Annotated in this window: 118 protein-coding genes and 1 other annotated feature (1 of these 119 running past the window's edge); of the genes, 113 read left to right on the top strand and 5 right to left on the bottom strand. The window is 45.5% G+C overall.

Annotated elements, in window-relative coordinates; genetic code table 11:
* The 34 genes from ACFVQB_RS16605 to ACFVQB_RS16440 all read left to right on the top strand — a co-directional run.
* Nucleotides 1-168, top strand: partial view of a hypothetical protein gene (locus ACFVQB_RS16605; RefSeq protein ID WP_379441008.1) — the end only. Its footprint begins 243 nt before the window's first position; only the last 168 of its 411 coding nucleotides appear in the window; its start codon lies beyond the left edge, outside the window; it ends in the stop codon at nt 166-168.
* Between the two features lie 11 nt (nt 169-179).
* On the top strand, nt 180-2,060 hold the full coding sequence (locus ACFVQB_RS16600) for a hypothetical protein (protein WP_379441005.1): 1,881 nt from the start codon (nt 180-182) through the stop codon (nt 2,058-2,060).
* Between the two features lie 15 nt (nt 2,061-2,075).
* A complete protein-coding gene (locus tag ACFVQB_RS16595) occupies nt 2,076-3,221 on the top strand; it encodes a hypothetical protein (RefSeq protein WP_379441003.1) in 1,146 nt (381 codons plus the stop codon).
* Nucleotides 3,222-3,764: 543 nt separating this feature from the next.
* Complete coding sequence (locus ACFVQB_RS16590; protein WP_379441002.1) at nt 3,765-8,885, top strand: hypothetical protein; 5,121 nt, start codon at nt 3,765-3,767, stop codon at nt 8,883-8,885.
* A gap of 44 nt (nt 8,886-8,929) precedes the next feature.
* Nucleotides 8,930-13,567: a hypothetical protein gene (locus tag ACFVQB_RS16585; RefSeq protein WP_379441001.1), complete on the top strand. Its 4,638-nt coding sequence runs from the start codon at nt 8,930-8,932 to the stop codon at nt 13,565-13,567.
* A 16-nt stretch (nt 13,568-13,583) separates the two neighbouring features.
* The gene (locus tag ACFVQB_RS16580) at nt 13,584-14,729 is read left to right on the top strand and encodes a DUF1349 domain-containing protein (RefSeq protein ID WP_379441000.1); all 1,146 of its coding nucleotides are present in this window, start codon (nt 13,584-13,586) and stop codon (nt 14,727-14,729) included.
* A gap of 110 nt (nt 14,730-14,839) precedes the next feature.
* Nucleotides 14,840-16,564 carry an RHS repeat domain-containing protein gene (locus ACFVQB_RS16575; protein WP_379440999.1) on the top strand — a complete coding sequence of 575 codons (1,725 nt, stop codon included), beginning with the start codon at nt 14,840-14,842 and terminating at the stop codon, nt 16,562-16,564.
* Between the two features lie 22 nt (nt 16,565-16,586).
* On the top strand, nt 16,587-16,916 hold the full coding sequence (locus ACFVQB_RS16570; RefSeq protein WP_379440998.1) for a hypothetical protein: 330 nt from the start codon (nt 16,587-16,589) through the stop codon (nt 16,914-16,916).
* A gap of 12 nt (nt 16,917-16,928) precedes the next feature.
* Nucleotides 16,929-17,972 carry a hypothetical protein gene (locus tag ACFVQB_RS16565; protein ID WP_379440997.1) on the top strand — a complete coding sequence of 348 codons (1,044 nt, stop codon included), beginning with the start codon at nt 16,929-16,931 and terminating at the stop codon, nt 17,970-17,972.
* The gene (locus ACFVQB_RS16560) at nt 17,972-18,916 is read left to right on the top strand and encodes a hypothetical protein (RefSeq protein ID WP_379440996.1); all 945 of its coding nucleotides are present in this window, start codon (nt 17,972-17,974) and stop codon (nt 18,914-18,916) included. Before ACFVQB_RS16565 ends, ACFVQB_RS16560 begins: the two co-directional genes overlap by 1 nt.
* A gap of 13 nt (nt 18,917-18,929) precedes the next feature.
* Nucleotides 18,930-19,721 (top strand): hypothetical protein, encoded by a 792-nt coding sequence (locus ACFVQB_RS16555; RefSeq protein WP_379440995.1) that lies wholly within the window; start codon nt 18,930-18,932, stop codon nt 19,719-19,721.
* 12 nt (nt 19,722-19,733) lie between these two features.
* Nucleotides 19,734-20,474 carry a hypothetical protein gene (locus ACFVQB_RS16550; protein WP_379440994.1) on the top strand — a complete coding sequence of 247 codons (741 nt, stop codon included), beginning with the start codon at nt 19,734-19,736 and terminating at the stop codon, nt 20,472-20,474.
* Nucleotides 20,471-20,872 (top strand): hypothetical protein, encoded by a 402-nt coding sequence (locus ACFVQB_RS16545; RefSeq protein ID WP_379440993.1) that lies wholly within the window; start codon nt 20,471-20,473, stop codon nt 20,870-20,872. Before ACFVQB_RS16550 ends, ACFVQB_RS16545 begins: the two co-directional genes overlap by 4 nt.
* 12 nt (nt 20,873-20,884) lie before the next feature.
* On the top strand, nt 20,885-21,907 hold the full coding sequence (locus tag ACFVQB_RS16540; protein ID WP_379440992.1) for a hypothetical protein: 1,023 nt from the start codon (nt 20,885-20,887) through the stop codon (nt 21,905-21,907).
* Nucleotides 21,908-22,086: 179 nt separating this feature from the next.
* Nucleotides 22,087-22,389: a hypothetical protein gene (locus ACFVQB_RS16535; RefSeq protein WP_379440991.1), complete on the top strand. Its 303-nt coding sequence runs from the start codon at nt 22,087-22,089 to the stop codon at nt 22,387-22,389.
* On the top strand, nt 22,379-22,570 hold the full coding sequence (locus ACFVQB_RS16530; protein ID WP_379440990.1) for a hypothetical protein: 192 nt from the start codon (nt 22,379-22,381) through the stop codon (nt 22,568-22,570). Before ACFVQB_RS16535 ends, ACFVQB_RS16530 begins: the two co-directional genes overlap by 11 nt.
* A gap of 245 nt (nt 22,571-22,815) precedes the next feature.
* Nucleotides 22,816-23,232: a Na-translocating system protein MpsC family protein gene (locus ACFVQB_RS16525; protein WP_379440989.1), complete on the top strand. Its 417-nt coding sequence runs from the start codon at nt 22,816-22,818 to the stop codon at nt 23,230-23,232.
* A gap of 728 nt (nt 23,233-23,960) precedes the next feature.
* Nucleotides 23,961-24,533, top strand: a complete 573-nt coding sequence (locus ACFVQB_RS16520; protein ID WP_379440988.1) for a sigma-70 family RNA polymerase sigma factor — start codon at nt 23,961-23,963, stop codon at nt 24,531-24,533.
* A gap of 145 nt (nt 24,534-24,678) precedes the next feature.
* Nucleotides 24,679-25,056, top strand: a complete 378-nt coding sequence (locus tag ACFVQB_RS16515; RefSeq protein ID WP_379440987.1) for a hypothetical protein — start codon at nt 24,679-24,681, stop codon at nt 25,054-25,056.
* A 93-nt stretch (nt 25,057-25,149) separates the two neighbouring features.
* Complete coding sequence (locus ACFVQB_RS16510; RefSeq protein ID WP_379440986.1) at nt 25,150-25,596, top strand: hypothetical protein; 447 nt, start codon at nt 25,150-25,152, stop codon at nt 25,594-25,596.
* A gap of 6 nt (nt 25,597-25,602) precedes the next feature.
* Nucleotides 25,603-25,812 (top strand): hypothetical protein, encoded by a 210-nt coding sequence (locus ACFVQB_RS16505; RefSeq protein ID WP_379440985.1) that lies wholly within the window; start codon nt 25,603-25,605, stop codon nt 25,810-25,812.
* Between the two features lie 131 nt (nt 25,813-25,943).
* On the top strand, nt 25,944-26,576 hold the full coding sequence (locus ACFVQB_RS16500) for a lytic transglycosylase domain-containing protein (RefSeq protein ID WP_379440984.1): 633 nt from the start codon (nt 25,944-25,946) through the stop codon (nt 26,574-26,576).
* 42 nt (nt 26,577-26,618) lie between these two features.
* Entirely contained in the window at nt 26,619-27,413 is a 795-nt protein-coding gene (locus ACFVQB_RS16495) for a sigma-70 family RNA polymerase sigma factor (RefSeq protein ID WP_379440983.1), read from the top strand.
* 159 nt (nt 27,414-27,572) lie between these two features.
* The gene (locus ACFVQB_RS16490) at nt 27,573-28,760 is read left to right on the top strand and encodes a D-alanyl-D-alanine carboxypeptidase family protein (RefSeq protein WP_379440982.1); all 1,188 of its coding nucleotides are present in this window, start codon (nt 27,573-27,575) and stop codon (nt 28,758-28,760) included.
* An 18-nt stretch (nt 28,761-28,778) separates the two neighbouring features.
* Nucleotides 28,779-29,405, top strand: coding sequence for a nucleoside recognition domain-containing protein (locus ACFVQB_RS16485; protein WP_063568316.1), 627 nt, complete (start codon nt 28,779-28,781; stop codon nt 29,403-29,405).
* Nucleotides 29,406-29,411: 6 nt separating this feature from the next.
* A complete protein-coding gene (locus tag ACFVQB_RS16480; protein WP_062324415.1) occupies nt 29,412-29,945 on the top strand; it encodes a spore maturation protein in 534 nt (177 codons plus the stop codon).
* A 65-nt stretch (nt 29,946-30,010) separates the two neighbouring features.
* Nucleotides 30,011-30,829: a S1 family peptidase gene (locus ACFVQB_RS16475; protein ID WP_379440981.1), complete on the top strand. Its 819-nt coding sequence runs from the start codon at nt 30,011-30,013 to the stop codon at nt 30,827-30,829.
* Nucleotides 30,830-31,053: 224 nt separating this feature from the next.
* Nucleotides 31,054-31,803 (top strand): pseudouridine synthase, encoded by a 750-nt coding sequence (locus tag ACFVQB_RS16470; protein WP_379440980.1) that lies wholly within the window; start codon nt 31,054-31,056, stop codon nt 31,801-31,803.
* A gap of 130 nt (nt 31,804-31,933) precedes the next feature.
* On the top strand, nt 31,934-32,461 hold the full coding sequence (locus ACFVQB_RS16465) for a redoxin domain-containing protein (protein ID WP_063568320.1): 528 nt from the start codon (nt 31,934-31,936) through the stop codon (nt 32,459-32,461).
* A gap of 14 nt (nt 32,462-32,475) precedes the next feature.
* Nucleotides 32,476-34,149 (top strand): cytochrome c biogenesis protein ResB, encoded by a 1,674-nt coding sequence (gene resB, locus ACFVQB_RS16460; RefSeq protein ID WP_379440979.1) that lies wholly within the window; start codon nt 32,476-32,478, stop codon nt 34,147-34,149.
* Nucleotides 34,146-35,408 carry a cytochrome c biogenesis protein CcsA gene (gene ccsA, locus ACFVQB_RS16455; protein ID WP_379440978.1) on the top strand — a complete coding sequence of 421 codons (1,263 nt, stop codon included), beginning with the start codon at nt 34,146-34,148 and terminating at the stop codon, nt 35,406-35,408. The genes resB and ccsA overlap by 4 nt, the downstream gene beginning before the upstream one ends.
* A 143-nt stretch (nt 35,409-35,551) precedes the next feature.
* Nucleotides 35,552-36,268, top strand: a complete 717-nt coding sequence (locus tag ACFVQB_RS16450; RefSeq protein ID WP_017687664.1) for a response regulator transcription factor — start codon at nt 35,552-35,554, stop codon at nt 36,266-36,268.
* Nucleotides 36,237-37,721 (top strand): ATP-binding protein, encoded by a 1,485-nt coding sequence (locus ACFVQB_RS16445; RefSeq protein ID WP_379440977.1) that lies wholly within the window; start codon nt 36,237-36,239, stop codon nt 37,719-37,721. The genes ACFVQB_RS16450 and ACFVQB_RS16445 overlap by 32 nt, the downstream gene beginning before the upstream one ends.
* Nucleotides 37,722-37,916: 195 nt before the next feature.
* Entirely contained in the window at nt 37,917-39,842 is a 1,926-nt protein-coding gene (locus ACFVQB_RS16440) for a BclA C-terminal domain-containing protein (protein ID WP_379440976.1), read from the top strand.
* A gap of 102 nt (nt 39,843-39,944) precedes the next feature.
* On the opposite strand, the gene serA is transcribed toward ACFVQB_RS16440, so the two are convergent.
* Nucleotides 39,945-41,540: a phosphoglycerate dehydrogenase gene (gene serA, locus ACFVQB_RS16435; protein ID WP_379440975.1), complete on the bottom strand. Its 1,596-nt coding sequence runs from the start codon at nt 41,538-41,540 to the stop codon at nt 39,945-39,947.
* A gap of 200 nt (nt 41,541-41,740) precedes the next feature.
* Nucleotides 41,741-41,971, bottom strand: a binding site (T-box leader).
* A 346-nt stretch (nt 41,972-42,317) separates the two neighbouring features.
* On the opposite strand from serA, the gene ACFVQB_RS16430 reads away from it, so the two are divergent.
* From ACFVQB_RS16430 to ACFVQB_RS16420, 3 genes are read left to right on the top strand one after another with little or no spacing between them, the layout of a single operon-like run.
* Nucleotides 42,318-42,911 (top strand): CPBP family intramembrane glutamic endopeptidase, encoded by a 594-nt coding sequence (locus ACFVQB_RS16430; protein WP_379440974.1) that lies wholly within the window; start codon nt 42,318-42,320, stop codon nt 42,909-42,911.
* Nucleotides 42,908-43,360 carry a hypothetical protein gene (locus tag ACFVQB_RS16425; protein ID WP_379440973.1) on the top strand — a complete coding sequence of 151 codons (453 nt, stop codon included), beginning with the start codon at nt 42,908-42,910 and terminating at the stop codon, nt 43,358-43,360. The genes ACFVQB_RS16430 and ACFVQB_RS16425 overlap by 4 nt, the downstream gene beginning before the upstream one ends.
* Nucleotides 43,348-44,172 (top strand): metallophosphoesterase, encoded by an 825-nt coding sequence (locus ACFVQB_RS16420; protein WP_379440972.1) that lies wholly within the window; start codon nt 43,348-43,350, stop codon nt 44,170-44,172. Before ACFVQB_RS16425 ends, ACFVQB_RS16420 begins: the two co-directional genes overlap by 13 nt.
* A gap of 102 nt (nt 44,173-44,274) precedes the next feature.
* Here the strand turns inward: ACFVQB_RS16420 and ACFVQB_RS16415 are convergent, their stop codons facing one another.
* Entirely contained in the window at nt 44,275-45,210 is a 936-nt protein-coding gene (locus ACFVQB_RS16415) for a polysaccharide deacetylase family protein (protein WP_379440971.1), read from the bottom strand.
* Between the two features lie 94 nt (nt 45,211-45,304).
* Here ACFVQB_RS16415 and ACFVQB_RS16410 point away from each other — a divergent pair, with 94 nt between their 5' ends.
* From ACFVQB_RS16410 to ACFVQB_RS16325, 18 genes are all read left to right on the top strand, one after another.
* Entirely contained in the window at nt 45,305-45,661 is a 357-nt protein-coding gene (locus ACFVQB_RS16410; protein WP_379440970.1) for a hypothetical protein, read from the top strand.
* 187 nt (nt 45,662-45,848) lie between these two features.
* Entirely contained in the window at nt 45,849-46,463 is a 615-nt protein-coding gene (locus ACFVQB_RS16405) for a genetic competence negative regulator (RefSeq protein WP_379440969.1), read from the top strand.
* A 43-nt stretch (nt 46,464-46,506) separates the two neighbouring features.
* Complete coding sequence (prsW, locus tag ACFVQB_RS16400; protein ID WP_379440968.1) at nt 46,507-47,202, top strand: glutamic-type intramembrane protease PrsW; 696 nt, start codon at nt 46,507-46,509, stop codon at nt 47,200-47,202.
* Between the two features lie 118 nt (nt 47,203-47,320).
* Entirely contained in the window at nt 47,321-47,491 is a 171-nt protein-coding gene (locus ACFVQB_RS16395; RefSeq protein WP_167666101.1) for a hypothetical protein, read from the top strand.
* A 122-nt stretch (nt 47,492-47,613) separates the two neighbouring features.
* The gene (ypeB, locus tag ACFVQB_RS16390) at nt 47,614-48,960 is read left to right on the top strand and encodes a germination protein YpeB (protein WP_379440967.1); all 1,347 of its coding nucleotides are present in this window, start codon (nt 47,614-47,616) and stop codon (nt 48,958-48,960) included.
* Nucleotides 48,961-49,114: 154 nt separating this feature from the next.
* Nucleotides 49,115-49,768 carry a flagellar brake protein gene (locus tag ACFVQB_RS16385; protein WP_379440966.1) on the top strand — a complete coding sequence of 218 codons (654 nt, stop codon included), beginning with the start codon at nt 49,115-49,117 and terminating at the stop codon, nt 49,766-49,768.
* A gap of 69 nt (nt 49,769-49,837) precedes the next feature.
* The gene (locus tag ACFVQB_RS16380) at nt 49,838-50,053 is read left to right on the top strand and encodes a hypothetical protein (protein WP_379440965.1); all 216 of its coding nucleotides are present in this window, start codon (nt 49,838-49,840) and stop codon (nt 50,051-50,053) included.
* Between the two features lie 112 nt (nt 50,054-50,165).
* Nucleotides 50,166-50,870, top strand: coding sequence for a (d)CMP kinase (cmk, locus tag ACFVQB_RS16375; RefSeq protein ID WP_063566751.1), 705 nt, complete (start codon nt 50,166-50,168; stop codon nt 50,868-50,870).
* On the top strand, nt 50,867-51,454 hold the full coding sequence (locus ACFVQB_RS16370) for a lysophospholipid acyltransferase family protein (protein WP_090900627.1): 588 nt from the start codon (nt 50,867-50,869) through the stop codon (nt 51,452-51,454). The genes cmk and ACFVQB_RS16370 overlap by 4 nt, the downstream gene beginning before the upstream one ends.
* Before the next feature lie 144 nt (nt 51,455-51,598).
* On the top strand, nt 51,599-52,813 hold the full coding sequence (gene rpsA / locus ACFVQB_RS16365; protein ID WP_076288924.1) for a 30S ribosomal protein S1: 1,215 nt from the start codon (nt 51,599-51,601) through the stop codon (nt 52,811-52,813).
* 184 nt (nt 52,814-52,997) lie between these two features.
* Nucleotides 52,998-54,320, top strand: a complete 1,323-nt coding sequence (gene der, locus ACFVQB_RS16360; protein ID WP_379440964.1) for a ribosome biogenesis GTPase Der — start codon at nt 52,998-53,000, stop codon at nt 54,318-54,320.
* An 11-nt stretch (nt 54,321-54,331) separates the two neighbouring features.
* Nucleotides 54,332-54,955, top strand: coding sequence for a glycerol-3-phosphate 1-O-acyltransferase PlsY (gene plsY, locus ACFVQB_RS16355; RefSeq protein ID WP_379440963.1), 624 nt, complete (start codon nt 54,332-54,334; stop codon nt 54,953-54,955).
* Nucleotides 54,948-55,988: an NAD(P)H-dependent glycerol-3-phosphate dehydrogenase gene (locus tag ACFVQB_RS16350; protein ID WP_379440962.1), complete on the top strand. Its 1,041-nt coding sequence runs from the start codon at nt 54,948-54,950 to the stop codon at nt 55,986-55,988. The genes plsY and ACFVQB_RS16350 overlap by 8 nt, the downstream gene beginning before the upstream one ends.
* 99 nt (nt 55,989-56,087) lie before the next feature.
* Nucleotides 56,088-56,363: a stage VI sporulation protein F gene (locus ACFVQB_RS16345; protein WP_024630680.1), complete on the top strand. Its 276-nt coding sequence runs from the start codon at nt 56,088-56,090 to the stop codon at nt 56,361-56,363.
* 170 nt (nt 56,364-56,533) lie between these two features.
* Nucleotides 56,534-56,713 (top strand): DUF2768 family protein, encoded by a 180-nt coding sequence (locus ACFVQB_RS16340; protein WP_053780676.1) that lies wholly within the window; start codon nt 56,534-56,536, stop codon nt 56,711-56,713.
* An 83-nt stretch (nt 56,714-56,796) separates the two neighbouring features.
* Complete coding sequence (locus ACFVQB_RS16335) at nt 56,797-57,414, top strand: hypothetical protein (RefSeq protein WP_379440961.1); 618 nt, start codon at nt 56,797-56,799, stop codon at nt 57,412-57,414.
* 16 nt (nt 57,415-57,430) lie between these two features.
* Nucleotides 57,431-57,784, top strand: a complete 354-nt coding sequence (locus tag ACFVQB_RS16330) for a 2Fe-2S iron-sulfur cluster-binding protein (RefSeq protein ID WP_379440960.1) — start codon at nt 57,431-57,433, stop codon at nt 57,782-57,784.
* A 35-nt stretch (nt 57,785-57,819) separates the two neighbouring features.
* A complete protein-coding gene (locus ACFVQB_RS16325; protein WP_379440959.1) occupies nt 57,820-58,599 on the top strand; it encodes a hypothetical protein in 780 nt (259 codons plus the stop codon).
* Between the two features lie 150 nt (nt 58,600-58,749).
* Here ACFVQB_RS16325 and ACFVQB_RS16320 read toward each other — a convergent pair whose 3' ends face one another.
* On the bottom strand, nt 58,750-59,139 hold the full coding sequence (locus ACFVQB_RS16320; RefSeq protein WP_379440958.1) for a tautomerase family protein: 390 nt from the start codon (nt 59,137-59,139) through the stop codon (nt 58,750-58,752).
* 455 nt (nt 59,140-59,594) lie between these two features.
* Here ACFVQB_RS16320 and spoIVA point away from each other — a divergent pair, with 455 nt between their 5' ends.
* The 5 genes from spoIVA (at nt 59,595) to ACFVQB_RS16295 (ending at nt 65,488) form a co-directional block, all read left to right on the top strand.
* Complete coding sequence (spoIVA, locus tag ACFVQB_RS16315) at nt 59,595-61,073, top strand: stage IV sporulation protein A (RefSeq protein ID WP_076288931.1); 1,479 nt, start codon at nt 59,595-59,597, stop codon at nt 61,071-61,073.
* A 217-nt stretch (nt 61,074-61,290) separates the two neighbouring features.
* Nucleotides 61,291-62,388 carry a sugar ABC transporter substrate-binding protein gene (locus tag ACFVQB_RS16310; RefSeq protein ID WP_379440957.1) on the top strand — a complete coding sequence of 366 codons (1,098 nt, stop codon included), beginning with the start codon at nt 61,291-61,293 and terminating at the stop codon, nt 62,386-62,388.
* 107 nt (nt 62,389-62,495) lie between these two features.
* The gene (locus ACFVQB_RS16305; protein ID WP_379440956.1) at nt 62,496-64,013 is read left to right on the top strand and encodes a sugar ABC transporter ATP-binding protein; all 1,518 of its coding nucleotides are present in this window, start codon (nt 62,496-62,498) and stop codon (nt 64,011-64,013) included.
* Complete coding sequence (locus tag ACFVQB_RS16300; protein ID WP_063566763.1) at nt 64,010-64,996, top strand: ABC transporter permease; 987 nt, start codon at nt 64,010-64,012, stop codon at nt 64,994-64,996. Before ACFVQB_RS16305 ends, ACFVQB_RS16300 begins: the two co-directional genes overlap by 4 nt.
* A gap of 219 nt (nt 64,997-65,215) precedes the next feature.
* Nucleotides 65,216-65,488 (top strand): HU family DNA-binding protein, encoded by a 273-nt coding sequence (locus ACFVQB_RS16295; RefSeq protein WP_024630670.1) that lies wholly within the window; start codon nt 65,216-65,218, stop codon nt 65,486-65,488.
* Nucleotides 65,489-65,554: 66 nt separating this feature from the next.
* On the opposite strand, the gene ACFVQB_RS16290 is transcribed toward ACFVQB_RS16295, so the two are convergent.
* A complete protein-coding gene (locus ACFVQB_RS16290) occupies nt 65,555-65,716 on the bottom strand; it encodes a hypothetical protein (protein WP_379440955.1) in 162 nt (53 codons plus the stop codon).
* A gap of 147 nt (nt 65,717-65,863) precedes the next feature.
* Between ACFVQB_RS16290 and mtrB the strand changes: the two genes are divergently transcribed.
* From mtrB to ACFVQB_RS16125, 33 genes are all read left to right on the top strand, one after another.
* Nucleotides 65,864-66,085, top strand: coding sequence for a trp RNA-binding attenuation protein MtrB (gene mtrB, locus ACFVQB_RS16285; protein ID WP_024630669.1), 222 nt, complete (start codon nt 65,864-65,866; stop codon nt 66,083-66,085).
* A 98-nt stretch (nt 66,086-66,183) separates the two neighbouring features.
* Nucleotides 66,184-66,735, top strand: a complete 552-nt coding sequence (locus tag ACFVQB_RS16280; protein ID WP_379440954.1) for a hypothetical protein — start codon at nt 66,184-66,186, stop codon at nt 66,733-66,735.
* 102 nt (nt 66,736-66,837) lie between these two features.
* Nucleotides 66,838-67,701 (top strand): heptaprenyl diphosphate synthase component 1, encoded by an 864-nt coding sequence (locus ACFVQB_RS16275; protein WP_379440953.1) that lies wholly within the window; start codon nt 66,838-66,840, stop codon nt 67,699-67,701.
* Nucleotides 67,702-67,716: 15 nt separating this feature from the next.
* A complete protein-coding gene (locus ACFVQB_RS16270) occupies nt 67,717-68,445 on the top strand; it encodes a demethylmenaquinone methyltransferase (RefSeq protein WP_379440952.1) in 729 nt (242 codons plus the stop codon).
* The gene (locus ACFVQB_RS16265) at nt 68,438-69,304 is read left to right on the top strand and encodes a UbiA-like polyprenyltransferase (RefSeq protein ID WP_379440951.1); all 867 of its coding nucleotides are present in this window, start codon (nt 68,438-68,440) and stop codon (nt 69,302-69,304) included. The genes ACFVQB_RS16270 and ACFVQB_RS16265 overlap by 8 nt, the downstream gene beginning before the upstream one ends.
* Nucleotides 69,305-69,306: 2 nt before the next feature.
* Entirely contained in the window at nt 69,307-69,924 is a 618-nt protein-coding gene (locus tag ACFVQB_RS16260; RefSeq protein ID WP_063566767.1) for a UbiX family flavin prenyltransferase, read from the top strand.
* A 336-nt stretch (nt 69,925-70,260) separates the two neighbouring features.
* Nucleotides 70,261-71,235, top strand: coding sequence for a polyprenyl synthetase family protein (locus ACFVQB_RS16255; RefSeq protein WP_053780687.1), 975 nt, complete (start codon nt 70,261-70,263; stop codon nt 71,233-71,235).
* 191 nt (nt 71,236-71,426) lie between these two features.
* Nucleotides 71,427-71,870: a nucleoside-diphosphate kinase gene (ndk, locus tag ACFVQB_RS16250; RefSeq protein WP_063566769.1), complete on the top strand. Its 444-nt coding sequence runs from the start codon at nt 71,427-71,429 to the stop codon at nt 71,868-71,870.
* A 24-nt stretch (nt 71,871-71,894) separates the two neighbouring features.
* The gene (locus ACFVQB_RS16245) at nt 71,895-72,689 is read left to right on the top strand and encodes a CheR family methyltransferase (RefSeq protein ID WP_379440950.1); all 795 of its coding nucleotides are present in this window, start codon (nt 71,895-71,897) and stop codon (nt 72,687-72,689) included.
* Nucleotides 72,690-72,934: 245 nt separating this feature from the next.
* Nucleotides 72,935-74,104, top strand: coding sequence for a chorismate synthase (gene aroC, locus ACFVQB_RS16240; RefSeq protein ID WP_063566771.1), 1,170 nt, complete (start codon nt 72,935-72,937; stop codon nt 74,102-74,104).
* A gap of 1 nt (nt 74,105) precedes the next feature.
* Nucleotides 74,106-75,200, top strand: coding sequence for a 3-dehydroquinate synthase (gene aroB / locus ACFVQB_RS16235; protein ID WP_379440949.1), 1,095 nt, complete (start codon nt 74,106-74,108; stop codon nt 75,198-75,200).
* 5 nt (nt 75,201-75,205) lie between these two features.
* On the top strand, nt 75,206-75,583 hold the full coding sequence (gene aroH / locus ACFVQB_RS16230; protein ID WP_053780692.1) for a chorismate mutase: 378 nt from the start codon (nt 75,206-75,208) through the stop codon (nt 75,581-75,583).
* A 49-nt stretch (nt 75,584-75,632) separates the two neighbouring features.
* A complete protein-coding gene (locus ACFVQB_RS16225; protein WP_379440948.1) occupies nt 75,633-75,764 on the top strand; it encodes a hypothetical protein in 132 nt (43 codons plus the stop codon).
* A gap of 517 nt (nt 75,765-76,281) precedes the next feature.
* Complete coding sequence (gene trpE, locus ACFVQB_RS16220; protein WP_379440947.1) at nt 76,282-77,853, top strand: anthranilate synthase component I; 1,572 nt, start codon at nt 76,282-76,284, stop codon at nt 77,851-77,853.
* 86 nt (nt 77,854-77,939) lie between these two features.
* Entirely contained in the window at nt 77,940-78,962 is a 1,023-nt protein-coding gene (trpD, locus tag ACFVQB_RS16215) for an anthranilate phosphoribosyltransferase (protein ID WP_379441399.1), read from the top strand.
* Nucleotides 78,952-79,743 (top strand): indole-3-glycerol phosphate synthase TrpC, encoded by a 792-nt coding sequence (gene trpC, locus ACFVQB_RS16210; RefSeq protein ID WP_379440946.1) that lies wholly within the window; start codon nt 78,952-78,954, stop codon nt 79,741-79,743. Before trpD ends, trpC begins: the two co-directional genes overlap by 11 nt.
* Entirely contained in the window at nt 79,740-80,477 is a 738-nt protein-coding gene (locus ACFVQB_RS16205; RefSeq protein WP_379440945.1) for a phosphoribosylanthranilate isomerase, read from the top strand. Before trpC ends, ACFVQB_RS16205 begins: the two co-directional genes overlap by 4 nt.
* Nucleotides 80,474-81,673 carry a tryptophan synthase subunit beta gene (gene trpB / locus ACFVQB_RS16200; protein WP_379440944.1) on the top strand — a complete coding sequence of 400 codons (1,200 nt, stop codon included), beginning with the start codon at nt 80,474-80,476 and terminating at the stop codon, nt 81,671-81,673. The genes ACFVQB_RS16205 and trpB overlap by 4 nt, the downstream gene beginning before the upstream one ends.
* Nucleotides 81,670-82,476, top strand: coding sequence for a tryptophan synthase subunit alpha (gene trpA / locus ACFVQB_RS16195; protein WP_379440943.1), 807 nt, complete (start codon nt 81,670-81,672; stop codon nt 82,474-82,476). The genes trpB and trpA overlap by 4 nt, the downstream gene beginning before the upstream one ends.
* Nucleotides 82,477-82,562: 86 nt before the next feature.
* Complete coding sequence (hisC, locus tag ACFVQB_RS16190) at nt 82,563-83,663, top strand: histidinol-phosphate transaminase (protein WP_379440942.1); 1,101 nt, start codon at nt 82,563-82,565, stop codon at nt 83,661-83,663.
* Nucleotides 83,664-83,690: 27 nt separating this feature from the next.
* The gene (locus ACFVQB_RS16185; RefSeq protein WP_379440941.1) at nt 83,691-84,785 is read left to right on the top strand and encodes a prephenate dehydrogenase/arogenate dehydrogenase family protein; all 1,095 of its coding nucleotides are present in this window, start codon (nt 83,691-83,693) and stop codon (nt 84,783-84,785) included.
* Nucleotides 84,786-85,515: 730 nt separating this feature from the next.
* Nucleotides 85,516-86,109: an RNA polymerase sigma factor gene (locus ACFVQB_RS16180; RefSeq protein ID WP_053780698.1), complete on the top strand. Its 594-nt coding sequence runs from the start codon at nt 85,516-85,518 to the stop codon at nt 86,107-86,109.
* Nucleotides 86,106-86,741, top strand: coding sequence for an anti-sigma factor family protein (locus ACFVQB_RS16175; RefSeq protein WP_379440940.1), 636 nt, complete (start codon nt 86,106-86,108; stop codon nt 86,739-86,741). Before ACFVQB_RS16180 ends, ACFVQB_RS16175 begins: the two co-directional genes overlap by 4 nt.
* Before the next feature lie 40 nt (nt 86,742-86,781).
* A complete protein-coding gene (locus ACFVQB_RS16170) occupies nt 86,782-87,381 on the top strand; it encodes a histidine phosphatase family protein (RefSeq protein WP_379440939.1) in 600 nt (199 codons plus the stop codon).
* A gap of 237 nt (nt 87,382-87,618) precedes the next feature.
* A complete protein-coding gene (locus ACFVQB_RS16165; RefSeq protein WP_379440938.1) occupies nt 87,619-88,737 on the top strand; it encodes a hypothetical protein in 1,119 nt (372 codons plus the stop codon).
* A 44-nt stretch (nt 88,738-88,781) separates the two neighbouring features.
* Entirely contained in the window at nt 88,782-89,288 is a 507-nt protein-coding gene (locus tag ACFVQB_RS16160; protein ID WP_379440937.1) for a gamma carbonic anhydrase family protein, read from the top strand.
* A 23-nt stretch (nt 89,289-89,311) separates the two neighbouring features.
* Complete coding sequence (locus tag ACFVQB_RS16155; protein WP_024630643.1) at nt 89,312-89,491, top strand: IDEAL domain-containing protein; 180 nt, start codon at nt 89,312-89,314, stop codon at nt 89,489-89,491.
* Nucleotides 89,492-89,652: 161 nt separating this feature from the next.
* A complete protein-coding gene (locus ACFVQB_RS16150) occupies nt 89,653-90,075 on the top strand; it encodes a DUF2487 family protein (RefSeq protein ID WP_379440936.1) in 423 nt (140 codons plus the stop codon).
* A 193-nt stretch (nt 90,076-90,268) separates the two neighbouring features.
* Nucleotides 90,269-90,811, top strand: a complete 543-nt coding sequence (locus tag ACFVQB_RS16145; protein WP_379440935.1) for a QcrA and Rieske domain-containing protein — start codon at nt 90,269-90,271, stop codon at nt 90,809-90,811.
* A gap of 15 nt (nt 90,812-90,826) precedes the next feature.
* Complete coding sequence (qcrB, locus tag ACFVQB_RS16140) at nt 90,827-91,498, top strand: menaquinol-cytochrome c reductase cytochrome b subunit (protein WP_017687726.1); 672 nt, start codon at nt 90,827-90,829, stop codon at nt 91,496-91,498.
* Nucleotides 91,499-91,519: 21 nt separating this feature from the next.
* Nucleotides 91,520-92,404 (top strand): c-type cytochrome, encoded by an 885-nt coding sequence (locus ACFVQB_RS16135; RefSeq protein ID WP_379440934.1) that lies wholly within the window; start codon nt 91,520-91,522, stop codon nt 92,402-92,404.
* Between the two features lie 122 nt (nt 92,405-92,526).
* Entirely contained in the window at nt 92,527-93,153 is a 627-nt protein-coding gene (locus ACFVQB_RS16130; RefSeq protein ID WP_379440933.1) for a DUF1405 domain-containing protein, read from the top strand.
* Nucleotides 93,154-93,219: 66 nt separating this feature from the next.
* Complete coding sequence (locus ACFVQB_RS16125) at nt 93,220-94,089, top strand: sporulation protein YpjB (protein WP_379440932.1); 870 nt, start codon at nt 93,220-93,222, stop codon at nt 94,087-94,089.
* 107 nt (nt 94,090-94,196) lie between these two features.
* Here the strand turns inward: ACFVQB_RS16125 and ACFVQB_RS16120 are convergent, their stop codons facing one another.
* Nucleotides 94,197-95,066, bottom strand: a complete 870-nt coding sequence (locus tag ACFVQB_RS16120) for a YitT family protein (protein WP_063566789.1) — start codon at nt 95,064-95,066, stop codon at nt 94,197-94,199.
* A 173-nt stretch (nt 95,067-95,239) separates the two neighbouring features.
* Here ACFVQB_RS16120 and ACFVQB_RS16115 point away from each other — a divergent pair, with 173 nt between their 5' ends.
* The 20 genes from ACFVQB_RS16115 to ACFVQB_RS16020 all read left to right on the top strand — a co-directional run bounded on the left by ACFVQB_RS16115 (nt 95,240) and on the right by ACFVQB_RS16020 (nt 115,293).
* Nucleotides 95,240-95,569 (top strand): nucleotide pyrophosphohydrolase, encoded by a 330-nt coding sequence (locus ACFVQB_RS16115; protein ID WP_024630636.1) that lies wholly within the window; start codon nt 95,240-95,242, stop codon nt 95,567-95,569.
* 52 nt (nt 95,570-95,621) lie between these two features.
* Entirely contained in the window at nt 95,622-96,146 is a 525-nt protein-coding gene (locus ACFVQB_RS16110; protein WP_379440931.1) for a tetratricopeptide repeat protein, read from the top strand.
* Between the two features lie 82 nt (nt 96,147-96,228).
* Nucleotides 96,229-97,032, top strand: a complete 804-nt coding sequence (gene dapB, locus ACFVQB_RS16105; protein ID WP_379440930.1) for a 4-hydroxy-tetrahydrodipicolinate reductase — start codon at nt 96,229-96,231, stop codon at nt 97,030-97,032.
* An 11-nt stretch (nt 97,033-97,043) separates the two neighbouring features.
* Complete coding sequence (mgsA, locus tag ACFVQB_RS16100; protein ID WP_024630633.1) at nt 97,044-97,484, top strand: methylglyoxal synthase; 441 nt, start codon at nt 97,044-97,046, stop codon at nt 97,482-97,484.
* Nucleotides 97,481-98,182 (top strand): bacillithiol biosynthesis deacetylase BshB1, encoded by a 702-nt coding sequence (gene bshB1 / locus ACFVQB_RS16095; RefSeq protein ID WP_379440929.1) that lies wholly within the window; start codon nt 97,481-97,483, stop codon nt 98,180-98,182. Before mgsA ends, bshB1 begins: the two co-directional genes overlap by 4 nt.
* A 96-nt stretch (nt 98,183-98,278) precedes the next feature.
* Entirely contained in the window at nt 98,279-99,439 is a 1,161-nt protein-coding gene (gene bshA / locus ACFVQB_RS16090; protein WP_379440928.1) for an N-acetyl-alpha-D-glucosaminyl L-malate synthase BshA, read from the top strand.
* 81 nt (nt 99,440-99,520) lie between these two features.
* Entirely contained in the window at nt 99,521-100,819 is a 1,299-nt protein-coding gene (locus ACFVQB_RS16085; protein WP_379440927.1) for a CCA tRNA nucleotidyltransferase, read from the top strand.
* Nucleotides 100,806-101,783 carry a biotin--[acetyl-CoA-carboxylase] ligase gene (locus tag ACFVQB_RS16080; protein ID WP_379440926.1) on the top strand — a complete coding sequence of 326 codons (978 nt, stop codon included), beginning with the start codon at nt 100,806-100,808 and terminating at the stop codon, nt 101,781-101,783. Before ACFVQB_RS16085 ends, ACFVQB_RS16080 begins: the two co-directional genes overlap by 14 nt.
* A 333-nt stretch (nt 101,784-102,116) precedes the next feature.
* The gene (gene panB / locus ACFVQB_RS16075; RefSeq protein WP_379440925.1) at nt 102,117-102,992 is read left to right on the top strand and encodes a 3-methyl-2-oxobutanoate hydroxymethyltransferase; all 876 of its coding nucleotides are present in this window, start codon (nt 102,117-102,119) and stop codon (nt 102,990-102,992) included.
* The gene (panC, locus tag ACFVQB_RS16070) at nt 102,989-103,885 is read left to right on the top strand and encodes a pantoate--beta-alanine ligase (protein WP_379440924.1); all 897 of its coding nucleotides are present in this window, start codon (nt 102,989-102,991) and stop codon (nt 103,883-103,885) included. Before panB ends, panC begins: the two co-directional genes overlap by 4 nt.
* On the top strand, nt 103,878-104,261 hold the full coding sequence (gene panD / locus ACFVQB_RS16065) for an aspartate 1-decarboxylase (protein WP_024630626.1): 384 nt from the start codon (nt 103,878-103,880) through the stop codon (nt 104,259-104,261). The genes panC and panD overlap by 8 nt, the downstream gene beginning before the upstream one ends.
* A 93-nt stretch (nt 104,262-104,354) precedes the next feature.
* On the top strand, nt 104,355-105,002 hold the full coding sequence (locus tag ACFVQB_RS16060) for a tetratricopeptide repeat protein (RefSeq protein WP_379440923.1): 648 nt from the start codon (nt 104,355-104,357) through the stop codon (nt 105,000-105,002).
* 142 nt (nt 105,003-105,144) lie between these two features.
* The gene (dinG, locus tag ACFVQB_RS16055) at nt 105,145-108,006 is read left to right on the top strand and encodes an ATP-dependent DNA helicase DinG (protein WP_379440922.1); all 2,862 of its coding nucleotides are present in this window, start codon (nt 105,145-105,147) and stop codon (nt 108,004-108,006) included.
* Nucleotides 108,007-108,244: 238 nt separating this feature from the next.
* Nucleotides 108,245-108,898, top strand: coding sequence for a redox-sensing transcriptional repressor Rex (locus ACFVQB_RS16050; RefSeq protein WP_053780717.1), 654 nt, complete (start codon nt 108,245-108,247; stop codon nt 108,896-108,898).
* A complete protein-coding gene (locus tag ACFVQB_RS16045) occupies nt 108,885-110,189 on the top strand; it encodes an amidohydrolase (RefSeq protein WP_379440921.1) in 1,305 nt (434 codons plus the stop codon). Before ACFVQB_RS16050 ends, ACFVQB_RS16045 begins: the two co-directional genes overlap by 14 nt.
* 41 nt (nt 110,190-110,230) lie before the next feature.
* Nucleotides 110,231-110,761, top strand: a complete 531-nt coding sequence (locus tag ACFVQB_RS16040; protein ID WP_379440920.1) for a cell wall elongation regulator TseB-like domain-containing protein — start codon at nt 110,231-110,233, stop codon at nt 110,759-110,761.
* A 302-nt stretch (nt 110,762-111,063) separates the two neighbouring features.
* Nucleotides 111,064-111,591 (top strand): hypothetical protein, encoded by a 528-nt coding sequence (locus tag ACFVQB_RS16035; RefSeq protein ID WP_063566800.1) that lies wholly within the window; start codon nt 111,064-111,066, stop codon nt 111,589-111,591.
* Nucleotides 111,584-113,086, top strand: coding sequence for an AAA family ATPase (locus tag ACFVQB_RS16030; RefSeq protein WP_379440919.1), 1,503 nt, complete (start codon nt 111,584-111,586; stop codon nt 113,084-113,086). Before ACFVQB_RS16035 ends, ACFVQB_RS16030 begins: the two co-directional genes overlap by 8 nt.
* A 132-nt stretch (nt 113,087-113,218) precedes the next feature.
* Nucleotides 113,219-114,091 carry a 3-hydroxyacyl-CoA dehydrogenase family protein gene (locus ACFVQB_RS16025; RefSeq protein WP_379440918.1) on the top strand — a complete coding sequence of 291 codons (873 nt, stop codon included), beginning with the start codon at nt 113,219-113,221 and terminating at the stop codon, nt 114,089-114,091.
* Nucleotides 114,088-115,293, top strand: coding sequence for an acetate/propionate family kinase (locus tag ACFVQB_RS16020; RefSeq protein ID WP_076288965.1), 1,206 nt, complete (start codon nt 114,088-114,090; stop codon nt 115,291-115,293). Before ACFVQB_RS16025 ends, ACFVQB_RS16020 begins: the two co-directional genes overlap by 4 nt.
* The last annotated feature ends 50 nt before the right edge of the window (nt 115,294-115,343 follow it).

Here is a 115,343-nt window from a genome sequence, read left to right as displayed (position 1 = left end):
AAGGTGTGCCACACCATTTATACGAAGGAGCTTCCTGAGTCGGTATCCATGGGTAATAGTTTCGGAATTGTCTACCCGATTCCGGCGGGAACGACCATTAAGTTTGAATTCGTAAACGTAGTGGCTGAAGCCAAGTCGGTCTGGTACAACATCAAATTTTTGAGATAAGGAGGGTGACGATGGCACAGACAATACCATTAACCAAATTTAGTGGGTTCGTGTCCGGTGAAAGTAAAGCTGAGGATATTATTTTCGATCTGGCCGATGCCATTGTGGGGGCGGAAATTCCGACTGCAGATGGTTCAAATGTAGAGAACAAATGGGGGAAAGTGTACGAGTCCCTGTCAGATGTATGGGTGACCTATAAAGAGATGACCCGTTCAGGAGTGCAAGGGAAGTATAAGCATTCCGATGGCAAGTTGTATGATGTATTGAAATTGGCGAGCAATTTGCAGAGTATTACTGCGCAAGAAAATGGAAGATTACTGGTGGATGAAAATGGGTACTTGAATGAGGTGTTAGATACACCTAATAGGTTATCAGGAAAAAAAATACTTGTTTCTACACATGAGTTTGTTGATGAGAAAGACAATAAAGTTCTTATTAACATCCCGGGTGCCTTAGCTGTTGTTATTCCAGATGAAACATCTAAAGTTGGAGTGCGTTCTTATTTCGTTAAACAAATTCACAAGAAAAAAGATGGATCGCGAGTCGATATCACGGACTGGAATGAATTTGAGGTTATTTCTGAAATGCCAGGTGACTGGGCATATGCATTAAATAAACAAAATTATAAATTAAGGGTAGAATACAAGCTGTATTATATAGATGGATATACGCGTTACTATACTACAGAACCCATCCTTGCAACAAAATACACGTTCACCGAACGATATTACGTTGCAGAACCAACCAATTACACCACACCTAAGGTTGTGTTAAAAGCTACACCAGATGTACCAGAGGGCATTTCCTCACGTGATTACTTCATCATGTTTACTCAGCCACAAAACTTCTCAGGCGGCGATTACAATTATTTTGATTGCCAGCATGGCGTTGGATTTGTAGGAGAGTTAAGCAAAGGTGATCCGTCAGCTACATATAAGGGCATTTGTAATCCGGTAACGGTGTCACCAGGGTCAACACCGGTTGTGATGGATCAGACAGCAGCAGAAGCGATGTACGAGCAGTGGAATGATCCGGAAGCAACTAAACTTTATACACCACCAAGTATCAAATGGGACAAAGATTTCGATGGAGTTACTGAACTCATTAGTCCTCCTTCCCATTTCTTTTACGGTCGTAACTCGACCGTAAAATGGTTGCCGAACAAAAAGCGGAGACCTGATTACTTGGTAGCCTACCACATTTCGGTCAATAACGATCGAGCAGCTGTTGTCCTCGAAGGGGATCCTTCTCCAAACATTCATGGATATTACCGCAGTTTTGGCTATTTTGGTAAGATCGTACCTTTTAACGATCATGATCACAATGGTAACTTTGGTTTAACAGTCGGAATGGGAGATTTGAAGACAGAGCTGACCGGTTACACCAAAAATGAGATTCGAACAGACTTAAATCCGGACAAGTATGCACAGTATGGAGAATATACATCGAACGGCATGGACTCGGTATCTCTTCTGCGAACCAGAGGTAACGTGCTATTTCAGGCTCATTACCCTGCATTTATCACCCAGCTACCGAATTATCCCGATGTTGGGAGCATTCCGAAAGAACTGTCTAAACTAGTGTTAGACAAAGATGGTTTCCAAAAGTCCTTATGGACCGGGAAATATCATGCAAGTCCGGTATATCTTGTGCACCAAGCGGAAGGTTATCGCGGTTATATGGATGGAGTCGTTGCAATCTACGATCAGAATCTGGTGAATCTGGATGAATTGATTGTAGATACGGAGATCCCCAAAGACAGCAGTAATCCTGCAGGCGGTAATTGGACAGAAGTTTACAAGTTCTTTAGCATCAAATCGCCAATGAATTTTTTCAAGCAGTCCCCTGTACCTGATCAGGTCACGATTGCAATACTTAAGGAAATTAAATAAGGAGGGTATCACTACATGGCAAATTTTAAGTATGTGGAAACCATTACAACATCCCAGGATCTTTTGAACAAGTTGAAAGAGGAAATTACGGCTTTCGAAAAATTCCCCTTCGAATCAACAGCGGGGGAGTCAGCCGAAAACAACTCATGGAAAGTGTTCTACGAGGAAAAGGATGCTGAAAATCGCATCAGTCTGCTGATCCTTCAAGGCACTATGACCATTGGAACAATGGAGACGCCAATCACCAAAAAATACTATGTACAGTTCACAAATCACGCTATTGTTCCACGAGTAATCACACCAACACCTAAATATGTAGAGCATAGTACATTGACGGTCCAATTGCTTGAAGGACTGGAAGGAGAAGAGCCAGCTGCTTTGCCAGTGAAGACACTGCCAACATTCAAATTAACAGGTCATCCTGTATTGTACCAGTGGGCACTGGAGAGTCATACGCCAACGGATCGAAACAAAGAAAAACCGGTCTATATGTATATCAATGTTATGAATAATCGATTGGCCATGGTTCTGGTTGCAGATCCGGCTGTGAATTTCCTGGATTACAAAAAATCATTCCTCTATGTAGGTGCTCTGAAGCCATTCAAGTATAACCTCAATGATGTAGACGGAAACGTTATGCTGACGGCAGGTGCAGTTATTGACGAACCGGATATTGCAACAATCGCTAAAGACGGTACATACTATTATGGACAGTATACTTCTGCAGGTAACAACACGTTACAGATGCTCAAGACCAAATCCGGTATTGAATTCCAAAGCCATTATCCTTCTTTCATTACACAAGCACCACCGGTAGGCAAAGCCTTTATTGATCCTGAACTTGGTGATACGGGCCTTGAACTGGAACCACAGGGTTTCCAGGCATCCAAATGGACGTCCAAGTATCACTTGTCACCAATTTACGTTGTCCACCCGTATGAGGGGTATCGCGGTCAGTTTGACAACTGTATTGCGGTAACGAAACATAATATCCTTCACCTGGATGAGCTGATTATCGACGTGGAAGGAAAACCTTGGCATCAAGAGGTTTATCGTTATTTCGACACAGACACGCAGCAGAACTTCATGAATTTGTCGGCAAATCAACGTATGGGCGTCGCGATTCTGAAAGAGGTACGTTACTCAAGTAAACAAGCATAGACCTGAATCGTATAGATTCAGTAGAGGGAACCCTGACTCCGCTCAGGAGTTCCCTTTTTATTTGGAGGGGGTGATGCAGTGCTCACAACAAACGAATACTATTTCAGTATCAGGGACATTGTTCAGACATCACAGGGATATTTGCTCAAGGTAGGCAGTACAGGAAGCAGACCTTTGGACTATATGTTCGTATATATTCCTTATAGTCGTTATGCCAGCATATTGATGCTAGATTTCTACATGGCACGGAATACCGCTGATGATACGATAAAAGACGAATTGATTGACTCCATCAAGAGAGACTTAGAAGGCGAAGAACAATTCATCGTTCTGTCTGATGTACGAGCAAGGGATCATGCTTCGATAAGCGAGGTACCTATTGGAGACAAAAGATATACGGTACAAGGTGATATCGAAGAAGGCATAAAGGCCATGCGTGATCGATTCCAAGAGAGTGAGGTGAAAGGAAGGTTTGAGGGCTCCCTAACATCTCTTCGGAGTAGCGATCTTATGGATAGCTCTGAACAAAAGGTCGCTGATCGAATGCAGCGGCTGCATAATGGAGAGTTGCATACGGAAGATGCAGCATGGCGTGTTGATAATAACAAAGAGTTGAGAATATTCAAGAATGTTACAGTGACACGCAATTTGCTGAAAAATCTGGACAAAATTCATCCTTCCCAATGGGGGATTCGTTTCTCGGATCAGGATGTTATTCTCGATTATATTAGAGATTATGATCGAGATGATGCAGTTGAAACAGTAGTTGAACGAATCATGGAGTCAGCCAGAGATCTTCAGAAGCATACTCGACTTGAGATATTAGCGATAGCCAATCGGACAGTCTCGATGCTCACGGAGCAAATGGTGGTGGATGGTGCTTTGAAAGAAACAGAGCGACAAAGCATCATAGAGAATGTAATCGACAGTGTAAAAGAGAGACTGAAAGACACTGCGATATCTAAGGTGGATTTCGCGTCATCAATGACTCGGCGTGAACTCGATGTTTCATATGGAAACATGCTAAAAGCTACAAAAACTCATCATCGAAATACCTCCAAGGAGCTTATGAGTGATTCCCATCGTTCCTATAAACAGGATTCAATTATGGATCATGACATAACAATAGGGAATTCTTCACGTTCCTTGCAAGAAGAATTTATGGGAATTGTGCATGATCAGATTCTCTCTTCAATGGATCATACAAGAGCAATGAGTGCTCATAAACCAGATCAGGGTGAAAGGAATCTCCGGTTCGAGGGGCAACTAGCTCAGTTCAATCAAGCTTTGCGGCATATTGATTTTGAAACGCACATGCAGTACGTACAGCATTTGGGGAAACGCAAAGATTTAGAGAACGGATTAATCATGCGTCCACCTGTTTTGGCCAAATTGAAAACACGCCAATTCCCAAGTGTTGTACATCAGCCTCTCCAAATGGAAAGAGATACTAAAAAAGAACTGCTTTTAGCCGAAACACAGTTATATAGAAGAAGTACTGAGCATGATATTATTTCTTTAAACGAAATCATGAATCTGGATCGTAGTCGAGTGACTGCGCCTACCTTGATCAATAAGGTTGATCTATGGGGAAGCATGACACAGGATGTGCAAACCTATATGGACAGACCTACAGCGAACAGGTATCATCCCGTATCTGCGTTAAGAGATATTCGTAGTGATCCCTGGGTGATTCCAAATGTTTTTCCAAGAGCGCAGCGTACTATAGGTAATAATTCAGTAAGAATAGATCAAGAATTCCCTTGGGGTAAAAGAATCATAAATCATAATCCTACTTTTATTGAAGATGTGAATACGCAAATCAAGGCTCATCGACTTATTGTTGTACTTGGGGTGGTTGAGCACACCAATAAGCAAATTCTTGCATCAAGGGATTCTACGGAGTTCGGGAATGTTTTACGGGATAAACCCCATGCACATCGGGATAAAGTAGAATTCGCTTATGTCGATAGGAATAAACCTGAAGGCACTCGGGTAGATAAGGAAGCTGCATATCTGCTTCGAGAATATTCAGAAGGGCGCAGGATCGACAAATTTGAATCATTTGTATCTAACCAATTCGATACGGGCCATGTTGGTCCGCGAGCGATATATCTTCCCAAATCAGAAGTGCATGCTGAGCGAACGGATACATATGAGATAGAATTACGATCCTCAACCCTTGGTGACCGAAGTTCAGAGAAAAGCATTTGGGTGCCAGAGCATTTACGTGGAGACCGTGAAGATAAGACATTGACGATTGAAGATACTGTCTACGAGGCGCTGAAGAGTAGGGATAGTAAAAACCTTTTTCTTGACGATGAGATGTATGTGGCACTTAAAGGCAGCAAAGAGCTCAATGTAGAGAAACTGTGGCAATCCCTAAAGAATATGACGCAGAAGCATATGGTTTACTTGGATGAATTGCTGAAAAAGTTCATCAGTGATGGTGGAACGATTGGAAACAAGTTATATCCGGGTCATCTGGAAGATTCATTGATTGCAGCTGAATTATTGGATCGTCCCGCGCTTGTGCTGGAGATGATGATTGATGCAGTATATCAGACCGATGATGTCGCCTTTATGGATGAAAACCTTCTTGCTGGAGTTCGAGAGAGAATAGATGCATTAATTGAAGTGGGTATCCTGAGTTCAAGTCAACAAAGTGATAGTGGATTCGTTACGTTCAGTTCCGAAGGTATTAGGGAGTTGAAACAAGTTATCACTGACCTGGACATGCCGGAAGCATACCAAGAGACCGATGATGCATGGACAGATATAGCATATCTAGATGCAGATCATCTCCCCCATCATGGGAATGTAGAAGATAAAATGTCCGAGTCCATCAAGGAAAAAGACAGCGACTATAATCAAGTAGGGTTGCTGAATGAGCAAAATACAGGTTCAAAGTTTGATCGGCGTGGAGAAACCATCGAGGTGACTTATGCGGATTGGGATGCCAAACCCATTACTTTTAATTTTGATACTCCTCTTGGATTTGTTCATGCATCACCGGGATTTTTCGAAGAGGATCTATCAGAGATGAAGTCTGCTCACTCACAGGAAGAATTCGGGATGGTGAATGAAGCGGTCGATGCTTATAATCACAATCGTGATGGATTATTTAACGAGCAAGATTATGCTACTGGAGATTCTATCCTTCGGTCAGGTGAGAATTCAATTACATACGTTGTGGGTACAACAGATCTGCGAGAACTTCATATTAGTGAAGAATACTCCATCGGTGCCCGTTTCAGTCAACAAGCAGACGTGAGTAAGGAATATAACTTAGGCAGTCCTGTTAGCCGTGAGCTTCAACAGACTGGAGAGATAGTTTCAGGAGCTTCTTCACAAATGAGAAAAGGACAGGTCATTCAGTTGTATACCTCCAGCACTTCTGGAATTCGTCAAGCAAACATAAGTGAGGGTTATGAATTAGGAGCTCCACTTTTACGCCAAGGTCTATCTAATGAAGGCTACGGCCTTGGATATCAGGATTTGCGTAAAATGCAATGGGATGATGGTTATATGGCGGAAACGAATCATCGACTGGGTGTAACGGAAGAAGGATCATTTTACAGTTATATGGAATTAAAACAGGAAAACATGAATGATGGAATGCAAGTGGCCATGAACTTAGAACGACTGGTAGAGCAATCAGGTCGAGTTGAATATGCAACTCAACTGAAAGATTCATGGGTGAATGAAGATTTTCTGGGTCAGGTATACAAACTCGGCAATCTGGAACAACAGTGGATAGCTGATAAGCCACAACAGGGAAATCTGGAAAGCCAATGGGTTGCTACCAAATATCAATATGGTTTGATGGATCAATATCTTGAGAGCGGGGATAAACCTAAATACGCAGATGTGCCAGTAGAGTCTATTGGAGGCTTACCGCTCAAATATGGACAGATTGAAGAGGAGTTGCAGGCAACTAAATACCAGTATGGCAACTTGGAAGAGCAGCTACTCGGAATTAAACCTCAGTATGGAAAAATCGAAGAAATGCTGTTTTCTACCAAGCCTCAATATGGCAATTTGGAAGAACATCTTCTCGCTACTAAGGGTGGTAAAAGTTCGGAATATCACTTCACCAACAACGGAGATAAACGTGTAAGAGATTCGTATGTTGAAGAACAACGGAACGGATCAAAGAGCGAGCGAATCACAGGTCTTGAGGAAGATATAGCGGGAATTCTAAATCCTCTTCAGGCTACATTTGAGTCCGGTTTATTAAGCACAAAAGGTAATTCCCAGGCAGATTGGGAGCAATCTTTAATCAGTGAAAAGGCGAGCAATGATTCCTCAATTGTTACTATGTCTGAAGCATTAAAAATCCAACAGCATGGGCATGTGGGAGAGCAATTGAATGCTAGCAAGTTGGATCAAGATGCTTCTCTTCTAGATGGTTCAGAAGGAAAGAAAGGACATGTGGATAGCGAATTAATCGATTATACATGGACAGGCACGAACTCAGCGCACCACGCTAATGTTGGGGCAGGATTATCCGGTGAAACCGGACCACGTGATTCTACAGGGCAATACGAAATAACGACTGCATTTAAGAATAGTCTTAATGGTGAATTAAATACAGAAGATACTAACATATCAATTAAATTAAGTGGATCAGGACAAGAAGTTGATGATTTTTCATTTGCAGATTTTGAGGGCAGAGTGGCGTTTGTTCAACAGGATGTCATCACTGTAGAACGAGAGGATGAACGAATATCTCATCTGGAAAACCAGACAAGAGAGGCAACATTTGCGAATGCTCGTTTGTCTGAATTGCAGAATCCAGAGGATACATTCGCAACCTTTGAGGAACGATGTACGCAGGTGATCACGGGCTTTATTTTTGCTGAACGACCTGAGATGCGGGCAGAGTATTTGGAACAGCTTTTTGCATTTTTGCCGGAACGAACAGCGCATCTTATGAAGATCTATCACGAAGCCAAAGTGGAAGGACGGGCTTCTGAGATTGAAGTCGATTCGGTGTTGGCTTATCGGGATCGGATTACTGAGGGATATCTGCCTCTCATGGATACTACCGCGCAGGGACTTGTTTTCGATTATACCGATAATCTGTTGGACCACGGAATGAATCCTGAAGACTGGGAGGGTGGTTTTGGCGTGCCCGAAGAGTATGATCCTCATGATCCGTTCAACGTTTATTTCCCATACTCCAAAGAGATGGATGCACTTGAACTTGTTCAGGCGGATGATTGGGTTCAATTCGGAGGAGGCGATTGGAAACGGGATGAACTCCTCGGCAAGTTTTACAGTAAAAATGAAACTTCCCAAATCAACGGATGGTACCGGAATAATTTTCTGGGGGATCAGTATAAATTCTCTGTCGATTTCAAGGTAGATGAGAACGAGAAGGGTGACGACGGCGTTGGTATTATTTTTAAAATGCAAGATACCAATAACTATTGGATGTTCATGGTCAATGGTGGTGATTCGACAAATGCTCTGGACATGAGGACACCGATGCAGCTGTATCATGTCGTCGCGGGGAGAAAAGAGTCTGTAGGTTCTCCGATGCAACCTTTTAAATGGGAGAGGAATCGATGGTATACAATCTCAGTATCCATCATGGGAGGTAAACTACAAATTTATACTGATTCCAAACTACAATATGATTTAACGGGCACTGATTAACTCAGTGTTCTTTTTTTCGTATAGAGCGAGTACGAGGTGATTTTATGGGTCATACATTTGGATTGTTTACAATGTCTCAGAAAGGCGTATTGTTCGCCAATATGAGAGCTAAGATAGCTGATAAAGACGATTATGCCAATCCTAACCATCCAGAGCATCTCCCGGAGAGTCCCAATGCACCGAGAAGCGAAACGGATAGGCATGGTGCTGAAAATAATCCTATTTTGGGTGATCCGGGTTACGGTCAAATCGGACGATGGCAGACGGTTCAATTGGATGCACTTGAAAACAGTATTGATCAAATCATTGAACAATATCTGAGAGATAAGTCTTGGTATGCGAGTGTACGATGCCGTGAAGCACTATGGAATATGTACCGCAGGATTGAATGGTGGGTAGAACAGCAGCAGCCTCCAGATAAAACACAATATCAGCGAGTACTGCAGATGGTGAAAGACTGTATTCACAAGATTCTTGAAAACGCCCAGAAGTCGGGAGGAAGCCATCATGGTGTATCATTGCCAGTCTGTCCGGCACCCTACTACCATCATTTTAGTGGGAATTATTTCAATCATTTTGATGCTACCGTATATGAGATACCGCTCTTTTCGATGAAAAAGGACGTACCGTTCTCGAATAAATTCCCTGATTTCTTCAGATATGTATCATCGACGGAGGATCAGGAATGGGTAGCTGTCCACTCCGTAGGCCGAAATGAACAATCTGGTTCCGAGATGATCTTGAAACTGGACCTAGGGCTCCTGGAGATTGGAAACTCATCCAAGATTACATTTAATTGGCGCGTAAAGCGTTATGGACAGATCAGGTTCAAGTACCTGGCTAGTGCCAAGCGCGGTAATGGCATGCTGTTCTATATTAACGGGCAGCAAGTCGGAGGCGAATGGAGCGAGAGTAGCGGTTGGCAGGAAGCCGCGTTTACGCTGCAGCCAGGACAGATGTATAAGTTTGATTGGCTGATCCGTAAAATGCGCCCAGAAGTATGGCAGAACAATGGCATCTATATTAAGGATGTTGAAGTTGTTGAGATCGTAGATACACGAAAGCCACCTGCGCCGAAGGATTACGATCTGGATGGCGAGGACGTATATGAGTATGGAAACTGGGTTGTAAGATCACCGCAAAGTGTGGCACAGGCACATTTTAAAGGACAGTTCATTACGGATGATTTGCGTAAGAAAACCATGACAATGGACCTGGATAACGAATGTGATGGTACGATTTCATTTGCTTACAAAATGGGTGTGGATGAAGAGCCGTATCCCGATCATGATTATCAGTTGTTTTTTGATGATGAAATGCTTCAACGCACCCAGCGCGGGGATGGAGATCATGGTAGTTATGCTACATCGGTGCATGGTGTGGAGTGGAGACTGAATGGGGAATATTCAGAAACTGAGGCTAACCAGGCTAAAATCGAATATGAAATTGTTGCAGGGCCGGATACGACGGTGGACTTGAGAGGTGCACTTGAAGTAACTTGCCCCCCGCGAGAGATTGATCATTGGGAGCCGTTTCACTATGGACAAGGGATTGGGAAATATGAATGGTACATGACGGGAAGTCCCAGTTGGATTGATCAAGGAGATGTATTGCGTCTAGATGAGCCTAAGGAAGGGGAGATGATTGCCCAGACCTCGGTACCTTTACCGGATGAGGGGTGGTTCATATTCAGTTATAAGCACCAGTTACGGCCTACTGAAGCGTTTGAGGTAGCTGTAAATGGTATGTCCGTTCATTATACAACTATGAATGGTAACGGCGAACAAGTACGTATTCCTTTGCAAGCTGGAAACAACGTAATTCAATTTCGAATCAGAGATAGTTTAACGGAAGAACCCTTTAAATATCAGTTGGACAAGTTGTTTACCTATGGTAATAACACAGGCAATACATACCGCACAACGTCTCCGCTAGGTTCATATGTTGATGTGACCCGTGGCTGGAATGTAACCGATGCTGGAGCATTTACGCAAACAAGCGGAGATACGATTGCATATAGTGCAGAGCTAAATCCTGGTGCCAAATTAAATATTAAAGAGCATATGCGTATTTATCCCGCGATGGATTACAATTACAATCCAAAAACGGGTGCGAATAGAGATGAAATGGTATTTGATGAATTGTTTAATGAAGAAGATAAGATTGATTCAAGATTAAGATTTATAGGAAGCTGGGATTGGAAAGAATTGATTCATGGTGATGGAGTGATGTTGGCGCAGGGACATGATCAGGAATTCATCTGCGAACTTGATTCACAACTGGATAAGCCAGGTTACATATTCTGGCAGTATGGTGGCGATTTTGATCCTGGAGAAAAATTGGAGCTTCAGGTAGATGGCATTTCCGTCTGGACAGGAAATCAATCGAATGGAAACGATGGAACAAACTGCATGTATCCTTTGCCCCCAGGCAGCCACCGTTTCCGCTGGATATATAGAGATGGGAAGGCGTACGTGCCTGGCGATGGTAACACAGGGGGATCAGGAAGCGGAACTGTTGGTGGCAACGGTAATGGTCAATCCAATCAGCCACCCCAAAGCCCGTTTGGAGAAGTATGTTTTCCTGGTGGAATGAAAAATCATGAAATTCAGTATGGACAAAGTTCTTATTCAGGACGGTCTGACCAAACGAGTTTGTGGGGATGGAAAAATGAAGGAGCAACCTTTGACGGTAGTCATAGACTTTTGGATGAAGGAAAATATATTACCCGGGATTTTTATGCTCCTCACATTGGTAAAATTGATTATGTTGAGACACTAAAGGTATATCCTATAAAGAAATTAAACAACACGGGTTTACGACCCATTCGAACTTCGGACATGATGAGACAATATTATGCCGAACCAGGTACCATTTATCAAAATAAAGAAAACAATTATTACGGATTAAATGTGAAAAGTCTATCTCCTGGGGAACCGAAAACGGAGTTTGATAGTCCACATACCAAAATGATTTTTCAACGATTTTACTGTGAAGGCGAGTTTAGCATTGATTTTAGATATATTTGTTATCTGAGAGATAAGGATCAACAAAAAGCGAGATTCAGGGTGTATTTTTATCCTGAATCTGGTACAAAACGAATGCTATTAAACGAAATTAATAACAGAGGTAAAAATAACGGGAAAGTGAATTACAAGAATATAAGTGCTACTGACTGGAATACAGCAGCGACCTTTTCTGAAACAGTTACTAATTTGAAAGCAGGATATTACTATATCTGCATTGGCATTACGGATACTTTTAATGACAGTGATCAAGATAAAGATAGTATTCTCTACCATGCTTCTATTAAGAATCTATCCATTAAAACCAAAGATACTGCTGGATTAAACGGTGGGAATTTGGTTTATCCCAACAGAACAGATAGTTCTACATATGCCTTAGTTGATTTGATAGATAAATCTACAGGTGTGATTCTCCACTCATATCGTTACCCAGCAAGTAATGGAGAGATACAGACGTACGATATGGACTTTTCTGCTTATACATTACCTGGTAAGGCATACACGGTAAAATACAGTTTACATAAAGCTTCAGGTGCTTCTGGAGGCAGCGGTTTAGATGCTGGTGGATTCACTCTCAGCGGAGGGCGCTTCAAAGAAACCTGGAATGCCTACTGTAAAGATGCTCAGGGACTATTGTATCGAGAAGGAGAGTCCCCTCACCCAGGGGAAGATTCATGGAATCCACCTGGGCCGGGTACAACTGCTCCGGATGGGGGAAGTCATGCATGGCTTGATGTAATTCGATTGTATAAAAATACGAGCAGAGCCTGTCCGGGCACAAGAATAGTCATTGAAACCTTTGAGGACGGTCAATTACTACTTCCACCAAAGTACGTGACGAATGAAGATGATCAGATCATCTCTATTGAAGTGGAAAATACCTCAGATAAGAAAAAGAAATATGAGGTTCGTGTTAAATTCGAGCAGGGATGCGCAGGAGACGGTGCAATGATTTGGGGTGGTTCGTTGCGCTTAGATGATATTGATAAAGTTGATCCATCCTGGGCAGAGGTGACTCACTTCGAAGTGTGGAATAACAAACCGATCTGGATGGGCGGCTGCGATAACAGTCATATGCGCGTGAAAATTACCCGCGAGGACGGAAAAGTGTTATGGGATGAGAAGTATTACGGGGATGGGTATCGGGGCTTCGAACTGAATGATCTGGCTCCCAAGCCATATAGCAAGTATAAAGTGGAGATTACCACAGATCAGAAGGGGCAGATCAGCGACTGGACAGGAAAGCGATACATGACCACCTTCCGGGTGCATGACTTCAAAGCTTATGAACGATGGGTGTGGATACCTGAGCCGTTTGATTGTCAGCTGGATTTTTTCATTGATGATGAGCTGATCAAAACATTTACCAAAGAGGGTGGTTACTATACCTTCTCGCATCCAGTTCCTAAAGGTAAACATGAATTCAAATGGGTATTCACCTCACTTCAGGAAGCTGGCACGCGGAGTTATGAATACGCTAATTTGGACTGGATGGAACTGACTAACTGGATCTGTGATGATGTCTATGTCATTCCTTACTGCGAAGGTGGCGGGGGAGACCAGTGTGTAGAAGCACTCATCAAGTGCTTGCTGGAAGTTTGGAAAGCGAGGCCTAAGATGTGTGTGATCGGTAAACGGATCTGGTTATTCACCTAAAGAAAGGAGGATCATAATGGGGATTGTGAAGCGTCAGGAAAAAGGTCTTATCTATTTTGATGAATTCAACAAGTCAGGGCTCGATTCAAGGTGGGAAGTTCTGCCTGACGATCCTACAAGGTACAGTACAGATGGTGGAGTGCTGGAGTTAAAACATGGGGATTCTCCAATATATATGTTCTTCACGGAATTGACTGAGATCGAAGAGTTCGTGATGGATGTAAAAAACGAGTATAACCCAACTGTTGAGGGGGATACAGGGGGCCTTATTGTTTATGCGGACCAAGAAAATGTTGTGAAGCTGGAAGAGTATTTTGATGTCGAAAAAGGTATGGCCAAAAGCTATCCATGGATCCGACTTGTCCGGAGCTTTAATGTGTATTCAGCATACTGGTCGGAGGACGGGAAGATATGGCGTTTCATTGGTAACCAGGAAGTGATATCTTCTGTGCCCAAGATCGGTCTTTTTTTAGAAACAGGAATAGAAGGCCAATCATTAATAATCAAACAGATACGAATTCAAAGAAGTGCCAGGGTAAAAGTGGATAATCTCAAACAAGGATATCAGGTTGATCTTCTGGATCAAGCGGGCAAGTTGCTTGAAACCAAGGCATGTCAATATGAGAATACATCAGTCATGTTCGACCTTCAAAGATATGGTTATCCGCTTACAGGCAGCTTTGCTGTGACTTTGCCTGATAACAATAGATTTGAATCATTGGACAAGTTGAGCATATACGGTGGGGATACGTATTATTTTGAACCCAGACTAGATCTCTACTATCGTGAGTATAACGAAAATGGAGTCTATTTCGATGTCAAACTGCAAGATAACCAGGAACGTTTTCTCGGTTATATGTCTTCTGGGCAATCTGTAACGGAGAATGTGCTGTTTATCGCTAAAAATTCATTGAACCAGGGTGTTTTTCAAAATGTTAACTTTGAGCTTTCGGCTTACCGTGGGGATCAGTATCAGAATGTAGTACGTCTAGCACCCGATGTTCAAGGAGAACCTGGGGCCTGGAGTTTGCAAGTTAACGCAGTTGAGATCAAACCAGAAGATCCTTTTCAATTCTGGGTGAGGGTAGAGAGACTGGATACAAGCACTAATTACGAAGCCCAGGTTACGTTCGGGATCAAAGTTTCTTCAACGTATGTATAGCTCTAAACTTTGAGTGCTCGACCACGTATAGATTCATTAAGGGTTGAGTTGGAGGTGAGAACATGTCTGTCCGCTTTAGTGGGACAAGTTCAGGGACGAACAATGGCAAGTTGCTGGATCATAATAGCTTGCTGAACAAGGGTACCCGGTCCCATCAGGAGATAGATGAACATCTGTCAGAGATAGAGGAAGCTAGAAGTAGTTATAGTAGTCTTCCTGAACGTTTGGATGAGATGGAACGTGTTGGAAAACTAAATGACACACTTATAGCTGGTCAAGAATTACGCATTGCTGATCTGGAACCTAAAGTACTAAATCAGGGTATATTGCTCGAAGACCAAAAGTCCAAGTTGAGTGAATATGAGAAAGCCATAACTGAGGTCAGTACAGATGTACATGAACAAAATGAACGATTGGAAAGTTTGGAAAATGAATTAGGAAACGCCCGGGGAAATCATGAATCAATCGCAGATGTTATATCTGATATTGAGGATTCCATTGATGATCTAAAAACCAATCCATTATCTGATTTGGCAATCAGTAGTGTAACCATGGAAGCTGATGGTCTGCTTAAAGTCCTGATAAACGGCGGATACGCAAGCATTAACAGTGCACTCGTTCAAAAAGAGGAGTCTTTCTATTCATTCATGGCCGAGCAGGACACTAGATATTATGTGTTTCTGAAGAATGATGGTACATTCATGCATCTGCTGGATCCAGATGAACCAGATAACGCCATGATTCTGGGATCTATTGCAATTGGCGCCACTTCCGATGCCATTTACATCAAAGACCATCGCTATTTTCTAACTAAGACTGTATCAGCAGGGAATTTCAAAGATCTCCAGGCAATAGTTGAAGATGCTCAATCGCACATTATTGAACTGGATGAAGAAGTTGTCTCATTAACAAATAAGACTAAAGATCTATCCAAACAAGTTGAAGATCTTGGTGAGATTAAGACTGAAGTGTTTAACTCCAGAACAGACAAAGATGGCTTTCTATTTGATAAGCTGCCAGATCGTTTAAATCATATGCAATCCAAGCTGGAGCTTGCTGCATCCAGGGGAACGATGGAAAATCAATCGATTTTTCGTATAGAGTACCCACCGGATATAAGGGTTACAGATCAAAAGAGTTTTTATTGTCCAAAGTATAGCATTGGTTCTGACAGTGTAGAAGTACTACTAGATGGCATCAGGGTAACCTCTGGGGAAGATTATATCGAATATACGGATACGGAAATTCGTTTTTTCTATGATATTCCGGTGGATTCACGTGTGACACTGCTTAGCCGAGGGTCGATCATCAATACGTCTTCAACATCAGAGTATGAATATGACTCCAAAGGCAGAATGAAGCGTGAGATTATTACCGGAGGCATTAACCGTATTATTGAATATGAGTATGATCTTGAAGGGAATCTTCTGGAAGAACTTATTACGGAAAGTGATGGACAAGTCAAGACGATAACCTATGAACGAGAAGAAGGCAGGATTAAACGTAAGTCTAACAATGGAGCCATGTACTTTTATTTGCAAGGCAGCTCAACCTATGATGATCGGTCCGTCAAGCATCGGCTGTCAACTTTGGAGGACATGGAAGAACAGGATGTCTACTTTGAGTATGATCCAGAAAATGGCTTGATTATCAAAGAAACTACATATAACAACGATTTAAAGCCGTCCGTGATAAAAATGATTGAATACGGTTATAACCCTGATGGCAGTGTGGATACTGAAATTGTTGAGTTTAATGGTTCGAAAATTTCGAAAAAATATCTGTATGATTCGGATGGAAACATCCTTGGTGTTCAAAAAAGAAAGGTAGGTTGATGATATGGATTCGCACTTTTCATTGACAAAGGTTAAAACTGGTTTTCGTACGTTGTTCGATAAGATGGTAGGTACTAACTCATCATTCATTTCGGACGAAGAGGTAGAGCTTCTGATCTTCATGCTGCGGAGCGATATTATTTTCGATGGGACGGGGCAGCAGTACCTTCCCATGCTTGAAGATTTGGAAAAGGTAGTTCCTGATGAGGTTTCAGGCGAGTTAAGCCAGGGAATGGTTGATGAGGATACACAGCGTCAGGAAGAAGATAGACAGATGCAGATCCGCACCGTATTTCTGACAGCATTGAAAGAGTCGATGCTTCAGGAGTTGAAGGTTCGATATGGTATTTAAGGAGGTGGAGAAATGACAGCGACGATGGTTCAAGGTTTTAGGAGGTACGAGTTTACGAGTACGATTACCAATTTTTTAAGCACTTTGACAACTGAGATGAATACCTATCCATATGAGGATACGAATTGGAAAGTAACTTATTATCCGAAAGATCCATATTCTCAGCCAAAGGCATATAACTCACTGAATCAAACATATGGCACTCCGCTAGGTTCTTTGACGCTAGAGAATTTGAATGATGCATCGCTATTTTTCTCCTTGTGTCTAAACTATTCTGTTTCGTATGGATGGACTACTTATGGTTACCAATTAAGGTGTGGGTTAAACCGTCCTACTGTTGGGGAGGCCCCATATCCTGATGTTTCACTTACTATTGGAGAAGAAAGCAATATTCCCTTTCATACTTCGTCTAGTAATGTAACTCTAAATATCACATATAAATGGACGGTATTTCCTTTAAATGAGGCAATATTCATTTTTGGTGAAGCATTAAACAATATCGGAAATGCCTATCCATTCAGATTATACCTAGGAAGAATGACTGCTTATGAGGAAGAAGACCCTGTAGTAAAAGGAAGTTTTGTAGGTATATTTTCTCACGCTCCTATAGGTAGTGATACTAATTGGGCAAATAACAATTTGTACAGTGTTGGTAGAGGAGTAGTCAGAAATTCACGTAATAACAAAAAGTACGAATTATATAACTTCTGCACTAGTGCCCAAGCTACCTCGCCTGGTTCAGGCAATCGATATTTTGTCTCCCCGTGGTATGTTTTCCAATCTAAAGAGGGGGTTCGAGGTGAGTTCCAACAAATGAGGTCTGTAGTATTCAAAGACGCTAACCAACATCCGGACGGAACGATGATTGACTTGGATGGTAAGAGGTACCATGTTTTTCACGTAAACGACCAACAACAGCCAACCAGTTACAAATATTGGATAGACACGGCAGGTCAGACCAGATATATTCAACCCTACTTCTTTGACAGCAACACGCTACTCGGGGATGGACAAAGAGCAATTTTATTCGAACTACCAACGGAGGTGTCCAAGTAATGGCAGTACCTAAACGATACTCTTGGGTAAGCACAATATCCGAGTTTTCAAACAACGCCGAAATACAGATGGCAGGGGACTCATGGTGGGAAGTGAAAAAATATGCGGCTGCTGCAGTTAGCGGTGGGGGTAACTGGGGCAACACTGTTTTCAAAAATCTTGCAGATAATAGTCTGTGTTTCACTATGGCATTTCATGCTCAGTCATATAATGGCGTTATCAGATGGGGAATGATGAATAATGTAACACCCAAGGTGGATGTATTCACAGATTCTCCAGGCAAGGTTCTAACAGAAACACCGTTTTCGGCTAACAGTAATCAATATAATATTACATACAAATGGACCTTATTCACGACAAAAGACATCATATTTATTCATGGGGAATATCAAAATTATACAGGTAATTCATTTCCACTTCGAATATTTTTAGGTAGATTGACAGCACTTGAATTAGAAGACCCTGCAATCGCTAATGATTTCGTAGGTATATTTACGCACATGCCCTCAAATATCAACAATAGTAACAATCTAGCTAATGGTGACTTTAATGTGGGGCGGGGTATTGTAAGGAAGTCACGTAATGGTACTCTTTACGAATACTATAATTTCACAACAGATGCCCAACTTACTTCTCCGGGTGTAGGTGGCCGATACTACGTCAATCCATTTATGGTATTTAATCCATCAGAAGGAGTACGGGGACAATTCACTGACATGTTCACAGCTTGTTTGAAAGATGCTTCACAACATCCGGACGGATCAATTCTTGATTTAGGTGAAAATAAGTATTATGTGTTCCATGTTATTGATCAACAAATGCCAGCAACTTCTACTCATACACTATGGTACACATCATCTAACAGTGCTAGATATTGCAATCCCTGCTTCTTTGGCAGTAACAACGTCATGGGTGGACAACGAGTCATTCTATTTAAAATATAAGGAGGTTCCTTAGATGTCATTCTTCAGTGGTAAAGTCAAAATGAATATGTTGTTTCAAGCTTTAATTAATGGCTTCAAAGGGATTGCATCCTCCCCCTGGTCTGTTTATTTTGAGACATCGGATGCCTTCGTTATTAAATCGATCGGTTCATCGGGCAAAGACAAGCTATTTATCAAGTTTGAAAAAGGAAATACCAAGGAACCAAACGGCAACTATATCATTGTAACTGTAGCCGAAGATGTATTACTCGCTGACGGAAGTATCCCGGAAGGGAAATTGTATACCACAAGGAACTTCTATTGTCATACCTCTGTTGTTGATTCCAACCTGCTTACTGACTATCAAGTATCGGTTACAGCAGATCGTGTCATCATGTGGTTGGCGGGTGATGTGAATTCCGTAACTGGTATATCCAATTTGGGGTATTTCGGTCTGATGTACCGCTATTCCCAAGAAAATCACTCTGGTGCTCAGGGGATTGGAGTGAGCTACCAGGGATTCAATGGTATTCGTACAGTTAAGGATCTGGATAATATTCAGACCAATAATGTATACAAATCTTATTCAGCGATGGTTCCAACCAATCCGGGCTGGGGCGAGCTCTACCATCTTTCGCCATGTATTATGGCCAATAGTGCAGAAGGTCCCCGAGGCGAATTGCATGATATTTACTTTGCACCCGCAGCAGGTGTAAGCCACGGAGATGAGATTACAGTGGCCAACAAGACATACAAGGTATATTCTCTGACCACAGGAGGTTCAAGCTTCCTACCGGGTAACACCGTAGCTGTATTGATGCAGTAGAGGAGGGAGAATATGGATGTAGCAGGGATAGAAAGCACAATTTATACACCTCAACGGGCAGGTAGACAACATAGTTCGGGAGTACTATATAAGTACGATCAAGGTCAATATCGTTCGAGAGCAACGCAAAGATTATCTCTGTATACGAGCAAAAGCTCAGGGATGGCAGGTCATATGAAGGTGGCAGGAGTGCAGTGCACCTTCCAGGTTGGAGAACTGCATCATCCTGTAGAAGACGTACCATCCGAACACCACATCTATTCCATCTGGGGATACGATCAGGAAGACCTTCCGCAATTCTATAACGGACGTCTTATGCTTACTGACACGCATGGAATAATAGTAAGCCATAGCAGAGAATTAAGTATATTTGATACTACGGGTTATCTTCCAACACACAACACGCCAGAAACCAGATATAAAGGTAGACTCGGCAGAGCAGGTGCGCAAGGATATTTAATTAGGTTAACGAATGGTCGATGGATACATACCACCAAAATCGTTTTTTCGTCCAAGGATTCGTTCAGGGGGGTTATTCGTTCCTACGCAGTAGGTAGAAGAAGCTCAGCATCATCAGAGGGCATACCCCTTCAATATATTGTAAGTCATCTACATCATAGTGAGATGGATAATCTTAAGGGGCATCTTTCTGGCCAATCGGGAGGTAATGGGGGGCCAACGGTACCTACCACGCTGTCACCACGAAGGTACCCTGCTACTTATATTCCAACACGCAGGAGGAGTGAGCGATGAACAAAACATGGCGAATCATGCAGGAGTTGAAAGACGTGTACAAACAGGTAGAGTTGTTCCATACCGTTGAAGAATTAAACGGTGGAGGAGAGTCATTGATCGTTTCGATTTCCATGAAAACCCCTCGTTTTCTGATTAAAACCGTACGTGTTATCCCAGCAAAGGAAACGAATGTGGAGCTTCACATACTTGACAGTGCGGACAAAACGAAAGCCCAAATTCTTTATTTTAATACGGCCGAATTTAGTACGGGCAACTTCATAGACGGGATATACGACAATGTGGATCTTCCGTATGACGATAAGGACGGTACATCCCATTTCCACTTTGAGATTATTAATCCAGGTTCAGTGCCTTCAGGTTTTGTCATTGAGGTAACTGGTTTGACGGTTAGATAGGAGTGAGCGGTCATGGATATCATTACTTATGGCAAAGTGGTCAAGATTTCAAATGAGATTAAGGAAGCCAGAGAGGATAATGTAACACTTGATGCACGATTGGATAAGATTGCTTTAGGCAGCATAACGACAGTGAAGGAAAAAGAGGACCTTCCTTCACCTAGTGTACCTGGTGCATTCTATGGCGTTACTGTGGATGAAAGCAATCAAAATCTCCCTACGTTATATATTTACAGTGACGGGTATAGACGTATCGTAGGATCCGACGTTTCATATAACTCAAATGGAGTACTTAAAATAGATGGCGTGAATGTCATGGTTTATGAGCACCCCGCTTTCCACAGTGCAGACATCTTGATAGATGGAGAACAGAACAAAGCGTTTACCTCTCAGGAAAGACTGAAATTGTCCGGAATTGAAGAGAAAGCGAATTTTTATGAACATCCGAAGACCCATGTGGCGGACATGATTGTCGATGGCATTGGAAAAAAGGTCTTCACTTCTATTGAGCGAAACAAATTAGAGAATATTGAGAGTGAAGCGAATCATTATATCCATCCCGATACACATAGCGCAGATATGATTATCGATGGTGCGACCCATGTGAGCATGACTTTATCCGAGCGTAGGCGCTTGAGTGTGATGGACCCTTGGAATGCAATCAGTGATTTGGTGGATTATACAGACGTAGTTACTTATTTTGCTTTTGATATGCAAGGCCGGGTCATTCGACAAGTCGTCACAGACAATTACACGGAGCAGATAGTCACAGAGCCATTGTTGACCATGCCGATTTCGACAGATGGGTATACCCAAAATGATTCGTTCTTGGTGATATCTGTTGGTGAAGTTCATCGGTTGGATGGACAAGTATTCGTGCAGCTGCCGACCCTGGTCGATGTAATATATCAATATGATGATAAGGGAAGACTGGATTCAAAGTCCATCACCAGGATGGCAGCAACCCCAATTCAGACCAACTTCAAATACATCTATGACTCTCTGGGCAATCGCATAGCGGTTAAGAAATATTAAGGGATAGCTTATGCTGTCCTTTTTTTGTTCCAAAAAAGAGAAATGAGGCTGCACAGGGTTAACATCCTGACGATTAGGACGTATAGAGAGAGTAGTGAAGGTGTGAAGGCTAACACTCGAAGTTTGTTCTTTATTTCCTAATACGTTAGAACACTAATTTATCCAGGAGGTATTACTAGATGAATATTGGACTCACCGCTCATTTCTATTTCAAGGGAAGTGGCAAAAAGAAAACAGTGACATGGATTGAGGACAATCCCAGGCTGCAACAGAAAGAGAAAGATTCCGATAAGGTTGTTCGCGAGATTCCTTTAACTGCTGATGAGGTCAAGCAAGAGTATCGCAGACTTTTTACCAAACATAAAAATGAAGGAAAGTCGATCACTTTGGAAGATACAGATGATGTTGTGCACATCATTGATCTCACCGATGTTCGTAATATTGAACTTACTTCAAAGGAGGAACCCATCGATGCTGTATAGACTGACCTTTGCGTTGAATCATGAGGAGATTATCACGATGGAAATGACCACGGAGAAGGATGATCTAGTTGGTGCAACGGAAGAAGCGTTCGATGTAATTGAGAAGGAGTATGGTGCCAATGTGGTTTTGAATTTGGTGGCGTTCAGCCTGCTCAAAGTTGACGTGCCTTATGAACAATAAGTTTAAAAAATAGATGCTAAAACGAAATAGTATAGTTCTAAGCGTAATGTGCTGCTTTATTTGCATAATTGTAAACCATAGTAAAACCAGTGATATACCCCAAGCCTACTTCTGGGGTCTATTCCTTTTTCATGAAAAGATCGTGGGGACTTTAGTCCGTAAACGCATTGAAACTTGTCTTGTATAAGGAGTTTTGATTAAATTAGGTTTGATTATTGTATTCAGGGACAATAGGAGGAAAAAGGATGATTGTAGGGAGGGATGTGAACATTGAGATAAAAGACTTGGAAAGAGAACTCGCGAAAATGGCATCAAGAATAAGAAAAGATTTTACTGAACGCGGGCCAGTAGATACCAGAGTCGTCATCATGAATTATTTTATCATCCTAAAGTTTACAGCAAAATTCACCAAACCTGAAGCGTTCATGCTTGAACACATGCAATCGCATTCCAGTCAGATCTTTGCCGAATACAAGCTGAAGCTTGCACAAATGATGAGAGAAGATTTCAGTCCTGTTTTCTCCTATATTCACCTGGGTTTGAAAATTGAAGATATTGAAACCATGTTCTTTGGCACTGATTTTGCGGAACAGGTAACTGTCTTTAAAATGAACAAGGATGTTGAGGGGCTGCTGAAAAATGATGCTATAAACATGCCTTAAGACCCATTAAAGTTCTTTTTTTTATTAGATAGGTTCTTAGGAACTAATTTTTGTTGTTGACATTATCCTACATATTTCCTTATACTATCCTTATGGCGATCAGATAGAATTAATAATCTTGACGAAGCCTGTAATTGTATTAAAGGGCTTAAAGACCATATCTTCGGTAATTGGAACGAAATAGATGTCAGACCAAGACCGACACATTCCACCATTTTGGTATTTTCCTAGTGGTGCGCTCTGTGTTGGTCTTTTTGTTTGCAAAAAACGGGCTTTACGTTTCGCATGTGGCTTCGTATATAGTGGGTAAATGGTGTTCTAACGAAGCTGATAAAAATATGTTGCGAACATTAGTTCGTATTTGTTATTCTGAATGTAATAGGTTGGAAAAGTGTCTCTGGATAAATTGTCCCATTGCTGAGTTTGAAAGTTAGTTATATATCTTGATGTGGATCGAAAGGGGAGGTGGATCATCTACGCAATTTATATGTAATGCAAAAGACTTATCTAGCTTTAAGCTTTGCCTGAAGAAGAAGTTTTCATATTTACGAAGAAGTGATAACACTACATATTAGATATGGTTTTTTGGACATCGGCAAGAAATATTTGAAGTTTGATTACGGTGAGAGATACTAGATTGTTGAGTGAGCAAGAATTGATCAAAATTTTAACTATAGAAATGCAAGTTATAGAGTTTAAACAAACAACTAAATAGTCATTGGGGGAAAATGATGATGTCTGCTACAACTGCTATGGGGTTTGATGATTTATTTGAAATTGGGGATATAGATACGTTCTTGAACAAAGCACAGGAAAAATGTCGCCACAAGCTTAGAGGCAAAACGTTTGCAGGGATGGAAAAAGAGGATGTAACGCAGGAGATCATGATTAAGTTGTATAACGCGCTGGACAAGTATGACGCAGAAAAAGCAAAAATGTCGACGTTTGTTGATCACCTGATCGAAAATAAAATCAAGGATATGTACCGCAAATGCATGTCTGAGAAAAACCTCAGTGTCGTTAACGCTGTCCAGCTAGTGTGTACTGATCTTGGCGCCAGTGATGAAAGTGATGGAACAGATACAGCGCTAACGCTTGGGCACCCCGGGTTTGCCTTTGAGAATTTTGAATTCGTAACTGACATCATGGAGAATATGAAGCTAAATGACCGGGAAAAAGAGATTTTTAAACTTCGAACCTCGGGGTACGAGTTTGTAGAAATTGCAGCAATGTTAGGTGTATCCAAGGCACGCATATCACAGTTATGGAAAGCGATTCGTGAGAAATACGAAGCTCTGTAGTTTTAATTAAAGTGGCAATTCATAGCCAAAGTTTGTTGCAGATTGATCAAAAAGTTACATAGAACTAAAAGCACCCTTAACGGGGTGCTTTTTTATGTCGTATAGAGTAATTAATCGTTTGAATAATGGAAGGTGGCAGAAAAATATGCTCAGTGTTGTTGTGTTGGGATTTACGTTGGAAAGTCTGTCGGGATTTTCTGATATTGCTTGGGCCCACCATGATTCATCTACAGCTTCCGACCTAAGTAACCGGGAGTATGCGTTGATTATTGAAAAGGTTGTCTTTCAAGCGGATGCGTTGCTAGTTAATCTTGATGTGGAAAAGCTGACTCCTACTGAGGTAGTGATCTTGCATCATGCGTATATTCAAAACAAACCGACCATGGGTGTAGGACTCAGAGTATGGGAGCCTGTCATTGAGGAGATGTTGTCCAATCGAATAAATGATCTTGAGCGGGCTGTAAAGCATATTCGAACGCATTATACGCTCATAAGTGGCGCCCTAAATGTCTCTCCTGTGTAAATCGTTAACTGCTAGTAATATAACGCGTATAGAGAAATTGAAGAGCTGGATAGCCGGGTCCAAGAAAATTTAAATATATGGAGGAATGATTGTATGACACAAATGATAAAAGCAAAAGACGATACATTAACCGAAGAATTGGTTGCAAGTCTGATTGGAAAATGCGTTCACGCACCAACGAATGTGCATGAGATTCAAACGCCAACAGGCGCAACAACAAAAGCCAATGTATGGTTTGCAGGTATTGTAGCTGGTTATGAAAAAGCCGTTATTGGATTCAACTACGAAGCGGGTGAATTTCACGAAGAACCGCAAACCTACTACAACGTTCATTTAACGGACGGTATGGGATATATTCTCACAAGTGCATTTGAACTGGAGATTCATGAGTTGACACAAGAGGAGTTTGCTCAATTGATCGAGGAGAAGAAGAAAGAGGAGAACACCCCAGAATCCCTTTCCGCTGTAAAACGCGATAAAGAAACAAACGAAGAAACAAACGAAGAAACAAACCCTGAGCTTCTTATCGGTAATGAATAAATGGACATGAAAAATTATGCCTTAGATATCGCTGTAAAGATGTTTACATCGCCATCACCGTTGGACCTAGAAGAACAGATTAACACCTGGATGAATGACAAACACAATGTATTGGTCATTGGACTGGATGTTACTTCCTCTTACGATTCAGCAAACAGCAGGATAGAGTACACGGCAATCTTGGCATATCAGACCAGTGAACGAGATGAGTCTTAATAGGAAAAGAGTAGCCTTTAAATTCGACAACAGACCCTCTAATTAATTGGGACACAAGTTCGTACAAGCAGTGAAAAATTACGGTTTCCTTCTATTATATAAGGCTCAACCTAAGGAGGTGAGCAATCCCGTTGGTCACATTTGAAAAAATCGGGATTATCATTACGGCGGTACTGGCATCGATAACGATATATGGAGGGCTGATTGTACCAGTTGCTTCAAATCCGATTGAAGAACAAAAAACAAAACAAATCCTAAAGCAAGAGAAGCCAGATCCGGACTCTACGTCCCATAAACAAATGGTAGATATGCTAGAGCATTATATCGAATCTTATCAGGAGAAGACGGTAAGTCAGACTAAGCTGTTGAAGTATGTGAAGTGGGTGGATCAATATATTGAAGGCTCCAATATGGATTCCGTGTGGATAATGGCCATGATGTGGCAAGAGAGCCGCTTAATAGAGGATAGCACATCATCTCATGGAGCCATTGGACTCCTTCAAATACTACCAAGTACGGCCAAATCGTTTGGTGTTAGCGGCAGTGACTTATACAAGCCGGAAGTTAACATCAAAACCAGCATTGAATATATGAAATATCTGTTGGAAAAGTATGACGGGAACCTTCGTACAGCAACGATTGCGTACAATCAAGGGGAGGGCAATGTGGACAAAGGCAAGGCTCGCCCCTGGTATTACAACCAAGTGAAGAAACACCATAACAATATGATTCAGATGTTAAAGAAAATCAATAAAGAACGTTAGATTTTTGGTGAACTTCCACAACATTTACATAGGGAGATCTAGATGGATAAATTTTCAGAATATATTAGCATGAATTTGAAGTTGGACAAGAAATTTTACTCTATGGACATTGTAGAAAATATTGAACGATGTAAAGTCGATGAACATTTTCTAGGAGATAGCATTTTGGTTAATGAGAACTTGATTTGGCACTCAGTACATAAATACATTGGAAAACCGGAAATCATTATCAAAAATCATTGTGTGGAAAAAGACGATATTCTTCAATTGGGGCGGCTTGGATTCATTAAAGCGGTCAAAGCATTTGACACGGGGCGTGGTGTGAAATTCAGTTCGTTTGCTGTTACTGCGATTGTTAGGGAAATCCGATGTTTTCTCAGAGATAGCGCAAGTATCATTCGCCCCACTCGCACGGCTACAGAATTAATTAACCGAATCAATCGGCTGGAGCACGATATGGGGTATCTCCCGACAGCTCATGAAATCGCTTTGTTGCTTGACGAGGAAGAGGAGAAAATCAACAAGGCGCTCCAAGTGGGCAAGGGAGTCAAATACCTGGATGAACCTGTTGGAGCAGATGATCAGCAAGCACAAGCGGTTACGTTAATGGATACCATTTATAGCGGGGAAAATATTGAAGAGGGAGTGGTCGACAGAATTTATGTTGACGCTGTTATTGAATCGGTGAAACGCAAGTTAAGCGAGAAGGAAGTCACTGTCCTGAAGCATCGGGTAGAGGGCTTTAATCAAACACAGACAGCAGAGATGGAGGACATTAGCCAGATGAGAGTCTCCAGAATTATGCGAAAAGTGGCCAAGATGCTGGACAATAACTAAATTTAATCAATCCTAGCAACTCATCTTTAAAGACTAAAACATCCCTTCCGCAGCGCATGTGCGAGAGGGATTTTTGTTGTTTTCTAACACTGGGACATACTTCGGGTTGTCCAGACATAAGCTAGTACAAGATTCCAAGTGACCCGGAGGAATGAATCGATGCGAAAATTAATGAAATTTATGGCATGTATGCTTGTACCTTTGTTTCTGTTTCCCTCTTTTGGGCTTGCTGAAGCCCAGGGAACCATACCTGGCCCCTCAACCCATGCGCAAAGCGCGGCTCTCATTGATGTGACGTCGGGCCGAATGTTGTACAGCAAAGATGGGGATAAGGAACTCAGAATTGCCAGCTTGACCAAAATCATGACGGCGATTGTAGCGATTGAACACGGTAAACTGGATGACAAAGTAAAGGTAACTTCTTCGGCTTTTGCCAAAGAAGGGTCGTCCATCTATCTCAAACTGGGTGAAGAAATGACACTGGAAAACATGCTGTATGGGCTGATGTTGCGATCAGGCAACGATGCGGCATCGGCGATTGCTGAACATGTCGGTGGATCTGAGGAAGGTTTCGTCCTGTTAATGAACAAAAAGGCAGAGCAAATTGGACTGACCCATTCCCATTTTATGAATCCCCATGGACTTGACGCAGACGGTCATTATTCCACCGCCAATGATCTGGCACGCTTAACCGCGTATGCGCTCAAGAATCCGATTTTCAAACGTATAGTTGCGACAGATAACAAGTCGGCTCCAAATCCGAATGAGAGCTGGGAGTACTCCTGGCAAAACAAAAATAAAATGCTGCGGTTGTACGAGGGAGCCGATGGCGTAAAGACCGGCTATACCAAAAAAGCCTTCCGTTGTCTGGTCAGCTCTGCTACCCGCAATGGACAACAGCTTGCTGCCGTAACCCTGAACGACGGCGATGATTGGAATGACCATGCGCGTATGCTGGATTTCGGTTTTGAAAACTTCCCTTTGGTGGAAATTGCAAAAAAGGAACAGCCTGTACAAAATACGGATGTGGTCACAGGCCGCGGGTTCACCTATCCTCTGGCGAAGAGTGAGACATCCTCATTGACGAAAAAGCTGATTTTTCTCGAAAACCGTGTCCAGCAGAGTACAGGGGGAGATGCAAAATCGACAGAACCTTCTTTTGGACTGGCCGGCCGAATTGATATGCAGCTTGACGGGAAATTTGTGGGTTCAATTCCTGTGTATCGCAAAGGAAGTTATATTCCGCCGGAGCCGAAGACAGAGGATGCAACTCTGGGAGGGGTCGGTGAAATTTCTACCTGGGCTTCTGCTTGGCGCGCAGTATTAAGCCATTTGTTATCTCCATAATGAAGGGAGGGTTATCCTTTGATCAATCTAATCTGGCTTCTCATGATTGTAACAGGCTTTGCTTTCGCAGCAGCACAGGGCAAAATTGAAGTGGTTACCCAGGCGGCTTTTGATGGAGCAGCAACCGGAGTAACGGTCTGTTTTGGGCTGATCAGTGTACTCGTGTTCTGGATGGGCATGATGAAAATGGCTGAGGATGCCGGGCTGCTGGGCCGAATTGCGAAGCTGCTGGGTCCGGTTGTTGGCTTTTTATTCCCTGATGTTCCGCGGAATCATCCAGCCATGGGCTATATTTTATCCAACATGAGTGCCAATCTGCTCGGCCTCGGCAATGCGGCAACCCCAATGGGAATCAAAGCCATGCAGCAGCTGCAAGAGCTTAATCCGGATAAACAAACTGCTTCCCCTGCCATGTGTACTTTGCTGGCTCTGAATACGGCGAGTATCACCATAATTCCGACAACCCTGATAGCCATTCGTCTTAATTATCATTCCGCCAACGCCACGGAAATTGTAGGCACAACGCTAATGGCAACTATTATTGCGACATTTGCAGCCATCGTAGCCGATCGCTGGTACCGAAACAGGGCACTTCACAGGCCGCCACGTGTACATAAAAGTGACAATCCCGGTATGAAAGGATGAGCAACGTTGTTAACCTTCATCAACTGGATTTCCGTCTGGGCCATTCCGGTTATCATCGCGTTTGTTCCATTATATGCGTTTACCAAAAAGGTCCCGGTCTACGAATCCTTTGTTGATGGGGCCAAAGATGGCTTCTCTACGGCCATTAGCATTATTCCCCATCTGGTAGGTATGATGGTAGCGATCAGTGTATTCCGTGCTTCCGGTGCATTGGATTATGTGATCAGCCTATTCGCACCCCTTGTGTCCTGGATGGGGGTTCCGGGAGAAGTATTGCCACTCGGTATTTTGCGTCCTTTGACCGGGACAGGCTCGCTTGCCTTTACGACTGACCTGATCAAAACCTATGGCCCCGACTCGATGATTGGCCGCATGGCTTCCACGATTCAAGGAAGTACGGATACAACCCTATATGTATTGACTGTTTATTTTGGAGCCGTAGGCATACGCAATGGTCGCTATGCACTCAAAGTCGGGTTGTTTTCCGATGTAGTTGGTTTCATTGCCGCCTTGGTCATTTGTTTGATTGTATTTGGTTAAAAAATATGCCTTCTCCTTCCGATATATGAATTATGCTAGAATGATAGCGGAGGAGAGTGAGAACCATGCAAAAAAGTTGGAAACGAATGCTCCGCTTTGGAATGTCAGGCATGCTTGCCATTGCGTTGCTTGCAGGACAGACGGGGTTGGCCGCGGCTCAAGCCGTTAATACGATTCATTTTACGGGTTACTTCGATAAACAATTACGTGCTCAGTTGGCCGTTACAGCAGATTCTTTTCCAGTTGTGAACGTGCGTCTGGTCAAGCAGGATGAACCCGATACAGTATATTATGATGTGGGTACATCAATACTGATCTCCAAGGATGAGGTGCTAACCAACTATCATGTCGTTCAGGAGTTTGCTGAACTGTCTGATGGGGATGAAGGCACACTTACTGTAGCAAGCCCAGGTCAACTGGACAAGCCGGTTAAAGCCAAAATCATTAAAACAGATCCGGTGACAGATATGGCATTGCTGAAGCTGGACAAAGAAATCGACGCACCACCGGTGACGTTTGCTAATGCGAAAGATAATCAAATTGTGTATACCATCGGATTTCCTAAAAATTCAGCCGGGGAACTTGTGCTGTTGGACGAAGATTTCCCTTCAACTTATAATACAATCGCCAAGAGCCGAGTATTTAATTCACAAGATTCCGACGTTCCAGGCAAGAAGGGTATTGGCAGTATCGTAAAATCAGTGGCACAAGGCAATTCAGGTGGCCCTGTTCTGGATCAGAACAATCGGGTGATTGGCATGATGACCTTTGTATACGGAGGACGTACTTATTATATTACTTCCAAAACGTTGCAATCCTTCATTAAAGAAAGTGCAACCCCTGCGAAAAAACAGGTCGTTGTTGCTGGGAAAGTAGCCAATTAACCTTATTATTCACATTGCAATGGTTACATATGGTTGAAATTGAACGGCTCACCTTAACGCTACTGTCGCATACAGGCAGTGAGAGGGTGAGCTTTTTTGGCTTAAATTCATAGCTAAATGCAGCTCAAAAGGAGTTTACAACCTCTGCGTTAACTAAATCGATGGATTATCCTTGTGATTTCCGGCCTTGATGGGTATCATTAGTGTGAGGTGACATGACAAACATGGAAAGATTACAAAAAATTATCGCACAGGCAGGCATTGCATCCCGCCGCAAGAGCGAGGAACTGATCCTGTCCGGCAAAGTAGAAGTTAACGGGGAGGTCGTAACCGAACTGGGTACGAAAGCGAACCCCGAAGAGGATATGATTACGGTTAATGGTAAACCGATCCGCAGTGAAAAGAAAGTGTACATGATGTTGAACAAACCGAAAGGTGTTATCACAAGTGCTTCAGACCCGGAAGGTCGGAAAATTGTATCCGACTATCTTAAAGGTGTCAAAGAACGTGTGTATCCCGTTGGTCGTCTGGATTATGACACAGAAGGCTTGCTCATTTTGACCAATGATGGGGAATTTGCTCATTTGCTGACGCATCCGAAGCATCACGTACCGAAGACGTATCTGGCAACCGTTAAAGGGGTTCCACATGGTACTGCCCTGGAGAAATTAAAGACAGGCATTATGCTGGATGACGGTATGACAGCTCCTGCAGAGGTTGAGTATAAGGATGTCGACACGGCAGCGAATGAAGCTGTAATCTCCATCACGATTTACGAAGGGCGTAACCGTCAGGTTAGACGTATGTTCGAAGCGATTAACCATCCGGTAACACGTCTGAAACGGATCTCGTTTGGTGGTATTTTGCTTCAGAACCTGAAACGCGGACTCACACGTAATCTAACCAAAGAAGAAGTTAACAACCTGATTACACTCGCAAAATCAGAACCCGCCAAAAAAATGAAAAAAAGGTAATGTGAGGACACATAATTTTCATAAAAGCGCCGCAGTTTTGTGACGAAATTCGCTATAATTGTTCATAGGATGTTCACAGTTGTCCGAGACCGTTAATGCGAATGCTAGTCACTTAAAAGGGGAGCAGCACATGGGGAAATCAAGAAGAGCGGTGCAAATCGTCATTTTGTTATTGATCCTGGTGTTGGGCGGATATGCGATTACTACATCGGTATCCGGCTCGAATGGCAAGCCAAAAGAAGGGGACAAGGCTCCTTCTTTTGAACTGCTGGGCCTGGATGGACAAGTTCATACGTCTGAGGAGTACAAAGGCAAAGCCATGGTAATCAACTTCTGGGGAACATGGTGTGAGCCTTGTGTCAAAGAGATGCCTGCGCTACAAGCGCAAGCGGACAAATGGAAGGACCAGGGTGTGCAATTTGTTGGTATCAATGTTGGGGAAGACCAGATGACCGTGGAAAATTTTGTTCGACAGGTGGGCGTTACGTTTCCGATTATGCTCGACCGTGACAAAAACTCGATCCGGGATTTTGGCATATCTCCGATGCCAACGACATTTTTTGTCTCCGACACGGGTAAAATCTCCACCATTCATATCGGTCAACTTGATTTGGACACACTTGACGCTCAAATTTCACAACTGGCGAAACAGCCCTGACAGGAGGTCTAGTCGTGTTCCAAAATACGAAGTGTGAGTGCGGACACCAGAATCCGGTGGGCACTGTGCTGTGTGAAGCATGCGGCAAGCCGCTGCTGGAGGCCGAGGTCAAATCGGATGAAGTATTGGAAATGCGTTATGATGGCATGGCTCGTCGTTCGCAGCGTAATAATCCTAAAATTATTGATCGCATATGGAACTTTTTCTCATCGGTCAAAATTGCTGTTTACATGATTGTGTTTACGCTAGTAGGTTCCATGCTGGGCACGATCTATCCACAAGAAAGTACATTTCTGAATATTGATCCATCCGTATATTACAAGGACACATACGGTCAGTTGGGTCATATCTATTATCTGCTGGGTCTGTCCCATACATACGAATCCTGGTGGTTTATTTTGTTACTGGTGCTGATCGGTGCTTCATTGGTCATATGCAGTCTAGACCGGGTACTTCCACTATACAAAGCGCTGAATAAACAGAAAATACGCAAACACATGCAGTTTCTTACACGTCAGCGACTGGTGTACCAAGGCTCCATAGATGAGGCATCAGAAGACTGGATTAAGAAAGCGGTTACGCCGCTTAAAAAGAAAGGTTATCGTGTGCATACCGAGGGTACTGCATTGCTGGCTGAGAAACAGCGATTCAGTCGCTGGGGTCCTTATGTTATCCATATCGGATTGATTATCTTTCTGCTGGCGGTACTTGCCCGAGGACTTCCCGGGCTGAATCTGGATGAGCACGTGGCTTTTCCCGAAGGTGAGATCAAGAAAATACCGAATACCTCCATGTATTTAAAGAATGAACAGTTTAATGTTGAATTTTACAGTGAGGATGAGGTGCCGGAACAATTCCGTAATTTGAACAAAACCGTTCCAAAACTGTTTGAAACCAAAGTGGTATTGTACGAATGTACAGCAGATTGCTCGGATCCTTCGAAAAAACCTCAATTGTCCGAGGTGGACCGACATGATGTTCGAGTGAACCATCCACTGAATTACAACGGATTGAAAGCATATCAATTTGATTATGATCTGACGCCAACGATTCGTTCTGTAACTCCTGATTTGGTCAATGCTCAGACGGGTGAGAAGTATGGAGCAATCCAAATTGCTATGGTGGATACGCAGCGAACGTTTGAAGCTGGACCCTATAATCTGACTGTAAAAGAAAAATATATGGATTTTGGGCTGGATGAAAATGGAGAGCCCAAATCAAAGACCCCTTCGCCTAATGCGCCTGCCTTTCTATTTAACATTAAGGGGCCTGATTTACCTGAAGAGGGAATGCAGTACTTGTATTTTGCGAAGCAGATAGATAAACAGCGTTTTCAGCAGGACGCAATTAACAAACAGCTGAATGGAGGAGAAATTCCTTTGCAGCTAGAGGTTGACAGCATGGATAAGGTTGACATCATTCAATCCGTGAGTTACCTCAATATCCGTATTGATAAGGCCATGCCTTTTGTGTGGGTTGGGGCAGGAATCGTAATGTTGGGTCTGGTTATGGGCTTTTACTGGCACCATCGACGTATTTGGATTCGGATTGATGATGAACAGCTTACCCTAGGCGGCCATACCAACAAAAACTGGTTTGGATTCAGGCGTGAGGTTGCAGCCGTGTTAAAACATATGAATGTGGAAGTGGATGAGAAGTCGTTGGATAACGGGGGGAACCAAACATGAGTTTATTGGATTTCAGCAGCGACGCATTTATCGTATCTTTTTTTCTATATTGTGCTGCATTTATGTTATATGGCGTTGCCGTCATGGGCAAGAAATGGAGTAATCGTGACCCGCAAGCTCATGTAGAACGATGGGGAAAGCGAGCCTTTATTGCATCAACTGTTGCACTAGCTGCACATCTTATCTTCTTTGGTACTCGCTGGGCTGGAGCAGGCCATATACCAGTAAGTAATATGTATGAGTTTATGAGTTTTCTATCCATGATGATTATGGTGGCATTTATCGTAGTTTACGCAATATATCGTAAGTCGTTGCTAGGACTATTTGCATTGCCACTAACCATCATTATTATGGCATATGCAGCCGTATTTCCTCAGGAAGTACAGCCATTGATCCCTGCTTTGCAATCGATATGGCTCAAGATCCACGTGACGTTGGCTGCACTTGGCGAGGCATTCTTCGCCGTAGGCTTTGCGGCCGGATTCATGTACTTGTTACGCACAGTCGATTTCAGCGGCAAGGACAAGTCATCCAGACGCCAGCGCGGATGGGTTGAGTTTACATTAATCACCATCGTCGTTGTCGTTGGGTTTATCGGGTCGGTATTTGCTTTCCGTGCATCCGGATATGAGGCGGTTTTTGTTCAGGAAACCACTAGCATTGACACAGAGGTACAGGAAAATAGTACAATAGAGAAAGTGATTTATCGCATGCCTCCTATTTTTGCACCTTATAATAGCGAAGTGGAGAGCATAAAACCGTTTCTTGGCATGAAGGAACCTTTGCTTGAGACACCTTCCTGGATGAACGGAGTTAATGCTGGACGTAAACTGAATACGGTAATCTGGTCTTTGATTGTAGGGCTGATCTTATATGGACTTATTCGTTTAATTGTAAGAAGACCGCTTGGACAAGCTCTGCAACCGATGCTGGATGGCATTGATGCCGACGATCTGGATGAGATTAGTTATCGAGCAATCGCTATCGGATTCCCGATATTTACATTGGGAGCATTAATTTTCGCTATGATCTGGGCACAGATTGCCTGGAGCCGCTTCTGGGGATGGGACCCCAAAGAGGTGTGGGCACTGATAACATGGTTATATTATAGTGTGTACCTGCATTTGCGTTTGTCCAGAGGCTGGCAGGGCCGCAAGTCTGCCTGGCTTGCAGTACTTGGATTTTTGGTCGTTATGTTTACGCTCGTTGGTGTGAATTTGATCATCGCCGGGTTGCATTCTTACGCAGGGGCAGACTAGGATAGGTAGTTTCGTGAAGTTCCCGAGAGAGATCCATGAAACACATACGTAAGCCCCTGCGTCCAATGGGGCATTCAAATATTGTTCGCCAGATCGAACATAATAGAAGTGATGAGGAGTTATTGCAAAGGGGCTGGAGTGGAATGGCTGAACATGAGAACCGTATACTAGTTGTGGATGACGAGGAAAGAATCCGACGGCTTTTGAAAATGTATCTCGAAAAAGAAGGTTATGAAATCGATGAAGCAGAGGATGGGGAAACTGCGCTGCGAAAAGCAACTGCAGGTGACTACGGTCTGATTTTGCTTGATGTGATGTTGCCGGGCATGGACGGCGTTGAAGTATGTACCCGTTTGCGTCAGGTTAAATCAACTCCGGTTTTGATGCTTACTGCAAAAGGCGAAGAAATTAACCGCGTTCAGGGCTTTGAAGTTGGAGCAGATGACTATGTCGTTAAACCGTTCAGTCCACGTGAAGTGATTTACCGGGTGAAGGCGATTCTGCGTCGTTCTTCTGCGACAGCTTATCTGTCCAAGGAGAGTAATTCAAGCAACAATATCGTATTTCCTCATCTGGTTATTGAACATGATGCTCACCGTGTAACCGCAGGTGGGGAAGAGATCAGTCTAACACCGAAAGAATATGAACTGTTGCATTATCTCGCGACATCTCCAGATAAAGTTTTCTCCAGAGAAGAGCTGCTGAAGGATGTATGGAACTATGAATTCTTTGGTGATCTTCGTACTGTGGATACGCATGTGAAGCGTCTTCGCGAGAAGTTAAACAAGGTTTCGCCAGAATCAGCGGCGATGATTACGACGGTGTGGGGTGTGGGTTATAAACTGGAAGTACCGAAGTAGTTTTAGTTTCTGGAGATCGCTGGTCGGGAAGTTATGGATTACGATTATTTGCCTTGTGGGCTGTGTACTCATAGCATTGGGTCTTTTTTTGCTGCCGTATATTGATACGAATTTTGCGGAGTCTGAGTCGAGAGATATCAAACGTTTGTTCACGTATGTTTGTATTATCGGCTTCAGCTTGACGACCTTTTTTGCGCTGTTTCTTTTTACGAAAATTACGCAGCCAATGCAGCAGTTAATTCAGGCAGCCAATGCGATTCGGAAAGGAAACTACGGTACGCGTCTCTCCCTTGTAACGAGCGATGAGATTGGAGAATTAGGTAATACATTTAACCATATGGCTGCACAACTGGAAGATAACATTCGCAACCTTAACCATGAGAAAGAACATTTAGCGAGCGTGCTCCGAAGCATGACCGATGCGGTAGTTACATTCGACGGTGAGGGGAAAGTTATTTTGACGAACCCCCCTGGAGAGAAAATCATGCAGGCTTGGTGTGATTTGGACTGGGCACAAATGGGCGAGGGACAGGATTCGGAGAATTCTGTGAGTTCTTCACGAGATGTGCCGGAACCACTCGTTCCTTTGTTCAAAATGGTGATGGAGCAAGGTGGCGATCAGAACTCTAATGTGCATGTGCAGCAGGGAGTCTGGTCTGTTCAGATGGCGCCTTTGTACGCAGATAGTGTCGTACGGGGCGCTGTTGCTGTGCTTCGTGACGTAACGGAGGAAGTGCGACTGGAGAAAATGCGTCGTGATTTTGTCGCAAACGTATCTCACGAAATACGTACTCCGCTATCCATGATGCAAGGGTATAGTGAAGCTCTTTTGGATGGGATGGCGGCTTCTCCAGAAGAAAGTGAAGAATTAATTCAAGTGATTCATGATGAGTCTTTGCGTATGGGCAGATTGGTTAAAGATCTGCTTGATCTTGCCCGAATGGAAGCGGGTCATACGGATATGGCCGTGAAGGAAGTGGATCTCGTTGAACTACTGGAACGAGTATACAGAAAGTTCTCGGTACGTTCTAAAGAACAGGGCATCCACCTTCGGTTTGAGTGCAGACAGACTTCGATTGAACTCCACCAGGCCGATGAGGATCGACTTGAACAGGTATTTACAAATTTGCTGGATAATGCGTTTCGGCATACACCATCAGACAAAAATGTTGTCATATCGGCAGAGCTGGTAACCGATATCCGGACACCTGTAGCTAAAGTGACTGTAAAAGATGAGGGCGTAGGCATTCCGTCTTCTGATTTGCCATTTATCTTTGAACGATTCTACAAAGCAGATAAGGCTCGCGTTCGGGGTGAAAGTGTCGGTACAGGACTGGGGCTCGCAATTGTAAAAAATATTATTGATGCCCATCATGGTACCATTTTCGTTAATAGTGTACTAGGCGAAGGCACAGAGTTTATTTTACAATTTCCTGTGGATTCTTCGAAATAGCCCGATTTCATACAAAAAGTGCGAAAGCACCCTCATGCTGAGGGTGCTTTTTTGTTGAACAGTACCGTTTAATCTTGTTCAACGTGGAACAGTATGTTCACATTTTTTGTATCAAAAAATGTGTCCAAGATAATTTTGCGTCCTATGTAACATAAGCTTGAAAAACAGGGATGTAAAAGGAGGATTGGATCACGAATGTCTGAGAGAAAATGGGTCAATATTAAGGCTTTTCTGGAAGGAAGATCTTTTCGAGCGGGATCACCGTTTATTCCAATAACATCGAGTGAAGTTGAGCAGTTTGAATCGATTTTGAAAGCACTGGCAGTGACTATTCCTGCGGCTGTCAGTCAGCCTACAGCGTCTAATATTGTCGCGTTGCAAAACAGTTTACGGAGTTTGCTCACCTTTGTTAATACCTCTGGTTTCCGAGCTGGGGTGAAAGCGGAGTTGCAATCCGTCTTGGAACTCACCATAGCAGGTTCTGAAGTCGTGCCTGTAGCCGTCATCAATCTGGCTGGCAACTTGCAAAATTTGCTCGATGATTTATTAAGTGTGACGTTGCTTCTGGAAGTTCCGCCTGCCGAAAAAGACAAACTGGTCGGATTGATTCGGTCCATATCCGTATCATTGAGTCGTGCAACCAGTTCATTTGGTACATCGGGAACCCCAGGCCCTCCAGGTCCCCCGGGAGTACCAGGGGTTCCGGGTGTTCCCGGTGTGCCAGGGCCTGCTGGGCCAGGTGGAGTACTCGGCCCTGTAGGTCCCGTTGGTCCTGTGGGGCCAGTAGGGCCAGTAGGGCCTCAGGGAGTACAAGGTCCAGCAGGTGCACCTGGAGCTGGACTCAACGACATTACAGCGTATGATCAAGCTCTCGGACCGTCATATGCTCAAGGTCAGGTCGTTACTTATAATGGGAGCCTTTACGTTGCTAATATGAATGCCCCTACTGGTGAACCCGGCAGTTCTCCAGACTATACTTTGTTATTGTCAGGTGGAACAACCGGAGCAATAGGGATAGGTTTAACGGGATTTATTACGTTCGATCCGGTGCTTGCACCAGATTATCCAGCAGGTCAAATTGTAACATTTGGTGGATGTACATATATTACTAATGTGGCTTCGCCAACCGGAAAACCGGGTAATTCATCGGATTATAATTTGCTGGCAACAGGTGTGGGTCTCGGTGGCTCTGTTCCGTTTGATCCAGCAGTGGCACCAACGTATCCAGCGGGTCAGGTGGTGACTTTTGACGGAAGTACGTATATTGCGAATGTAGCTTCACCGACTGGAACCCCAGGTACATCACCAGACTACACCTTGCTTGCAGGTGCAGGCGTTACCGGTGCAACAGGAGCAACGGGAGTAGGTGTAACCGGCACAACAGGGGATACAGGAGCCACAGGAGCAACAGGCGCAGGATTGACCGGAGTTGTCCCATTCGATCCCGCGGTAGCTCCAACTTACCCAGCGGGTCAGGTGGTAACGTTCGACGGCAGTACGTATATCGCAAATGTGGCATCGCCAACAGGAACACTAGGCACGTCCCCGGATTATACCTTGCTTGCTGGGGCGGGAGCTACCGGTGCGACAGGACCAATTGGGGTTACCGGAGATACAGGAGCTGCGGGAGTAACTGGAGCTACGGGTGTCAGTGTAACGGGAAGTACAGGCGCAACAGGGAATACAGGGGTTACCGGAGCCACAGGTGCCACAGGGACCTCTGTAACATCTAATTCGGCCTACGGTGAGAACACAAGTGGTACCATTCTTGTAATTTTGGGTGGAACACTAATTCCATTACCAAACAACCAAAATATAGGAACTGGCATAACCATCAATGGGACGAATGACACCTTCACTCTTGCCAATGCAGGGCGTTACTATATCTCTTATAAAATAAATTTGACAGCCGCACTTGCAATCCAATCCCGTATTTTACTTAACGGGACAGCAATTCCAGCGAGTGTTGTATTACCCGCACTCTCTCTAAGTCAGTTGCAATCTGACTTTATTGTGACGGTTACTGCTGGATCTACAATCCAGTTCCAATTATTTGGGCTTGTTGGAACTGCTATTCTTTCTCCTCCGGGCGCTACAATGAACATCATTCAATTAAGCTAATGTCATGAAACACAGCTATAAAAGGGAATTTGAGTTTACAAAAAAGAGACGAACCCGATAAGGGTTCGCCTCTTTTTGTCTTACAAGTGAATGGTCTAGCAATTAGTTCAAAATGATTTCAACGGCTGTATTTATTTCCTGAAGAGCTGCAAGTTGCACAAGCACATCTTTTGGAACTTCTTTGTCTACAGTAAGAATCATGATAGCTGCCCCACCAATGATTTTACGTCCGACCTGCATGGAGGCAATGTTAACTTCGTTCTCTCCAAGCAAAGTTCCAACACGTCCGATAATACCCGGTTTATCATTATGCGAAATCAGAATTTGGTGACTTTCCGGAGCAATATCCACTGGGAATTTGTCAAGACGCACGATCCGCTCTCCGTAACCGGCAAGCAGTGTACCCGCAACACGACGCTCTTCGCCATCCTGTGTCGTCACAAGTGTGACGGTAATCAGGTTTGTAAATCCTTTAGTGGCTGATGTTTGGCTAACCACCACGTTGAGATCCCGTACTTTAGCCAAATGCATGGAGTTGACAATATTGGCTTCTCCGCCTAAATGTCTTGCCAGAATACCTTTTACAATGTAACGAGTCAAAGGAGAAGTATCCACTTCAGACAGATCTCCAGCATAGTCGATCCGAATTTCCTGAACCGCATTTTGAGTGATCTGAGCTGCAAAGCTACCCAGTGTTTCACCCAGTTTAAAGTACGGCTGCAGTTTGTTCATTACAGTTGGGGCTACAGCAGGCATGTTAACTGCGTTTTTGAACGGTTCATTGCGCAGGATATGCAGGACTTGCTCGGATACGTCGATCGCTACATTTTCTTGTGCTTCTACAGTGGATGCACCGAGATGAGGCGTTACAATAATGCTAGGATGATTCAGGAACGGGTGATCAGCAGCGGGTGGCTCGCTCTCGAATACGTCAAATGCTGCACCAGCAACGATACCTTCATCGATTGCTTCTACAAGTGCCATTTCGTCAACGACTCCACCGCGGGCACAGTTGATAATACGCATGCCTTTTTTCATCACTTCGAATTGTGGACGGGAAATCATATGGCTTGTCTCAGGTGTTAATGGTGTGTGAACGGTCATGAAGTCAGCATTGCGAATGATATCATCCACACTAGCCAGCTTAACTTGAAGTTTCTCTGCACGATCTTGAGTGAGGAACGGGTCATAAGCTAGAATATCCATTCCGAACGCTTTGGCACGTTTAGCTACTTCGCTACCAATCCGTCCCATACCGAGCACACCCAGCGTTTTATTTCTTAACTCCACACCCAGGAAGGTTTTACGATCCCAAGTACCTTGTATGGTTTTGGCATATGCCTGAGGAATATGTCGTGCCAGTGCCATCATCATGGCAAATGTATGTTCACATGTCGTAATCGTGTTACCGTCAGGGGCGTTAATAACAATGATACCGCGTTGGGTGGCAGCTTCCAAATCAATGTTATCTACACCTACGCCAGCACGTCCGATGACTTTAAGGTTTGTACCTGCCGTCATAATACGATCCGTTACACGAGTCTGACTTCGAACCAGAAGGGCATCATAATCGCCGATAATTGCAACAAGCTCATCTTCGCTAAGACCTGTTTTCTTCTCAACTACAACATCATTTGCATCCACCAGTTGCTGAATTCCTAGATCACTAATGGGGTCCGACACTAACACTTTGTACATGGTTTCTTCCTCCTTAGGTATGTGTATCTATATCGTCAAGGTCTCACCTCACGAAAGAGGCATTCCTTAAAACCGTTGGAACTCTTCCTCCCAACAACGCGGTGTCGCAGCAGAGGAGGAGGGTGTAACAAATAGGGCGATTTCCACGTCTGTACTCTAAAATAAATCAAAAAACTCTCAATCCACATACTGCTTGCGCAATAAGGGACGAGAGTTGTCGTGGTACCACCCTAATTCACCGCCGTTTCGCAACGACAGTCTTAGCGGTCAATGAAGACCGAAGAGGATAACGGGTCTAAACCGATTGCACCTACTAAAATTTCAATGCAATAACTCAGGAGCGCTCAAGATCATCTGCCTGCCACCGATTTACACCATCCATCGGCTCTCTGTAAGACAAAGCAACGTCTTTTTTCCATCATCGTGTTTAACGTGACTAATTTTTTCATAATGTATCATGGCTGACATGAGCATGTCAATAGGCTTAAATGTTTTAATTCGATTTATGAATGTCATTTTCTTCTGTGGAGGAGAAGGCGTACAGCTGTTAAGGATTTACTTCCTTGATCGATTAAAATGGCTCGATTACAAGCTGTTTTATGAATCGGATTTTAATGCATTAATGAACTAATTCATTGGATATGACTTCGCTGAAAAACCGGGACTTGGGGCAGGCCTTGAACCTATTTGGTTTTTTGGCTATCATTTAGTATACTATCCGATTGGACAACGAACATGTTATCCATCAAATATAAGTCAAGAGGACAGACACAGGCGATGAAAAAATTAAAGTTTCCCAAGTTCAAGATTCAGAAGGCTGAACCACAGCAGCTTACCGAGCGTTTGCTTCTGATCAATCTATACTTTACACAAGGGTTAACTTTGATCATTGGGGTTGTATGGATTTTATTGCAGAAGAGAAATCTTTTGGATGTACTTGTGTGGCCTGACAGTTACCAGTTTATATGGTGGGGGCTTGGTCTTGCTGGCATTATGCTTGTTATGGACTTGGTTCTTTCTTATGTTATTCCTCAAGAAAGCATGGACGATGGGGGAATTAACGAGATGCTGTTTCGAAAGCGTCCAATCTGGCACATTGTTTGCATAGCAGCCATCGTTGCTGTTTGTGAAGAATTATTATTTCGTGGAGCCATACAGTATGCGTTAGGTCCTTACTGGACAAGTATTTTGTTTGCGGTCATCCATATACGCTATTTGCGGCACTGGATTCCGACTGGTTGGGTATTTGTCTCGAGCTATGGATTGGGTTGGATTTATATGCAATCCGGCACATTATGGGCGCCTATATTATGTCATTTTATTATTGATTTGGTGTCTGGATTAGCGATACGTTTTCGGAGGGGATCATGAATCAGCAATTAAGTAGAATGAAGACATACGGCAGTCAGCGCCATCGTCACTCGGATAAGACAGAGACATCTGAGCGTCCTGAAGCTTCTCAAGTAAATCTGGTTGTTGAACCAGCTGCTGCCTCAGAGGTGGGAGGACTCACACCAATTACCTCTGTCTCCATACCAAGATCACAACGCAAGTCTTATACATCATCGCTGGAGAGTCCGGTACTTCCCCGGCGGGCGCCAGCACGTGCCAATAAAGCACAAATGCCATCAGAAGAAGCCGTTTCCGAAGCGGGTACACTTCCTACCCGGACTGAGCTTCATCCTTCTCGCCGTTTGCGTCTCAGTAAACGATTTGTTAATTCGCTCATTTTTATATTTGTTTTGCTCACAATCAGTCTGGTTTGGTGGGGGATAAAAGGGGCGCCTTCTTTGGATACTTTCCTTCCATGGCCATGGTGATACTGGCGTGGATCGTTGCCGTTATTTTGGCCGGGATTGCGTTACTGGTTCATATGTGGCGAGAGGCACATCTTCATCACATTGTTTCAGAAGAGGTTGAAGTTCCGAATTTGCCCTCTTCTTTTGATGGCAGCAAAATTCTGTATTTATCTGATATCCATAAACGCAAGCTAAAAAAGAATGATCTGGAACATCTTCGTAATCAAGTGGACTGGGTTATTATTGGGGGAGATGTGGCGGAAAAAGGAATTTCATGGCCCATCGTCAGACATAATATGAGCTTGTTATCTTATATTGCACCTGTTTTTACAGTGTATGGGAACCATGATAAAAGAGCAGGAACTGTGCATCTCGAACGTATATTTCGAGATACGGGCGTTCAACTCTTACAGGATTCTACCGCTTACCTTCGTAAAGGCAAAAGCAAACTGTGTCTGGTCGGAGTTGATTATCGTTCACGGCGAGGGGATTCACTGCTTGCAGAATTGGACACCAAAGATTGCAAGATTGCCATCGTCCACGATCCCTTAGAGGCTCTTCACTTGAATGAACCTGTTGATCTGATATTGAGTGGTCACACCCACGGTGGACAATTGGTATTTCCGGGCTTCGGCCCCGTCTTTCTTAACAAAGCGTACCGCTCCGTGTCTAGCGGCTGGTTCTCTTTGAAAAAGGATGGTAATGATACCGAGCAAGAAGGCAAAATACTGGTTAGCAAAGGATACGGAACAAATCATTTGCCGTTCAGACTTTGTTGTCCCGCAGAAATGCATATCATTACTTTGCGAATGCTCTCAAACAAACAGCCTTGATCCGCATGGGATCAAGGCTGTTTGTTTTAACTTTGTAGATTGCTTCATATCCATTCCAATTGATCATTGAGATTAGGCCGAGGGGTGGCCGAAAATCACAGCTCAGCGTGCTTCCAGTTCAATGGAGCGAGGATTGACAAATGTGTAGCCTTTTTGTTCAAGTTTGGTTAGCAACTCATCCAATGCTTCAACCGTCCATGGCAACTCATGCATCAGAATATTACTGCCGGGATTTAATTGATCCATCACATTCTGGATGACTTTATCCGGTTTGTTTTTGGTACTCTTATCCCAATCCAGTGATCCATTGGACCATGTCATATATAACATGCCGTTTTTCTTGACTGTGGCCTTTAGTGCATCATTTCCAGAACCGAACGGTGGGCGGAAGAACTGAGGTTCCACGCCAATCGTTTCTTTCACAATATTTTGCACATCGGTTACCTGTTTGGCGGCTGCCGTGGTGGACATTTTTTTCAGATCTTCATGATCCCACGCATGATTTCCTACAATCTGCCCACGTTCATGAATGATCTCGAGCAACTCGGGATGACTTTTCACACGATATCCGTTAACAAAAAATATCGCCTTCGCGTCATGTTTATCCAATGTGTCGATTAATCCGTTAATCATTTTTTCTTCTTTGGGCCCATCATCAAATGTCAATAATACAACTTTGCTTTCGCTCGTTTTATCGTTTGGTTTGATGTAGTAATTGGCGTTCATATAATACGTTTTTTTAATATTAACTTCGGCTGCTTGAGAACCGGGAGTGTTATCAGTTTCTTCTTTTTCTGTCGAAGATGTTTCGTCATCACCTGGTGATTCTTGATTAGAATTGGAGTCCGTTGAGGACGGGGAATCCGTGGTTGGCGTTTCGCCTGTGCCAGTGGCAGCTGGCTCGTTCTGCTGCTCCTGCGTTGAAGTAACCGATCCATTGCTGGACTTCGTGGATTCAGGTGTTGTTTCGTCCGTGGTTCCACAAGCTGTCAACAGCATGCACGAGATCATAATTAAGGCGGTGGTGTGTCTAATCATGATATCAACTCGCTTTCCTGTATTTATGCGGAATGAGATGACGCACTCCCGCAAACACTAGTTGTGATTTTAACATTAAAAGGAGGTTGGTGTAATGAAGGCGTCATCCTTTTTCTGGGGTATTGTAATTGGCGTAGCAGCCAGTTCTTGGCTGTCCAAAGGTAAAATGTCAATGCTGTCTTCCGGTTCATCCCGCAACATGATGAATCAGGCCAAACACAAAATGATGGAGATGACGTTTCCAGGCATGGACGGATTCAGCTCCAAGCCAAACGAACAGAGCGGAGATTCCCACAAAAGCACGCATAAAAAAAGTGCAAAGCAGATCACTCCGCAGGAAAAAGAAGAGAACATGAACATGCTCAAAGATTTTATTCGCACCAATCCGGATGTTAAACATGAAGTTGAGCAAATTTTAACTCAAACAAACACAACAGTACCGGGTTTATAAACACAAACTCCCCATTAGAATCATCCACAGTCCTGTTTTGATGTGGAATGATTCTTTTTTTGTCGATTTTACTTCGTGCATTTGCAGGTATAAAATGATAACATAACTACATAGATTTATTTTCAGCACATATTGTTTTGTGCTTCATAATCTGTTATAAGACTTGCTTATAAAGGGGAGATCCTGTATGAAAATAGAACGATTAAGTCACGATAAGATACGGATTTTCCTGACCTTTGACGATCTGAGCGAGCGCGGAATACAAAAAGAAGATATGTGGCAGGAAATACCTAAAGTTCATGAACTGTTCACTGAAATGATGGACCAGGCCTATTCCGAACTTGGATTTGATGCTACAGGTCCACTTGCTGTCGAAGTATTCGCACTTCCCGCTCAAGGGATGGTTGTCATTGTCACCCGGGGGAAATATGATCCGCAACAATATGGTTCAGGTAATGAGGATGATTTGCCTGAAGAAGTATATGAGATGGAAGTTACACTTGAGCAAAGCGATTCCATCGTCTATGCATTCAAAGATTTTGAAGTGCTAATTGAGGCTGCACATATGTTGCGTCAGCACGTAACGGATGCTGGAAGACTTTATTCCTATAAAGACAAATGGTTTTTGCATTTTGAACCGGATGATTTGGATTCCACCAAACATGCAGCATTGATTGCGTTGCTTGCTGAATTCGGTGAAGGATCTTCCGTTACCCCTGCCGTCATGGAAGAGTACGGAAAGGTTGTTATGCCTGAGCAAGCGATTGAGGTTATCTGCACCCACTTCAAGCGTCAGGAGTAAGCTCTAGTTGTAATCGCGTCTTTAGTCAGAGGAGGGAATTTCGGTGCTTTTGTTTTCGGTTTTAGCGGCAGCAGTAGCTCCGGGTCTCGCCTTGTTAACATATTTTTATCTGAAAGACCGTTATGACTCTGAACCTCTTCACATGGTATTTCGAGTCTTTCTCATGGGGATTCTGATGGTATTGCCTGTGATGATTATTCAGCGTGGCATGATGATCTGGCTTGGAGATAATCCTTATGTTGAAGCCATCCTGATTTCAGGTGGGGTTGAAGAATTCGTTAAATGGTTTGTGATATACCATATTATCTATAACCATACCGAATTTGATGAGCCTTATGATGGGATTCTATACTCCGTTGCTGTTTCACTCGGATTTGCTACGGTTGAGAATGTGTTGTATGCCTTTGCGGGGAATGCTTCCGTCTCAACCATGTTCATTCGTGCATTGCTTCCTGTATCGGGTCACGCCATGTTTGCAGTAATTATGGGTTATTACATGGGGCGGGCCAAGTTCTCGGATGGCAAGAAAAAACGTTGGTTTCTTATGCTCTCACTTGTTTTGCCGTTCTTCTGGCATGCACTTTACGATGTCATTATGAATACCATGGTGAATCATTGGTTATGGTTCATTGCACCGTTGATGGCGGGATTATGGTACGGTGCGATGGGCAAGATTACAAGGGCCAACAATCGTTCTCCTTTTCGTTTTGTGAAGCGTGAGGAAGAGATTAAATTATAAAAATACGGACACACTGGTGGACATGGAGCGCAACCTGCGCCTGATGCCCCGGTGTGTTTTTTGTTGCAATAAAATAAAAATTCCCGGGGAAAGACAAATAGAAACGGGGATAAGCGTGATGAGAATCAAAATTAAAATCAGATGCAAACAATGTGGAGAACGTTTTACGCTGCGAGGCAAGAAGGAACGAGGAAGAATTGAGACCGGTTTTAAACAGTGTTTGTGTGATAACCGGGATCAGTTCGAAATTGAGGAAGATGGCGGCACAACCTGGGTGCAATTGAATTAAACAAACGGTTTGGGAGCATGCGGGATAAGCCCGTCATTGGACAGACTGGAAATCGCATGCATAAGAGGTCTTTCTTCGATCCACAATAGAGGTAGTGGCTTAGAAGAAAGGAGACTCTACCGATGTATAAACGTTTAAGTTCAGTTATGTTTCCGATATTTGCAGTTCTGCTAATCGGTGCTCTCGTATGGGGATACCAAGAGAACCAGGAGAAAAATGCAATCCTGATCAAGGCAGAGAATCAATATCAGCGTGCATTTCACGATTTATCTTTTCATATGGACAAATTGCACTCGGAGATTGGGAATACACTGGCAGTCCATGCCACGTCCCAAGGGATGCATCGCAAAGGTCTGATGAATGTATGGAGACTTACCAGTGCAGCGCAGAATGAAATTAACCAATTGCCGCTTACGATGCTGCCCTTCAATGAAACGGAGGATTTTCTCTCCCGCATCTCCAACTTTGCTTATCAGGCATCCATGCGTGATCTGACGAACGAACCTCTAAGTGAAAAGGAAATGGGCAATCTGAAAAAGCTGTATCAAAATTCATCCGAGATTACCAAAAATCTGCAGGATGTACAGCAGAAAGTCATTTCCGACCGTTTACGCTGGATGGATGCCGAGTCGGCTATGGCAACGGAAGAGCAAACGATGGACAATACCATCGTGGATGGATTCCGGACAGTCAACAAAAAGGTACAGGAATACCCTGAACTTGACTGGGGTCCTTCAGTCTCCAGCATTTATGCCAAACGTTCGGTGAAGAAGCTGGATGGCTTACCTATGACCAAAGAGCAAATCCAAAGTAAAGCTGCAAAGTTTTCCGATGCCGAACACGGAAAGATCCAAATACAGGAAAATGGTAAAGGTACAGATTGGGAATCGTACACAGCCACAATTGATCAATCCAAAGACAGTAAATTGAGTATGGACTTCACCCGTAATGGCGGTCTGCTCATCTCTTACAGTGACACTCGCCCAATCGGGACGAAGAAAGTAACACGTAAGGAAGCCATGTCAAAAGCGGATCGATTCCTTTCCAATAAGGGTTACAAAGATATGAAGGCGGTCAATTATGACGAGTTTGGCAATCTCGGTAACCTGACTTATGTGCGCAAACAAGGTGATACACTGATTTATCCAGAAAAAATGTCTGTTCGGGTTGGCCTTGATAATGGGGATGTTACAGGCTTCCAGGCAAGTGATTTTGTATATGAGCATCAGAAGAAGCGGGAGATTCCAAAAGCTGCGCTCACTGTTGAACAGGCCCGCAAAAAGCTGAATCCGGAATTCAAGGAGAGCTATGCTCGCAAATCACTCATTAAGAATGATTACAGCAAAGAAGTTCTTTGTTACGAATTCGGTGGACGCATTAATGGTACAAAATATAAAATTTACATCAACGCCGATACAGGTATGGAGGAATCAGTTGAGGAGATCAAACCGGTGAATGAGACCACATAACATCAAGAAGCCGGCAGCCTGATAAAATGCAAACAGAATATTGAGCAGACCACGTCGTGGTCTGTTTTTTGTTGTCCGCTATGAGAAAGGTCATGGTATAATAGTCCTTGTACATATGATACGAAGATAAAAAGCTAAGGTGGCGGTGGACAGCTTGTTTCCCAAAATAAATGAAGTTTTATACATTCAGATTGCCTCTGCTGATGAAAAAGAGGAAAGCAAAGAATATAAATCACGCATAGCGGACGTGGATGACAATAGTTTCCTGATCGAAGTTCCGATGCAACAGGGAAGCAGCCGGTTAAAAAGGTTGTTTTTTGGTGAGGAATTGTCCATTTCTTATATTACGGAAGACGGGGTTCGTCATTATTTCAACACGTATGTGACCGGATTTGAAGAAGATGTAGTTCGGCTTGTACGGATTCGCAAGCCATTGCCGGACGACATTACCAAAATCCAGCGTCGCAGTTTTCTGCGTGTTCATGCAAACCTTGAAATGGCCATCCAGGGTGAGGATCTGACCCGAGCAGTGGGCTTGACTGAAGATATTGGCGGCGGGGGATTGTCCATTTATGGTGAACCTAGTTTTGCTATTGTTGAAGGACAGAAGCTGAAATGCTGGTTGCTTATTCCTTATCGGAATGCAGCGATTGAACATGCGAATTTTGAAGCTGAAGTGGTACGGATCAAAACACTCGAAACAGGCAGACAGCTGTGCATGTTAAAGTTCGTACAGATTACGGATTCGGAACGGCAGAAGATCATCAAGTTTTGTTTTGAACGGCAATTGGATTATCGAACGAAATAAAAATGGTGATTTTCTGGGATAAAAAGGGACAGCACTGGGCACTGTAATGGAAAAACGGAGGTTCAGGTTGTGAACAATCGCCATGCATCCCGCAGATACGAGCGCCTATATTATGTTTTATCCAAGCGAATGGAAAGAAGGGCTCTGACCCTGATTACAGCTCTTCTTATTCTGCTTGTGATCTATCAGTTATTACTTCTTGTGCCTGATATGAAAAAGAATATGACCTCCATTGATCGTCTGGAAGGAACACCAATTCAGATGCAAACGGTACACGAACAATAGCATCACTGATTTGTCTGTTTTTGCATCCATGTGTATAGTGTGGTATAATTTTGACGATGCAGGCAATGCCTGTTTTTTTATTGAGGCTTATCGTTTGAGGAGGAATGCCCCGTTGGCAAGCCAGAACACATCAGAGAACGGGAAGATGAACGTTGCAATTGACGGACCTGCCGGTGCCGGGAAAAGCACGGTGGCCCGATTGGTTGCAGAGGCGCTCGCGTATATATACGTCGATACTGGCGCAATGTACCGTGCGGTAACCTTGCATATGCTTCGAAAAGGTATTTCACCGGAAGATGTGCCAGAGGTGCTTCAGGAAACCCAAAAGCTGGTCATTGATTTACAACCGGATCCCGACGGACAGAAAGTGTTCTGTAATGGGGAAGATGTAACCTCGGAAATCCGCTCCCGTGAAGTGACGGGAATCGTGTCCCGATATGCGCAAATCGAGGGGCTGCGTACGCAATTGGTGGATACACAGCGGCAAATGGCTTTGCGCAAGGGCGTCGTCATGGATGGACGCGATATCGGAACGACAGTATTGCCCGACGCGGAAGTGAAAATCTTCATGACTGCCAGTGTGGAAGAGCGTGCACTTCGCCGCTTCAAAGAACTGGACCCCTCAGAAGGACTGACGTTGCAGCAACTTGAACGAGACATTGCCACCCGTGACAAATTGGATGAAAGTCGGGAGATATCCCCGCTTCGTTGTGCTGAGGACGCTACTGTACTTGATACAACCGAGATGAGCATCCATGAAGTGGTTGACAAAATCGTGTCTTATTGCACAATGGTCAGAGGAGAGATCGGTCTATGATTTACACATTTTGCAGCACATTACTGCGGATCATTTACACCATTCTTTTCCGCCTGGAGGCAGTTGGACGGGAGAACATCCCGAAAGAAGGCGGCGTACTTTTATGTTCCAATCATATTAGTAACTTTGATCCACCAACGGTTGGCATCAAGATTCGTCGTCAGGTGCGCTTCATGGCCAAAAGCGAATTGTTTGATATCCCGGTCTTTGGCCGAATTATCAAAGCCGTAGGCGCTTTCCCCGTTAAACGTGGAGGCGTCAGCAAGGAATCCATTAAGACCTCACTCAACATTTTGCGTGACGGTGAAGTGCTTGGCATTTTCCCTTCGGGAAGCCGACACAACGATGGAGGCATCGGCAAAAAAGGGGCAGCGAGCTTCGCTCTCCGAAGTGGTGCTACAGTAATTCCTACTGCTATTATCGGTAACTACAAGGTTTTTCGTAAGATGAAAGTGGTGTATGGAGCACCGGTGAATTTGGACGAGTTCAAGGAAGATCCATCCGGCGATGCGCTGGAGAGAGCGACCGAGAAGATTATGTCCAAAATTAATGAAATGGTGCAAACAGGCGTGCCGAGCAAGTAAGCAAGGTAACGTCGGACAACTGAGTGCATGTTTCCATTTTTTTGAGGGAAGCTAAGCTATGCATTCGGTTCTGAAAGTGTTTTGAACTCTGCTACAGGCAGGTTTGAATATAATGGGGTTTTTGAATTGAGGAGGGTATTTGACATGTCGGAAGAAATGAAAAATCAAGAAGCAACCCAAGATGAGTTGGATCAATTCGTTTCCTTGAAAAAAGGAGATACCGTAAAAGGAACCATCGTCAAATTGGAAGATAACCAAGCCTATGTGAGCATTGGATATAAATATGACGGTGTAATTCCAATTCGTGAACTGTCTTCCCTACACGTAGACAGCGCGTCTGATGCAGTTGAAGTTGGACAAGAAGTTGAAGCTAAAGTACTTAGCATCGATGACGAGAAAGAAAAACTCGTTCTGTCCAAACGTGCAATCGACAGCGAAAACGCTTGGGATCAATTGCAAAAGCATTTTGAAGACCAAGACGTATTCGAAGTTGTTGTAGCTGACGTTGTTAAAGGCGGTCTGGTAGCAGACGTGGGCGTACGCGGATTTATCCCGGCTTCCATGGTAGAGCGCCATTTCGTTGAAGATTTCAGCGATTACAAAGGACGCACATTGCGTGTTAAAGTGAAAGAGATCGACCGTGAGAACAACAAAGTGATCCTTTCCCAAAAAGACGTACTTGAGCAAGAATTCGAAGCAAACAAAGCTACGGTTATGGCTGGTTTGCAAGAAGGTCAAGTTATCGAAGGTACAGTACAACGCTTGACTCAATTCGGTGCATTCGTTGATGTTGGCGGAGTAGACGGATTGGTTCACGTATCCGAGCTGGCTTGGACACACGTTGACAAACCATCGGACGTTCTGTCTGAAGGTGATAAAGTAAACGTAAAAGTGCTGAAAGTTGATCCTGAAAAAGGTAAAATCAGCCTGAGCATGAAAGCTGTTCAACCAGGCCCTTGGGAAACAGCTGGCGACAAATTCAACTCTAGCGATATCGTAACAGGTGTTGTAAAACGTCTGGTTGACTTCGGTGCTTTTGTTGAAATCGCTCCTGGTGTTGAGGGACTTGTGCATATCTCGCAAATCTCCCACAAACATATCGGCACTCCGCACGAAGTGTTGAAAGAAGGACAAGAAGTTCAAGTTAAAATCTTGGACATGAATCCTTCTGAGCAACGTGTAAGCCTGAGCATCAAGGAAACTGAAGAAGCTCCTGCTCAAGCGCCAAAATCAGAAAGACCTGCAAGAAACAACGCTCCACGTGAAGAAATCAACAACCCGAACGTTTCCTTGAGCAATCAAGGTCTGAGCATCACGCTTGGCGAACGCTTCGGTGACAAACTCAGCAAATTCAAATAAGTTATAAATGCATGGTTCATAGTTATATACTGCATATTTTGCTGAACAATAAAAGCAAGATCGGCGAGCCCCAGCGGGTTCGCCGATTGTTGTTATTGCGAGTATAACGGCATGAAACGTTAGCCAAGACAGGTGTTTTTTGCTATGATGAGTATCGTAAGTATGGACAGGAGGAGTGGAATGTATGGCAAGACCCGTTGTGGCAATTGTCGGGCGACCGAATGTGGGCAAATCCACCATTTTTAATCGGATCATCGGCGACAGATTGGCCATTGTGGAAGACAAGCCGGGCATTACCCGTGACCGTATATACGGAATCGGCGAATGGAACGGTAAACCATTTAGCATTATCGATACAGGTGGTATCGAAATCGACGGCGAGGACGTCATTTTAAAATCAATCCGGATGCAGGCAGAGCTCGCCATTGAAGAAGCGGATGTTATTGTATTCATGTGTGATGCAAAAGCAGGAATTACGCAATCTGATGAAGAAGTCGCAGAGATGTTGTACCGCTCAGGTAAGCCTATCGTTGTAGCCGTTAACAAAGTGGATAATATCGGGCGCAGTGAGCTCATTTATGAGTTTTATGGATTTGGATTTGGTGATCCAATCGGAGTATCGGGAAGTCATGGTACAGGTGTAGGTGATTTGCTCGATGCCATCGTAGAGAAATTGCCTGAACTTGAGGAAGAGACTTACGATGACGATGTCATTCGTGTTGCTCTGATCGGACGTCCTAATGTGGGTAAATCTTCATTGGTGAACGCCATTTTGGGCGAAGAGCGTGTTATTGTCAGTGATGTTGCTGGAACGACGCGGGACGCGATTGATACACCGTTTGAGAAAGACGGCCAGCGCTATGTGCTGATTGATACAGCAGGTATGCGTAAACGTGGTAAAGTCTATGAAACCACGGAGAAATACAGCGTGATGCGTGCCATGCGTGCCATTGAGCGTGCAGATGTTGTTCTGATTGTTATTAATGGCGAAGAAGGCATTATTGAGCAGGACAAGCATATTGCAGGTTATGCATTCGAAGCAGGCAAAGCCTCTTTGTTTGTTGTGAACAAATGGGACGTTGTAGAGAAGTCTGATAAAACAATGAATGAGTTTGAGAAAAAAATTCGGGATCATTTCCTGTTTATGACTTACGCTCCTGTTGTATTTTTGTCAGCCAAGACAAAACAACGCTTACAAAAATTGCTGCCTGTTGTGCAGCGTGTAGCACAGCAGCATTCTATGCGCGTTCAGACGCATCTGCTTAATGATGTAGTGTCTGATGCAGTGGCGATTAATCCGCCACCAACAGATAAAGGTCGCAGAATGAGAATCAACTATGTGACTCAGGTTGCAGTTAAACCTCCGACCATGGTTATTTTTGTGAACGATCCGGAATTGATGCACTTTTCTTATGAACGTTACCTGGAGAATAAAATTCGTGCAGCGTTTGATTTTGAAGGGACGCCAATTCGCATATTTACTCGGAGGAAGTCCGAAGAAGGTTAGGGGAGAAGTTTGTGATTTTACAAATCGCAGCGATTGTACTGAGCTATCTGCTCGGTTCAATCAGCTTTAGTGTCCTCCTTGCAAAAGCACTACGGGGGATCGATATCCGTCAACACGGAAGCGGAAATGCAGGAGCTACCAATACATTGCGGATATTGGGTAAAGGACCGGCAATTCTGGTACTGCTGTTGGATGTACTCAAAGGTATTGCGGCCGTTTGGATTGGGATTTGGTTCAGCAATGGTTCCGATTGGATTCCTGCACTCAGTGGTATAGCTGCCATTGCAGGACATAACTGGCCGCTGTACTTCCGTTTCCGTGGAGGAAAAGGAATTGCGACAGCGATCGGTGTGCTCGTAACTCTTGCACTTATTCCTGCGCTATGCGCCGGTGTATTTGCCATCCTGTCCATCGTATTGACACGATATGTTTCATTGGGTTCCCTTATTTTTGTAGCTTTGACACCGCTCTTCATCCTTGTGTTACCCGGATATTCGATGAGTATCTTCTGGGGAAGTCTGATTATTTGTCTGTTTGCGTTCTGGAGACATCGTACCAATATTGCGAAGCTCGCCAAAGGACAGGAAAATAAATTGGGATCGAAAAACCCTGGAGGGGGAAAACGCGTTGTCTAAAAAAGTTGCTGTTCTGGTTGCGGGCAGTTGGGGTACTGCACTCGCCAGTGTATTGGCTGCCAACCAGCTGGATGTGATCATGTGGACACGTGGTGAAGACCAGGCCGCAGAGATCAATAATAAACATACAAACCAACGTTTCCTTCCCGGTGCAGAGCTGTCAACACGTATTCAGGCAACAACGGATATGGCGATGGCAGTTGAAGGGGCTTCTGCTGTATTAATTGTTGCTCCTTCATCGGCGATGCGTTCGGTTGCTCATCAGCTTAAGGCCTATTACAAACCGGAAATGTTAATCATTCATGCAACCAAGGGTTTTGAGACAGAAAGCCTGAAACGTATGTCCACAGTCATTTCGGAAGAACTTGAATGTGAAGAAGGACGTGTCGTTGTACTTTCTGGTCCTAGCCATGCGGAAGAAGTGGTCAAGCGTTGCCCAACGACGGTTGTTGTGGCATCACTGGATAAAGCTTCTGCCGAGGCAGCCCAAGGTTTATTTATGAATGCTTATTTCCGTGTGTACACGAATCGAGATATGATTGGTGTAGAACTGGCGGGAGCGTTCAAAAATATTATTGCGCTGGGAGCAGGCATGTCAGACGGGCTTAACTTTGGTGACAATGCCAAAGCAGCGTTGCTAACACGTGGGCTGGCCGAGATCACACGAATAGGTGTGGAGATGGGAGCGAATCCGCTCACGTTCTCCGGACTTGCAGGGATCGGCGATTTGGTCGTAACCGCGACTAGTCAGCACAGCCGTAACTGGAGAGCGGGTTCCTTGCTGGGCAAAGGGCAGAAGCTGGACGATGTTTTGAATTCCATGGGCATGGTTGTGGAAGGCATTCGGACCACGCAGGCAGCCCACTTTATTTCTCAGAAGTACGGTGTGCAAATGCCGATTGCAGATCAGCTTTATCACGTTCTTTTTCAGGAGAGACAGCCGCGGGATGCGGTTGAAGCTTTGATGGGACGTGATCCCAAGACCGAAATGGAAGTCATGACGCTTGAAACCTGGGAGCAGTGGCATTCCTGATGGTAGCGTAGGCAGCTTTCCCGAAATGAGAAGCTTATTCACCTTTTTTGCGGTGCACTCATATTATACACATGAGTATTGCCGGAGGAGGGGAGACGAATGGCTAACAACATTTCCAAGGAAGCGCTGAAAGCGATCAACAAAAAAACAGGGAAATCGATTACGGAAGGTGCCGTCAAGAAATTGGCGAGTACAGTAAAACCGTCCACCATGCAGAATGAAGCTCAGTTGCGCCAACTGATCAAGCAAGTATCCGCCATGGCAAAAGTGCCGGTATCTGAGGATACAGTTCAGGATATCGTGAGTGCCGTCAAAAAAAGCGGATTAAACCCAAACAGTATGGAATCATTAATGAAAATGATGATGAAAAAATAATAGATCGCGCCTGCGTGCAGGCGATCGAGCAAGGCAAAAAGACAAGTCGGCATCTGCCGGCTTGCTTTTTGTCTTTTTTTTGGAAAACTGAGCAATGTTTCGTGTTATAATAATTGCAATTGTCACAGTGTCAGTGATGAATAACGGACTGAAGGGGAGAACTCTGGATTATGAACGCGATGGACAAGATGTGGCTTTCATTGGTCGCAATCCTCATTATGGGACTATCTGTATTCCTGATTACGTTTGCTCGATCCAAAACGAAAGGCATTGTACGGGGGATTCTTTCTTTAATTGCTTTTCTCATTATGCTGATTGGCTTTTTCGGCGGAATTGCTTCTCTAACCTGATCTTTCTCGCCTGAGAGAGAACATCCGCATAAACACATCATAAGAACTGACACAACGAAAACGGATGAAGGGAAGGTGAGCCGATGAGGCCGCATGAAACGGAGGATCGGGCAGAGCGCTATCCGGAATTACACGCGGCTTTGCTGGAAACGGCGAAAGCCTGGGATACAGAGCCTTATACGTGGCTGCTTGGGGGAAGCTGTGGGCTGCTGCTCCAGCAGGTGGAATTACAGCAGGCTCCCAGAGATATTGACATCTACGCTGATATCACTGCCGCGAAGGTGCTGCATAAATCTGCGCCTGGAATGGTGCTGGACGAGCCTGTCGTAGATAAGACGGGACCTTATGCCTCGCTGCTCAGTCATTATCAGGTAGGGACGTGTGCCTTGGAACTGGTTGGTGGTTTCGAAGTGTGGTCACGTAAAAGTTGGTACCGCATTGAAATTGAGCATGTATTAGCCGCGTATGCACCTGAAGCCAAAATGGGTTCTTACACATTGCGTCTAATGCCGCTGGCTCATGAGCTGTTGTTTAATCTGATGAGAGGCCGAGCCGATCGTTATGAACCCATTGCAAGACAGATTCGGCAGATGCCTGAATCACATCAACCTCTAATGACTTTATTGGGGCAGCGAAATATATGGACAAGCCGATTCAGAGCAGATGTGGAAGAGCTAGTTGGCTTCGAATGGCCTCAGTAGGTTGGGAGGAAGAGATATGGATTACAATATTACATTTTTACCGCAAAATAAAACGATTCGGCTAAAGCCAGGGGTAACGCTGCTAAATGCTGCACGCCGTGCAGGGGTGAAAATAGCAACGCGATGTGATGGGAAGGCAGCCTGCCTGATGTGTAAGGTGAAAGTGGATTCCGAACATCTTGCAGCGCTGAATCCTCCAACAGATGCGGAGAAGCGTAAGCTGGGTTCCCTGCTGGATGCAGGCACCCGGCTGTCATGTCAGGCAAAGATCCGGGGATCGGTGACGGTTCATGTGCCGGAGGATCCCCTGAAGGCAGCGATTCGTAAACAATTGGAGCGTCAGCAGCAGGAAGAGGACGATTGGTTCTAAGAATACCTGAGTGGAATGATTCAAGGAGGATATGGATGAACGAGAATAGGACGAAGAGCGTAGAACCAAAAGGGCAGAGGCGTCACTTGCAGAAGATGTCCTGTCTAATCTTATTCCTGTTGTTTGCTATTACAGCAACGGGGTGCATGTATCAATCTCAATCCCAGAGTAATCCCGACCCCAAAATAGCTTATAGGGAAAGCGTAAGCCGTATTCAAACTGCGGTAGAAGCATTCCAACAGGATCAGGGGATTTTGCCCATGGTCAATGCAGATATGGAAACACCTAAATATGAAAAATTCAGAGTCGATCTGTCGAAGCTGAAGCAGCAGGGCTATCTGGATGAAATACCCGGAACTGCTTTTGAGAGTGGTGGTAGCGCTTACTTTCTCATTCAGGACGAAGAAGTGAAGCCAACCGTCAAAGTTATGGATCTTCAAACTGTGCAGAAAGTAAATGATGTTCAGCGAATGGTCAACCAGTACAAGTCCGTACATAACAATCAACTGCCCAGTGGGCAAGAACTGTATCCAGGTCTATACGCTGTAGATATGGAGCAAGCTGCACAGGCTGGTGCACCGGCGGTTACCCTGAATAGTGTATATTCAGGTCAGGAGCTGCCTTTCATGATGGATGACGAGGGCAATGTCTATGTGGACTATGCTTTTGACATTATGCAGGCTGTAGAGAAGTCAGAGAATCCTCCAATGAACGTGGAAGATATGCGTGATTTCTTACTGGAGCATTCTTACTTTGTCCCTGTAAAATCGGTTGCTTACACCTGGCAGAATAACACCCCGGTTGCAAGAAAGTAATCATGAGTGTTAATTCGATCGAGCGTTACGCCATACAATGATTGTTCTTAAGAATAAAAAGAGATATTCCGCATCACGGGATATCTCTTTTCTATATGTTGGTTCATAGTCCCATCTTATGGTCCATAAGCAATATTCAGATTACTTAGTTCAGACCTCCACTTTATAACTCAAGTCAAGTTCATCGCCGGGTAATCCCCGAATACCCCAGTGACTGCGCGGTGTTTCAAATATGGTAATTTCCACATCATTGGGCGACAATTTCAACTGTTCGTTCATTCGTGTGAATAATTGCTGAATGAGTTCTTTCTTGATTTGATCTGTTCGGCCTTCGAACATGCTGATTTCAATAATGGTATACCCTGCTGAACGATCAGCGGGAAAAAGAAAATCATCCGTGTCCATGGGGAAGTAACGATGAAACTTCTTATTCTCCGGTAATCCCACAACATTCACCATAACGGAGTGTATGACTTGTGAAAGCTGCTCTTTCAATGGGTTCAGATGCTCACCGAGTCCATATACTTTGATTTGTGCCACGCTCATCTCACCTTTCTCAGCTCGTTATCTCTGCTCTGCTCTGCTAAAAATGCTTTACCCTCACAGTATACCTCCTGCACGGCTTGAACGGTACCACAAAAAGGAAATCAATGAACCGGCATAAAAGCTTCGGCACGCTCATAAAGTAGATTGAAATAAAGACGCGCAGTCCGAGAGCGGGGCGATTCTCTTAAGGCAACTACCTTGAGAAAAAAACAAAAAATACGCGTCATAATGCTGCATACGGATACATAAGATGATACTAGTCCAATTGCATGTACGAGTTAACGCCGCTTTCGCCGGTTTCATCAGAATGCAACGTTCGGCGGCGGACGACTTCCGGGCACTCACAAAGGCGGCTCTACCGTTGCAGGGATTTCAGTCTTCTGATTGAAAAAACGAAGCGGATGCTCTTTAGCATTTTTCCTTCGGAGTAATTTAGGGAGGGGATTTCATTGGAGAAAGTGGACATTTTTAAGGACATTGCCGAGCGGACCGGAGGGGATATCTATCTCGGGGTTGTCGGCGCAGTCCGGACAGGTAAATCAACATTTATCAAACGTTTCATGGAAACGATTGTGTTGCCAAACATCACAAACGAGGCGGACCGCGGGCGGGCAGTAGATGAACTGCCACAGAGCGCAGCTGGCAAAACAATCATGACTACGGAGCCAAAATTCGTACCGAATAACGCGGTTCAAATCAAGGTCGCCGAGGGACTTGATGTCAATGTGCGCCTTGTGGATTGTGTAGGTTACGCGGTGGAAGGAGCCAAGGGATACGAGGATGAGAATGGACCACGCATGATCTCCACGCCTTGGTTCGAAGAACCGATTCCTTTCCAGGAAGCTGCCGAAATTGGTACACGCAAAGTCATTCAGGAGCATTCCACCCTGGGTGTGGTGGTCACAACAGATGGCACGATCGCTGAAATTGCCCGGAGTTCCTATGTGGAATCAGAGGAACGTGTCATTGCCGAACTGAAGGAAGTGGGCAAACCGTTTGTGCTGGTGATCAACTCGACTCGCCCTCGCAGTGAAGAAGCTCTGCAGTTGCGTAGTGAGCTCGCTGCCAAGTATGATATTCCGGTTATGACACTCAGTGCAGCTACAATGACAGAAGATGATGTGACAGGTGTGCTTCGCGAAGTGCTGTATGAGTTCCCTGTACATGAAGTGAATGTGAATCTGCCGAGCTGGGTGATGGTGCTGAATGAAAACCACTGGCTGCGCAGCAACTACGAAAATTCCGTTCGCGACACGGTTAAGGATATTCGCAGGCTGCGTGACGTGGATCGGGTTGTTGCTCAGTTCATGGAATACGAATTCATCGATCGAGCCGGTCTGAGCGGCATGAACATGGGGCAGGGTGTGGCAGAAATCGATCTGTATGCACCGGATGAATTATACGATCAGATCCTCGTGGAAGTTGTTGGTATTGAGATTCGAGGCAAGGATCATCTGCTGCAATTGATGCAGGAATTCTCCCATGCGAAGAGGGAGTACGATCGCTTCGCTGAGGCGCTGGAGATGGTTAAAACGACCGGCTACGGCATCGCAGCTCCATCCCTCGCCGAGATGGCACTGGATGAACCGGAACTCATCCGTCAAGGTACCAAATTCGGCGTCCGCCTGAAAGCAACCGCACCATCCATTCACATGATCCGGGTCGATGTGGAATCGGAGTTTGCACCGATTATCGGAACGGAAAAACAGAGTGAGGAACTGGTAAGGTACTTGATGCAGGACTTCGAGAACGATCCGATCAAGGTATGGGATTCAGATATGTTCGGTCGTTCACTGCATTCCATCGTGAGAGAAGGCATTCAGGGTAAAATTGCGATGATGCCAGACAACGCACGATACAAGTTGCAAGAGACGCTGGGACGTATCATTAACGAAGGTTCAGGTGGATTAATCGCCATAATTCTGTAAGTTCAAAAGGCCGTAGGGGCACCCCTCGCGGTCTTTTTCTTGTTTTATTTTCATGATTCTGGATGAAATGGATAAGATGCTTTATTTTCGAATAAAAACTTAGCGAGTTTTAGCTTTAAATTGCTAAAACCCATTTACATACTAGGGATTAGCCGTTATATTAATATTCAACTATTGTGATCGAGATCACAGAGAGTGTGAACAGGGGGAGAAAGAGATGAGAGGGAAAAATACAAAATGGGTTTGGTTGAGTGTGCTGCTTGTATTTACATTGGCATTGTCCGCTTGCGGAATTAAAAAAGAACCTGCTTCAACTACAGCTTCCGGTGCAACAGAGGACAAGCCTCAAACCGAAGCAGTAACAGGTCCACTCAGCGGAAAACGAATTGCACTGGTTATGGAATTTAATACAGGTACGTTCTCACAGCAATATGTGCAAGGGGTTAAAGAAGAAATCGAAAAATTCGGTGGACAATTGACTACGTTTGTCGCTGATAATGATAAAGCCAAAATGGTATCGCTGCTCGATAGCGCAATTAACCAGAAATTCGATGCCATTCTGACGGATCACGGGGATTCCCTGCTGGAGCCGGGTGTGAAAAAGGCAGTAGAACAAAACATTCCGGTTGTTGTGTTCGATGCAGACATTAGCGTTAAGGGAGCAACAGTGTTGTCCCAGGATGATCAGAAGATGGCAGAACTTACGCTGGAGCAAATGAAAAAAGATATTAACGGACAAGGCAATATCGTAAAAGTATGGGTTGCCGGTTTTGCACCAATGGAACGTCGTCAGGTTGCTTATGGCAAGTTCTTGAAAGAGAACCCGGACATCAAAGAGATTGCAACGTTTGGTTCAGCACAGAATCCGGCGTTGGATACACAAGCCAAAATGGAAGCGATTCTGAAACAATATCCAAAAGGTGAAATCACAGCGGTATGGACTGCATGGGATGAGTTTGCTAAAGGTGCAGCGCGTGCCATTCAGCAAGCAGGGCGTGACGAGATCAAGGTATACGGTATTGACATGAGTGATGAAGACTTACAGATGATCCAGGATCCGAAAAACCCTTGGGTAGCTTCCGCAGCGGTTGATCCAACAGACATTGGACGTGTTCAGGTTCGTTATGCGTACCAGAAGCTGAATGGGGATGAGACAGAGGATCAAGTGGTTCTCAACCCGGTTTATGTACAGCGTGATGCGCTGCCTGACAAACAAATCTCCACTTCAGAGCTGTCCGAGTATGTGGAGGGCTGGGGAGGAAGTACACAGGGAATCAAGGATTGGATGTCGGAATACGGTGTTACTGCCAAATAAAACAGCGTAACGGAGGCGCGCCACAAGGCGCGCTTTTTCCAACCATGATGAAAATAACTACATGAGAATGTGATACTCCCGGAGGGGAGCGATTGGAGGTTGGCGTCATGAGTACTGCACCGATTTTGCTTCAAATGGAACATGTCCACAAGCAGTTTGCTGGCATTCCTGCCCTGAAAGACGTGGAGTTCTCCGTCAAAGGCGGGGAAATTCACGCGCTGCTTGGTGCGAATGGTGCCGGCAAGAGCACATTGATGAAAATTCTGTCTGGTGCCTATCAACTGGATCAGGGCACCATCCAATTAAGTGGGCAAACGCTTCATCTGAATTCACCAGGCGATGCCAAAGCGAGTGGGATTCACTGTGTGTACCAAGAGGTGGATGCTGCACTGGTTCCCCAATTGACAGCTGCCGAGAACATTATGCTGGATCAATTGGCGTCGCCTGGCGGAGGTTGGTGGAAAAGCCCGCGGAAACTGCAACAGCGTGCGGCTGAAGCTTTGCAGCAATTAGGAGCGGCTATATCCGTTCACAAAAAAGTAGCCGACCTGACGCTTGCGGAGAAGCAGATGATTCTGCTCGCACGTATTCTGATCCAGGATGCCAAGGTCATTATTTTTGATGAACCAACTGCACCGCTGAGCCAGGAAGAAACGGACGCTTTTTTCCGAATTGTACATTTGCTGAAAGAACGAGGAGTGGCATGTATTTTCATTACGCACCGTCTTCCTGAAGTTACAAGTCACTGTGACCGCGTTACCGTGATGAGAGATGGACAACATGTGTTCACGGGTGAGGCAAAAGAGCTTACGATCAATGATCTGGTGACGCAGATGCTCGGAAAACCGTTCGAGGAAGAGTTCCCCAAGACAGAAGCACCGGTAGGTGAAGTGTTGCTGGAAGCAAGAGGACTTCGGCGTGGAGTCCGAGTCAAGGGTGTGGACCTGTCTGTTCGTCGAGGCGAAGTGCTTGCTGTGGTAGGGCTTGTAGGTGCGGGGAAAACGGAATGTTCCCGCTTGTTGATTGGTGCAGATCGGGTGGAGAGTGGAGAGATTCGGGTTAACAATCGAGAACTTCACCTTTCCCAACCTGCTGATGCTGCGGCTCTGGGCATTGTCTCCGTGCCTGAGGAACGGCGGAAACAGGGGATTCTGATTGAGGAAAACGTGGAACGGAATTTGAGCCTGCCTTTGCTTGGACGTCTTAGTAGATTAGGTTTTGTAAGTCGAAAGCGAGAGCGTGAGAATGCGGAATCTTTAGTGCAGCAACTTGGTATCAAAACATCGTCAGTTCGGCAGGAAGTGAAGTATTTAAGCGGTGGCAATCAGCAAAAGGTGGCCATTGGCAAATGGCTGAATGCGGACGCAGACGTCTTTATCTTTGATGAGCCGACAAAAGGTGTGGATATCGGCGCCAAAAGTGACATTTTTCGCATCATTAACGAACTGGCTTTGGCGGGTAAAGCTGTTATCTATTTCACATGTGAACTGGATGAAGGATTGGGCATTGGTGACCGGATTGCAGTCATGTGTGAAGGGATTATCGTAAAGGAATTCAAACGGGGCGAGACTAACCAAGAACAGCTGCTATACTACGCAAGCGGTGGACAAGAGGTGGAAGCATGAAGGATAAATCATTGGATTTTGCGTTCCGTTATGGCGCGATTATCGTTATTATTGGTGTTATAGCATTTTTCGGTATTAAACTGCCTTATTTCTTCACGTACAGTAACTTGACCGATATTTTGGGTTCAATCTCTATCGTGACATTTGTAGCGATTGGTGTTACCTTATCTCTCATTGTAGATGGATTTGATCTTTCGGTGGGGGCAACCGTCTCGCTAACTACTGTCGTTACCGCTTCATTAATGATTTGGTATCAGCAGCCGCTGGCAGTTGTCATTATCGTCCCGCTGATTATTGGGGCAGTGATTGGTTGGCTTAATTCCTTGCTAATTGTGAAACTCCGTATTCCGGATCTGCTCGCTACACTTGCGACGATGTACATTATCGGTGGAATTCACAAAACGTATGCTCAAGGGTACACGATCTATAACCATATGCAGTTTCCAGACGGAAGCAAGGCTGCCGGAGAGATGGACCCCACATTTCTGCAGCTTGGGCAGGGAAAATGGCTGGGAATGCCGATTTCGGTCATCCTGTTGCTCATTGCGGTTATCGGTGTGCATATCTTTTTGACGTATACGAAGTATGGGCGCCAGATGTACGTTACTGGAGGTAATGAGGAGGCGGCACGTCTATCCGGCATCAAGGTAAAAAAGGTGCGTACACTCGCCTATGTAGCTGCTGGAGTGTTTGCTGCAATCGGCGGTATTATCTATGCATCCAAAGTGGGTTCAGGACAAATTGATGCGGGTTCTCCGTTGTTAATGGAATCCGTGGCCGCTGTGTTTGTCGGATTCTCCGTATTTGGTGCAGGTAAACCAAACGTGATTGGAACATTCATTGGCTCGGTTCTGATTGGTGTATTGGTGAACGGTTTGACTATGATGAATGTTCAATATTTCACGCATGATATTGTAAAAGGCGGGGTGCTCGTGCTTGCCCTGGCGGTTACATTTTACGTGTTAAACCGCAACCGCACTTGAAATTGTGTGCTGTCTGTATTAGTATAAAATTTGTTCGGCGTCTGAAACAACCTTTGTTTCAGGCGACATTCTGCCGGAAATGACTGTTGACCGCAGGCCGAGATTTGTGTTCATCACGCTCAAGATGTACGTAGATTTTTTGTGCATGAACGTATATTTCGCTATAAAACGGAAACACAGTATAACATTCAGGACATTGATTCAGGAGGTGAAAAAAAAATGAACAAATCAGACTTGATTACACACGTGTCCGAAGCGACTGAATTGTCCAAAAAGGATGTAACGAAAGCGGTTGATGCCGTATTCGAAGCAATCTCTGAGGCTCTTCAAAGCGGAGACAAAGTACAATTGGTTGGTTTTGGGAACTTCGAAGTTCGCGAGCGCTCTGCACGTAAAGGACGCAACCCGCAAACAGGTGAAGAAATCGAAATTCCTGCGAGCAAAATTCCTGCATTCAAACCAGGTAAAGCGCTCAAAGACGGAATTAAATAAGATTTCTACATATTCCATATGTCGACAAAAAGACCGTGACTTGTTCACGGCCTTTTCTTTTGTCCATTAATCATTGTTCTTCCTGCCGTCTAGCGACTCCGGCTCATCCGGTTGCTGCGCATAGGCAATCAAAATCAGTTCTTTTCCAGCGGCTGCGGACAGATGCTGTTCGGTTTCTTTTAACTGGTGAATGTGCTCGTCTGTCAGTGCTGCTGGCATGTACTTCATAGAGACTCTCCTTTCTGTGGCTGGATCACTTGTAGTATGACCTGGGAGTAACAGATTATTGCACTCCATTCACTTAAGGGCTGGTTGACAAATGAAACAATCTTTATCATCATTAACGCTATTGAACAAGGAGAGGGGATGTGCGTGATGGATCATCCAACCGGCAGTGATTATATCGTAATTAAGGCGGAGGAGAACGGTGTTCAGGTGATCGGCTTAACCCGAGGTCAGGATACCCGTTTCCACCATACGGAGAAGCTGGATAAGGGAGAAGTCATGTTTGCCCAATTTACCAATCATACTTCCGCCATTAAAATCCGTGGAAAAGCCACGCTGATCACGAAGCATGGACAAATTCAGTCGGAATAATGAAAATTGCAGGCATAGCCTGCTTTTTTTCATTGTACAATGAGGTATGAGCCTTTACCGGACAGACTACACTAACAGGTAAGGGCAGGGAGGCATATATGAAACCGCGGATGATCGTGACTGCTTCACTGCTGGCAACGGTTGCGGCGGTCCTTCTGCTTGTTGCCATACAGACCTTACATATGCGTACTTTGGGCGGTGAAAACGTACAACCCGTTACTACGGCGCAGCATCCCGTCCAGCTAACAGAAGACAATCTGGTGGATGTGCTGAGCACGATGAAATTATCGACACCCATTGCCAGGGTGGAGTGGAAACAATCCATTTTGACGCTAGATCTAAAGGTTACCGGAACTAGCACAAGTTACAGTGAAATCTATGGCAATATGGCTGCTGTGGCAGATCTGGGATTTCGAGGTCTGGATAACGTGGAGCAGGTGATGCTGCGTGTTATGGCAGAGGATGAATGGCTTCACAAAAGACATTTGTTGCTCGCTGCCGATTTTCGGCGTGGGGAATGGCCAATGTATGCGATCGAAACGCTTCGAGACTGGAATAGTCCGATCCTATCGGACGAATTGAAGGACTGGTTTCACATGATGGAGACCGAACTTTGGAAGAAGCAATTCGAAATGTCAAATCAGGGGTAATAGAATAGCAGGATTCAGTGCGTGCCCGATCAACATATGCTATAATATATAAGATTGTAGTGCAGAAATTGGTTTAACAATGTAAAGGCTCGGAGGCTGAGAATGAATTCATATCGCGTACCCCAACTAGCAAAGAAATATACGGATTACGACATGATTCGACAACATACGGAAATCCCATCATTTCCGGATAGCCGGGCTCGTCTGCTGCAGGTATTTGTGGGCCGCACAGACGAAAAGGTGCATGATGAGCTATACGCTCTCGCAACCTCGCTCGTTCAGTTGGCCATGGATACGCATGATCGAATCGATACGATATCCGGAGAGCGCAGAGAACTGGAGATGCGTTCACGTCAGCTGAACGTGCTTGCCGGAGATTATTTCAGTAGTCGTTTCTATCAGTTGCTTGCCCATGCAGGCAAAATTGAAATGATCGGTAAACTTAGTGGTGCTGTATCCGAAGTGAATGCACGCAAGATGACGCTCTATGAACGGATGAAAAAGCTCCTCGTTTCTGCTGAAGAATACTTGCGTGAAACAGTACAGCTGAAGATGCAGCTGTTTCTTTCTTTTACAGGCATGATCCGCGATAACGAAGCATCGCTATGGAACGACCTGTTGGCCGAATTCAGCTACTGCGAGGCAATAATGGAAGAGCTGCAACGGATGAACGATGAACAGAACTTTTATCACAGTTATGCTTTCTGGCATATTTATGAGTATGGCAATGACGATGAGCGGAATATGCTGCGTCAGCCGGAGCCGGATACAAGAGCATGGAGCGGTATGGTGCACAAGTATCGGATCGGCGAGTTTTTGCTGGACAAGCTTCGTGAGTGTACACACCGTATACAACTGTTGCTGCAAGACGAGGAAGATCAACTGGGCCTGCATGAGATCAATGCAATCCTGGAGCCTTACCTGACGTATTTGCAGCCTTCACATGCGGCAGTAAGGGAAGATTGAGGGGGAGACAGACGAATGGGGAGCGGAGAGACCAAACCTAAAGAAGAATATGTCCATTCTGTTTTTCAGAGTATAGCCGGTAAATATGATGTCATGAATGATATTCTGAGTTTCCGCAGGCACAAGGCTTGGCGTAAATTTACCATGAAGAAAATGAATATGTCCAAGGGCGATACCGGTCTTGATTTGTGCTGCGGCACATGTGACTGGACGCTTGCGATGGCTGAAGCAAGTGAAACAGGTCACATGCATGGACTGGATTTCAGCAGCAACATGTTGGAGGTTGGACAAACCAAGGTTGATGCTGTAAACCGTCAGAAACAGATCACGCTGATTCAAGGCAATGCGATGTCACTTCCCTTTGAAGACAATTCATTTGATTATGTTACCATTGGATTTGGACTGCGCAATGTACCCGATCTCAGACAGGTTCTGTCGGAGATGAAGCGTGTAGTAAAACCGGGCGGCATGGTGGTGTGCCTGGAATTGTCCAAGCCGACATGGCAGCCCTTTAAAGGCATTTATTATTTTTATTTTGAACAAGTATTGCCGAACCTCGCCAAATTGTTTGCCAAACGTTATGAGCAGTATAAATGGCTGCCGGACTCACTGGCACTTTTTCCAGGAAGGAAGGAACTGGCCGACATTTTCGCAGAAACCGGATTGCAGCAAGTGCAGGCCTACCCTCTAACCGGAGGCATCGCGGCACTGCATATTGGAACCAAGGAGAATCAGCATGTTTAGGAAAATTCGCATCTTTTTAGAAATGATTAAGATTGAACACACGCTTTTCGCTTTACCTTTTGCATTTATGGGAGCTATCCTCGGTTCCATGGTAGTGAAAGATACATTCCCTACCTGGATGCAGATTATGTGGGTATTACTTGCAATGATTGGTGCACGGAGTGCGGCATTTGGTTTGAACCGCATGATTGACCAAGCGATAGATAAGAAAAATCCACGTACTGCAATGAGAGCAATCCCTGCCGGTTTGTTAAAAAACGGTGAGGTCGTTATTTTTATCGTGGTATCATTTGTATTATTGTTCTGGGCCTCTTCTAACCTTAATTTGTTATCCATGCAGCTGTTGCCGATAGCTGTATTTATGCTGGTATTGTATTCTTATACCAAGCGATTCACATGGCTGTGCCATGTTGTTCTCGGCATGACCATTGGTCTTGCACCACTTGGAGGCTGGGTAGCGGTTACAGGTACGATGGATTGGACAGCGATTGTGCTGTACGTTACGATTGTGTTCTGGACTGCAGGATTCGATATCATCTATGCATGTCAGGATCTGGAGTTCGACCAGGGAGAGGGGCTTCATTCCATTCCTTCCCGTTTCGGTCTTAACAAATCATTGCAGATTGCTAAGTTTTTCCACGTGATTACGGCGATTGGTTTTCTTGCATTGTTACTGATGACAGATCTGAGCTGGTGGTATGGCGCTGGAATGCTGATTACTTATGGTATTCTGTTCTATGAGCACTATATTGTTTCACCAAATGACATGAGCCGTGTACAAACAGCATTCTTTACGATGAATAGTGTTCTGAGCCTGGTTGTATTTACGTTTACCCTGATTGATTTGGCGGTGAAATAAACATGCAGCAGCCGGACAATAAACGACTTGTTGTCGGAATTACCGGGGCCAGTGGAAGTATATATGGCATCAGATTAATTGAAACGCTGCTTGATCTTGAATACACCGTGCATCTGGTGATCTCCAATGCCGGGTGGCGTGTACTGAAAGAAGAAATGGACTGGGATGTTACGAATCGGGACCGTGTGCTGGAAGAAAAATTCGGCGGCCGTGCGGGTTCCCTAATCTATCATCCCGTTAGTGATATTGGTGCCTCCATCGCAAGTGGTTCTTTCCTGGCAGAAGGCATGATTATCATGCCTTGCTCCATGGGGACTCTTTCATCCATTGCACAAGGGTCGTCGGATAATCTGATGTCCCGAGCTGCCGATGTCATGATGAAAGAGGGAAGAACGCTGATCCTGGTGCCACGTGAGACGCCACTGCATGCAATCCATCTGGAAAACATGCTGAAGCTCTCACGGCTTGGTGTCCGTATGATACCGGCCATGCCTGCTTTTTATTACAAACCCCAAACGATGGACGAGTTGATTCTGTTTCTAGTGGGTAAAGTGCTCGATAGTTTGCGCATCCCACATCAACTGTTTACAAGATGGGGTGAACCGGATGAACGGGGATAGCTTCTGAGCTTCCTGCAATTTTGAATCTGCTGACCGAATTGCAGGGGCAATTTGCTGTCCCCCAATCCCGGGGTATTGGTGAGCGCTGATGGTGATGTTTGGATGGACCACAGCCTTGACCCATGCTCCGGCAACTTCTGTACTTATGTTTCAGAACAAGTCGCAGAGTTTAATTCCCGGATGTCGGCCTTGACATTCGAAGAAGATTAGTACGTTAGAAGAACACAAGCAGGAAAGGCAAGCCCTGGTTTTTCGTTATGCCTGCAGGCCCGACTTGCTGGAGGGGAAGGTAAGCATGGATTTATGGACTGACAATACGCTGACACGGGTGAACGAATGAAACTATTGGATATTTTCGGGTTGTTAAAAAAAGACATGGACTACATTGAAAAAGAATTGTATCGCAGTGTTCAGGGAGAACAGAAGCTGCTAAGCGAAACGTCACTTCACCTGCTCAAGGCAGGGGGAAAGCGTTTGCGTCCGGTATTTGTGTTACTGGGTGGGAAATTTGGTACATACGACATTGAACGTTTGAAGCTGGTAGCGGTTCCGTTGGAACTGATTCATTCGGCTTCTCTGGTTCACGATGATGTTATTGATAATGCCGCGACGCGGAGAGGTAAACCAACGGTGAAGTCCAAATGGGATAATCGGATTGCGATGTACACCGGTGATTACATTTACGGCAAGGCGCTTGAAATGACTGCGGGCCTGTCCGATCCGGCGATACACCGTATTCTGGCCAAAGCAATGGTGCAGATGTCCATTGGTGAAATGGAACAAATTCGGGATTTTTTCAATACGGGACAAAGTGTGCGTAACTATCTCTTGCGAATCCGTCGCAAAACGGCGCTTCTTATTGCTGTCAGCTGCCAGCTGGGGGCACTTGCTACTCGTGCGCCGGAGCATGTATCTTCGTTGCTGTACACCTACGGTTACAACGTGGGCATGGCGTTCCAGATTCAAGACGATGTACTTGATCTGGTTGGTACTGAGAAACAACTTGGCAAGCCTCCAGGCAGTGATATGAAGCAGGGAAATATTACGCTGCCTGTACTGTATGCATTGCAGGAACCTAACTTGCGTGAGCCTTTGCTGGAGGAGATAACCCGCGTCCAGCATGAGGAGGGACGGGCGAGTGCATCCGATGCGATTGGAATGATTCGCCAAAGTCAAGGAATTGCTAAAGCAGAAGCCCTGGCTGACCGATATATGAAGAAAGCGCTCGATGCTCTGGATCAACTGCCTAACATCAAGACCACCAAAAACTTGCGTGATATCGCTCATTTTGTGGTCAAACGTACGCATTAAAATGTTTGAACATTACTCTGCTACGGACGGTCATCTTTTCGTGAATGCAGTTCCTTGTGTAGCTGTTCTCACTCAAAAAATAACGTTCATGTGATATTCCTCATTGGGAGGATTTGGACATGTATGTTACAATCAAAGGGATTGCGTTTACATAATGAAATAACTTTGAACCGTGAGTGAGGAGTGAGCCTATGGATCGTACATTTTTGATGGTGAAGCCGGATGGTGTGCAGCGTGGTTTGATAGGGCGTATCGTTAGCCGTCTGGAAGACAAAGGATTTAAGTTGGTGGCAGGCAAGCTGGTGCAGATGTCTGAAGATCAGGCCAAACGCCATTATGCTGAACATGAGGGGAAACCGTTCTTCGATGATCTGGTTCGTTTTATCACATCTGGACCTGTATTTGCTATGGTCTGGGAAGGGGACGACATCGTGGCGCTTGCGCGCATCGTAATCGGGAAAACCAATGTAAAGGAGGCGGCTCCCGGCACAATCCGCGGAGATTTCGCCAGCCACACACCGCATAATCTGATTCATGGGGCGGATTCACCGGAAAGCGCCACTCGTGAAGCAGCAAACTTCTTTACTCCGGATGAGCTGGTAACGTACGACAAGAGCATCGCAGCCTGGTTGTAATTTTTTAGCCAGAAGGGTGATACGATGCTGGAGCAGGAACAACTACTAGACCCGGATTATGCCGGATTTATTCGGAAAATCAAAGAGAGCACAGGCATTGATCTTGCTCAATACAAGGAAGGCCAGATGAAAAGAAGGCTGACCACACTTCGTAACAAAAATGGATTTCATACGTTTTCTAATTTTTTTGATGCCATGCAAAAGGACAAGTCTCTGTTTTATGAGTTTCTGGACCGCATGACCATTAACGTCTCGGAATTTTGGCGTAATCCTAATCGCTGGGAAGTACTGCGAGATGAAATACTGCCTGAGTTACTGGGTCAGAAGCGTGGCGTTAAAGTGTGGAGTGCCGCTTGTTCCACAGGCGAAGAACCTTACACTCTGGCGATGATTCTGGACACGATGGGCATTCTTAAGGGAAGCTCCATTACGGCAAGTGACTTGGATGAAGGTGCTCTCGCCAAAGCCAAGGAAGGGCGTTATATGGAACGCTCGCTCAAAGATGTACCGAAGGAAACAGCAAATCGATACTTCAAGCAGGATGGCTTGGTGTACCGTATTGATGAACAACTGAAAAGTTCAGTCAAGTTCATGAAGCAAAATTTGTTGTTGGATCGTTTTGACGAAGGGTATGATCTGATTGTGTGCCGAAATGTCATGATCTATTTTACCGAGGAAGCCAAAAACCTGTTGTATCACAAATTTGCAACAAGTTTGCGTCCAGGTGGTATTTTGTTCGTGGGCAGTACGGAACAGATTTTTTCCCCGGGACAATATGGTCTTGAGACATCGGAAACATTCTTTTATCGCAAAAAATAATTTCAATTATTTCATAACCGTCTGGCGTGCACATGTATATGTGTCCAGGCGGTTATTTGCATAACGGATGTATGGATGTTTCTCAGACGCGTCGGAATCTCAATCAATCCCCAATCGAGTCCTATCCATTTAGGACAAGAAACGACCCGCTTTCTTGTCAAAGCCGGTCAGCTATACTATAATAAGCAAAGAAATTATGGGATTTTAGCAATGTGAAGTTTAACAGTTTAAAGGGGGAACGTATTATGAGTTTACGCTATTTAACCGCAGGGGAGACGCACGGACCCCAATTAACCGCAATTATTGAAGGATTGCCAAGCAATTTGAATATTGATTTTGAAGAACTGAATTTTCAGCTTCACCGCCGCCAGAAGGGATATGGTCGTGGACGCCGCATGCAAATTGAGAAGGATCAGGCCAATTTCGTTGGTGGTATCCGTCACGGATATACAACGGGTGCTCCCGTAGCGCTGGTTGTTCAAAATAATGACTGGAAACACTGGCAGAATATTATGAATATTGAGCCAATTGAAGGTAGTGACGAAGAGAAACGTCGCGTTCATCGTCCGCGTCCGGGACATGCCGATTTGAATGGCGGGCTCAAATATAACCTCAAAGATTTGCGTAATGTACTGGAACGTTCCAGTGCGCGTGAGACAACGGTGCGTGTAGCTTGTGGTGCTATTGCGCGTCAATTCCTTGCTGAATTCGGAATCAAAGTAGCTGGACGTGTGCTGCGTATCGGAGAAATCGAAGCTCCTTATCAAGATCTGCCGATCGATGAACTGATTGAAGTGACAGAAGCTTCTTCCGTACGTGTGACCGATGCAGAAACCGAGAAGAAGATGGAAGCCTACATCGACCAGATCAAGCAGGAAGGCGACTCCATTGGTGGTATCGTTGAATGTATCGTTGAAGGTGTGCCTGTAGGTCTTGGTAGCCACGTACAGTATGATCGCAAACTGGATGCACGGATTGCTCAGGGTGTAATGTCCATTAACGCATTCAAGGGTGTGGAAATTGGTATCGGGTTCGAAGCCGGAACGATTCGTGGTTCTCAGGTGCATGATGAGATCGTGCATAGCGAAGAGCGTGGTTATCACCGAGCTACCAACCGTTTGGGCGGATTCGAGGGCGGGATGACTAACGGTATGCCAGTAGTGGTACGTGGGGTTATGAAACCTATTCCTACGTTGTACAAACCGCTTCAAAGTGTGGATATCGACACCAAAGAAGCATTTACAGCTCAGGTTGAGCGTTCCGATGCATGTGCTGTTCCCGCAGCTAGTGTAGTAATGGAGCATGTGGTAGCCTGGGAAATTGCAAAAGCTTTCCTTGAGAAATTTGGCGGAGACTCCATGGAGGAAATCCGCGCGAACTTTGCCAACTACAATAATCAACTGGAGAATTACTAAGATGCGCCAGCTGACAGTGCAGTTGGAGGAGCGTTCATATCCAATCCTGATTGGCAGCGGCCTGTTGGCTCAAGCGCCTCAATATTTTGAGCAATACGGCTTAACCAAAAAAAGCCCCTTACTCATTATTACTGATGAGCATGTGGCACCCAAATACTTGTCCAATCTGGAACAAACGCTGCGTACGGCTGGTTTTACAGTCGTCTCCGCAGTTGTTCCATCGGGTGAAACATCGAAATCCCTTTCGGTATATCAGGATATGATGACTGTCGCCATCGAAGGCAAACTGGATCGCAGTTCCGCTATTGTTGCTCTAGGCGGCGGTGTTGTAGGGGATCTGGCTGGTTTTGTTGCTGCTACATATATGCGTGGTATCAAGTTTGTACAAGTGCCTACGACGATCCTGGCGCATGACAGCAGTGTTGGCGGCAAGGTAGCTGTCAATCATCCGCTGGCTAAAAATATGATCGGTGCATTCCATCAGCCAGAGCTGGTACTATATGATGTCGATACTCTTCAAACCTTGCCGCCACGCGATGTCTCGGCTGGTTTATCAGAGATGCTCAAGCACGGACTGATTCGGGACGAAGCTTTTGCATACTGGTGTGAGGAGCATGCGGATGAACTGCTTGCCCTTGATCCGGAGGCTTTGGGATATGGCTTGGAACGAGGCTGTGGTATCAAGGCAGAGATTGTATCGCGTGACGAACGTGAAAATGGAGAACGTGCATTGTTAAACCTGGGTCATACGATTGGTCATGCCATTGAAGCGATTGCCGGTTACGGCGAATTTCTGCATGGTGAAGCCATCTCGATTGGTATGGCGGGCTCTGCATTGCTCGGCGAGAAGTTGGGAGCCCCAGCAGGACTCTATGACGATACGGTTCGCATGTTGCGTTCATTGCGCCTGCCGGTGACGATGCCAAAACATTTGGATACGGATGCATTAATGGATGCAATGATGCACGACAAAAAGTTCCGTGAGGGCCATATGGTCTTCATTATTCCTGACCGGATCGGCGCTGCCAGAATTGTGAAGGATGTACCGGTATCGGCAGTACGCGACGTCATTGAAATGCTCAAGAAGGGAGATTAAAAGCGATGGTTACTCGGGGAATTCGCGGGGCTACTACGGTCACGCATAATAACGAAGAACATATTTTGAAAGAAACGGCTGTACTATTGCAGGAAATCGTGGATCGTAACGAGATCACACCCGAAGATATTTGCAGTGTGTGGATTACGATGACTGGAGATCTGGATGCTGCTTTCCCAGCAAAGGCAATTCGCCAGTTGGATGGCTGGGAGCTTGTACCCTTGATGTGTGCGCTGGAAGTTCCGGTTGCAGGCGCCTTGCCACAGTGCATCCGTTTTATGGTACATGTTAACACTGCAAAAGGTCAGAATGAAATCAACCATGTGTATCTTAACGGTGCACAGTCTCTGCGTCCCGATTTGGCGGCACCTTCCAATTCGTAAGATTAGAGTGGTTGTCAAATCATTCGGAATGATGTATAGTGAGAACCAGTTGAGTAGAGTAGAGATTGAGCTGAGAGCAGCTGAGATGAGTGGAGTATATAGCAGAGTCCAGCGGGTGGTAACCGGAGTAACAGAAGCCGGTCAACTGATTCGCGGTACGTCGTGCTACGGAATTATTTGAAACAGGATGAAGGAATGCAAACGTGTCTAGCGACATCGTTTTGTTTAGGTATAACACGACCGATATCCTCATGCATTTCATGAAAGAATGTGTGCTATGGATGAGATCAGTGTATGCTGGTACATTTCCTTTGTATTTGATGGATGTATGAAACATCCATACAACAGCCTGTCTGATAATTCGGTAAGGATGCATGTATAGGGACTTGTTATTTATGAAGCACCAACCTGTTGAAACAGCTTATAACCAAACCTCTACCTGATGGTAGGGGTTTTTTTGTTGTATATTGAATTGTTTCTTCTACCCATATAGGTTCAACTAAACTTTTTACACAAAAACGGAGAGGACAGAAATAACCTGAAGAAGCGGAGCGTTCGCCTTTATCACCGGATTTTCCCTTTAGAAAGGGAATCAAAAAATCTGGGGATAACAGCGATCGGAAGGTTGTTCTGTCATCGGAGTGCTCAGTGTAAACCTCTTTAGTTGAACTTATATAAATCTGAAAGGACGTGATCTAATGATAACGCCAAACGTTAATCAAGTACTGAAAATGTCGAATGAATATAATCTGATTCCGGTAGTCAAACGGATTCTGGCAGACATGGAGACCCCGATTCGGATTTTCCGCCGTTATGCTGACAACGACCGGGCATTTCTGCTGGAAAGTGTGGAGGGTGGAATTCAATGGGCGAGATATTCCTTCATCGGTACAGATCCGTTCCTGATGATCTCGGCCAAAAAAGGCCGGATTGTGGTAGAAGAAGCGGGACAGATTCGAGAACTGCCAGGCAAACCGATTGAAGAACTCAAAGCGCTATTGCGTAAGTATCGCAGTCCGAAAGATGATGAACTGCCGCCATTTACAGGCGGGGCCATTGGTTTCTTTGGATACGATCTGCTGCAATATTATGAGAAGCTTCCGGCCCACGCGCTGGATGATCTGAAAATGGATGATATTCGCTTCATGTTCTGTGACCAGATTATCGTGTTTGACCATGTGAAGCAGCAGATGCTGCTCGTGGGTAATGTGCACGTGAAAGACGGTGCAACGGATGATGATATCCGTCAAGCTTATGCTTTAACTTCTGAGAAGCTGGAACAGGCGGCTGAACGCTTGCAGCAGCAAGGACCAGGGGAGAACCTGAATCCGCGTTCCATTCCAGGAGACGTGGAACTGGGGGATATTCGATCCAATCTCACGAAGGAACAGTTTATCGGAAATGTAGAGCAGGCCAAAGAGTACATTCGGGCAGGAGATATTTTTCAAGTGGTATTATCCCAACGTTTCCATATTGATACCGAAGTTTCTCCGCTGCATGTATATCGTGTGCTTCGGACGTTGAATCCATCACCCTACATGTATTATCTGAAGATGGACGATGAAATTATTGTGGGGACTTCACCGGAAGCATTGGTAAAAGTGGATGGAAACCGCGTAGAGACACGGCCGATCGCAGGGACTCGCCCAAGAGGAGCAACAGAAGCAGAAGATCGTGCATTGGCAGCAGATCTGCTGCAGGATGAGAAGGAACGTGCAGAACACCTGATGCTTGTCGATCTGGGACGTAATGATCTGGGACGCGTGTCCAACTTCGGAAGTGTGAAATGTGACATGTTCATGGAAATTGAACGATATTCCCATGTCATGCACATGGTGTCCAATGTTACAGGAGAGCTTAGAGAAGACAAGGATTTCTTTGATGCATTTCTGTCATGCTTGCCAGCGGGGACGGTATCCGGTGCGCCGAAGCTGCGTGCGATGGAGATCATTGCAGAACTCGAAAAAGAAGCACGGGGTGCTTATGCAGGTGCTATTGGTTATCTTGGTTTCTCGGGCAACATGGATTCCTGTATTACCATCCGAACGATTATTTTCAAAAAAGGAAAAGCATATGTGCAGGCTGGAGCCGGAATTGTATGGGATTCGGTGCCTGAGAATGAATATGAAGAAACAGTTAATAAAGCCAAAGCGTTGCTGAAGGCGATTCGTACAGCAGAAGCGATGTTTCCTGCAAAAGAGAAGGATCACACCTTGAAACTTGCCAACGCCGATTATTTTGTTACCCCAGCCACGGCTTCACAAAACTGAGAGAGGAGAGACCGGAAATGAATATGAACCCAGTCATGAATGAAGAATCCGAGCGATTCGCAACTGAAGATAGTCAAGCGGAAGGGATGAAGAATGGCCTTGCCAAAATTTTGGAGGGCAACCATCTGGAGCAGGTGGAAGCGCGCGACTTGATGTACTCCATCATGAGAGGTGAAGCCACTCCGGCTCAAATCGGAGGTTTGCTTATGGGCTTGCGGATGAAGGGGGAAACGGTGGATGAAATCACGGGATTTGCCGAAGCCATGCGTGGACAGGGCGGACGGATTCTGACTGACGGCAATGGACTGCTGGACACCTGTGGAACAGGTGGTTCTGGTATTCATAAGTTCAACATTTCAACGGCATCGGCCATCATTGCTTCTGCAGTCTCTGTCCGGGTGGCGAAGCATGGTAATCGCTCTGCCTCAGGCAAGGCGGGCAGTGCGGACGTACTTGAAGCATTGGGTGTGAATATTCATCTGGACGGAGAGCAGGCGAGACAATGTCTCGATGAGATCGGAATCTGTTTCTGTTTTGCTCAGGTGTACCATCCTTCTATGAAACATGCTGCTGCGCCAAGAAAAGAGCTGGGTGTTCGTACAATCTTTAACATGCTCGGACCTCTAACCAATCCTGCGGGAGCGGATCGACAATTGCTTGGTTTATATGACCGCAGCCGGACACCGATGATCGCTGAAGTGTTGAATCGTCTGGGGCTGAAAAGAGCTTTGGTGGTAGCGAGTCATGATGGACTGGATGAAATCAGCATCTCCGCACCAACCCAGGTATCCGAGCTGCGTAATGGTGAAGTGCATACGTATGACATTGATCCACGTGATATGGGATTATCGTTGCATCCGCTGGAATCGGTTCTTGGAGGAGATGCGGCTCAGAATGCCGAAATTATTAAAAGGATCTTCCAGGGAGAACGGAGCGCATACCGCGATGTCGTTCTGTTGAATGCCGGGGCGTGCATCTATGTATCCGGACTAGCGAATACCATTGCAGAAGGTGTGTTGATGGCAACGGAAGCTGTAGACTCCGGCAAGGCTGCCGGGAAGCTGGAACAGTTAATTCATACAACGGAGGCGTACAGTCATGTATCTTGATCGAATCGTAGCAACCAAACATAAAGAAGTTGAAGTTCTCGCACAAACATTTCAGATGGACGATGCGTTGAAGAAGATAGAGGCATTACCCCATACTCGTGGATTCGAGCGTGCTTTATCAGAGAGACGTAACCGTAAGCTGGGTCTCATTGCCGAAGTGAAGAAGGCATCTCCGTCCAAAGGACTGATTCGTCCTGATTTCCATCCGGTAGAGATTGCTTCTGCATACGAACGGGCTGGAGCGGATTGTATATCGGTATTGACTGACGTTTCTTATTTCCAGGGAAATAGCGAATACTTGCAGGCGATTCATGAAGCGGTGAACATACCGCTACTGCGCAAGGATTTTATTATAGATGAGCGACAGATTGCCGAGGCAAGGCTGCTTGGCGCGGATGCCGTTTTGCTGATAGCGAGCATTCTGACACCTGAACAGATGCGTCAATATCTGACGTTTGCCAAAAGTCTGGGCCTTGATGCATTAATTGAAGTCCATGACCGTGCCGAACTGGAGCAAGTACTCGATATTCCGCAGGCAACACTTGTGGGAATTAACAACCGCAATCTGAAAACGTTCGAAACCAGTCTGAACACCACGTTGGATTTGATGGACTTAATTCCGGATGGTGTAACATTAATCAGTGAAAGTGGAATTGACGGTCCTGAGCCACTGGAATCTCTTATTGATGCAGGTGTGCACGGTATTCTTGTTGGGGAGCATCTGATGCGCAAAGACAATGTTGAGGCTGCGGTATATGAACTGATGGGACCAAAAGCATGAATGGATCCAATCATGACGGCACAAGCAGCAGAGACGTGGATCTGCGAAACCGGCCGGCAGCGGCTGTAAAAATATGTGGACTTCAGGACGTTGAAGTGCTAAAATCGATGATAAACTTGCCTGTGGATTACATTGGTGTTGTTTTTGCCCCATCCCGTCGCCGTATTACACCTGAACAGGGAGCCGAGCTAAGAACGGTTCTCTTGGATTGGACGATGTTTGATCGGCCGAAGCTGGCAGGTGTTTTCGTGAATCCGACGTTTGAAGAGCTGGAAAGTATCATGAAGATTTCACACCTGGATGTCATTCAGCTGCATGGACAGGAATCGCCGGAATTTTGTGAACAGGTGAAGCAGCGCTTCGATACCGAAGTGTTCAAGGCGTTCTCTTTTCCCAAGGATGAAACAGGTTCATTAGCTAACGATACTGCCTTGATGGCACTTGATCCATATAAAAATGTGGTGGACGCCATATTGCTCGATACGTTTGACCCGCTCTATGGAGGGGGCTCCGGTAAAACCTTTGCCTGGGAACGAATTTCTTTCTACGCCGAATGGGCAAGAAAACATGGAATCTCGTTGTTCGTGGCAGGAGGTTTACAGCCGGATAATGTGCAACAACTGATACAGAGATATGCACCGGACGGCGTCGATGTTTCCAGCGGCGTAGAGTCCGAAGGTGTGAAGGATATTGCGAAAATAACAGCATTTGTAGAAAGGGTGAAGCAGGCATGACACATCAATTGCCGGATCAACACGGGCGTTTCGGTCCCTTCGGAGGCCGCTTTGTACCTGAGACACTAATGAACGCTCTAATCGAACTGGAGGAAGCGTACAGCCACTTCTCCGAAGACGAGGAATTCAACAAAGAACTGAATTATCTGCTAAGCGAGTATTCTGGCCGTGAAACGCCTTTATACCATGCAGAACAATTGTCCCGCCGCTTGGGTGGACCCAAAATTTATCTGAAACGCGAAGACCTGAACCATACGGGAGCACACAAGATCAATAACGCTATTGGACAGGGATTGCTGGCTAAACGGATGGGGAAAAAGAAAGTCATCGCCGAAACGGGTGCAGGACAGCATGGCGTTGCCACGGCAACAGTTGCTGCATTGCTGGGGCTTGAATGTAAAGTGTTTATGGGTGAAGAAGATACGCAGCGACAACAGTTGAATGTATTTCGGATGAAGCTGCTTGGGGCAGAAGTCATTCCGGTGACATCTGGTACGCGCACATTGAAAGATGCAGGTAACGAGGCACTCCGCTACTGGGTTAGTCATGTGGAGGATACCTTCTACGTGCTTGGATCGGTAGTCGGTCCTCATCCGTACCCTATGATGGTACGTAACTTCCAGCGAGTGATCGGTGATGAGACACGGCGCCAGATTCAGGAGATTGAAGGACGGCTGCCGGATGTGATTGTTGCAGCTGTAGGCGGCGGAAGTAATGCAATCGGCATGTTCTATCCGTTTATTGGCGATGAGGATGTGAAGCTTGTTGGTGTTGAAGCAGCAGGTAAAGGGGTGGACACCGAGTTCCATGCGGCTACGATGAGCAAAGGCACACATGGTGTATTCCAGGGTTCGATGAGTTATCTACTGCAAGATGAATATGGACAGGTTCAGCCAGCCCATTCCATTTCGGCGGGACTTGATTATCCGGGTGTTGGTCCTGAGCATTCCTATCTCAAAGATATTAAACGTGCAAAATATGTCCCGATTACGGACCAGGAGGCATTGGATGCCCTGCAGTTGCTGAGCCGAACAGAAGGCATTATCCCCGCTTTGGAGTCAGCCCATGCTGTTGCGCAGGTTGTCAAGCTCGCGCCTGAACTCAGCGCTGATGATATCGTTGTGATCTGTCTTTCCGGCCGTGGTGACAAAGACGTTGAATCCATTATGAAATATACAGGAGGGGACTTGGCATGAACCTGATGGACCAGACCTTCCAGCAATTGAAAGAACAGAACCGTACAGCACTTATTCCATTCCTTACAGTTGGAGATCCAGATGTGGACACCACGGTGGAAATCATTAAGGAGTTGGAACAGGCGGGGGCGGACATTTTGGAACTCGGTGTTCCCTATTCTGATCCGCTCGCGGATGGACCGGTAATCCAGCGTGCTTCCGAGCGTGCATTGAAAAGTCAGATCACCATTCGGACTTGTATGGAGACAGCAGCAAGAGCGCGTGCGGAGGGCGTGAAAATGCCTTTTGTACTGTTCACCTACTATAATCCGGTGTTGCAGACAGGACTGGATGTATTTTTTGACGAGTTGATCAAACATGAGATCAGTGGCATGATCATCCCGGATCTTCCGATTGAGGAAGCGGAGGATATGCGACGCCGTGCGGATGCTGCGGGTGTGCATTTGGTTCCGCTCGTAGCCCCTACGTCCAACGCGAGAATCGAGCGTATTGTCACGGGAGCACGTGGTTTCATCTATTGTGTCTCTTCGCTGGGTGTTACGGGAGAGCGAGCTTCCTTTTTCGATGGGGTAGAGAGCTTCATTGAAACTGTAAAGAGTCTGACAGATCTTCCGGTCGCTGTTGGCTTCGGCATTTCCAGTCACGAGCAGGTAACTCGTTTCTCCCGTATCTGTGACGGTGTGGTTGTAGGTAGTGCTATCGTTCGTCAGGTGGAAGAAGCTATACCTCTTCTTGGAAACCCGGATACGCGTCAGGCTGGACTGTTGCAAATTCGCAACTTTGTGGCACAATTAAAAGGATAGGGATTAAAGGATGTTACATCCCCGGGGCATGCTCAGCACAGGCTGAGGCATGTCCATAACTATTTCAATAACAGGAGGCGGTCGGGTTGAAACCGAAGTCCCAGATTGTCAATCTGCCTGTATACAAACCGGGCAAACCGATTGAAGAAGTGAAACGTGAACTGGGTTTGGAGCAAGTGATCAAGCTGGCCTCCAACGAAAATCCATATGGAAGTTCCCCTGCTGCACTTGAAGCGATCACCAGAGAGCTGGTCAATGTAAGCATATATCCGGATGGCAGTTCCACGGAACTGACTGAAGTGCTGGCCAAGCATCTGGGAGTGGAACGGAATAATCTGATCTTTGGTTGTGGATCGGATGAGATCATTGCGTTGATCACTCGCGCATTCTTCCTCCCTGGAGACGAGAACATCATGGCCGACCAGACGTTCTCTGTTTACAAAAGTAACGCGGACATCGAGGGTGCTGTCAGCATTGAAGTGCCGCTCAAGGATGGAACTCATGACCTGACTTCCATGCTGGCGCAAATCAATGATAAGACCAAAGCAGTCTGGGTGTGTAACCCCAATAATCCAACGGGTACAATTATCTCTGACCAGGAATTGACGGCATTCATGGATCGTGTACCTTCTCATGTCATGGTTGTGCTGGATGAAGCCTATTATGAATTTGTAACGGATCAGGCGTATCCACAAAGTGTCCCTATGATTGAGCGTTATCCTAACCTGGTCATTTTGCGGACATTCTCCAAAATCTATGGCCTAGCTTCATTGCGTATTGGATACGGTATTGCACGCCCGGAAGTGATCGATCTTATCAACCGCGTGCGTGAGCCTTTTAACACTTCACGTTTCGGTCAGGCTGCGGCGAAGGCTGCACTTGAGGATCAGGCTTTTGTCCAAGAGTGCGCGGAGCGTAATGCGGTAGAGCGAGAGTATTTACAAAATGAATTCACGCGGTTAGAACTGCCGTTTTTCCCTTCCCAGGGTAACTTCATTATGGTTGATCTGGATATGCCATCTGCAACGGCGTTCCAGTCGCTTTTGAAACAAGGCATTATTGTTCGTCCTGGATTCGATGTATATCCAACATACATTCGTGTGTCCGTCGGAACATCAGAACAGAACCGTGCGTTTGTCACGGCACTGGAGAACACGCTGGCTGAGAAGGCGGTAGCACGCCCTTAAATCCGGCGATGAAAAGAGTGAGGACCCATGAAACTAAAAATTGCAATGATCGGTGTAGGGCTCATCGGCGGTTCACTGGCGCTTTGCTTCAGAGGCAAGCCCGGTGTAACGGTGATGGGCTATGCCCACCTGCCTGAATTAAAGGACAAGTACATAGCGAGTGGTGTAGTGGACGATGCTACGCTCTCTCTGGAGGAAGCGGTACAGGATGCCGACTTTATTTTTTTGTGCGTACCTGTTGGGTTGCTCGAATCCTATTTTCGACAATTGGCCAAGCTTCCCTTGAAAAAGGGATGTATTATTACGGATGTAGGAAGCACTAAGGCGTCCATCGCAGCCTGTGCTGAGCATGTCCGCATGAGTGAAGCATACTTTATCGGCGGTCATCCGATGGCCGGATCTGAGCGTGCAGGTGTGGATGCAGCCTCGGCTGTGTTATTTGAGAATGCATACTACGTCTTGACCCCTTCAGAACATGTACCTGAGGAAGCTTATGACAGGTTATCTGATCTTCTTGCGTATACACGTGCCCAGATTGTTCGTGTAGAGCCGCTGCTGCACGATGACATTGTGGGGGCGATCAGTCATTTGCCACATGTTATTGCAGTTGCGCTGGTGAACCAGGTGCGCGAATATAATGAATCGAACCCTTTGTATAAAATGCTGGCTGCAGGCGGTTTCCGGGATATTACCCGGATTGCCTCCAGTGATGCCATTGTATGGAGAGATATCCTGCTGAGCAACCGTGAGGTGCTGCTGGGCTTGCTGAAGGACTGGAACGGCCAAATGACGGCTTTCACCGAAATGCTGGAGCAACAAAATGGTGAGGGCATTGAGGAAGCGTTCCGTCAGGCACGCGAGTTCCGCAGTGTGCTGCCAGAACGACGCAAAGGCATGATTTCGTCGTTGTTTGATCTGTATACAGATGTGCAGGATGCGCCGGGGATGATCGGTAAGATTGCCACTGAACTTGGGGCAAATGATATTAACTTAAGTAACATGGAGATTATTGAAAACCGGGTCGATGTACCGGGTATTATGCGTTTGTCGTTCCGGCAGGAAGAAGAAATGGAACGTGCCAAAACGTTGCTGGATTCCCTAGGGTATCAAGTATGGGTTTAGGCTTATGGAAGGGGGCGAAAGCCCTCTTTCTTTGTGTTGAAAACCAGCTGTTACAGTACGTATCCTAAAAAAGGGCAAAAAAAAGACCGCTTACATAAGCGGCCATTGCTCACGTGGAGCAATACAGTTATTGGATAGGAGTGGAGAGAAACCATACTGTACTTTTATTATATGTATACGTTTTCATTTTGTCAACACTTTGAGTAAAATTGTTTAAAGTAATTATAACATTCGTAAATTAAGGAAATATAATCCTTGCATTAAGTGGGATTGATCCTCTTTCGGACAATTGCTTGATGATCGGAAATAAGGTTAAATGGTTCAATTGAGAAAAATATGGTGTAACGAAATTCTTCTGAAATTTTAAATTAATTCTTTATTCACACAAACTTTTTGAGGCTTTCGTTCGTCCAATATAAGAGTGGCTTCACAAAAGGGATCAAATTGAAGTCATGGACGAGAAAATGGCCGCATAATAATGACTGGTCGGGCTTCAATGGAAGCCATGGATTTGCCAGGATGATGTAGACCGTTGTACAATAAATACTGTTAATGTAGAAACGTTGGGGAAATTGCCATTACATAGGGGAATTTGGCGGGAAGGCCTGTTTTGGCGCTGAACGCTGTTTTATGCGGTGAAAACCGCAACTTTTTTGTGCCTGTTCGGTAATACATGGATAGAGTCGAACGGGGAGAAGCACATGGATGGGCGAGGAGGGGTCGCACTCAAATGACGGATTCCCAGTTGATTCGAGAGATCAAGGAAGGTAACCTAGAGTTATATTCCGAGCTGATGAGTCGTTATCAGCGTAAAATACTGGCTTTCGTATATCATATGTTGAAAAGTTCTAATATGGAGCTGCTTGCGGAAGATCTCTGTTCTGAGACTTTCTATAAGGCGTTCCGCAGTCTGCACTCATTCCGAGAGGTGGATGCCTCATTCTCAACCTGGTTATATACCATTGCGAGAAATACGGTACTGAGTGAGCTTCGCAAACAGCGTAGTGGGAGTGTTCCACTTGAAGAGAGCGGTATTGTACCTGTTGCTCCTTCTGAGAATGCGCCAGAGCATGCTGTATTGCGCAGTGAGCGGGTGATGCTGGTTAGGGATGCAATTAACAATTTACCGGAGAAGCAGCGTTCTGCCATTATACTCCGTGAGTATGATCAACTAGACTACCAGGAGATTGCAAATATTCTTGGGCAGAGCGTCAGTTCTGTGAAATCGTTATTGTTCAGAGCAAGGTCAAGCGTAAAAACTCAATTGGAACCTTATTTCTTCGAACCGGTCTACGAGCCATATGAAGGGATGAAGAACCGATGAATTGCAATGAAGCCCAGGAACTGTTTGCACTGGTCTGGGACTTGCCGGAAGCTCATCCTCAGCGGATTGCATTTCATGCTCATCTCGCTGGTTGTGAAGATTGCTCGCAGCAATTTGAGATTTGGGAAGAAGCTCAAATTCTGCTGCACAGCATACCGGTTCCAGTGACAGAACAGCAGGCAGAGAGAGTGAACCGTAATGTTATGGACCGGATCTACGCGGAGTCTCCATGGCTATTGCCGGAAGAGGCAAAGGTTAATCGTTTCTCTGCTGTGATCCGCAAGCATATGTCTTTGTGGATTGCTGCGTTCCTGGCAATTTTTTTATGCAGCTTTCTGTACATGGCGATGTTTAAGCCAGACGTATCAGAAGCTGAGCAGACCAGCGTGGTCTCTACGGGTATTTTGGAGACAGGGGTAGCGGGCAGTGAGCCTTCTTCCTCCGGATTGTACAAGTACAACATGACAGGAGCGGACAGAGGGAGTATTATTGAGCCCTTCGTTGTGAGCATGGGCCCAGCGTATCCTCAGTACTGGATGGCGTTGTCGTTGCTTGCAATAGGTATGGCTCTGTTCTCTCTTGGACGGATGCATCGTACAACTAACAAACGCAAACAAGGTGCACGTGCTTAGGTAAAGCTTTCGTTCACCGTATAGAGAAATGAGGGATGAGATGCGGATTGGGCTTATTCGTCATGGTCTAACCGACTGGAATGCGGCAGGACGTATTCAGGGACAGACAGACATACCTCTGAATGCGGAAGGTCGTGAGCAAGCGGAGCGTCTGGGTAGACGTTTGCTTACCGAAGAGTATCGCTGGGACCACATCATTACGAGCGGGCTGTCCAGGGCTCAGGAGACGGGAGAGATTATCTCCGGGCTATTGAATGTTCCTTTGCTGGAGCCGGATGCACGCTTGAAGGAGCGTGCCTTTGGTCAAATTGAAGGTCTGACATCCGAAGAGCGTGTTGCTCGCTGGGGCGTTTCATGGGAGACGCTGGATTTGGGCCAGGAACAGATTGCTGATATTCAGACACGTGCTTTGGGCTTTCTGGAGGATTTATGGGAGGCTCATCAGGACCAAAATGTGCTGATTGTCTCCCATGGCGCTTTTCTAGCCAATCTGCTGTCAGCTTTGTATAAAGACCGCTATACGGAACGAATTGGAAACCTGTCGCTTACGATTCTGGAGAAGGAACGTGACGATTGGAGTCCATTGCTTTATAACTGTACACGACACCTTTCATTGGATCTGGCGAAACAACCTGAGTAATTGACTCGGGTTGTTTTTTTTGCGTTATAGTAATTTATAACTGTCATTCTATATGATTTTGAACCTCTCATTCTTCTTCTGAGCAGGCAACTTCAGGCATAGTATGGTTAAAACATAAAAGATTTGCAAAAAAGAGGTTTAGATCATAGGAATTCCGTCAACGATGTTTACAAAACCAAACTACTCCAGGCCCCGAATCAACAGCCAAAAAGTAGTCAAGGGCGAGGCGATGGACCCATGAATCTAGCGGATATGCTTACTTTTGCCGATATCGGCCAGCTTAATCGAATAGCAGACTATTACCAGTGCGAGTGTAAGCCCAATTCCAAACATGAACTCATCCAGAGTATTCTCACTACATTGGGCAGCAGACCTTTTTTTGAGCAGCAAGTTCGCGAACTAAATCAAGTAGATCTGCGATTTTTGAACAATTTGCTGTTTGATGCCCGCCAATACTTCGGTATGGAGGAACTTGTCGCCATTGCTCGTCAGTCGATGGATAAAAAAGATAGCGAGGCTGGAGCTAATCCACGTGATCTTATCGTTCGCTTCACGAAGAGTGGATGGTTGTTCAATGGCACAACTCAGCAGACCAGATACCTGTATCAGGTACCTAAGGATTTGCAAATGAGATTTCGGGATGTGTTATCCACTCACCTGAAGGCAGGCATTGCACAGACGAGCGAGCCTCCCGTTTATAGGGATGAATACCATCTACTCGCTGATGATCTGAAACTGTTTCTGCAATTTGTCCAGCAGCATGAAATAGCACTAAACGCAGAAGGCATGATGTATCGTCGTTCTCAGCAACAGATCATGGAGCATTTGCATGTGAGTGAGGCCCTGGTGGGTAAAGCGGGATGGAGATTCGGTTATGGTCGTTCATTCAAAGACTACCCCGACCGATTTGCGTTCATCTATGACTACGCTTTTCATCATCGTCTGGTCCGCGAGGAGCAAGGCACGCTGAAATTGTCACCTTCCGGTGAAGACAAGCTGGGTGCGGAGAAAACAGCCGAGATGATACAGCTATTTCGGTTTTGGTTAAGACTTTATAAAGGTGCTATTCCCAACCTGTCCTCCATTGTGTACTGGACAGGGGAATGTGCAGCTGGCTGGTCCACAGCCGAGTCTTTGTTCCGCCAGATTGGTCCTTACATTCAGCCGTTCTATTATGACACTGCAGAGACGATTTATGACAACAGGATACTCAAAATGATGCTGCATCTGGGCATGCTTCGCATTGGAGAACATGCAGATGGGCGAACAGTACAAATGACAGCATGGGGTTCACGCCTTGCGTCATCTTGTCGCTCGCTGTCAGGGGATATTACCCCCGTTATGTTTGACAAGTGAAGGACAAGTTGCTAAAATCACTCCCAAATTAAGGAGTGATACTTATGATAATTCCATACAAAGGTATGCAACCACAGTTACACCCTTCGGTATATATGGCTGAAGGCTCCAAACTTATAGGTGATCTGACAATGGGTGAAGAATCTACGATCTGGTTCAATGCTGTGCTGCGCGCCGATCTGGCACCCATTGTGATTGGACGGCGCTGTAATATACAGGATAATACTGTTGGACATGTCAACACGGATCAACCTTTGATTTTGGACGACGATGTGTCGGTAGGGCATTCTGCGATTATCCATGGATGTCGTATCGGAACAGGTTCGCTGATTGGTATGGGCGCTATCCTTCTCAACGGAGCCGAAATTGGTGAATATACGCTGATCGGGGCCGGTTCTGTTGTCACTGAAAATACTAAAATTCCGCCCTATACCCTTGCTTTGGGCACACCAGCCAAAGTGATACGTGAGTTGACTGATGCAGATCTTGAGCGGATGTCGAGAACTACACTAGGTTATGTTGCCAAAGGAAAGGAGTACAGGAGCTCTTAAATCCGTTTTGGAGGTGCATCCTATTGGATAAAATGAAAGTTACGTATGAAGTCATGTTGGGGCTGGCTGCTGAGATGGTGTGGGACGACGCGCTTCGTAAACAGCGCAGCGAGAAGCTGTATATGGAAATCGATAAGGCATTGGCTACCGGAGACGAAGTAGCTTTCCGGAATCTGACGGATGAACTGAAGGCCATAAACTGATGAGCATGTAAAAATATATAAGACAGGAAATGCGTGAAACACGCATTTCTTTTTTTGTGTTCTTCATCAGACTTACACGGGAAAAGTATGAATCTCTGGATTTATAATATACGCTCATATATAATATGGGAATAAAATGGATAGAGAGGGGAATTAGGGAATTGAAATTCAGTGAGATGACTCAAGACAGCTGGGCGGAACTGCAACTCTATCTGGATACATGCCTTATTCCATATACAGCCCTGACGGGCAAGCAGTCCCCGGTTGAAGCAACTGAGGCGTTGGAGCGGCTTAGAGATTTTTTGGATCTGGTGGAGATTCCTTTTAAAGGACGTATCATGACTTACCCTGCATTCCATTATGCGTGTCCGGATATGTCAATGGCATTAAATACCTTATCCGAACAGCTCAAATCTTCCGGTTTCAAATATGTGGTTATAATGTCATCTGATGGCGTATTGGAACAGACCCAAATTACTTCTGCAGATTTAGTATTAAGTCGTTCTGTTTTAATTCAAGAGGTGGGGGAAGAGGGGATTTCGCGTTTTGTCGGGGAAAAAATCCGTGAGTTATGGAAAAGATGACCTACCTGTGACAAATGTGACAATTTACCAACACTTTTTTAATAACGCTTACAAATGAACCTTAAAAATGTGTGACAAATTCTTGACGGTGTTCTAGGGCTACTATATGATTATGTATGTTCTAGTAAGTCGTGGAATTTCTGATAATGAAAACGATTGAGAGAGTTGGCTGAAAAAGGGGGTTGGAGACAGTATGAGCAGTGAGCATGACCAGCACGAAGCTTCGATGAAATTGCCAAGCCGCTTGGAAATGTCACGCAGGCAGTTTTTGACGTACACGCTTGGTGGAGCTACAGCCTACATGGCCGCCGGTGCAATACTCCCCATGGTCCGTTTTGCGGTGGACCCGATTTTGCAACACAAGGGAGAAGGCACCTCTGTCAAAGTAGCGGAAATCAGCAAAATTACGAATGAACCTCAAGAATTTACGTTTGAAGTGAAACAGCAAGATGGTTGGTATTTGAGCAATGCTTCGTTAATCGCCTGGATCAGAAAAGATGAACAGGGCAAAATCTATGCGCTTTCACCCATTTGTAAACATTTGGGATGTACCGTAGGTTGGAACAGTGATAAGCAGTATCCCGACGAATATCATTGTCCGTGCCATGGCGCGCATTATAACAAAGAAGGCAAGAATCTTGCCGTAGCCCCGAAGCCGCTGGATGAGTATGTGGTTAAGGAAGATCAGGGTTGGGTTTATCTGGGCGACATTGTTCCGAACACCCGAGTCAAATAGGAGGCGTGAACGCAGATGTTTAAAAATGTCTATGACTGGATTGACGAGCGTCTCGATATCACGCCAATTTGGAGGGACGTTGCGGATCATGAAGTTCCAGAGCACGTAAACCCGGCTCATCACTTTTCCGCATTCGTGTACTGCTTTGGTGGATTGACGTTCTTTATCACTGTTATTCAAATTTTGTCAGGGATGTTCCTGACCATGTATTATGTGCCTGATATTATTAATGCTTACGCCAGTGTCGAGTATTTGCAGACCAAAGTAGCCTTCGGCCAAATTGTACGCGGGATGCACCATTGGGGAGCCAGCTTGGTTATCGTTATGATGTTCTTACATACGATGCGTGTGTTCTTTACCGGCTCTTACAAAGCACCACGCGAGATGAACTGGGTTGTCGGCATGCTGATCTTTTTTGTCATGCTGGGTCTGGGGCTTACCGGGTACCTGTTGCCATGGGATAACAAAGCCTACTTTGCAACCAAGGTTACTCTGGAGATTGCGAATACGGTTCCTTGGCTGGGGCCGATCATTAAGGAATTCCTGCAAGGCGGAACTATTGTAGGTGCACAGACGTTAACACGGTTCTTTGCCCTGCACGTCTTCTTCCTTCCGGCTGTGCTTCTGGTGCTTCTGGTCGGTCACTTTATTATGATCCGCAGACAGGGCATTTCGGGACCACTATAATCTGAGAAGGGAGGAATCGACATGGCTCACGGGCACAAGTCAGATGACCAGGAAAAGATTATCTTCGTCGGGGACTCACGCGTCCGTAAAGGAGCGGGGTTTATAACTCCACCGGATTACACGGCGTATCCCGGCAAATCAGAGGCTTTTATTCCTAACTTCTTGCTGAAGGAATGGATGGTTGGTGTTGTTGTACTGGTTGGTATTCTGGTATTAACGATTTCGGAACCTGCACCACTGGGCTATCCGGCCAATCCAAGTGCATCGGTTATCCCGATGCCGGACTGGTACTTCCTTTTTCTGTATCAGTATTTGAAATACCCATATGCCTCAGGTGATTATGTCCTGCTCGGGGTACTTGGAGTCAGTGGAGTTGCTTTCGGCGCTTTGTTACTCGCTCCTTTTCTGGATACAGGCAAGGAGCGGCGTTTCTACAAACGTCCGATTGCATCATCGCTCATGATTCTATCGGTGATGTCCGTTTTCTACCTGACTAATGTTGCGTGGACACACTACGAGCATGAGTTGGAAGCAAGCGGCCAGAAGCCGGAACATATTCAGCGTGAGGAAGAAGCGCTGGAGAAACATCTACAGGGTCTGCCTACCTCCAATGCGCCAGGTCAAAAAGAAGAAGTGGCGATCGTCGAGAAGGATGACGCTGCAATGGAATCATACAAAAAGGCCGGATGTATCGGATGTCATGCGGCAGATATGAAGGGTTCGGGCTCTGTACCTGCACTTCGGGGTGTGGGTGACAAACACAGCCAGGAAGAAATCCTGACAATTATCAAAGAAGGATATAATGGCATGCCTCCGATGTACGACAAGGCCATAGCTCAAGGACTGACGGATGATGACATCAATCACCTGGCAGAATGGCTTGCGAAACAGAAGGCAGAACAGTAAAATCGAAATAAGCAATGAAACCTGATCGTTTATGCGGTCAGGTTTTTTTGAGGCGTTTTTCGCTACACCTATCTTGGGAACGCAGAATACACAGAATACATATGATGGAAGGGGCAGAGCATGTGGATTTATCGTACTTTTGGAGCCGGGAATTTCTAACGAACCGTTATTTCCTGTGGCTTCTTTTTTGGTGTAACGCATTAGGAACAGTATATGGATACATATGGTACGGGGATCAATTGGAGTATACGCTGGCACAGCAACCACTGTGGCAAATTGTGTTTGTGCCGGACAGTCCGACAGCGAGTCTGTTTTTTACACTATCCTTGTTGTGGATTTTGTACAAGCCGAAATCGATGCTTCTGAATCGGATTGGACATGTGATACAGGCGCTTGCTGTGGTTACTTCGGTAAAATACGGCGTTTGGGCAGTCTCCATCATTTTTGCAGGCTGGATGCAGGGTGGCGCACAGAACTGGCAGGATTGGATGTTAATTGCGTCGCATAGCGCCATGGCTATTGAGGCTCTGTTGTATGTGAGGTTCTTTGGGTTCCGTTGGGGTGCTCTGGTGATCGCTGCCTTGTGGACGCTGTTAAACGATACGATGGATTATACCTATGACATCTTCCCTTGGCTGCCCGCATCGCTGATGGACCATCTGGATGGTGTACGCAATTTCACCGTTGGGCTGACGCTAGTGAGCATTCTCTGTGCGTGGCTTGCTTTGAGACAGGCCAAACGGGCCTGATTTCATAATGTAAGCTTGTTCTAAGGGACTCTCCCCTGCCATACATTGATGGTGGGAGGGATGTCCATGAAGAGAACGTTCAGGATCAAAACTGGATTTATGGTGGTGTCGTTCATGACTCTACTGTTCTGGACGAACTTGTCATACAGCGTATCAGCGGAAAGTACAGGTGCGAACGGAAATACAGATCAGCAAGTATCCGTCAAAAATTCAATTGAGCAATTAAATGAAGAAGCGGCCCTGCTGTACCGGCATGCCTTGGAGAATGATATCGAAGAGGTTAGAGGCAGTATTTTGCGAATCAGTAAAGGTCTGGAGCATATATCCTTTGAGGGTCAGACGACAGTAGAAGGCATTCATGCCCTATCCGAGACCATTGTTGAAGTGAAAGAAGCTGCGGTCAGGGTGAAAAGTGATGATGCGTCTCTCCAGCAGGCCTCTGCCAAACTTCGACTTGCGGCAGACAGTCTCGCCAACCCGGCCAAACCTCTATGGCTCCAGTATTATAAAATCGTAAAAAATGATATTGATGCGCTGTCAACCGCGGCAGATCAGCAGTTAAGCACGGCGATAATAGCAAGCCGCTACGCCTTGCTGGAGGAGCATTACGAGACGATCCGGCCTGCGGCGATGATCCGCCGTGAACCTTACGAGATCGCCCAGCTGGACGCCTGGTTGTCTCATACCAAGGGTCTGACTGCGGCCAAGCAGACTGACATCGCACAATTGAAAAGTATGGTAGCCCATGGTGAAGAGTTGGTGAACCAGTTGTTTGGTCGGGAAAAGGACGAAAGTGCCTTCGTACCGTTTGTTCAGGGGCCCAATCGCAGGGCAGCCGGATTGCTTATTACTTCCATAATCATAGCAGCGCTAAGTTATGCAGGTTACCGTAAATATCGGGCACAGCAGCAAGGCATTTTTCCTTTTCGGCGTTAAGCCATTTCTGCCATCAGGATATGACAAAAAACCTCTATCTACAAGGAAGGCCATCCCGTGGCTCTTCTCTTGGGGAGAGAGGTTTTCTTTTTTGTGGAAGTAAAAGGTCAACTTTCCTTGAACCCTTCTCCGTGTACGTCATGGACGTCGCTTATAATAACAAATGCTCTAGGGTCAACCGAACGCACAATGGTCTGCAAACGTCTGAATTCCTGCCTGGAGATGACACAGTAAGCAACATGCTTAGCCTGTTTCGAATACGCACCAATGGCTGGAATGAGTGTTACGCCGCGGTCCATATCACGGGTAATCAAGTCTGCAATCTCGGGTGCATGATCACTGATGATCATAAATGCGCGGGCCGAATAGGCTCCTTCCTGAATGAAGTCGATCACTTTAGAGGCGATAAACACAGCTACAAGGGTATACAGTATTTTTTCTTTGGGAATGTAGACGAGGGAGATACCGATAATGATGAAATCGATACCTAATAGTACACGTCCCATACTCCAGCCATATTTTCGATTAAGAATGCGGGCAATGATGTCAGAGCCGCCTGTCGTTCCGCCCCAGCGGAATACGATGCCAAGGCCTGCCCCCAGTGTAACTCCAGCGTAAAGCGCCGCAAGTAAAAGGTCATTCTGGGTATGCAGCGGTTCAATCCAGCCAAGATGAATCATTTTTTCAAATAACCACAGAAACACTGTAAGCGCTCCTATACCCACGCCTGTATAGATCATCTGTCTGCCGCCCAAAATCTTGAGACCCACCAGAAAGAGTGGAATATTAACAACCAAGGTTGTAAGCGAAGGAGAGATGTTGAACGCATAATTCAGCAGGACCGTAATCCCGGTTACGCCGCCTTCCATGAGCTGGTTGGGGATGATGAAGTACAGAAGTCCAAAGGCATATAATGCTGTACCCAATAGGATGGGGAGAATCAATTTGAATTGAACCCAGGTTTTGGAAGTGCTCATAAGTTCCCTCTCCGTTTTACAAATTAGAATGAGAAAGCAATCATTCCCATCTTAGTATACCTGTTTATCGATTCTTTAAAAATGATTTGTCGTTTCTGATGGTGGAAGTGAATCTAAATAACTGATATATTAGGAACAAATACGACACAATTTCAAAAGGAGAATCCGTTCTCATGGAGAAAAGCATTGCAGAAATGCAGCGTGAGGTTGATCTGTATATTTCTCAGTTCAAAGAAGGATACTTCAGCCCGCTGGCCATGCTCGCCCGTATGTCTGAAGAGGTGGGAGAGCTTGCAAGGGAAGTGAATCACGAGTTCGGTGAAAAACCGAAAAAATCTTCCGAAGCAGATAATTCCATTGAGCTTGAGCTCGGGGACATTTTATTTATCACGATTTGTTTTGCTAACTCTCTCGGGATCGACCTGGCAGAGGCGCACGACAAAGTCATGCATAAATTTAACACACGCGATGCAAATCGGTGGACGCCAAAAAACACCGATTAGGCGTAGATTACATATGCTGTACCATCACCTCAATGGGGGAGGGACAGCTTGGATGATGAAACCGGAAGAGTATATGCAGCATGCTTACCGCTGTATTTTGCAAAATGATTTTGAGCAGGCGATTCGTTGGTTCGAATCTGCCATTGATGCTCACCCGGAACACGCGGAGCTCTATTATCGTTGTTCCATTACACATGCTCGCAGTCAACACCTGGGTCCAGCGCTTGAATATGCCCGTAAGGCTGTTGAACTGTCACAGGGGATAGAGGAGTATGTTTTGCATTTGCAGACCCTGGAAGCCAAACAGATAAGCCTTCAGGCCAAGGTGTTGCTTGAACAGGCTGGAAACGGAACGCATGAACGATATGTGAGGGCGGCCGATCTGCTGAAACAGGCAGTTAAACTTGACCCGTTATATGTGGAAGCGCATATCATGCTTGCTCTTGCTTACAGCGATCTGAATGAGTTCGATCTTGCAACCCAGTCCGTTCGTGACGCATTGTTGCTGGACCCGCAGAATGATCAACTGCATCTAATGTTACAGGAAATTAAGCAGCGTATGAAATCTATTCAATAAGATGCCATTTTCATAACGAGATGGATATCGGTTGAAATGGATTCAACCAAACGAACCAACATAGTGAGGAGATGCAGCCAAGATGAGTGAAGTAATAAGAGTTGCCGTAATCGGAGCGGCTGGCCGGATGGGCCGTGAAGTAGTGAAACTGGTGCTTCAAGATCCTGAACTGGAGCTCGCCGCAGCGGTCAACCGCTCCGGAGTAGGTACGGATGCTGGAACACTTGTCGGTCTGCCCGAATGTGGGGTGCTTTTGACTGATGATATCGAGATGGCTTTTGCAGAGACTAAACCACAGGTTATGGTGGACTTCACAGTCCCTCAATATGCCTTCGCGCATACAGAGATTGCGATCCGTCATGGAGTCAGACCTGTTATGGGTGTTACCGGCTTTACGCCGGAGCAGATCGAACAGCTGGACAAGCAGTGTCAGGACAAAGGCATTGGAGGGTTGATTGCCCCGAACTTCTCAATCGGTGCTATTCTGATGATGAGATTTGCCGCACAGGCTGCCAAACATATGCCGAATGTGGAGATCATCGAATATCACGGGGATCAGAAGCTGGATGCTCCTTCGGGTACAGCAATCAAAACAGCCGAGCTAATTGCAGCAAACCGCGAGGAACTTCGTCAGGGCAATCCAAATGAAGAAGAAACGATCGAAGGATCGCGTGGCGGATATTATAATGGATTCCGGATTCATAGCGTACGGTTGCCGGGGGTATTCGCCCAGCAGGAAGTGGTATTTGGAGACTTTGGTCAATCCCTGAAAATTCGTCATGACTCCTATGAACGGGCAGGTTATATGCCTGGTGTTAAGATTGGTGTACAGAAGGTTATGGAATATACAGGACTCATCTACGGATTTGATAACTTTATCGACTAAAGGAGATTGTCATGTTGAAAATCGCATTTATTGCCCATGATCGCAAAAAAGAAGAGATGGTTAACTTCGTGACAGCCTACGAAAATGTATTTACAGACCATCAACTATACTCGACAGGTACAACAGGTCTTCGCATTATGGAAGGAACCTCATTACAGATCCATCGGTTTGAATCCGGTCCACTGGGCGGAGATCAACAGATCGGAGCCTTGGTTGCACAAAATGAGATGGATCTGATTATTTTTCTGCGTGATCCATTAATGGCACAGCCTCATGAACCAGATATTAACGCTTTGCTGCGTCTGTGCGATGTACAAGGGATTCCGCTTGCTACGAATATTGCAACTGCAGAGATTCTCGTTAAAGCGCTCGATCGCGGTGATTTTGGCTGGAGAGAGCTTGTACATAAATACAAGCCTGAGGGTGGATTGAATTCGGGTGATGCTCAATGAGTCTGGACATTCTCATATTTGGTGCACACGCGGATGATGCAGAGATTGGGATGGCAGGAACGATTGCCAAGCATACTGCTGCAGGACTGAAAGTAGGCGTGTGTGATCTGACCCGGGCAGAGATGTCTTCCAACGGGACGGTAGAGCGCAGAGCCGAGGAAGCGGAGCAAGCCTCCCGCGTCCTCGGTCTTTCGTGTCGAAGCAATCTCGGTTTGCCTGATCGGGGGCTGTATATTACTCCTGAATACATTGAGGCTGTGACTGCCGAGATACGCCGTCATGCCCCTCGAATCGTGTTTGCGCCATATTGGGGGGATCGTCACCCGGATCATGTGATGTGCAGCAAGCTGGTGCAGGAGGCTGTGTTTAATGCCAAGCTTAGAAACTATAAGCCGGACATGCCCGCAGTTCAGGTGAAAGAATTGTATTTTTACTTCATTAACGATATCGGACCAACGGATTTGATTGTGGATATTACGGAACACTATGAGCAAAAGGAAAATTCATTGCTTAGTTATCGTTCCCAGTTTGAATTGGGAGAAGGCGCAGTTGCCACTCCATTGACTCAAGGATATATTGAACGTGTGAAAGCCCGGGATTCTTTGCTCGGACAGCGGAGCCTTATTCCATTTGCAGAAGGATTCGCTAGCATTACACCTTATGTAGTTCATCAATTTGGCCAGGCAGCCAAGTCATAAAACGATCGAACTTGATCGTATAAATCATTTATCAATTGCATTTCCGTTGCATTACATCAACCTGCACACGCGGGAGATCAAAGGAGCGTCCACCGGATGGATCAAAAGCTAAAAATTGGTATTACCTGTTATCCGTCCCTCGGAGGGTCTGGCGTTGTCGCAACGGAGCTGGGCAAATTGCTTGCCGAACAGGGTCACCAGGTTCACTTTATTGCCAATAGTATCCCGTTTAGACTGGGTACATTCCAGAAAAATATTTTTTATCATGAAGTTGAGGTCAACGATTATTACGTCTTCCGTTATCCTCCGTATGACCTGTCATTGGCCACGAAAATGGCGCAAGTAGCCAAATCACAGCAGCTGGATCTGCTACATGTACATTATGCAGTACCACATGCGGTGTGTGCCTTCCTCGCAAAACAAATGGTTGGTGAGGATTTAAAGGTGGTTACAACGTTACACGGAACAGATATTACCGTACTGGCGCAGGATGAGTCGTTGAAGGATTTAATTCGACTTGCCATCAACGAGAGTGATGCGGTTACGGCAGTATCCCAGGATTTGATTCGTGAAACGGTTGATTTGCTGGATATAAGGCGTCCAATCGATCTGACCTATAACTTTATTGATAAAAGAATTTATTATCCGCGTGATGCAGCAAGTCTGCGTAGAGACTTCGCAGCACCTCACGAAAAAATACTGATGCATATCTCCAACTTCCGACCTGTGAAGAGAACACACGATGTGGTAGAGGTGTTCCGTCAGGTACAGGAGCAAGTACCTGCCAAACTGTTATTTGTTGGAGAAGGACCGGATCTGCCGAAGATTCAATGGAAGATTAATGAGCTTGGACTGAATGACAAGGTTCATTTCCTAGGTAAGCAGGATGATATTGCTCAAGTCATTTCGATGGCTGATGTGCTTATGCTGCCTTCGGAGAAAGAAAGCTTTGGACTCGTGGCACTCGAAGCCATGGCATGTGGCGTACCTACCATTGGATCACTGGCAGGGGGGATCCCTGAACTGGTACTGCACGGCAAGACCGGATTTTTGTCTCCAATCGGCGATACGCAATCAATGGCGGAGAACACGATTCGTTTGTTGACAGACGACCGTTTGACAGCGGACTTCAGAGAAGCGTGCTTGAGACGGGCACACCATGATTTTTGCAACGATGCTATTCGGCATGAATATGAACAAATATACTACCGGGTGCTGGGACGTGAAGTTCCGAATCTGAAGCCGGTTTGTGGCTGATTGTCAGATAGGATTGTTCCATCTTGGGAATATATCTGTGTAAGCCACACCAAGCAACACGTAGTTATGGGGTGAGAGTAAGTGGTTCAATGGACACAGGTAGATCATGAAATGGCAAGACAAAGTGAACAGGTGCTGCGGACATTAAATGAAAAAGGGTACGAAGCCTACTGGGTCGGTGGTTGTGTGCGTGATGAACTGCTGGAACGTAGCGTGGATGATATGGATATCACCACGTCCGCTTCCCCTGAGCAAGTCATGGAACTGTTCCCGGATTGTATTCCTACGGGCCTCCAGCATGGAACGGTAACTGTTCGTTCAGGAGGCTTTTACTTTGAAGTTACGACATTCCGCACCGAATCTGAATATAAGGATAATCGAAGACCCGCTGCCGTTCATTTTGTGCAGGATGTCAAAGAAGATTTGCAGCGGCGTGACTTCACCATGAATGCTCTCGCTATGGATCGAGACGGAAATATCGTTGATCCTTTTGGTGGACAATCGGATATTCAGGATGGGCGGGTCAGATGTGTGGGATCGGCGGCAGAGCGCTTTGGTGAAGATGCGCTGCGGATGCTTCGGTGTGTTCGTTTTGCCTCGGTATTTGATTTCAAAATTGCCTACAACACCTGGAAGGGGCTAGTTGGACAAAAAGATTTGCTTCAACATATCGCCATGGAAAGAGTCCGTACCGAAATGGTGAAAATGATGGCAGGTCCCCATCCCCTGCGCGGTCTGGAATTGCTGTTTCGCAGCCGGGCGTTGGAGCATGTGAAGGCACCCATCGACAGGGAGCGGTTCAATAAAGGTCTCATGTCTAATATGGAACAATTGATGGAAGAGAACGTTTTATTGCGATGGTCCATGATGCTGATTGCAGGCTGTTTTACCAGGGATGAAGCAGATGCTTTACTTCGAAAATGGACGTTTTCTAATGATGATCGTTCCCGCATCAATGGAGTTCTCCAGGTCGAACAGTTGATCCAGACTGTCGTACAGGAGAAGAAGGATGAAGAGGCACTGCGATCAGAATGGATCGTAACTGTGCTGTCTTGCGGACGTCAGGCAACAGAGGACTGGCTCATTATTCAACGACTGCTCCCAACAGGTTGGCGAGATCAAGAGGTTCTGCACGAAGAACAGATCGTGGCAATACAATCCAGAGGTGCTGCATGGAGTCAATCCATGAAGGTGCATGAACTGAAAGATTTGCATATCACGGGTGAAAACGTTCTGCAGCTTCTTGGACGCAAGGGTGGACCATGGCTGGGACAACTGATGAAATATCTTTTAAGAGAGACTGCGATCGGAAATATAGTGAATCAGCATGACATGCTGACCAACGAAGTAAAGCGGGTGGCTGCAGATGACAAAGCATGAGGAACTGTTACATACGTTACTGAATGCCGAAGGAGAGTTTGTGTCTGGTGAAGAGATCAGTCGCAACCTTTCCATTAGCCGAACGGCCGTGTGGAAGCATGTAAACAAACTGCGTGACATGGGTTATGAGTTTGAGGCCGTATCTCGCAAAGGGTATCGCTTGGTCACGAAACCGGACAGTATCGATGCCACAGCGCTTCAACTGGCACTGGAAACGAAGGTGTTTGGTCGAAAGGCGATCATTCTGAATTCCACGTTGTCCACCCAAGGTGATGTTCAGCATATGGCTGAACAGGGGCAGGGCGAAGGGGCAGTGGTTCTGGCGGAAGAACAGACGGGTGGACGAGGCCGCTTTGGACGTAAATGGTTCTCACCACCTGGAAGAGGCATCTGGATGAGTGTTCTAATGCGTCCGGAGCTTTCACTGCAAAATACACCACAGCTTACGTTATTAACGGGTGTAGCGGTGTGTCGTGCGATTCGGTCATATACAGGTGCTGATGCCGGGATCAAATGGCCTAATGATCTTTTGATTGATGGTCGCAAGGTATGCGGGATTCTGCTTGAATCAACTGTTGAAGACCACGAACTACGCTACTGTATCGCAGGTATAGGCGTGGATGTGAACTTCGATCCCAAGGATTATCCCGAGGATCTGATAACAATCGCCACTTCACTTAAGATGGAGACTGGACAAACCATAGACCGAACCAAACTTGCAGCGGCCATTCTCTCGGAATTGGAGCGTTTGTATTTTTTGTATCAAAAGGAAGGGTTCGGTGTGATTTCTTCGCTCTGGGAAGCTTTGTCCGTATCAATAAATCGTGAGATTAAGGTAGCTAATCCGCAGGGCATCATCGAGGGTACAGCCGTAGGCCTTGATCCTTCTGGTGCATTGATTTTGGAGAAGAAAAACGGTGAGCGTGTATCGGTATACTCCGGTGAAGTTTCATTGGTAAATTAAACAATTTTGTCGAATTTACACCGTTAAAATGAACATAAGACGTGAACTTTGGGCAGAACTTTGGTATACTGTGTTCGTGAGGCGATATCGGCTAATGCAGACCGAATTGCACTCCGGCAATAGTATGCTTTGTTCTGCTTCAAAAATGTTGCAGTGACAAGGCAGGAATGGTAGTAAAGTGAGTTGTTGGATTCTGCTCTGAGCCGAAGAGGACCGAGACAGAAGGGACGATCGCAAGTGACTCTTTTTTGACTTTTCGGGACTTTTTAGTGGAAACTAAAAGGTTTTTTTTGTTGCGTTTAAATTGAAAAGATGAGAGGAGCCATGACGAAAATGGCAAACAAACAAGCATTGAATATTGTGAAAATGAAAAAATATAAGCAGGACGGCGTGCCGCTTAGTATGATTACAGCTTACGATTATCCGACTGCTCAATTGGCCGAGGAAGCAGGTATCGATCTTATTCTGGTTGGTGATTCACTGGGAAACGTGGTACTGGGTTTTAACTCCACCTTGCCTGTTACGATCGACGATATGGTGTACCATACACGCTCTGTAGTACGTGGTGCGGGAAATACGTTTATCGTGGCTGATATGCCCTTCATGACGTACCATGGCAGCCTAGACGAGACGCTTAAAGGTGTCCGTCGCCTAATGCAGGAAGGTCATGCACAAGCGGTCAAGATGGAGGGCGGTCTCGAAATCGCGGATACGGTAAAAGCGGTTGTGCAAGCCGGTGTACCTGTACTTGGACATATCGGGCTTACACCGCAATCCGTGAATCAAATTGGCGGTTATCGTATTCAGGGCAAGGATGCTGCAGATGCCAAACGGCTGATGGACGAAGCCAAGGCGCTTGAAGCAGCCGGAGCTTTCGGCATTGTACTCGAACTGGTCACTGAAGAAGTGGCAAGAGCGATCTCGGAAGAACTGTCTATTCCTACGATTGGTATTGGCGCAGGTAGAGGGTGTGATGGTCAGGTACTGGTATTCCACGATGTGGTTCAGTATGCTTCCCCATACACGCCAAAACGCTTTGTCAAATCGTATGGAGACGTAGGTACATTGATTCGCAATAGCATTGAGTCCTATGTGAAGGAAGTCAAGGACCGCTCATTCCCGGCAGAAGAGCATGTATTTACCGCTGCTGACGGCGTTCTGGATCAATTGTACGGACATCGCAAAGGAAAGGTGGAGACGAGCGTATGAAAGTGATACGGACAATCGCAGAATTAAGACAAGAACTTAGCTTGAAACGTCAGTCGATTCAGTCCAGAGAGTCTGTTGTAGGACTTGTGCCTACAATGGGATTTCTTCATGAAGGCCATGCAAGTTTGATGCAGGCGGCCAAACAACAAAGTGATATCGTGGTTTTGAGCATATTTGTAAATCCAATTCAATTCGGTCCGAATGAAGACTTTGACAGTTATCCTAGGGATGAAGCCAGAGATGTGGAAACTGCACGAGCAAAAGGGGTGGATATCGTATTTATTCCCTCTGTTGAAGAGATCTATCCACAGCCTACACAAACGACCGTATCGGTTTCTCGTTTAACGGATCGCTTATGCGGTGCATCCCGTCCAGGGCATTTTGACGGAGTGACTACGGTCGTCTCGAAGCTGTTTAACATTGTACAACCGCAGCGTGCATTTTTTGGCATGAAGGACGCACAGCAGGTAGCTGTGATCCAGCAGATGGTTAACGATTTGAACATGGCGGTTGAGGTTGTACCTTGTCCAATCGTTCGTGAAAGTGATGGCTTGGCGCTTAGTTCCCGCAATGTGTACCTCAGCACAGAACAGCGTGAGGAAGCACTTGTTCTGTCCAAGGCACTGCGTGAGGCACAGGAAGCTGTTGATGCAGGTACGGCGATGACAGCAGCGGATATCCGCGGTATATTGCGTCAGAACATTGAACGTTCACCAATGGCCGTGATAGATTATGCTGAGATTCAGGCTTTTCCAAGTCTGGATCCACTTGCTGATCAGGAAAAAGTTCATGGTCGTGACGATCTGTTGATCGCACTGGCAGTAAAATTCGGCAAAACAAGATTGATTGACAATATAAGGCTGCAAAAATCGGAGGTGCTGTCCCATGTTTAGAACACTAATGAAATCCAAAATTCACCGGGCAACCGTTACGGAAGCAAACCTGAACTATGTGGGTAGCATTACCATTGATGAAGATCTGATGGAAACCTCTGATCTGATGGAAAATGAGAAAGTGCAAATTGTAAATAACAACAATGGCGCACGTCTGGAAACCTATGTCATTCCAGGTCCACGTGGAAGTGGAGTGATCTGCTTGAATGGAGCAGCAGCTCGTCTGGTACAGCCTGGAGATACCGTCATTATCATTTCATATGCGATGATGTCTCAAGAAGAGGCAAATAATCACAAGCCTACCGTTGTATTTGTGGATGGACAGAATAAACCTGTGCAAACGATGAAGCACGAAGTTCATGCGACGATTATGTAATCGACTGGTAAGGGGAATGAAAACGACCCATTCTACAAAAAATGAGTACAGGTCACTGCACTAATCCATTTTTTCAAGGGTGGGGATGCATCGATGTTCCAGCATGTTTTCGCAGAAATGAACGACATGTTAGATGAAATTATCAAGCGCTACCCTTCTGCTGAAGGCCTAAGCAAACAGGAATTACTGCAAAAGTGGAATTTGCTGAAGCGGATGAGTGACGGGATGATTGATGAGTGGCTGATGTTTGAAGAAAAAATGAGCCAGGTGAGGGAAAGGGAACTGGATAAACCCGCTTCACTCGAACCTGAACAGGAAGCTGTTACTGCATTGCCAGAACTGCACCTGGAGTGTTTCAGTCGCGGTCAGGGATATTTCAAACTGCAAATGTACCCGCAGGCGATTATGCAATTTTCTAGGGTTGTGACCGACTATCCTGAAAGTGCATTGACTCGTTTTTACCTGGCTCTTGCTCATCTTAACCTGGAACAAACTGAGGAAGCCGGAATACACTTGCAGCGGATTATGCATCTGAACGGTTCGCCGAGATTGAAAGGACTGGTATGTAATGTCCTGGGCTGTATCGAGGCCAAGCTTGCGAACCCTGATGGTGCATGTTCACTATTTGCGCAGGCGCTTCAGTATGACCCGACGTTGACCGAACCGCTGTATAACATGGAAGCCTGTCGATTAAACAGCGGAAAATTGCAATATGCAAATCAGCTGACTACCTTAAATTAAGGGCTATTCGGCGGCATAAAGACGGTGTTCCCTCCTCTGGCATAGCGGCGGGGACACCGCTTTTTTTGTCAGTTAATTTTCAAATGCCCTTTTTTTTGCTATGCTGTAACATAGACTGGAATGGAAGGGACCGTACATTGCAATGAAATTTGCCGTATTGGATTTCGAAACAACCGGCACGCAGTCCGACGGTGAGATTATACAGGCCGGACTTGCCATCATAGATCATGACTACAGCATAACTCAAATATATAGTTCTTATGTGAACCCAGGTGTACCGATTCCTCCGTTTATTACGGGGTTAACCGGTATTACTGATGAAGATGTGGCGGATGCTCCCTCATTGGAAGAGATGATGATGGAGATGGTTCCGCTGCTTGACGATGTTGTTCTTGTTGGGCACAACGTTGCTTTTGATTTTCATTTTCTTCAAAATGCACTCGATCGCTGCGGTTACCTGCCGTTTACCGGACGGATTCTGGATACGATTGATTTCCTGAAGATCACGTTTCCGTCACTGGGCTCTTATCAACTCGGTTATGTGTCTTCAGAATTCGGATTTCAGCATGACCGCCCTCATCAGGCTGACAGTGATGCACTTGCGACAGCTTTTGTCTTGCTGAAGTGTCTAGATGAGCTGCGTGCATTGCCTCTGATCACGATTCAGCGCCTCAGTGACCTGTTTGCCCCGGAAGACAGTGACTTGGGTTGGTTCTTCGACGGAATGCGTACTGAGAAGGAAGCAGAGCCAATTCAGGATCTGGATGGTCATACGTATTACCGCCAGCTCGCCCTGAACGTGAGTGACTGGACCGATATAGGCTCACCTCGTGATGAGCGTGAGGGTAATCCGCTGGAAGGTGTAAGTTTTGAGCAGTTTATGGATCAGGTTAGAGATAACCTGAAGGAGACACTGGACCATTATGAGGAGCGTGAGGCGCAAACTCAGATGTTCAGCAGTGTACGACAAGCTTTGGATGAAGAGAAACATCTATTGATTGAAGCTGGAACAGGTACAGGCAAATCACTTGGTTATTTGCTGCCTGCCATCTATGAAAGTGTGAAACAGGAACAGAAAGTCATGGTCAGCACACATACCATCAACCTGCAGGAGCAATTGAGAGAGCGGGATATTCCTATGCTGACCCAAGTGGTTCCGTTTCCGTTCAAGGCAGCGGTGTTCAAAGGACGTGGGCACTATCTGTGTCTGCGTAAGTTTGAGCATAAAATCAATAAACGTGAATTTGCTACACCCAAAGAGGATTATTTTACAGCGGCTCAGATGATTGTCTGGCTTACTCAGACGGAGACTGGAGACGACGAGGAGCTTAATCTAAGCGGGCGTGGAGGAGACTTCTGGGAGACGGTACAGAGCGAGTCTGAATCCTGTCTTGGACGCTCCTGTCCTTGGTTCCGCAAATGTTTCTATCATCGGGCCAAACATGAAGCCGGGCTGTCCGATATCGTCATTACGAATCATTCGAAATTGTTTACGGATGTCAAAGCAGCACATCAATTGCTGCCGGCCTACGAAAGTCTCGTCATCGATGAAGCACATCATCTGGAGGATGTAGCAGGTAAACATCTTGGTCTTCATATGAAATATTTCACGTTGGTTCATACACTGACCCGACTGTTTAAAGATAGCCGTAATGGCCAACTGCCTATGCTTCGTTCTCAATTGTCGGGTCATGAAAATTCGGTACAGTGGGGCTCCATGATTGATCAGATGTTCCCGCTTGCGGTCGAAGTCAAGGAGATATGGGATCGACTAAGCGATACCTTGTTTGGCCTGCTGCCTGAACGCAGCGATGCTTCTCCAGGCGAGACAGGACAATTCTCTCTTCGACTGAAGCCTTCGCAAAAACCAGCCAAATGGCAGGAATTGCAGGATGTTGAGAACCAAATCTATGTAACCCTAGGCGATTTGATTCGTAAAGGCGACAAGCTGCTGCTTGAAGTGAAAGAAGATCAGGATGATTATCAGTCCGATAGTCTGATTACGGATATTTCAGGTCTGCTCAAGGATTTGGCAACGATCAAGGATAATCTGCGTTTCTTCATGCGGATGGATGATGCCAATACCGTGTACTGGATGGAGGCTAGCGGCCAGTTCCGCAGTAAATCACTGCAACTCTATGCTGTTCCTGTCGATGTCAGTGCACAATTGAAGGATATGTTCTTTGATAAAAAGAAAAGCGTTGTGCTTACATCGGCTACGCTCTCCGTTGACAAGTCATTTCAATTCATGATCGAACAGCTGGGCTTGCAGGAAGCTGCCGAGAATAACCGTCTGTTAACGTCTATGCTACCGTCACCGTTCAATTATCGCGAACAGGCTCTGCTCGTCATTCCGCGTGATTTCCCAAGCGTGAAGGGCAGTGTAGGCGATGCCCACTTTGTGGATATGCTCGTGCACTCGCTCGCGGAAACGGCTATCGCGACTCGTGGACGCATGATGGTGTTGTTCACTTCCTACCGCATGCTGCGCCAGGTCTATGACCCGCTCAAGGAGGCCTTGTCAGGCAATGATATCTCTTTGCTGGGGCAAGGGGTGGACAGCGGCAGCCGTTCCAAGCTTACACGGCGCTTCCAGGATGCAAAAGCGACGGTGCTTCTTGGCACAAGCAGCTTCTGGGAAGGGGTGGACATTCCTGGAGAGGCTCTGACCTGTCTTGCGATTGTCAGACTGCCGTTTCAGCCACCGAATCATCCATTAGTCGAAGCGAAGAGCGAGCTTTTGCAGCAGCAGAAGAAAAACCCGTTTATGAAGCTGTCAGTGCCACAAGCCGTCATACGTTTCAAACAGGGATTTGGCAGACTGGTTCGTACAGGCAAAGACAGAGGCATTGTGATTGTATACGATACACGCGTTATTGAAGCGTATTATGGCAAGTACTTTTTATATTCATTACCTGGTCCCAAGATGGAGCACATGCTCACAGAGCAGATGGTTCCACGCATTTCGGAATGGCTCGAGAGACCGACCGAAGAACAACAATAACAGATACCCTCTGTAGCTTGCATTATTGCAAGACGCTACTGATTGGCGGTAAAATTGAGTAATATCCTCCATTCGTTTCATGGATATGCTAGTAAAGCCATTAAATAAGTAATTTAAGCAATTATCCAATATATAACAAGGAGCATCCTGTTTGATTTACTAATCATTTTGCATCGTTTTAGACAGGATGCTCATCTTTTCATCTATCTATCGTGGCCTTGGTAAGGGGGAGCAATATATGAAATCAGATAAAATTTCGGAAGCCGTGGTGCGTAGATTGCCTGTTTACTTGCGTTATTTGAATGAATTGCATCAGCGCGAAGTCAATACGGTTTCTTCACAAGAACTTGGACTGAGGCTGGATTTGAATCCGGCCCAGATTCGTAAAGACTTGGCTTACTTTGGTGACTTTGGTCGTAAAGGGATCGGGTATGACGTTTCATATCTCATCGAGAAAATCCGTCATATTTTGAAAATAGACCAGCAGATTAATGTGGCTCTTGTCGGAGCAGGTAATTTGGGACATGCCTTGTCCAATTACAATGCCTACCTCAAAGACAACATGAAGATCGTCGCTGTATTTGATGCCTACGGTCCGAAGATTGGGAGCCAAATCAACAGTCTGACGGTGCAGCCGATGAATGAATTAACGGATTCGGTCAAAAAGGATAACATTCGTATAGGTATTATCACGGTTCCGGATACGGAAGCCCAAAATGTTGCAGATCAGCTGATTGAGTCAGGAATTGAAGCAATCCTGAATTTTGCGCCAACGATCCTGAAGACCCCGCCGCATATTCGCATTCATCATGCCGATTTTACGACGGATCTGCTTAGCCTGGCTTATTACTTGGAGAATGGAAAGGACGACGAGGAAGATGACGACAAATAGATGGGTAATTCACAACGGCAAATTTGCCGTGAGTGAGGGTACGGAGTGGAACGTGGTTCAAGGTTTTATGGTTGTCGAGAATGACAAGATTGTGCATATTGGTGAGACTTTGCCGGAAGGAGACGAAAGTCTGACAAAGGTGGACGGAAAAGGACTGTTCTTCTTGCCGGGTCTGATCAATACGCATGGTCACGCGGCCATGTCGCTTCTGAGAGGCCACGGAGACGATCTGGCGTTACAAGTATGGTTGCAGGAGAAAATGTGGCCAATGGAAGCCAAAATGACGTCTGAGGACGTATATTGGGGCACATCCCTATCCGTGCTTGAAATGTTGAAGGGCGGAACAACAGCTTTCCTGGATATGTATGATCATATGGATCAGGTAGCGAAAGTGGTGGAACAATCCGGCGTTCGGGCTGCTCTGGCACGTGGGGTAATCGGACTTTGTTCAGAAGAAGAACAACTGCGCAAGCTGGAAGAATCCGCAGCATTTGCCCGTCAATGGAATGGACAAGCAGACGGAAGAATTACAACCGTAATCTCCCCACACGCGCCTTACACTTGCCCTCCGGATTACATAGAGAAGCTGGTACAGGTTGCTCATGACCTGAATCTGCCTTTGCATACACATATGTCTGAGACGCTTCGCGAAGTGGAGCAGAATGTGGCTGATTACGGACTGCGTCCGGTCGCACATCTGGAGAAGCTAGGATTTTTCTCCCGTCCATCTCTGGTTGCGCATGCGGTACATCTGAATGATGAGGAGATTGAAATTCTCGCACGGCATGATGTAGCAGTTTCCCACAATCCAGGCAGTAACCTGAAATTGGCTTCGGGTGTTGCACGTGTACCTGATCTGCTGAAAGCAGGCGTGACCGTGTCCCTGGGAACAGACGGACCAGCAAGTAACAATAACCTGGATATGTTTGAAGAAATGAGACTGGCTGCGTTGATTCACAAAGGTGTGTCTGGTGACCCTACCGCAGTGCCGGCAGGGGAAGCGCTTCTGCTTGGAACTTCGTATGGTGCCAAATCCATATTCCTGAACAATGCAGGCGCATTGCAAGCAGGCATGAAGGCTGACTTCATCGCGTTGAACATCGAGCAAGCCCATTTCTATCCGCATACGGATCTGATTTCCCATACGGTCTACTCGGCATCGGCCAAAGATGTGGAGCATGTGTGGGTGGATGGAAAACAAGTGGTTAAACATGGCGAATGTCTTACAATGGATGAAGAGCGTATTCTGCGTGAGTCTCAACTGGCATTTGACAGTCTGCTTGCCCGTTAATTACAAGGACAGCAACGTCATAGGGAAAGGAAGTTCGGCTTTTGAAGAAAAAAAAGAAGTGGATATGGATTTCGCTGCTGCTCCTGGTTCTGATTCTGTTTGGACTTCAGCGTTATTATGTCTATGTTACCCAGGATCAACGCAAGGAAGAGGCGTTGGCCATACAGGCAGCCCAGGAACAGCTGGGGATTACGTCCCACGAAGAGCTGCGTAAGTATGTCTGGGGGCAGAAAGACGGCGGAGACAACATATACTGGACCCTGATCGGCAAAGATAAGGATAACCAGGATGTCATGGTATGGATTAAGTTTGATGAGAATAACAAACCTGTGACGGGAACCAATGCGGTGCACGGTGAACTGTTGAAGAACGGCATGAATGAAGCGCAGATTCGAAATCGGTTCAGCTCTGAAGTTCCAGGTGGGGAGATCAAGCGAATCATGCCAGGCGTTGTGAATGGAATCTATGTATGGCAAGTGTATTATAACGATGATACTCACAACTATTATCGGTTTTACCGCTTCAGTAACGGGGAACAGGTTGACCTGGTCTATACGATTCCGAATAGCTAGCATGAGCAGACGTATTATTGTTTGAAAAGAATACATTAAAGAACCGGCAGACGGAAACCCGACTGGACCGGTTCTTTGACGTATTTTCTTGATCGTTTTGGATTTGAATAGTTAAAATTAATAATTTATTCATATTTTCGCCTTAGATATTGTATATACGATGTGATATACTCAAATATGTATTCAAGGATACATCATGCACAAATAAATCCTGTTAGGCACATCACAGGACATTACGTACCATATTCATATTCTTGCCTACAAGTTATAGGATGGGACAAAATTTAGGAGGGGTAACTCACTTGAAGATAAAAGTATTGCCTATTGCTCTGACTGCCGTCATTTCAGCCGTTGTGTTGTTTGGAGGTTGGTTTGTGTATCGTCATGTGGCTGTGCAAAGCCCAATTGAAAAGATGGTTACCCAGTACGATGGAGTCAATGATGTTCAATTAACTATTAACCGCAATGATGTACAGTTGAAACTCGATTTGCAACCGGATGTTGATCTGGGCAGGTTGGTACAATATATTCACAAAGAAGGACAGACCTTGATTGGCACTCGTTCGTTGAAACTGGATGTCGTGGATCATTCCAACGAAGCGCTAGAGAGCTGGTGGGGAAGTGCCATGTTTACCGTAGCTCAGGCGATGGAGAACAAGCAATACACCGAGATTACACCGACCTTATCTAAAATGGCTACAAATGGGATCAAGGTAAATACAGCCATGGATGACAATAATGTTTATGTCAGTCTCAGAGATGGAGATGCCAGCAAGTTTATTATTTTGCCGCGTGTGCCCGGTCAGATAGGAGTGTGGCCTAATGCCTAAATGGACGAAAGAAATTGCCATTGGATTTGTACCCGTATTGATTATCTTTCTTGCTTTTATCGGTGTAAACATGATTCCCGTTCTGATCGCTGCAATGCTTGTGGGAGCTCTGCTGCTCATGATGCAAATGCGTGGTGGAATTACGGTTGGAGCAGGTCAGGAACGAAAACGCAAGAAAAAAGGACCTTCCAAGCTGACTTTTGAAGAAATCGGTGGTCAGGAAAGTGCCAAGCAGGAACTGAGGGAAGCGCTTGATTTTCTCATTCGGCATGAGGAAATTCAGAAATTTGGTATCCGTCCTTTGAAAGGTATTCTGCTCACTGGCCCTCCAGGAACAGGTAAAACCTTGATGGCCAAAGCTGCTGCTCATTATACGGATTCTGTTTTTGTAGCTGCTTCAGGCAGTGAGTTTGTTGAGATGTATGTTGGTGTAGGTGCAGGCAGAATACGGGATTTGTTCCGTGATGCAAGAACACGTGCCGCTAAAGAAAATAAGGAAAATGCCATTATATTTATCGATGAAATTGATGTGATCGGTGGAAAACGGGAAGGTGGACAACAGCGTGAATATGATCAGACGCTGAATCAGCTGTTGACGGAAATGGATGGCATATACTCTTCCGACACACCGCGCATACTCGTGATCGCTGCTACGAACCGAAAAGAAATGCTCGACAGCGCATTGACACGTCCAGGACGTTTTGACCGTCATATTCAGGTAGACTTGCCGGATAAGAAAGGCAGAAAGCACATACTGGAGCTGCATGCAATCAATAAGCCTCTTATGGAAGGGGTCAGCCTTGAGAAGACAGCAGAAGAATCTTATGGATTCTCTGGGGCACAGCTGGAAAGCGTGATGAACGAAGCTGCAATTTACGCGATGAGAGACGGGCTGCTCAACATTGAACAGCGTCATCTGTCCCTTGCGATTGATAAAGTAATGATGGGTGAGAAGACAGACCGCGAATCGAGCGTGGAAGAGAAGAAAAGAGTCGCTATTCATGAATTGGGACATGCCATCATGGCTGAACTGGTTCGTCCTGGCAGTGTAAGTCAGGTTGCTCTTAGCCCTCGTGGACAGGCCTTGGGATATGTACGTCATAACCCGCAACAAGAGCAATTTCTGTACACGAAGCGCTTCCTGGAAGAGCAGATCATGATTGCCCTCGGAGGTGCAGCAGCGGAGGAAATGTATTACGGTGGACGCAGTACAGGATCACGCAATGACTTTGAACAAGCAACAAATGTGGTACAGACGATGATGGCTTCCGGACTCACAACGTTGGGTATTGTTAACATGGATATGGTAACTACGGAAGAATTGATGCGGGAGAACAAATTGATCCTGCAAGACCTGATGGAACAGACCAAACGATTGCTCGAAGAACAGCGGACAATTTTCGACAATTCCCTCGACACGTTGCTCAGGGAAGAAGTGTTGTCTGGCGATCAATTTCGTTGTCAATTTCGTGACAGCGCCCTTCTACCGGCATAATTTATTTATGTCGGTTATTTTTTTTTACATTTCAGTCGTGCTAAGATATTATTATATGTTGGGTCGAAATTTGTAATTTTCGGCGAACAGGGTACAATAGAGAAATAGAGACCGAAAGGATGGAGCAGAACCATGTTTTTCAAAAAGATAGGAGTTGTCGGCGGCGGCACGATGGGGCAAGGTATTTCCCAGATGCTTGCAGCCAAAGGACTTGATGTGCTTCTGGTGGAGCATACAACGGAGAAGCTGGATCATGCATACAACATGATTGAGGCTAACCTCGATAAACAACTGGAGAAATGGGCCATTACGAAGGCTGAGAAGAAATTGATTCTCTCCCGTATTACCAAAGTTGCTCATTTGGCTGAACTCGGAACTTGCGATATGGTTATTGAGACTATTTCTGAAGATCTTGACGCGAAAAAAGCGGTATTTAGCCAACTTGACCAAGTTTGCCCAAGCAATGTAATTCTTGCAAGTAATACATCCACGCTGAGTTTGACTGAGCTTGCAAGCTCGACCAAATACCCAGAGCGTGTTATTGGTATGCACTTTATTCACCCGGTTTCCCGGGTTGATCTTGTAGAGATTATTCGTGGTCTGAAAACATCTGATACCACATTTGCAGAAACTAGACGTTTTGTGGAAGAAGTCGCGGACAAAAAAGGCGTTATGATCTATGAATCGCCTGGATTTGTTACGTCCAGACTGATCTGTCTTCTGATCAACGAAGCGCTGCATGTACTGCAGGAAGGTGTCGCTTCCGCTGAAGATATTGATGACGCTATGCGTATCGGATACAATTTCCAGCACGGACCGCTTGAGATGGCAGACCGTTTCGGATTGGATTCGGTAGAAGCTGCACTCGAAAGAATGTTCCGTGAATTCGGTGAATTGAAATATCGTCCTTCTACAGTCCTGAAGAAAATGGTGCGTGCAGGACACCTGGGTGTCAAAACAGGCGAAGGATTCTTCAAGTACGACAAGGATGGTGACCGGCTGTGAAAGTACTCGTAATTAATGCGGGGAGTTCCTCGCTCAAATATCAATTGTATAACATGACGGATGAATCCGTATTGGCAAAAGGTCTGGTAGAGCGGATCGGCATGGACTCTTCCATTCTGACGCACAAACCAACGGGCCGTGAGGATGTTACGGAAGTTAGCGAAATTCTCGAACATACTACAGCGATTCGTAAAGTTATTGACATCCTGACAGACAAAGAAAACGGTGTGCTTGGTTCCGTTGATGAAATTCAGGCTGTTGGACATCGTGTGGTTCACGGTGGTGAAGCATTTAAAGAATCAGCATTGGTTGATGATGCTTCCAAAGCAGAAATTCGCCGTCTGTTCGATCTGGCTCCACTGCATAACCCTGCAGCAATGATGGGTATTCGTGCGGCTGAATCCAATATGCCAGGGGTACCACAGGTAATGGTCTTTGATACGGCTTTCCATCAAACGATGCCGGAAAAAGCATATCTGTACGCCATTCCACGTGTGCTTTACAAAAAGTATAAAGTACGTCGTTATGGAGCACATGGTACTTCCCATGATTACGTAAGCAAGGCAGCAGCTGAATATCTGGATCGTCCATTGGAAGATCTGAAGATCATCACATGCCACGTTGGTAATGGTGGTAGCGTAACGGCTGTACAGGGCGGCGTATCCGTGGACACGTCCATGGGCATGACTCCACTCGAAGGATTGATGATGGGAACACGTAGTGGTGACCTGGATCCGGCAATTGTACCTTATGTTATGAACAAGGAAGAACTGAGCGTGAGCGAAGTAAACTCCATGTTAAACAAACATAGTGGACTTCTTGCAATCTCTGGCATCAGCAGCGACATGCGTGAAATCACGGAAGGTATGGAGGCTGGCGATGCTAACTCCACGCTTGCATTCGAGATGTACGAATATCGTTTGCGTAAATACATCGGTTCTTATGCAGCAGCAATGAACGGTGTAGACGTGATCGTATTTACGGCTGGTGTAGGTGAAAACTCCGTTGTTCTTCGCCAAAAAGTATGTGAGCAACTCACGTACCTGGGTGTTGAACTGGATGAAGCGCTGAATGCAATTCGCTCTGGGGAACCACGCCGCATCACAACAGCGAATTCCAAAGTGGACGTTCTCGTAGTTCCTACGAACGAAGAATTGGTGATTGCAAGAGATACACACCGAATCGTATTGAATTCTCTGTAATCTAATTGTAAAGTGAATATAGCATGACAAGGAAGTGCAGGGGACAGGCA

Origin of the sequence: Paenibacillus sp. NPDC057886 (assembly GCF_042796655.1) — a bacterium.
Lineage (GTDB): Bacteria > Bacillota > Bacilli > Paenibacillales > Paenibacillaceae > Paenibacillus.
The sequence above is the reverse complement of the archived record's forward strand: the minus strand, read 5'-3'. Positions and strand labels throughout refer to the sequence as shown.

Coding starts and splice junctions, on each gene's coding strand:
- panD (WP_024630626.1), top strand. CDS start 103,878: ATGTTTAGAACACTAATGAAATCCAAAATTCACCGGGCAACCGTTACG.
- ACFVQB_RS16295 (WP_024630670.1), top strand. CDS start 65,216: ATGAACAAATCAGACTTGATTACACACGTGTCCGAAGCGACTGAATTG.
- ACFVQB_RS16345 (WP_024630680.1), top strand. CDS start 56,088: ATGGCTAACAACATTTCCAAGGAAGCGCTGAAAGCGATCAACAAAAAA.
- dapB (WP_379440930.1), top strand. CDS start 96,229: ATGAGTGAAGTAATAAGAGTTGCCGTAATCGGAGCGGCTGGCCGGATG.
- mtrB (WP_024630669.1), top strand. CDS start 65,864: ATGGATCATCCAACCGGCAGTGATTATATCGTAATTAAGGCGGAGGAG.
- serA (WP_379440975.1), bottom strand. CDS start 41,540: ATGTACAAAGTGTTAGTGTCGGACCCCATTAGTGATCTAGGAATTCAG.
- mgsA (WP_024630633.1), top strand. CDS start 97,044: ATGTTGAAAATCGCATTTATTGCCCATGATCGCAAAAAAGAAGAGATG.
- ACFVQB_RS16045 (WP_379440921.1), top strand. CDS start 108,885: ATGACGACAAATAGATGGGTAATTCACAACGGCAAATTTGCCGTGAGT.
- ndk (WP_063566769.1), top strand. CDS start 71,427: ATGGATCGTACATTTTTGATGGTGAAGCCGGATGGTGTGCAGCGTGGT.
- ACFVQB_RS16110 (WP_379440931.1), top strand. CDS start 95,622: ATGATGAAACCGGAAGAGTATATGCAGCATGCTTACCGCTGTATTTTG.
- ACFVQB_RS16565 (WP_379440997.1), top strand. CDS start 16,929: ATGACAGCGACGATGGTTCAAGGTTTTAGGAGGTACGAGTTTACGAGT.
- ACFVQB_RS16165 (WP_379440938.1), top strand. CDS start 87,619: ATGAATCTAGCGGATATGCTTACTTTTGCCGATATCGGCCAGCTTAAT.
- ACFVQB_RS16050 (WP_053780717.1), top strand. CDS start 108,245: ATGAAATCAGATAAAATTTCGGAAGCCGTGGTGCGTAGATTGCCTGTT.
- ACFVQB_RS16325 (WP_379440959.1), top strand. CDS start 57,820: ATGAACGAGAATAGGACGAAGAGCGTAGAACCAAAAGGGCAGAGGCGT.
- ypeB (WP_379440967.1), top strand. CDS start 47,614: ATGTATAAACGTTTAAGTTCAGTTATGTTTCCGATATTTGCAGTTCTG.
- ACFVQB_RS16305 (WP_379440956.1), top strand. CDS start 62,496: ATGAGTACTGCACCGATTTTGCTTCAAATGGAACATGTCCACAAGCAG.
- ACFVQB_RS16270 (WP_379440952.1), top strand. CDS start 67,717: ATGGGGAGCGGAGAGACCAAACCTAAAGAAGAATATGTCCATTCTGTT.
- ACFVQB_RS16170 (WP_379440939.1), top strand. CDS start 86,782: ATGCGGATTGGGCTTATTCGTCATGGTCTAACCGACTGGAATGCGGCA.
- ACFVQB_RS16415 (WP_379440971.1), bottom strand. CDS start 45,210: ATGATTAGACACACCACCGCCTTAATTATGATCTCGTGCATGCTGTTG.
- ACFVQB_RS16290 (WP_379440955.1), bottom strand. CDS start 65,716: ATGAAGTACATGCCAGCAGCACTGACAGACGAGCACATTCACCAGTTA.
- ACFVQB_RS16590 (WP_379441002.1), top strand. CDS start 3,765: ATGCAGCGGCTGCATAATGGAGAGTTGCATACGGAAGATGCAGCATGG.
- ACFVQB_RS16560 (WP_379440996.1), top strand. CDS start 17,972: ATGGCAGTACCTAAACGATACTCTTGGGTAAGCACAATATCCGAGTTT.
- ACFVQB_RS16125 (WP_379440932.1), top strand. CDS start 93,220: ATGAAGAGAACGTTCAGGATCAAAACTGGATTTATGGTGGTGTCGTTC.
- ACFVQB_RS16535 (WP_379440991.1), top strand. CDS start 22,087: ATGAATATTGGACTCACCGCTCATTTCTATTTCAAGGGAAGTGGCAAA.
- panC (WP_379440924.1), top strand. CDS start 102,989: ATGAAAGTGATACGGACAATCGCAGAATTAAGACAAGAACTTAGCTTG.
- ACFVQB_RS16450 (WP_017687664.1), top strand. CDS start 35,552: ATGGCTGAACATGAGAACCGTATACTAGTTGTGGATGACGAGGAAAGA.
- ACFVQB_RS16530 (WP_379440990.1), top strand. CDS start 22,379: ATGCTGTATAGACTGACCTTTGCGTTGAATCATGAGGAGATTATCACG.
- trpA (WP_379440943.1), top strand. CDS start 81,670: ATGAACCTGATGGACCAGACCTTCCAGCAATTGAAAGAACAGAACCGT.
- ACFVQB_RS16175 (WP_379440940.1), top strand. CDS start 86,106: ATGAATTGCAATGAAGCCCAGGAACTGTTTGCACTGGTCTGGGACTTG.
- ACFVQB_RS16600 (WP_379441005.1), top strand. CDS start 180: ATGGCACAGACAATACCATTAACCAAATTTAGTGGGTTCGTGTCCGGT.
- ACFVQB_RS16060 (WP_379440923.1), top strand. CDS start 104,355: ATGTTCCAGCATGTTTTCGCAGAAATGAACGACATGTTAGATGAAATT.
- trpE (WP_379440947.1), top strand. CDS start 76,282: ATGATAACGCCAAACGTTAATCAAGTACTGAAAATGTCGAATGAATAT.
- ACFVQB_RS16185 (WP_379440941.1), top strand. CDS start 83,691: ATGAAACTAAAAATTGCAATGATCGGTGTAGGGCTCATCGGCGGTTCA.
- ACFVQB_RS16430 (WP_379440974.1), top strand. CDS start 42,318: ATGAAAAAATTAAAGTTTCCCAAGTTCAAGATTCAGAAGGCTGAACCA.
- ACFVQB_RS16370 (WP_090900627.1), top strand. CDS start 50,867: ATGATTTACACATTTTGCAGCACATTACTGCGGATCATTTACACCATT.
- ACFVQB_RS16160 (WP_379440937.1), top strand. CDS start 88,782: ATGATAATTCCATACAAAGGTATGCAACCACAGTTACACCCTTCGGTA.
- ACFVQB_RS16505 (WP_379440985.1), top strand. CDS start 25,603: ATGAAAAATTATGCCTTAGATATCGCTGTAAAGATGTTTACATCGCCA.
- ACFVQB_RS16540 (WP_379440992.1), top strand. CDS start 20,885: ATGGATATCATTACTTATGGCAAAGTGGTCAAGATTTCAAATGAGATT.
- ACFVQB_RS16550 (WP_379440994.1), top strand. CDS start 19,734: ATGGATGTAGCAGGGATAGAAAGCACAATTTATACACCTCAACGGGCA.
- ACFVQB_RS16510 (WP_379440986.1), top strand. CDS start 25,150: ATGACACAAATGATAAAAGCAAAAGACGATACATTAACCGAAGAATTG.
- ccsA (WP_379440978.1), top strand. CDS start 34,146: ATGAGTTTATTGGATTTCAGCAGCGACGCATTTATCGTATCTTTTTTT.
- ACFVQB_RS16405 (WP_379440969.1), top strand. CDS start 45,849: ATGAAAATAGAACGATTAAGTCACGATAAGATACGGATTTTCCTGACC.
- ACFVQB_RS16180 (WP_053780698.1), top strand. CDS start 85,516: ATGACGGATTCCCAGTTGATTCGAGAGATCAAGGAAGGTAACCTAGAG.
- ACFVQB_RS16520 (WP_379440988.1), top strand. CDS start 23,961: ATGATGATGTCTGCTACAACTGCTATGGGGTTTGATGATTTATTTGAA.
- ACFVQB_RS16465 (WP_063568320.1), top strand. CDS start 31,934: ATGGGGAAATCAAGAAGAGCGGTGCAAATCGTCATTTTGTTATTGATC.
- ACFVQB_RS16395 (WP_167666101.1), top strand. CDS start 47,321: ATGAGAATCAAAATTAAAATCAGATGCAAACAATGTGGAGAACGTTTT.
- trpC (WP_379440946.1), top strand. CDS start 78,952: ATGTATCTTGATCGAATCGTAGCAACCAAACATAAAGAAGTTGAAGTT.
- ACFVQB_RS16340 (WP_053780676.1), top strand. CDS start 56,534: ATGAACGCGATGGACAAGATGTGGCTTTCATTGGTCGCAATCCTCATT.
- ACFVQB_RS16265 (WP_379440951.1), top strand. CDS start 68,438: ATGTTTAGGAAAATTCGCATCTTTTTAGAAATGATTAAGATTGAACAC.
- ACFVQB_RS16275 (WP_379440953.1), top strand. CDS start 66,838: ATGAATTCATATCGCGTACCCCAACTAGCAAAGAAATATACGGATTAC.
- ACFVQB_RS16145 (WP_379440935.1), top strand. CDS start 90,269: ATGAGCAGTGAGCATGACCAGCACGAAGCTTCGATGAAATTGCCAAGC.
- panB (WP_379440925.1), top strand. CDS start 102,117: ATGGCAAACAAACAAGCATTGAATATTGTGAAAATGAAAAAATATAAG.
- ACFVQB_RS16545 (WP_379440993.1), top strand. CDS start 20,471: ATGAACAAAACATGGCGAATCATGCAGGAGTTGAAAGACGTGTACAAA.
- ACFVQB_RS16280 (WP_379440954.1), top strand. CDS start 66,184: ATGAAACCGCGGATGATCGTGACTGCTTCACTGCTGGCAACGGTTGCG.
- trpB (WP_379440944.1), top strand. CDS start 80,474: ATGACACATCAATTGCCGGATCAACACGGGCGTTTCGGTCCCTTCGGA.
- ACFVQB_RS16585 (WP_379441001.1), top strand. CDS start 8,930: ATGGGTCATACATTTGGATTGTTTACAATGTCTCAGAAAGGCGTATTG.
- ACFVQB_RS16310 (WP_379440957.1), top strand. CDS start 61,291: ATGAGAGGGAAAAATACAAAATGGGTTTGGTTGAGTGTGCTGCTTGTA.
- der (WP_379440964.1), top strand. CDS start 52,998: ATGGCAAGACCCGTTGTGGCAATTGTCGGGCGACCGAATGTGGGCAAA.
- trpD (WP_379441399.1), top strand. CDS start 77,940: ATGAAGAATGGCCTTGCCAAAATTTTGGAGGGCAACCATCTGGAGCAG.
- ACFVQB_RS16025 (WP_379440918.1), top strand. CDS start 113,219: ATGTTTTTCAAAAAGATAGGAGTTGTCGGCGGCGGCACGATGGGGCAA.
- ACFVQB_RS16335 (WP_379440961.1), top strand. CDS start 56,797: ATGAGGCCGCATGAAACGGAGGATCGGGCAGAGCGCTATCCGGAATTA.
- ACFVQB_RS16115 (WP_024630636.1), top strand. CDS start 95,240: ATGGAGAAAAGCATTGCAGAAATGCAGCGTGAGGTTGATCTGTATATT.
- ACFVQB_RS16205 (WP_379440945.1), top strand. CDS start 79,740: ATGAATGGATCCAATCATGACGGCACAAGCAGCAGAGACGTGGATCTG.
- bshB1 (WP_379440929.1), top strand. CDS start 97,481: ATGAGTCTGGACATTCTCATATTTGGTGCACACGCGGATGATGCAGAG.
- ACFVQB_RS16595 (WP_379441003.1), top strand. CDS start 2,076: ATGGCAAATTTTAAGTATGTGGAAACCATTACAACATCCCAGGATCTT.
- ACFVQB_RS16135 (WP_379440934.1), top strand. CDS start 91,520: ATGGCTCACGGGCACAAGTCAGATGACCAGGAAAAGATTATCTTCGTC.
- ACFVQB_RS16080 (WP_379440926.1), top strand. CDS start 100,806: ATGACAAAGCATGAGGAACTGTTACATACGTTACTGAATGCCGAAGGA.
- qcrB (WP_017687726.1), top strand. CDS start 90,827: ATGTTTAAAAATGTCTATGACTGGATTGACGAGCGTCTCGATATCACG.
- ACFVQB_RS16245 (WP_379440950.1), top strand. CDS start 71,895: ATGCTGGAGCAGGAACAACTACTAGACCCGGATTATGCCGGATTTATT.
- ACFVQB_RS16300 (WP_063566763.1), top strand. CDS start 64,010: ATGAAGGATAAATCATTGGATTTTGCGTTCCGTTATGGCGCGATTATC.
- ACFVQB_RS16495 (WP_379440983.1), top strand. CDS start 26,619: ATGGATAAATTTTCAGAATATATTAGCATGAATTTGAAGTTGGACAAG.
- ACFVQB_RS16330 (WP_379440960.1), top strand. CDS start 57,431: ATGGATTACAATATTACATTTTTACCGCAAAATAAAACGATTCGGCTA.
- bshA (WP_379440928.1), top strand. CDS start 98,279: ATGGATCAAAAGCTAAAAATTGGTATTACCTGTTATCCGTCCCTCGGA.
- ACFVQB_RS16410 (WP_379440970.1), top strand. CDS start 45,305: ATGAAGGCGTCATCCTTTTTCTGGGGTATTGTAATTGGCGTAGCAGCC.
- ACFVQB_RS16525 (WP_379440989.1), top strand. CDS start 22,816: ATGATTGTAGGGAGGGATGTGAACATTGAGATAAAAGACTTGGAAAGA.
- aroB (WP_379440949.1), top strand. CDS start 74,106: ATGCGCCAGCTGACAGTGCAGTTGGAGGAGCGTTCATATCCAATCCTG.
- ACFVQB_RS16425 (WP_379440973.1), top strand. CDS start 42,908: ATGAATCAGCAATTAAGTAGAATGAAGACATACGGCAGTCAGCGCCAT.
- ACFVQB_RS16515 (WP_379440987.1), top strand. CDS start 24,679: ATGCTCAGTGTTGTTGTGTTGGGATTTACGTTGGAAAGTCTGTCGGGA.
- aroC (WP_063566771.1), top strand. CDS start 72,935: ATGAGTTTACGCTATTTAACCGCAGGGGAGACGCACGGACCCCAATTA.
- dinG (WP_379440922.1), top strand. CDS start 105,145: ATGAAATTTGCCGTATTGGATTTCGAAACAACCGGCACGCAGTCCGAC.
- ACFVQB_RS16440 (WP_379440976.1), top strand. CDS start 37,917: ATGTCTGAGAGAAAATGGGTCAATATTAAGGCTTTTCTGGAAGGAAGA.
- ACFVQB_RS16120 (WP_063566789.1), bottom strand. CDS start 95,066: ATGAGCACTTCCAAAACCTGGGTTCAATTCAAATTGATTCTCCCCATC.
- ACFVQB_RS16030 (WP_379440919.1), top strand. CDS start 111,584: ATGCCTAAATGGACGAAAGAAATTGCCATTGGATTTGTACCCGTATTG.
- ACFVQB_RS16555 (WP_379440995.1), top strand. CDS start 18,930: ATGTCATTCTTCAGTGGTAAAGTCAAAATGAATATGTTGTTTCAAGCT.
- ACFVQB_RS16255 (WP_053780687.1), top strand. CDS start 70,261: ATGAAACTATTGGATATTTTCGGGTTGTTAAAAAAAGACATGGACTAC.
- ACFVQB_RS16580 (WP_379441000.1), top strand. CDS start 13,584: ATGGGGATTGTGAAGCGTCAGGAAAAAGGTCTTATCTATTTTGATGAA.
- aroH (WP_053780692.1), top strand. CDS start 75,206: ATGGTTACTCGGGGAATTCGCGGGGCTACTACGGTCACGCATAATAAC.
- ACFVQB_RS16470 (WP_379440980.1), top strand. CDS start 31,054: ATGGAAAGATTACAAAAAATTATCGCACAGGCAGGCATTGCATCCCGC.
- rpsA (WP_076288924.1), top strand. CDS start 51,599: ATGTCGGAAGAAATGAAAAATCAAGAAGCAACCCAAGATGAGTTGGAT.
- ACFVQB_RS16420 (WP_379440972.1), top strand. CDS start 43,348: ATGGCCATGGTGATACTGGCGTGGATCGTTGCCGTTATTTTGGCCGGG.
- ACFVQB_RS16490 (WP_379440982.1), top strand. CDS start 27,573: ATGCGAAAATTAATGAAATTTATGGCATGTATGCTTGTACCTTTGTTT.
- ACFVQB_RS16260 (WP_063566767.1), top strand. CDS start 69,307: ATGCAGCAGCCGGACAATAAACGACTTGTTGTCGGAATTACCGGGGCC.
- ACFVQB_RS16475 (WP_379440981.1), top strand. CDS start 30,011: ATGCAAAAAAGTTGGAAACGAATGCTCCGCTTTGGAATGTCAGGCATG.